Origin of the sequence: Bordetella bronchiseptica, assembly GCF_900636925.1 — a bacterium.
Taxonomy (GTDB): Bacteria; Pseudomonadota; Gammaproteobacteria; order Burkholderiales; family Burkholderiaceae_B; genus Bordetella; species Bordetella pertussis.
The window spans coordinates 5,024,019-5,138,143 of record NZ_LR134326.1 but is presented as its reverse complement, the minus strand read 5'-3'; the positions used below and the strand labels follow the sequence as shown (position 1 = coordinate 5,138,143).

The 114,125-nt window shown below is 65.0% G+C and carries 109 protein-coding genes and 1 pseudogene (1 of these 110 only partly in view); 87 read left to right on the top strand and 23 right to left on the bottom strand.

Annotated elements, in window-relative coordinates:
* The first annotated feature begins 286 nt into the window (after positions 1–286).
* From rplC to rpsQ, 10 genes are read left to right on the top strand one after another with little or no spacing between them, the layout of a single operon-like run.
* On the top strand, positions 287–976 hold the full coding sequence (gene rplC / locus EL288_RS24040; protein ID WP_010925687.1) for a 50S ribosomal protein L3: 690 nt from the start codon (positions 287–289) through the stop codon (positions 974–976).
* A gap of 4 nt (positions 977–980) precedes the next feature.
* Positions 981–1,598, top strand: a complete 618-nt coding sequence (rplD, locus tag EL288_RS24035) for a 50S ribosomal protein L4 (RefSeq protein WP_003806905.1) — start codon at positions 981–983, stop codon at positions 1,596–1,598.
* On the top strand, positions 1,595–1,891 hold the full coding sequence (gene rplW / locus EL288_RS24030) for a 50S ribosomal protein L23 (protein WP_003806906.1): 297 nt from the start codon (positions 1,595–1,597) through the stop codon (positions 1,889–1,891). The genes rplD and rplW overlap by 4 nt, the downstream gene beginning before the upstream one ends.
* Positions 1,892–2,719, top strand: coding sequence for a 50S ribosomal protein L2 (gene rplB, locus EL288_RS24025; RefSeq protein WP_003806907.1), 828 nt, complete (start codon positions 1,892–1,894; stop codon positions 2,717–2,719).
* A 12-nt stretch (positions 2,720–2,731) separates the two neighbouring features.
* The gene (gene rpsS, locus EL288_RS24020) at positions 2,732–3,007 is read left to right on the top strand and encodes a 30S ribosomal protein S19 (protein WP_003806908.1); all 276 of its coding nucleotides are present in this window, start codon (positions 2,732–2,734) and stop codon (positions 3,005–3,007) included.
* A gap of 3 nt (positions 3,008–3,010) precedes the next feature.
* Positions 3,011–3,340, top strand: coding sequence for a 50S ribosomal protein L22 (gene rplV / locus EL288_RS24015; protein WP_010925688.1), 330 nt, complete (start codon positions 3,011–3,013; stop codon positions 3,338–3,340).
* 9 nt (positions 3,341–3,349) lie between these two features.
* A complete protein-coding gene (gene rpsC / locus EL288_RS24010) occupies positions 3,350–4,141 on the top strand; it encodes a 30S ribosomal protein S3 (RefSeq protein WP_003806910.1) in 792 nt (263 codons plus the stop codon).
* 2 nt (positions 4,142–4,143) lie between these two features.
* Positions 4,144–4,560 carry a 50S ribosomal protein L16 gene (rplP, locus tag EL288_RS24005; protein WP_003806911.1) on the top strand — a complete coding sequence of 139 codons (417 nt, stop codon included), beginning with the start codon at positions 4,144–4,146 and terminating at the stop codon, positions 4,558–4,560.
* Between the two features lie 10 nt (positions 4,561–4,570).
* Positions 4,571–4,762 (top strand): 50S ribosomal protein L29, encoded by a 192-nt coding sequence (rpmC, locus tag EL288_RS24000; protein WP_003806912.1) that lies wholly within the window; start codon positions 4,571–4,573, stop codon positions 4,760–4,762.
* A 1-nt stretch (position 4,763) separates the two neighbouring features.
* Complete coding sequence (rpsQ, locus tag EL288_RS23995) at positions 4,764–5,045, top strand: 30S ribosomal protein S17 (protein ID WP_003806913.1); 282 nt, start codon at positions 4,764–4,766, stop codon at positions 5,043–5,045.
* Between the two features lie 166 nt (positions 5,046–5,211).
* On the opposite strand, the gene EL288_RS23990 is transcribed toward rpsQ, so the two are convergent.
* Positions 5,212–6,075 (bottom strand): alpha/beta fold hydrolase, encoded by an 864-nt coding sequence (locus tag EL288_RS23990; RefSeq protein ID WP_014906001.1) that lies wholly within the window; start codon positions 6,073–6,075, stop codon positions 5,212–5,214.
* 86 nt (positions 6,076–6,161) lie between these two features.
* Positions 6,162–7,589, bottom strand: a complete 1,428-nt coding sequence (locus EL288_RS23985) for an NAD-dependent succinate-semialdehyde dehydrogenase (RefSeq protein ID WP_003806915.1) — start codon at positions 7,587–7,589, stop codon at positions 6,162–6,164.
* 118 nt (positions 7,590–7,707) lie between these two features.
* Between EL288_RS23985 and EL288_RS24575 the strand changes: the two are divergent.
* From EL288_RS24575 to rplQ, 19 genes and pseudogenes are all read left to right on the top strand, one after another.
* Positions 7,708–7,979, top strand: a pseudogene (locus EL288_RS24575) (aspartyl/asparaginyl beta-hydroxylase domain-containing protein); the annotation flags it as partial.
* A 508-nt stretch (positions 7,980–8,487) separates the two neighbouring features.
* Entirely contained in the window at positions 8,488–8,856 is a 369-nt protein-coding gene (gene rplN / locus EL288_RS23975) for a 50S ribosomal protein L14 (RefSeq protein ID WP_003806916.1), read from the top strand.
* A 10-nt stretch (positions 8,857–8,866) separates the two neighbouring features.
* A complete protein-coding gene (rplX, locus tag EL288_RS23970; protein WP_003806917.1) occupies positions 8,867–9,187 on the top strand; it encodes a 50S ribosomal protein L24 in 321 nt (106 codons plus the stop codon).
* A 12-nt stretch (positions 9,188–9,199) separates the two neighbouring features.
* On the top strand, positions 9,200–9,739 hold the full coding sequence (gene rplE / locus EL288_RS23965) for a 50S ribosomal protein L5 (protein WP_003806918.1): 540 nt from the start codon (positions 9,200–9,202) through the stop codon (positions 9,737–9,739).
* Positions 9,740–9,751: 12 nt separating this feature from the next.
* Positions 9,752–10,057 carry a 30S ribosomal protein S14 gene (gene rpsN, locus EL288_RS23960; protein WP_003806919.1) on the top strand — a complete coding sequence of 102 codons (306 nt, stop codon included), beginning with the start codon at positions 9,752–9,754 and terminating at the stop codon, positions 10,055–10,057.
* 10 nt (positions 10,058–10,067) lie between these two features.
* A complete protein-coding gene (rpsH, locus tag EL288_RS23955; RefSeq protein ID WP_003806920.1) occupies positions 10,068–10,463 on the top strand; it encodes a 30S ribosomal protein S8 in 396 nt (131 codons plus the stop codon).
* Between the two features lie 10 nt (positions 10,464–10,473).
* Positions 10,474–11,007, top strand: a complete 534-nt coding sequence (rplF, locus tag EL288_RS23950) for a 50S ribosomal protein L6 (RefSeq protein ID WP_003806921.1) — start codon at positions 10,474–10,476, stop codon at positions 11,005–11,007.
* A gap of 21 nt (positions 11,008–11,028) precedes the next feature.
* Complete coding sequence (gene rplR / locus EL288_RS23945; RefSeq protein WP_003806922.1) at positions 11,029–11,391, top strand: 50S ribosomal protein L18; 363 nt, start codon at positions 11,029–11,031, stop codon at positions 11,389–11,391.
* A gap of 15 nt (positions 11,392–11,406) precedes the next feature.
* Entirely contained in the window at positions 11,407–11,931 is a 525-nt protein-coding gene (rpsE, locus tag EL288_RS23940; protein WP_003806923.1) for a 30S ribosomal protein S5, read from the top strand.
* A gap of 3 nt (positions 11,932–11,934) precedes the next feature.
* Positions 11,935–12,120, top strand: coding sequence for a 50S ribosomal protein L30 (gene rpmD / locus EL288_RS23935; protein WP_003806924.1), 186 nt, complete (start codon positions 11,935–11,937; stop codon positions 12,118–12,120).
* Between the two features lie 9 nt (positions 12,121–12,129).
* Complete coding sequence (gene rplO, locus EL288_RS23930) at positions 12,130–12,570, top strand: 50S ribosomal protein L15 (RefSeq protein ID WP_003806925.1); 441 nt, start codon at positions 12,130–12,132, stop codon at positions 12,568–12,570.
* Positions 12,571–12,584: 14 nt separating this feature from the next.
* Positions 12,585–13,910, top strand: coding sequence for a preprotein translocase subunit SecY (secY, locus tag EL288_RS23925; protein ID WP_003806926.1), 1,326 nt, complete (start codon positions 12,585–12,587; stop codon positions 13,908–13,910).
* Between the two features lie 9 nt (positions 13,911–13,919).
* Complete coding sequence (gene infA / locus EL288_RS23920) at positions 13,920–14,138, top strand: translation initiation factor IF-1 (protein ID WP_003806927.1); 219 nt, start codon at positions 13,920–13,922, stop codon at positions 14,136–14,138.
* Between the two features lie 34 nt (positions 14,139–14,172).
* Positions 14,173–14,286, top strand: a complete 114-nt coding sequence (gene rpmJ / locus EL288_RS23915) for a 50S ribosomal protein L36 (RefSeq protein ID WP_003806928.1) — start codon at positions 14,173–14,175, stop codon at positions 14,284–14,286.
* Positions 14,287–14,327: 41 nt separating this feature from the next.
* The gene (gene rpsM / locus EL288_RS23910) at positions 14,328–14,693 is read left to right on the top strand and encodes a 30S ribosomal protein S13 (RefSeq protein WP_003806929.1); all 366 of its coding nucleotides are present in this window, start codon (positions 14,328–14,330) and stop codon (positions 14,691–14,693) included.
* Between the two features lie 15 nt (positions 14,694–14,708).
* Entirely contained in the window at positions 14,709–15,110 is a 402-nt protein-coding gene (gene rpsK / locus EL288_RS23905) for a 30S ribosomal protein S11 (protein ID WP_003806930.1), read from the top strand.
* Between the two features lie 11 nt (positions 15,111–15,121).
* Positions 15,122–15,745 (top strand): 30S ribosomal protein S4, encoded by a 624-nt coding sequence (gene rpsD / locus EL288_RS23900; RefSeq protein ID WP_003806931.1) that lies wholly within the window; start codon positions 15,122–15,124, stop codon positions 15,743–15,745.
* Between the two features lie 214 nt (positions 15,746–15,959).
* On the top strand, positions 15,960–16,946 hold the full coding sequence (locus EL288_RS23895; protein WP_003806932.1) for a DNA-directed RNA polymerase subunit alpha: 987 nt from the start codon (positions 15,960–15,962) through the stop codon (positions 16,944–16,946).
* A gap of 158 nt (positions 16,947–17,104) precedes the next feature.
* On the top strand, positions 17,105–17,500 hold the full coding sequence (rplQ, locus tag EL288_RS23890; protein WP_003806934.1) for a 50S ribosomal protein L17: 396 nt from the start codon (positions 17,105–17,107) through the stop codon (positions 17,498–17,500).
* Positions 17,501–17,628: 128 nt separating this feature from the next.
* On the opposite strand, the gene EL288_RS23885 is transcribed toward rplQ, so the two are convergent.
* Positions 17,629–18,066: an HIT family protein gene (locus EL288_RS23885; RefSeq protein WP_003806935.1), complete on the bottom strand. Its 438-nt coding sequence runs from the start codon at positions 18,064–18,066 to the stop codon at positions 17,629–17,631.
* Positions 18,067–18,172: 106 nt separating this feature from the next.
* Here EL288_RS23885 and cutA point away from each other — a divergent pair, with 106 nt between their 5' ends.
* From cutA to EL288_RS23870, 3 genes are read left to right on the top strand one after another with little or no spacing between them, the layout of a single operon-like run.
* A complete protein-coding gene (gene cutA / locus EL288_RS23880; protein ID WP_003806936.1) occupies positions 18,173–18,514 on the top strand; it encodes a divalent-cation tolerance protein CutA in 342 nt (113 codons plus the stop codon).
* A 10-nt stretch (positions 18,515–18,524) separates the two neighbouring features.
* Complete coding sequence (gene dsbD, locus EL288_RS23875; RefSeq protein WP_003806937.1) at positions 18,525–20,462, top strand: protein-disulfide reductase DsbD; 1,938 nt, start codon at positions 18,525–18,527, stop codon at positions 20,460–20,462.
* A gap of 40 nt (positions 20,463–20,502) precedes the next feature.
* Positions 20,503–21,540, top strand: coding sequence for a DMT family transporter (locus tag EL288_RS23870; protein ID WP_080703255.1), 1,038 nt, complete (start codon positions 20,503–20,505; stop codon positions 21,538–21,540).
* Here EL288_RS23870 and hemB read toward each other — a convergent pair.
* On the bottom strand, positions 21,537–22,553 hold the full coding sequence (gene hemB / locus EL288_RS23865; protein ID WP_033454120.1) for a porphobilinogen synthase: 1,017 nt from the start codon (positions 22,551–22,553) through the stop codon (positions 21,537–21,539). The genes EL288_RS23870 and hemB overlap by 4 nt on opposite strands.
* A complete protein-coding gene (gene yihA / locus EL288_RS23860) occupies positions 22,550–23,173 on the bottom strand; it encodes a ribosome biogenesis GTP-binding protein YihA/YsxC (RefSeq protein ID WP_003806940.1) in 624 nt (207 codons plus the stop codon). The genes hemB and yihA overlap by 4 nt, the downstream gene beginning before the upstream one ends.
* Before the next feature lie 223 nt (positions 23,174–23,396).
* Between yihA and EL288_RS23855 the strand changes: the two genes are divergently transcribed.
* The 3 genes from EL288_RS23855 to ccsB all read left to right on the top strand — a co-directional run bounded on the left by EL288_RS23855 (position 23,397) and on the right by ccsB (position 27,658).
* Positions 23,397–24,098 (top strand): c-type cytochrome, encoded by a 702-nt coding sequence (locus EL288_RS23855; protein WP_003806941.1) that lies wholly within the window; start codon positions 23,397–23,399, stop codon positions 24,096–24,098.
* Positions 24,099–24,217: 119 nt separating this feature from the next.
* Positions 24,218–26,314: a cytochrome c biogenesis protein ResB gene (locus EL288_RS23850; protein ID WP_003806942.1), complete on the top strand. Its 2,097-nt coding sequence runs from the start codon at positions 24,218–24,220 to the stop codon at positions 26,312–26,314.
* A 9-nt stretch (positions 26,315–26,323) separates the two neighbouring features.
* Positions 26,324–27,658, top strand: coding sequence for a c-type cytochrome biogenesis protein CcsB (gene ccsB, locus EL288_RS23845; RefSeq protein ID WP_003806943.1), 1,335 nt, complete (start codon positions 26,324–26,326; stop codon positions 27,656–27,658).
* A 70-nt stretch (positions 27,659–27,728) separates the two neighbouring features.
* On the opposite strand, the gene lysA is transcribed toward ccsB, so the two are convergent.
* Positions 27,729–29,018, bottom strand: a complete 1,290-nt coding sequence (gene lysA, locus EL288_RS23840) for a diaminopimelate decarboxylase (RefSeq protein ID WP_003806944.1) — start codon at positions 29,016–29,018, stop codon at positions 27,729–27,731.
* The gene (lptM, locus tag EL288_RS24505; RefSeq protein WP_085963109.1) at positions 29,015–29,212 is read right to left on the bottom strand and encodes an LPS translocon maturation chaperone LptM; all 198 of its coding nucleotides are present in this window, start codon (positions 29,210–29,212) and stop codon (positions 29,015–29,017) included. Before lptM ends, lysA begins: the two co-directional genes overlap by 4 nt.
* 19 nt (positions 29,213–29,231) lie before the next feature.
* Between lptM and cyaY the strand changes: the two genes are divergently transcribed.
* Complete coding sequence (gene cyaY, locus EL288_RS23830) at positions 29,232–29,561, top strand: iron donor protein CyaY (RefSeq protein ID WP_003806945.1); 330 nt, start codon at positions 29,232–29,234, stop codon at positions 29,559–29,561.
* A gap of 56 nt (positions 29,562–29,617) precedes the next feature.
* Here the strand turns inward: cyaY and EL288_RS23825 are convergent, their stop codons facing one another.
* Entirely contained in the window at positions 29,618–32,062 is a 2,445-nt protein-coding gene (locus EL288_RS23825) for a penicillin-binding protein 1A (RefSeq protein WP_003806946.1), read from the bottom strand.
* Between the two features lie 113 nt (positions 32,063–32,175).
* Between EL288_RS23825 and EL288_RS23820 the strand changes: the two genes are divergently transcribed.
* Genes EL288_RS23820 through EL288_RS23810 form a run of 3 tightly spaced genes read left to right on the top strand, consistent with a single transcriptional unit; the run spans position 32,176 to position 35,038 of the window.
* The gene (locus EL288_RS23820) at positions 32,176–32,811 is read left to right on the top strand and encodes a shikimate kinase (protein WP_003806947.1); all 636 of its coding nucleotides are present in this window, start codon (positions 32,176–32,178) and stop codon (positions 32,809–32,811) included.
* Positions 32,811–33,887, top strand: coding sequence for a 3-dehydroquinate synthase (aroB, locus tag EL288_RS23815; RefSeq protein WP_003806948.1), 1,077 nt, complete (start codon positions 32,811–32,813; stop codon positions 33,885–33,887). The genes EL288_RS23820 and aroB overlap by 1 nt, the downstream gene beginning before the upstream one ends.
* The gene (locus tag EL288_RS23810; RefSeq protein WP_080703579.1) at positions 33,884–35,038 is read left to right on the top strand and encodes a deoxyguanosinetriphosphate triphosphohydrolase; all 1,155 of its coding nucleotides are present in this window, start codon (positions 33,884–33,886) and stop codon (positions 35,036–35,038) included. Before aroB ends, EL288_RS23810 begins: the two co-directional genes overlap by 4 nt.
* A 173-nt stretch (positions 35,039–35,211) precedes the next feature.
* Here EL288_RS23810 and EL288_RS23805 read toward each other — a convergent pair whose 3' ends face one another.
* Entirely contained in the window at positions 35,212–35,871 is a 660-nt protein-coding gene (locus EL288_RS23805; protein WP_010925693.1) for a glutathione S-transferase family protein, read from the bottom strand.
* Positions 35,872–35,928: 57 nt separating this feature from the next.
* Complete coding sequence (gene uvrA, locus EL288_RS23800; RefSeq protein WP_010925694.1) at positions 35,929–38,787, bottom strand: excinuclease ABC subunit UvrA; 2,859 nt, start codon at positions 38,785–38,787, stop codon at positions 35,929–35,931.
* Between the two features lie 155 nt (positions 38,788–38,942).
* On the opposite strand from uvrA, the gene EL288_RS23795 reads away from it, so the two are divergent.
* The 7 genes from EL288_RS23795 (at position 38,943) to EL288_RS23765 (ending at position 46,538) form a co-directional block, all read left to right on the top strand.
* Positions 38,943–40,127 carry an MFS transporter gene (locus EL288_RS23795; protein ID WP_003806952.1) on the top strand — a complete coding sequence of 395 codons (1,185 nt, stop codon included), beginning with the start codon at positions 38,943–38,945 and terminating at the stop codon, positions 40,125–40,127.
* A gap of 232 nt (positions 40,128–40,359) precedes the next feature.
* Positions 40,360–40,860, top strand: a complete 501-nt coding sequence (gene ssb, locus EL288_RS23790; RefSeq protein WP_003806953.1) for a single-stranded DNA-binding protein — start codon at positions 40,360–40,362, stop codon at positions 40,858–40,860.
* A gap of 172 nt (positions 40,861–41,032) precedes the next feature.
* Positions 41,033–43,207: a TonB-dependent siderophore receptor gene (locus EL288_RS23785; protein WP_080701733.1), complete on the top strand. Its 2,175-nt coding sequence runs from the start codon at positions 41,033–41,035 to the stop codon at positions 43,205–43,207.
* 136 nt (positions 43,208–43,343) lie between these two features.
* The gene (locus EL288_RS23780; RefSeq protein WP_003806955.1) at positions 43,344–43,847 is read left to right on the top strand and encodes a 2,4'-dihydroxyacetophenone dioxygenase family protein; all 504 of its coding nucleotides are present in this window, start codon (positions 43,344–43,346) and stop codon (positions 43,845–43,847) included.
* Between the two features lie 18 nt (positions 43,848–43,865).
* Positions 43,866–44,645, top strand: coding sequence for an HpcH/HpaI aldolase family protein (locus tag EL288_RS23775; protein ID WP_003806957.1), 780 nt, complete (start codon positions 43,866–43,868; stop codon positions 44,643–44,645).
* A 28-nt stretch (positions 44,646–44,673) separates the two neighbouring features.
* On the top strand, positions 44,674–45,690 hold the full coding sequence (locus EL288_RS23770) for a tripartite tricarboxylate transporter substrate-binding protein (RefSeq protein WP_033459722.1): 1,017 nt from the start codon (positions 44,674–44,676) through the stop codon (positions 45,688–45,690).
* A gap of 53 nt (positions 45,691–45,743) precedes the next feature.
* Complete coding sequence (locus tag EL288_RS23765; protein WP_003806961.1) at positions 45,744–46,538, top strand: GntR family transcriptional regulator; 795 nt, start codon at positions 45,744–45,746, stop codon at positions 46,536–46,538.
* Here EL288_RS23765 and EL288_RS23760 read toward each other — a convergent pair.
* Positions 46,535–47,476 (bottom strand): LysR family transcriptional regulator, encoded by a 942-nt coding sequence (locus tag EL288_RS23760; RefSeq protein ID WP_033459723.1) that lies wholly within the window; start codon positions 47,474–47,476, stop codon positions 46,535–46,537. The two genes, EL288_RS23765 and EL288_RS23760, sit on opposite strands and share 4 nt — an antisense overlap.
* A 279-nt stretch (positions 47,477–47,755) precedes the next feature.
* On the opposite strand from EL288_RS23760, the gene EL288_RS23755 reads away from it, so the two are divergent.
* The 9 genes from EL288_RS23755 to EL288_RS23715 all read left to right on the top strand — a co-directional run bounded on the left by EL288_RS23755 (position 47,756) and on the right by EL288_RS23715 (position 57,509).
* Entirely contained in the window at positions 47,756–49,246 is a 1,491-nt protein-coding gene (locus EL288_RS23755; RefSeq protein WP_033459725.1) for an amidohydrolase family protein, read from the top strand.
* Between the two features lie 38 nt (positions 49,247–49,284).
* Positions 49,285–50,271: a Bug family tripartite tricarboxylate transporter substrate binding protein gene (locus tag EL288_RS23750; RefSeq protein WP_003806967.1), complete on the top strand. Its 987-nt coding sequence runs from the start codon at positions 49,285–49,287 to the stop codon at positions 50,269–50,271.
* A gap of 152 nt (positions 50,272–50,423) precedes the next feature.
* Complete coding sequence (locus EL288_RS23745) at positions 50,424–51,569, top strand: glycosyltransferase family 4 protein (protein WP_010925698.1); 1,146 nt, start codon at positions 50,424–50,426, stop codon at positions 51,567–51,569.
* A gap of 6 nt (positions 51,570–51,575) precedes the next feature.
* Complete coding sequence (locus EL288_RS23740; RefSeq protein ID WP_033457643.1) at positions 51,576–52,394, top strand: PhoP regulatory network YrbL family protein; 819 nt, start codon at positions 51,576–51,578, stop codon at positions 52,392–52,394.
* Positions 52,395–52,553: 159 nt separating this feature from the next.
* The gene (locus tag EL288_RS23735) at positions 52,554–53,525 is read left to right on the top strand and encodes a LysR family transcriptional regulator (RefSeq protein ID WP_003806971.1); all 972 of its coding nucleotides are present in this window, start codon (positions 52,554–52,556) and stop codon (positions 53,523–53,525) included.
* Between the two features lie 25 nt (positions 53,526–53,550).
* A complete protein-coding gene (locus EL288_RS23730; protein ID WP_003806973.1) occupies positions 53,551–54,552 on the top strand; it encodes an ABC transporter substrate-binding protein in 1,002 nt (333 codons plus the stop codon).
* Between the two features lie 63 nt (positions 54,553–54,615).
* On the top strand, positions 54,616–55,386 hold the full coding sequence (locus EL288_RS23725; RefSeq protein ID WP_003806974.1) for an ABC transporter permease: 771 nt from the start codon (positions 54,616–54,618) through the stop codon (positions 55,384–55,386).
* Positions 55,374–56,165, top strand: coding sequence for an ABC transporter ATP-binding protein (locus tag EL288_RS23720; protein WP_003806976.1), 792 nt, complete (start codon positions 55,374–55,376; stop codon positions 56,163–56,165). Before EL288_RS23725 ends, EL288_RS23720 begins: the two co-directional genes overlap by 13 nt.
* A 27-nt stretch (positions 56,166–56,192) precedes the next feature.
* Positions 56,193–57,509, top strand: coding sequence for an NAD(P)/FAD-dependent oxidoreductase (locus EL288_RS23715; RefSeq protein WP_003806979.1), 1,317 nt, complete (start codon positions 56,193–56,195; stop codon positions 57,507–57,509).
* Between the two features lie 136 nt (positions 57,510–57,645).
* Here the strand turns inward: EL288_RS23715 and EL288_RS24565 are convergent, their stop codons facing one another.
* From EL288_RS24565 to EL288_RS23700, 3 genes are all read right to left on the bottom strand, one after another.
* On the bottom strand, positions 57,646–57,768 hold the full coding sequence (locus EL288_RS24565) for a hypothetical protein (RefSeq protein ID WP_255032786.1): 123 nt from the start codon (positions 57,766–57,768) through the stop codon (positions 57,646–57,648).
* A 74-nt stretch (positions 57,769–57,842) separates the two neighbouring features.
* Positions 57,843–58,487: a TetR/AcrR family transcriptional regulator gene (locus EL288_RS23705; protein ID WP_010925700.1), complete on the bottom strand. Its 645-nt coding sequence runs from the start codon at positions 58,485–58,487 to the stop codon at positions 57,843–57,845.
* A 35-nt stretch (positions 58,488–58,522) separates the two neighbouring features.
* The gene (locus EL288_RS23700; RefSeq protein ID WP_126622040.1) at positions 58,523–60,700 is read right to left on the bottom strand and encodes a malate synthase G; all 2,178 of its coding nucleotides are present in this window, start codon (positions 60,698–60,700) and stop codon (positions 58,523–58,525) included.
* 243 nt (positions 60,701–60,943) lie between these two features.
* On the opposite strand from EL288_RS23700, the gene glcC reads away from it, so the two are divergent.
* Positions 60,944–61,708, top strand: a complete 765-nt coding sequence (glcC, locus tag EL288_RS23695; protein ID WP_003806985.1) for a transcriptional regulator GlcC — start codon at positions 60,944–60,946, stop codon at positions 61,706–61,708.
* On the opposite strand, the gene EL288_RS23690 is transcribed toward glcC, so the two are convergent.
* The 4 genes from EL288_RS23690 to EL288_RS23675 form a co-directional block, all read right to left on the bottom strand.
* Complete coding sequence (locus EL288_RS23690) at positions 61,705–62,832, bottom strand: saccharopine dehydrogenase family protein (protein ID WP_010925703.1); 1,128 nt, start codon at positions 62,830–62,832, stop codon at positions 61,705–61,707. The two genes, glcC and EL288_RS23690, sit on opposite strands and share 4 nt — an antisense overlap.
* Before the next feature lie 225 nt (positions 62,833–63,057).
* A complete protein-coding gene (locus EL288_RS23685; protein WP_003806990.1) occupies positions 63,058–63,444 on the bottom strand; it encodes a DUF4148 domain-containing protein in 387 nt (128 codons plus the stop codon).
* Positions 63,445–63,709: 265 nt separating this feature from the next.
* The gene (gene ubiA, locus EL288_RS23680) at positions 63,710–64,636 is read right to left on the bottom strand and encodes a 4-hydroxybenzoate octaprenyltransferase (RefSeq protein ID WP_003806992.1); all 927 of its coding nucleotides are present in this window, start codon (positions 64,634–64,636) and stop codon (positions 63,710–63,712) included.
* 86 nt (positions 64,637–64,722) lie between these two features.
* Complete coding sequence (locus EL288_RS23675; protein ID WP_003806995.1) at positions 64,723–65,922, bottom strand: aminotransferase-like domain-containing protein; 1,200 nt, start codon at positions 65,920–65,922, stop codon at positions 64,723–64,725.
* Positions 65,923–66,060: 138 nt separating this feature from the next.
* Here EL288_RS23675 and EL288_RS23670 point away from each other — a divergent pair, with 138 nt between their 5' ends.
* The 7 genes from EL288_RS23670 to EL288_RS23640 all read left to right on the top strand — a co-directional run bounded on the left by EL288_RS23670 (position 66,061) and on the right by EL288_RS23640 (position 76,928).
* On the top strand, positions 66,061–66,555 hold the full coding sequence (locus tag EL288_RS23670; RefSeq protein ID WP_003806996.1) for a GAF domain-containing protein: 495 nt from the start codon (positions 66,061–66,063) through the stop codon (positions 66,553–66,555).
* A gap of 287 nt (positions 66,556–66,842) precedes the next feature.
* Positions 66,843–67,742, top strand: a complete 900-nt coding sequence (gene dapA, locus EL288_RS23665) for a 4-hydroxy-tetrahydrodipicolinate synthase (protein WP_003806998.1) — start codon at positions 66,843–66,845, stop codon at positions 67,740–67,742.
* Positions 67,743–68,090: 348 nt separating this feature from the next.
* A complete protein-coding gene (locus EL288_RS23660) occupies positions 68,091–72,296 on the top strand; it encodes an inverse autotransporter beta-barrel domain-containing protein (protein ID WP_033454734.1) in 4,206 nt (1,401 codons plus the stop codon).
* 166 nt (positions 72,297–72,462) lie between these two features.
* The gene (locus EL288_RS23655) at positions 72,463–73,239 is read left to right on the top strand and encodes a sterol desaturase family protein (protein WP_003807002.1); all 777 of its coding nucleotides are present in this window, start codon (positions 72,463–72,465) and stop codon (positions 73,237–73,239) included.
* A complete protein-coding gene (locus EL288_RS23650; protein WP_033447846.1) occupies positions 73,223–74,101 on the top strand; it encodes a fatty acid desaturase in 879 nt (292 codons plus the stop codon). Before EL288_RS23655 ends, EL288_RS23650 begins: the two co-directional genes overlap by 17 nt.
* A gap of 35 nt (positions 74,102–74,136) precedes the next feature.
* Positions 74,137–76,050, top strand: coding sequence for a beta-ketoacyl-ACP synthase III (locus EL288_RS23645; RefSeq protein ID WP_126622039.1), 1,914 nt, complete (start codon positions 74,137–74,139; stop codon positions 76,048–76,050).
* Positions 76,047–76,928 carry a DUF6999 family protein gene (locus EL288_RS23640; protein WP_003807011.1) on the top strand — a complete coding sequence of 294 codons (882 nt, stop codon included), beginning with the start codon at positions 76,047–76,049 and terminating at the stop codon, positions 76,926–76,928. The genes EL288_RS23645 and EL288_RS23640 overlap by 4 nt, the downstream gene beginning before the upstream one ends.
* 6 nt (positions 76,929–76,934) lie before the next feature.
* Here the strand turns inward: EL288_RS23640 and EL288_RS23635 are convergent, their stop codons facing one another.
* Both EL288_RS23635 and EL288_RS23630 read right to left on the bottom strand, forming a co-directional pair.
* Complete coding sequence (locus tag EL288_RS23635) at positions 76,935–78,272, bottom strand: APC family permease (RefSeq protein ID WP_033469454.1); 1,338 nt, start codon at positions 78,270–78,272, stop codon at positions 76,935–76,937.
* Positions 78,269–79,114: a methyltransferase domain-containing protein gene (locus tag EL288_RS23630; RefSeq protein ID WP_003807015.1), complete on the bottom strand. Its 846-nt coding sequence runs from the start codon at positions 79,112–79,114 to the stop codon at positions 78,269–78,271. Before EL288_RS23630 ends, EL288_RS23635 begins: the two co-directional genes overlap by 4 nt.
* Before the next feature lie 441 nt (positions 79,115–79,555).
* Here EL288_RS23630 and bcfA point away from each other — a divergent pair, with 441 nt between their 5' ends.
* The 8 genes from bcfA to clsB all read left to right on the top strand — a co-directional run bounded on the left by bcfA (position 79,556) and on the right by clsB (position 90,752).
* Positions 79,556–82,465 carry an inverse autotransporter colonization factor BcfA gene (bcfA, locus tag EL288_RS23625; RefSeq protein ID WP_126622038.1) on the top strand — a complete coding sequence of 970 codons (2,910 nt, stop codon included), beginning with the start codon at positions 79,556–79,558 and terminating at the stop codon, positions 82,463–82,465.
* A gap of 94 nt (positions 82,466–82,559) precedes the next feature.
* Positions 82,560–84,188 carry a GMC family oxidoreductase gene (locus tag EL288_RS23620; protein WP_010925709.1) on the top strand — a complete coding sequence of 543 codons (1,629 nt, stop codon included), beginning with the start codon at positions 82,560–82,562 and terminating at the stop codon, positions 84,186–84,188.
* 126 nt (positions 84,189–84,314) lie between these two features.
* A complete protein-coding gene (locus EL288_RS23615; protein ID WP_003807020.1) occupies positions 84,315–85,601 on the top strand; it encodes a putative Na+/H+ antiporter in 1,287 nt (428 codons plus the stop codon).
* 173 nt (positions 85,602–85,774) lie between these two features.
* Positions 85,775–86,074, top strand: coding sequence for an FmdB family zinc ribbon protein (locus EL288_RS23610; protein WP_003807023.1), 300 nt, complete (start codon positions 85,775–85,777; stop codon positions 86,072–86,074).
* Positions 86,075–86,740 carry a DUF502 domain-containing protein gene (locus tag EL288_RS23605; RefSeq protein WP_003807035.1) on the top strand — a complete coding sequence of 222 codons (666 nt, stop codon included), beginning with the start codon at positions 86,075–86,077 and terminating at the stop codon, positions 86,738–86,740. It abuts the gene before it with no gap.
* Positions 86,741–86,780: 40 nt separating this feature from the next.
* Positions 86,781–88,571, top strand: coding sequence for an aspartate--tRNA ligase (gene aspS / locus EL288_RS23600; RefSeq protein WP_003807038.1), 1,791 nt, complete (start codon positions 86,781–86,783; stop codon positions 88,569–88,571).
* A gap of 112 nt (positions 88,572–88,683) precedes the next feature.
* Complete coding sequence (locus tag EL288_RS23595) at positions 88,684–89,544, top strand: endonuclease/exonuclease/phosphatase family protein (RefSeq protein WP_003807040.1); 861 nt, start codon at positions 88,684–88,686, stop codon at positions 89,542–89,544.
* Positions 89,541–90,752: a cardiolipin synthase ClsB gene (clsB, locus tag EL288_RS23590; RefSeq protein ID WP_003807044.1), complete on the top strand. Its 1,212-nt coding sequence runs from the start codon at positions 89,541–89,543 to the stop codon at positions 90,750–90,752. The genes EL288_RS23595 and clsB overlap by 4 nt, the downstream gene beginning before the upstream one ends.
* Here the strand turns inward: clsB and EL288_RS23585 are convergent, their stop codons facing one another.
* The 3 genes from EL288_RS23585 to EL288_RS23575 are packed head-to-tail and all read right to left on the bottom strand — an operon-like array spanning position 90,753 to position 93,706.
* Complete coding sequence (locus EL288_RS23585; RefSeq protein ID WP_003807047.1) at positions 90,753–91,637, bottom strand: DMT family transporter; 885 nt, start codon at positions 91,635–91,637, stop codon at positions 90,753–90,755. It abuts the gene before it with no gap.
* Positions 91,638–91,652: 15 nt separating this feature from the next.
* Complete coding sequence (locus tag EL288_RS23580) at positions 91,653–93,086, bottom strand: MFS transporter (RefSeq protein WP_003807049.1); 1,434 nt, start codon at positions 93,084–93,086, stop codon at positions 91,653–91,655.
* Between the two features lie 50 nt (positions 93,087–93,136).
* Entirely contained in the window at positions 93,137–93,706 is a 570-nt protein-coding gene (locus tag EL288_RS23575) for an SRPBCC family protein (protein ID WP_003807050.1), read from the bottom strand.
* A 273-nt stretch (positions 93,707–93,979) separates the two neighbouring features.
* On the opposite strand from EL288_RS23575, the gene EL288_RS23570 reads away from it, so the two are divergent.
* From EL288_RS23570 to asnB (EL288_RS23495), 16 genes are all read left to right on the top strand, one after another.
* Positions 93,980–94,957 (top strand): NAD-dependent epimerase/dehydratase family protein, encoded by a 978-nt coding sequence (locus tag EL288_RS23570; protein WP_003807052.1) that lies wholly within the window; start codon positions 93,980–93,982, stop codon positions 94,955–94,957.
* Positions 94,958–94,998: 41 nt separating this feature from the next.
* The gene (locus EL288_RS23565; RefSeq protein ID WP_049803221.1) at positions 94,999–96,114 is read left to right on the top strand and encodes a DegT/DnrJ/EryC1/StrS family aminotransferase; all 1,116 of its coding nucleotides are present in this window, start codon (positions 94,999–95,001) and stop codon (positions 96,112–96,114) included.
* A gap of 138 nt (positions 96,115–96,252) precedes the next feature.
* Entirely contained in the window at positions 96,253–98,148 is a 1,896-nt protein-coding gene (asnB, locus tag EL288_RS23560; RefSeq protein ID WP_010925710.1) for an asparagine synthase (glutamine-hydrolyzing), read from the top strand.
* Positions 98,145–99,068: an NAD-dependent epimerase/dehydratase family protein gene (locus tag EL288_RS23555; RefSeq protein WP_010925711.1), complete on the top strand. Its 924-nt coding sequence runs from the start codon at positions 98,145–98,147 to the stop codon at positions 99,066–99,068. Before asnB (EL288_RS23560) ends, EL288_RS23555 begins: the two co-directional genes overlap by 4 nt.
* Positions 99,046–99,723 carry a metallophosphoesterase family protein gene (locus tag EL288_RS23550; protein ID WP_010925712.1) on the top strand — a complete coding sequence of 226 codons (678 nt, stop codon included), beginning with the start codon at positions 99,046–99,048 and terminating at the stop codon, positions 99,721–99,723. Before EL288_RS23555 ends, EL288_RS23550 begins: the two co-directional genes overlap by 23 nt.
* A 12-nt stretch (positions 99,724–99,735) precedes the next feature.
* On the top strand, positions 99,736–100,806 hold the full coding sequence (locus EL288_RS23545) for an ATP-grasp domain-containing protein (protein WP_010925713.1): 1,071 nt from the start codon (positions 99,736–99,738) through the stop codon (positions 100,804–100,806).
* A 22-nt stretch (positions 100,807–100,828) separates the two neighbouring features.
* Complete coding sequence (locus EL288_RS23540; RefSeq protein ID WP_232018716.1) at positions 100,829–101,977, top strand: class I SAM-dependent methyltransferase; 1,149 nt, start codon at positions 100,829–100,831, stop codon at positions 101,975–101,977.
* Between the two features lie 58 nt (positions 101,978–102,035).
* Positions 102,036–102,806, top strand: a complete 771-nt coding sequence (locus EL288_RS23535; RefSeq protein WP_010925715.1) for a polysaccharide deacetylase WbmS family protein — start codon at positions 102,036–102,038, stop codon at positions 102,804–102,806.
* Positions 102,803–103,732 carry a methionyl-tRNA formyltransferase gene (locus EL288_RS23530; RefSeq protein ID WP_010925716.1) on the top strand — a complete coding sequence of 310 codons (930 nt, stop codon included), beginning with the start codon at positions 102,803–102,805 and terminating at the stop codon, positions 103,730–103,732. Before EL288_RS23535 ends, EL288_RS23530 begins: the two co-directional genes overlap by 4 nt.
* Before the next feature lie 134 nt (positions 103,733–103,866).
* Positions 103,867–105,165, top strand: a complete 1,299-nt coding sequence (locus tag EL288_RS23525; RefSeq protein ID WP_230594792.1) for a glycosyltransferase — start codon at positions 103,867–103,869, stop codon at positions 105,163–105,165.
* On the top strand, positions 105,162–106,331 hold the full coding sequence (locus EL288_RS23520) for an ABC transporter ATP-binding protein (RefSeq protein ID WP_003807073.1): 1,170 nt from the start codon (positions 105,162–105,164) through the stop codon (positions 106,329–106,331). Before EL288_RS23525 ends, EL288_RS23520 begins: the two co-directional genes overlap by 4 nt.
* Complete coding sequence (locus EL288_RS23515; protein WP_015064740.1) at positions 106,324–107,532, top strand: ABC transporter ATP-binding protein; 1,209 nt, start codon at positions 106,324–106,326, stop codon at positions 107,530–107,532. Before EL288_RS23520 ends, EL288_RS23515 begins: the two co-directional genes overlap by 8 nt.
* 6 nt (positions 107,533–107,538) lie before the next feature.
* A complete protein-coding gene (locus tag EL288_RS23510; RefSeq protein ID WP_003807080.1) occupies positions 107,539–108,330 on the top strand; it encodes an ABC transporter permease in 792 nt (263 codons plus the stop codon).
* The gene (locus EL288_RS23505; RefSeq protein ID WP_003807082.1) at positions 108,327–110,927 is read left to right on the top strand and encodes a glycosyltransferase family protein; all 2,601 of its coding nucleotides are present in this window, start codon (positions 108,327–108,329) and stop codon (positions 110,925–110,927) included. The genes EL288_RS23510 and EL288_RS23505 overlap by 4 nt, the downstream gene beginning before the upstream one ends.
* A gap of 55 nt (positions 110,928–110,982) precedes the next feature.
* Complete coding sequence (locus tag EL288_RS23500) at positions 110,983–113,619, top strand: glycosyltransferase (RefSeq protein WP_003807084.1); 2,637 nt, start codon at positions 110,983–110,985, stop codon at positions 113,617–113,619.
* A 100-nt stretch (positions 113,620–113,719) separates the two neighbouring features.
* Positions 113,720–114,125, top strand: the start of a protein-coding gene (asnB, locus tag EL288_RS23495) for an asparagine synthase (glutamine-hydrolyzing) (protein WP_003807086.1). It continues 1,505 nt past the right edge of the window; 406 of the gene's 1,911 nt are visible here — the first part of the coding sequence; its start codon is at positions 113,720–113,722; its stop codon lies beyond the right edge, outside the window.

Genomic DNA, 114,125 nt, shown 5'->3' with positions numbered 1-114,125 from the left:
TTTTGCTTTGGCGCGACAGCTCCGTCGCGGCGTCGGCGCCACAGTTTGCCTGCGGCACGGGCCTGTTTGGCTAGGTGCTTGTGTTGCCAGGAAAAAGCATGCTAATATGCGAGACTTGCCATTTTGTGGCGAGAGAAACTATGGGCGCGCGCAATAGGCCGCCAGCTGGCTTGTCGGCCAGCCGGGGTTTGATGCGGCGTACCAGGTTACTTAGTCCTGTAGGGCGCTGGCCGTTACCCTGCGCCTGATTAGCCCCGACCAATCGCAGTCGGGAATGGAGAAAACAATGTCGAATTCGACGCCCACGCCCGCCGCCCATCGGCTGGGTCTGGTGGGTCGCAAGGTCGGCATGACCCGTATTTTCACGGAGGATGGCGAGTCCATCCCTGTGACGGTGCTGGACGTGTCGAACAACCGTGTGACCCAAGTCAAGTCCCTGGAATCCGACGGCTACGCCGCCATCCAAGTGACTTATGGCACCCGCCGCGCCACGCGCGTGGTCAAGCCGCAAGCCGGTCACTACGCCAAGGCTGGCGCGGAAGCCGGTAGCATCCTGAAGGAATTCCGCCTCGACCCCGCTCGCGCCGCCGAATTCGCGGCTGGTGCGGTCATCGCCGTGGAATCCGTGTTCGAAGCCGGCCAGCAGGTCGACGTGACGGGCACGAGCATCGGTAAGGGTTTCGCCGGTACGATCAAGCGCCACAACTTCGGTTCGCAGCGCGCCTCGCACGGTAACTCGCGCTCGCACCGCGTTCCTGGCTCGATCGGCCAGGCACAGGACCCGGGTCGCATTTTCCCCGGCAAGCGCATGTCCGGCCATATGGGTGATGTCACCCGCACCGTTCAAAACCTCGACGTGGTTCGCGTCGATGCCGAACGCGGCCTGCTGATGGTCAAGGGCGCTGTCCCGGGCCACGCCGGCGGTGATGTCATCGTGCGTCCGGCTGTCAAGGCGCCGGCCAAGAAGGGGGCGTAAGTAAATGGATCTCAAGCTCCTGAATGACCAAGGTCAGGCCGCTACGTTCAGCGCACCCGACACCATCTTCGGTCGCGACTTCAACGAAGCGCTGGTTCACCAGATCGTGGTGGCCTTCCAGGCCAATGCCCGCAGCGGCAACCGCGCTCAGAAGGACCGCGCCGAAGTCAAGCACTCCACCAAGAAGCCCTGGCGCCAGAAGGGTACCGGCCGCGCTCGCGCCGGTATGACCTCGTCGCCGCTGTGGCGTGGGGGTGGTCGCGCGTTCCCGAACTCGCCTGAAGAAAACTTCAGCCAGAAGGTCAACAAGAAGATGTACCGCGCCGGGATCCGCTCGATTCTGTCGCAGTTGGCCCGTGAAGACCGCGTCGCCGTCGTCGATACGTTCACGCTCGAATCGCCCAAGACCAAGCTGGCTGCCGCCAAGCTGAAGAGCCTGGGCCTGGATTCGGTCCTGATCATCACCGACAACGTCGATGAGAATGTTTATCTCGCCACCCGCAACCTGCCGCACGTTGCCGTGGTTGAGCCCCGCTATGCCGATCCGTTGTCGCTGATCCACTACAAGAAAGTGCTGATCACCAAGCCGGCCATCGCGCAACTCGAGGAGATGCTGGGATGAATGCCGAACGCTTGATGCAAGTCATTCTGGCGCCGATCGTGACCGAAAAGGCCACCTTCGTTGCCGAGAAAAATCAGCAAGTCGCTTTCCGTGTCGTGGCTGACGCTACCAAGCCGGAAATCAAGGCTGCCGTCGAACTGCTGTTCAAGGTGCAGGTCGAATCCGTGCAGGTCCTCAACCGTAAGGGCAAAGTCAAGCGCTTTGGCCGCTTCGTTGGTCGCCGCCGCAATGAGCGCAAGGCCTACGTCGCGCTCAAGGACGGCCAGGAAATCGACTTTGCGGAGGTGAAGTAAATGGCCCTCGTTAAAGTCAAACCGACCTCGGCTGGCCGCCGTGGCATGGTGAAGGTCGTCAGCCCGAAGCTGCACAAGGGTGCGCCTCACGCTGCGCTGCTCGAGAAGAAGACCCGTGGTTCGGGCCGTAACAACAACGGCCACATCACGGTTCGCCATCGTGGCGGCGGTCACAAGCAGCACTACCGCGTTGTCGACTTCCGTCGCAACAAGGATGGCATCCCGGCCAAGGTCGAGCGCCTGGAATACGACCCCAACCGCACCGCGCATATCGCACTGCTGTGCTATGCCGACGGCGAGCGTCGCTACATCATCGCGCCGCGCGGCCTGGAAGTGGGCGCCACGCTGATCTCGGGCATCGAAGCCCCGATCCGCGCCGGCAACACCCTGCCGATCCGCAACATTCCGGTGGGCACGACGATCCACTGCATCGAAATGATCCCTGGCAAGGGTGCCCAGATGGCCCGTTCGGCCGGCGCTTCCGCCGTCCTGATGGCCCGTGAAGGCACGTACGCCCAGGTGCGCCTGCGCTCCGGCGAAGTGCGCCGCGTGCACATCCAATGCCGCGCCACCATTGGCGAAGTCGGCAACGAAGAACATAGCCTGCGCCAGATTGGCAAGGCCGGCGCCATGCGCTGGCGTGGTGTTCGTCCGACGGTTCGTGGCGTTGCCATGAACCCGATCGATCACCCGCACGGTGGTGGTGAAGGCCGTACCGGCGAAGCTCGCGAACCGGTGAGCCCGTGGGGTACTCCGGCGAAGGGTTTCAAGACCCGCCGCAACAAGCGGACGAACAATATGATCGTCCAACGGCGCAAGCGCAAGTAAGAGGCGAACACTATGTCACGTTCGATCAAGAAAGGCCCGTTTGTCGACGCGCACCTGATCAAAAAGGTGGATGCGGCTGTCGCGGGCAAAGACAAGAAGCCGATCAAAACCTGGTCGCGTCGTTCCACGGTCCTGCCGGAATTCATCGGCCTGACGATTGCCGTCCACAACGGCCGCCAGCATGTTCCCGTTTACATCAACGAGAACATGGTCGGTCACAAGCTGGGCGAGTTCGCGCTGACCCGTACGTTCAAGGGTCACGCCGCGGACAAGAAGTCGAAGAGGTAAGCGATGGAAACTACTGCCATTATCCGTGGTGTTCACATCTCGGCTCAGAAGACCCGTCTGGTTGCGGACCTGATCCGCGGCAAGTCGGTGGCTCAAGCCCTGAACATCCTCACCTTCTCGCCCAAGAAGGCCGCCGTCATCCTGAAGAAGGCTGTCGAGTCGGCTATCGCCAACGCCGAGCACAACGACGGCGCCGATATCGACGAGTTGAAGGTCACCACCATTTTTGTGGACAAGGCTCAATCGATGAAGCGTTTCTCGGCTCGCGCCAAGGGCCGCGGTAACCGTATCGAGAAGCAGACCTGCCATATCACGGTCAAGGTCGGAGCTTAAGGAGTCACGATGGGTCAGAAAATTCACCCCACTGGGTTCCGTCTCGCGGTCACCCGTAATTGGACCTCGCGTTGGTTCGCCGACGACAAGGCTTTCGGCACCATGCTGGCCGAAGACATCCGCGTTCGCGAGTACCTGAAGAAGAAGCTGAAGAGCGCTTCCGTCGGTCGCGTCATCATCGAGCGTCCCGCCAAGAACGCCCGCATCACCGTTTACTCGGCCCGTCCGGGTGTGGTGATCGGCAAGCGCGGCGAGGACATCGAGAACCTGAAGGCCGATCTGCAGCGTCTGATGGGCGTGCCCGTGCACGTCAACATCGAGGAAATCCGCAAGCCGGAAACCGACGCCCAGCTGATCGCCGACTCGATCTCGCAGCAGCTCGAAAAGCGCATCATGTTCCGCCGCGCGATGAAGCGCGCCATGCAGAACGCCATGCGCCTGGGTGCTCAAGGCATCAAGATCATGAGCTCGGGCCGTCTGAACGGCATCGAAATCGCGCGCACCGAATGGTACCGCGAAGGCCGTGTACCGCTTCACACGCTGAAGGCGAACATCGACTACGGCACCTCGGAAGCCCACACCACCTATGGTGTGATTGGCATCAAGGTGTGGGTCTACAAGGGCGATATGCTGGCCAATGGCGAGCTGCCTCCCGAAGCCGCCACCCCGCGTGAAGAAGAGCGTCGTCCGCGCCGCGCCCCGCGTGGCGATCGTCCGGACGGTGCCCGTACCGGTCGTCCGGGCGGTCGTGGCCGTGGTCCCCGCAAGGCGGACGCGGCTCCGGCGCCTGAAGGAGAATAACCATGCTGCAACCCTCTCGCAGGAAGTACCGCAAAGAGCAGAAAGGCCGTAACACGGGCCTGGCTTCGCGCGGCACGCACGTTTCGTTCGGCGAGTTCGGCCTGAAGGCCACCGGCCGTGGCCGCCTGACCGCGCGTCAGATCGAAGCCGCTCGTCGCGCCATCAACCGTCACATCAAGCGTGGCGGCCGTATCTGGATCCGTATTTTCCCGGACAAGCCGATCTCGCAAAAGCCGGCCGAAGTCCGTATGGGTAACGGCAAGGGCAACCCCGAGTACTGGGTCGCCGAGATCCAGCCGGGCAAGGTGCTCTACGAAATGGAAGGGGTCAGTGAAGAACTGGCGCGCGAGGCGTTCCGCCTGGCCGCTGCCAAGCTGCCGATCTCGACCACGTTCGTCGCGCGTCATATCGGTGCTTAAGGAGTACTAAATGAAAGCCAGCGAACTCCGTTCCAAAGACGCCGCCGAGCTCGGCAAAGAGCTCGAGAGCCTGCTGAAGGCACAATTCGGTCTGCGTATGCAGAAGGCCACGCAGCAGCTTGCCAATACCAGCCAGCTGCGCAACGTGCGCCGCGACATCGCGCGCGTGCGTACCTTGCTGACCGAGAAGGCAGGGAAATAATATGAGCGAAACTCAAAACACTCAGGTTGCCAAGCGCCAGCGTACGCTGGTCGGCAAGGTTGTCAGCAACAAGATGGACAAGACGGTCGTCGTTCTGGTCGAACGCCGCGTCAAGCACCCCATCTTTGGCAAGATCATCATGCGTTCGGCCAAGTACAAGGCGCATGACGAGTCGAACCAATACAACGAAGGCGATACCGTCGAAATCGCGGAAGGCCGCCCCATCTCGCGCTCCAAAGCGTGGCGTGTGGTGCGTCTGGTCGAAGCGGCGCGCGTCATCTAAGTTGCACGCAGGATACCGGAGCGGCTCGCCGCTCCGGCATGAAACGGCAAGAGCCTGGCTCTTGCCGTTTTTTTGTTCATCGAGCATTGCCGCGGCAAATGGGGCGGCCGGGAGCCTGTCCCCGCCGGGGCAGGCTCCTCGCCACACGCCAGAACGCTGATGCGCGTCAGGCGAGCGCGGCGGGTGCCGCGAGAAAATCGGCGATCGCCTGTATCTGCGCCGTGACGTTGAGCGCCGGGGCGTGGCCGCAGTCAGGAAAATCGATACGCCGGGCGCGTGGCCCGCGCCGCGTCATGGCGTGCGCGACCTCCGGCAACAGCAGGTCGGAGTCGGCGCCGCGCAGCAGCAATACGGGTATGCGCAGCGAGTCGTATTCGGACCAGCGCTCGTAGTCGGTGGGGTGATGGCGAAACTGGCCGACGATGGCCGGATCGTAGTGCGTGGTGACCCGTCCGTCGGGCAAGCGGCGTATCGAGGTTTCCGCCATGCGGCGCCATTGCGCATCGCTTAACCACCCGTAGGGCCGATAGGCCGAACGCAGCCATGCTTCCAGTTCACCGACGGTGTCGAACGCGGGCGGTGCGCCCGCGTAGGCCAGGATGCGCTCGATGGCCGGCGCGGGAAGCGTGGGGCCGATATCGTTGAGCACCAGGTGCGTGATGCGTCCGCGCAGCGCGGTGGCGGCGCCGTGCATGCCGATGGCGCCTCCCATCGAAGTGCCGATCCAGCGCACCCCGGACAGGCCCAGCCGGTCGAGCAGCTCGCACGCCAGCGTGGCATAGAAATCCAGGCAGTACTCCTGCGCCGGCCGGGGGCTCCATTGCGACAGGCCCCGGCCTATCGTATCGGGGCAGATGATGCGATACCGGTCGGCCAGGGCCTGTGCCAGGTCGTCGAAGTCGCGGCCGGTGCGCGCCAGCCCGTGCCACATGACCAGCGGTGGCGCATCGCGGCGGCCCCATTCGACATAGTGCAGCTCGCGTCCGGCGCACCGCGCGTAGTGCGATGCAGGCAGATGTTGGCAGGACATGGTCTTTTCCCCGGTTGCGCCGGCTGGCCGGCCATGAAAAACCCCGCCGGATCGCGGCGGGGTTGGCCTGAGCCCGGAAGCCGGGATCAGATGTGCGTGATGTACTTCGTGACCAGGTAGCCGTCGAAGGTTTCCAGGCCGCCTTCGCTGCCGATGCCGCTGTCCTTGATGCCACCGAAGGGCGTCTCGGCCAGCGCGCTGCCGAAGTGATTGATGTTGACCATGCCGGCCTCCAGGGCATTGGAGACCTTGGTTGCCGTCTTCAGCGAGTTGGTGAACACATACGAAGACAGGCCGAACGGCAGGCTGTTGGCGCGTCGCAGCACTTCGTCGGTGTCGGTGAAGCGCACCACAGGCGCCAGCGGGCCGAAGGGTTCTTCGGTCATCAGCATGGCGTTGTCGGGCAGCTCGGTGACCACGGTCGGGCTGAAGAAGTAGCCCTTGCGGTCCGGCGCGTCGCCGCCAAGCACCACCTTGCCGCCGTGCTTGAGCGCATCGTCGACGAAGGTGCTCATGGCGGGAACGCGGCGTTCGTGCGCCAGCGGACCCATGTCGGTGCCTTTCTCCAGGCCGTCGCCGACCTTGATGTTCTTGAGCACCTCGGTAAAGCGGGCCAGGAACTGCTCGTAGGCGCCGTTCTGCACATAGAAGCGGGTGGGCGACACGCATACCTGGCCGGCGTTGCGGACCTTGAAGCGCGCCAGCATTTCGGCGGCCCGGTCGACGTCGGCATCGTCGAACACCAGCACCGGCGAATGGCCGCCGAGCTCCATGGTGACGCGCTTCATGTGCGCGCCGGCCAGGGCGGCCAGTTGCTTGCCGACAGGCACGGAACCCGTGAACGACACCTTGCGCACGATGGGCGAGCGGATCAGGTAGTCGGAGATCTTGGCCGGTTCGCCCCAGACGATGTTCAGGCAGCCCTTGGGCAGGCCGGCTTCGTGGAACATGCGGGCGATCGCCATTACGGCGCTGGGGGAATCTTCCGGCCCCTTGAGCACCACCGTGCAGCCGGCGCCCAGCGCGGCGGCGATCTTGCGGATGGCCTGGTTGTACGGGAAGTTCCAGGGCGTGAACGCGGCGCATACGCCGATGGGCTCGCGCACCACGAACTGGCGGACATCCGGATTGCGCGGCGGGATCACGCGGCCGTAGATGCGGCGGCATTCTTCGGCATGCCAGTCGGCGTGCTCGGAGCAGGAAGCCACTTCGCCCACTGCTTCGGCCAAGGGCTTGCCCTGGTCCAGCGTCATGTTGCGGCCGATTTCCTGGGCGCGGTCGCGCGAGAGCTGGCCGACCTTGCGCAGGATGGCCGCGCGTTCCATGGGCGAGGTGCGCTTCCAGGTTTCGAAGGCGCGTTGCGCGGCGGCCAGGGCGCGGTCCAGGTCGGCTTCGGAGGCGTGCGGCAACTGGCCAAGCACCTCGAGCGTGGCCGGATTGACGACGTCCTGCGTGCGCCTGCCGTCGCCCGTCAGGAACTCGCCATCGATATACAGTGCCAACTGTTCATACATGCTTGTCAGTCCTCGCGAATTTATGGGGTGGTGGTGTTTTTTGCCAGTCTAAACCAGCTTGCCTCGTCGCGGGGGGGCCACTAGGAGCCGGGACCAGGGAGCCAATGATGCCGGCGCGCGCGAGCGGTTGCCCGCATTTCACGAAATCTCGCCGGACGTGGGCATGATCACCAACGACCATCAGTGGAAGACCTTCGTGTTCGTGGGGTATGGGATGCGCTCGGCCTGCAACCTGGCACGCTGTCCCCGGACCGCGCAGGCCCTGCTGCGCATTTCCGGATTGCCCACGGCGTTCTCGTCTCCATTCTCGAACCCGGCACGCGCATCCCCTTGCAGCGTGGCCCGTACAATGGCGTGCTGCGCCTGCATCTGGCCCTGATCGTGCCGCAGATGCCTGGGAGCGCCGGTGCCATGGACCAAAACAGGGCCACATCAGTGCGCCGCCTGCCGCGGCCGCGGCCGTGGGCGTTGGATTGAGCCGACAGTGCGGGGCAAATGTGCAAGGGCCTTGCATAGATTCGTTTGGCGGGGTAGAATTACCAGCTTTCCCAAATTGTTGGTTCGATTGGGCCGGTTTTGGTTGGACTTTCCGGGGTTCTAGGCTTGGGTTAAACGAAACGACCTGGGTGGAATGAGCCTTCGGGCCTGGCATAGCCAGGCAGGGCCAAGCGACAGGCAGGCGGCAGAAGCGCGGAGCGGGCAGGGTATCGGGCAACCGGTGTTTGCAAGCTCCTGATTCGGCGGCCAGATCAGCTGGCAAGAGGGAAATTTCCGCAGGATTTCAACCCAGGGTCGTTCGTTGCCAGCAGGCTGCGCACGGACCTGACGGGACCAAAACTGGCAGGAAATGCGAACCTGGGAAGGGCGTGTTTTCAGTTAAGTTGGAACAGGAAAAATCATGATCCAAATGCAGACCACGCTGGACGTGGCCGACAACACTGGTGCGCGTGCTGTCATGTGCATCAAGGTGCTCGGTGGCTCCAAGCGCCGTTATGCCGGTATCGGCGACATCATCAAGGTGAGCGTCAAAGATGCGGCTCCGCGCGGACGCGTCAAGAAAGGCGAAATCTACAACGCTGTGGTGGTGCGTACCGCCAAGGGCGTGCGCCGCAAAGACGGTTCGCTGATCCGTTTCGGTGGCAATGCCGCCGTGTTGCTCAATGCCAAGCTGGAGCCGATCGGCACCCGCATCTTCGGACCCGTTACGCGTGAACTGCGTACCGAGCGGTTCATGAAGATCGTGTCGCTGGCCCCGGAAGTGCTGTAAGGAGCCCGCGATGAACAACATCCGTAAAGGCGACGAAGTCATCGTCCTGACCGGCCGCGACAAGAAGCGTCGCGGCACCGTGCTGGCCCGCGTTGACGCCGACCATGTGCTGGTCGAAGGCGTGAACGTCGTGAAGAAGCACGTCAAGGCCAACCCGATGGCCAACAATCCTGGCGGCATCGTCGAAAAGACCATGCCCATCCACGTTTCGAACGTGGCGCTGTTCAACCCGGCCACCGGCAAGGGCGACCGCGTCGGCGTGCAGGAAGTGGACGGTCGCAAGGTTCGCGTGTTCCGTTCCAATGGCGCCGTGGTCGGCGCCAAGGCGTAAGGGGCGACAGACATGTCTCGTTTGCAAGAGTTTTACAAGAGCAAGGTCGTTGCCGACCTGCAGGCCAAGTTCGGCTACAAGTGCGTGATGGAAGTGCCCCGCATCACCAAGATCACCCTGAACATGGGTGTCTCGGAAGCGGTCGCCGACAAGAAGGTCATCGAGCACGCTGTTTCCGACCTGACCAAGATCTCCGGCCAGAAGCCCGTGGTGACCAAGACCCGCAAGGCTATTGCCGGGTTCAAGATCCGCGAAAACTATCCGATCGGTTGCATGGTCACGCTGCGTGGTCAGCGCATGTACGAATTCCTGGATCGCCTGGTTGCGGTCGCGCTGCCGCGCGTGCGTGACTTCCGCGGCATCTCGGGTCGTGCGTTCGACGGCCGTGGCAACTACAACATCGGGGTGAAAGAGCAAATCATCTTCCCCGAAATCGAATACGACAAGATCGACGCGCTGCGTGGGCTGAACATCAGCATCACCACCACCGCCAAGACTGACGACGAAGCCAAGGCGCTGTTGACGGCCTTCAGCTTCCCGTTCCGTAACTAAGGGGCTGATGACGTGGCTAAACTCTCCCTCATCAATCGTGATATCAAGCGCGCCAAGCTGGCTGACAAGTATGCCGCCAAGCGCGCCGAATTGAAGGCGATCATCGACGACCAGTCGAAGACCGACGAAGAACGTTACCAAGCTCGGCTCAAGCTGCAACAGCTGCCGCGCAATGCCAACCCCACTCGCCAACGCAATCGTTGCGTGGTTACCGGTCGTCCGCGCGGCGTGTTCCGCAAGTTCGGCCTGACCCGCCACAAATTGCGTGAAATGGCGATGAAGGGCGAAGTTCCCGGCATGACCAAGGCCAGCTGGTAGGAGAACGAATATGAGCATGAGCGATCCCATCGCCGATATGCTGACTCGCATTCGCAATGCGCAGCAAGTTGACAAAACCACGGTGACCATGCCCGCCTCGAAGCTGAAAGTGGCCATTGCCACCGTGCTGAAAGACGAAGGCTACATCGATGGCTATTCGGTCAAGGGCACCCAGGCCAAGCCTGAGCTCGAGATCACCCTGAAGTACTACGCCGGCCGTCCGGTCATCGAGCGCATCGAACGCGTCTCGCGCCCCGGTCTGCGTATCTACAAGGGCCGCACCAGCATTCCTCAGGTCATGAACGGCCTGGGCGTGGCTATCGTTTCGACCTCGCGCGGCGTGATGACCGACCGCAAGGCTCGCGCCAATGGCGTGGGCGGCGAAGTCCTGTGCTACGTGGCCTAAGGAGAGTCGAATGTCACGTATCGCTAAATACCCGGTAGAACTGCCCAAGGGTGTTGAAGCCAGCATCCAGCCGGACCAGATTACCGTCAAGGGCCCGCTGGGCACCTTGGTGCAATCGCTGACTGGCGACGTCAACGTCGCCCAGGAAGACGGCAAGCTGACCTTTGTCGTTGCCAACGACAGCCGCCATGCCAACGCGATGTCGGGCACCTTGCGCGCCCTGGTCGCCAACATGGTGACCGGCGTGAGCAAGGGCTTCGAACGCAAGCTGAACCTGGTCGGCGTGGGTTACCGCGCCCAGATTCAAGGCGACGCGGTCAAGCTGCAGCTGGGTTTTTCGCACGATGTCGTGCACCAGCTGCCCGCCGGCGTCAAGGCCGAATGCCCCACCCAGACGGAAATCGTCATCAAGGGCCCGAACAAGCAAGTCGTCGGTCAGGTGGCCGCTGAAATTCGCAAGTACCGTGAACCTGAGCCCTACAAGGGCAAGGGTGTGCGCTACGCGGACGAACGCGTCGTCATCAAAGAAACCAAGAAGAAATAACGGCGCACGCAAGGACGAATCATGGACAAAAAAGTTTCCCGTTTGCGTCGTGCGGTTCCGACCCGCCGGAAGATTGCGCAGCTGCGAGTGCATCGCCTGTCGGTTTTCCGCTCGAACCTGCACATCTACGCCAACATCATTTCGCCGGAAGGCGATCGCGTGCTGGTCAGCGCCTCGACGCTGGAAGCCGAAGTTCGCGCGCAGCTGGGCGGCGCCGGCAAGGGTGGCAACGCCACCGCCGCCGCGCTGGTGGGCAAGCGTGTTGCCGAGAAGGCCAAGGCCGCCGGCATCGAGCTGGTTGCCTTCGATCGCTCGGGCTTTCGTTACCATGGCCGCGTGAAAGCGTTGGCCGAAGCCGCGCGCGAAGCCGGCCTGAAGTTCTAAGCGAGGATCTGTCAAATGGCTACTAAAGTACAAGGCAAGCACGCCGCGGAAAAAGAGAACGACGACGGTCTGCGCGAGAAGATGATCGCGGTCAACCGCGTGAGCAAAGTGGTCAAGGGTGGTCGCACCATGAGCTTTGCCGCGTTGTCCGTGGTGGGCGATGGCGATGGCCGTATCGGCATGGGCAAGGGCAAGGCGCGTGAAGTGCCGGTGTCGGTTCAGAAGGCAATGGAACAGGCCCGCCGCGGCATGTTCAAGGTCGCCCTGAAGAACGGCACGCTGCACCATACCGTGGTGGGCAAGCACGGCGCCTCGACGGTGCTGATTTCGCCGGCCGCTGAAGGTACCGGCGTGATTGCCGGCGGTCCGATGCGCGCTATTTTCGAAGTGATGGGTGTGCGTAACGTGGTTGCCAAGAGCCTGGGCTCGAGCAACCCCTACAACCTGGTTCGCGCCACGTTGAATGGTCTGCGCGCTTCCCTGACCCCGGCGGAAGTTGCTGCCAAGCGCGGCAAGTCCGTCGAAGAGATCCTGGGGTAAATCATGGCTCAGAAGCAGATCAAAGTTACGCTCGTGCGCTCCGTGATCGGCACCAAGCAATCCCACCGCGACACCATTCGCGGCCTGGGCCTGCGCCGTATCAACAGCAGCCGCGTGCTGGTCGACACGCCCGAGGTGCGCGGGATGATCCACAAGGTGGGTTACCTCGTCTCCGTCTCGGAAGCCTAAGGAATCACGATGTCGGATATTCAACTCAATACGCTGAAGCCCGCCGAGGGCAGCAAGCACGCCAAGCGCCGCGTCGGCCGTGGCATCGGCTCGGGCCTGGGCAAGACCGCCGGCCGTGGCCACAAGGGCCAGAAGTCGCGTTCGGGCGGCTTCCACAAGGTTGGCTTCGAAGGCGGCCAGATGCCGTTGCAGCGTCGCTTGCCCAAGCGCGGCTTCACGCCGCTGGGTCAGCACCTGTACGCTGAAGTGCGCCTGTCCGAGCTGCAATTGATGGAAGCCGAGGAAATCGACGTCCAGGCGCTCAAGGCAGCCGGTGTGGTTGGCCAAAGCGTGCGTTACGCCAAGGTCATCAAGTCGGGTGAACTCTCGCGCAAGGTGGTGCTTCGCGGCATTACCGCGACGGCCGGCGCTCGCGCCGCCATCGAAGCCGCGGGCGGCTCGCTTGCTTGAACGCGAGGTGACGAGTGGCTAAAGCGCAGGCTCTGGGCAAAACCGGTGCACGGTACGGCGATCTGAAACGCCGTCTCGTGTTCCTGGTGCTCGCCTTGGTGGTTTACCGCCTCGGTACCCACATCCCCGTGCCGGGCATCAACCCGGACGCGCTGGCGGACCTGTTCCGCCAGCACGAGGGTGGGATCCTGGGCCTGTTCAACATGTTCTCGGGTGGAGCGCTGTCGCGTTTTTCCATCTTCGCCCTGGGGATCATGCCGTACATTTCGGCATCCATCATCATGCAGTTGATGTCGGTGGTGGTGCCGTCGCTGGAAGCGCTCAAGAAAGAGGGCGAGGCCGGCCGTCGGAAGATTACCCAGTACACCCGCTACGGCACGGTCGTGCTGGCGCTGGTGCAGGCGGTGGGCATTTCGGTGGCGCTGGAGTCCCAGCCGGGGCTGGTCATCGATCCGGGCATGTTGTTCCGCTTCACGACAGTGGTCACGCTGGTTACCGGCACCATGTTCGTCATGTGGCTGGGCGAGCAGATCACCGAGCGCGGGCTGGGCAATGGCATCTCGATCCTGATCTTCGCCGGTATCGTCGCGGGCTTGCCCTCGGCGCTGGCGGGGCTGCTGGACCTGGTGCGGACGAACTCGATGTCGGTGCTGTCGGCGCTGTTCATCGTGGCCCTGGTCGTGCTGGTTACCGCCTTCGTGGTGTTCGTGGAACGCGGACAGCGCAAGATCACGGTGAACTATGCCAAGCGCCAGGTGGGCAACAAGGTGTATGGGGGCCAGAGCTCGCATCTGCCGCTCAAGCTGAACATGGCCGGGGTGATTCCGCCGATCTTCGCGTCGTCGATCATTCTGTTCCCGGCCACGATCACCAGCTGGTTCTCGAGCGGCGAACGCATGGCCTGGCTGCGTGACCTTGCTGCCGCGCTCGAGCCTCGTCAACCGCTGTACATCACGCTGTATTCGGTCGCGATCATTTTCTTCTGCTTTTTCTACACGGCCCTGGTGTTCAACAGCCGCGAAACTGCAGACAACCTGAAGAAGAGCGGCGCTTTCGTTCCGGGCATCCGTCCGGGCGAGCAGACCGCGCGTTACATTGACAAGATTCTGATGCGCTTGACGCTGGCTGGTGCGATTTACATCACGCTGGTGTGCTTGCTGCCGGAATTCCTGGTGATGCGTTGGAATGTGCCGTTCTACTTCGGTGGTACGTCCCTGTTGATTATTGTCGTGGTGACGATGGATTTCATGGCGCAAGTACAGGCCTACATGATGTCTCACCAATACGACTCGCTGCTCAAGAAGGCGAACTTCAAGGGCTCGGGTTTGCCGATGCGGTAAGCAAAGAGAATGTCTAAGGACGACGTCATCCAGATGCAAGGAGAGGTTCTTGAGAACCTCCCCAACGCGACCTTCCGCGTCAAGCTCGAAAACGGCCACGTGGTGTTGGGCCATATTTCCGGCAAGATGCGTATGCATTACATCCGGATTCTGCCCGGCGACAAGGTCACAGTGGAGCTCACGCCCTATGACCTCACGCGAGCCAGAATTGTTTTCCGCTCCAAGTGAAGCGGACCGGATTACGGAAAATTAGGAGTCAACCATGAAAGTAATGGCATCGGTTAAGCGGATCTGCCGCAACTGCAAAGTTATCAAACGTCACGGCGTGGTGCGTGTCATCTGCACCGACCCGCGTCACAAGCAGCGTCAAGGCTAACCCAGTTAGCGGTACGCAACGGATTTATTCAAGGAACAGTCATGGCCCGTATTGCTGGCATTAACATTCCGCCGCAACAGCACGCCGAGATCGGCCTGACCGCCATTTTTGGCATCGGTCGTACGCGCGCCCGCAAGATCTGCGAAGCTGCTGGTGTGCCCGTTACCAAAAAGGTCAAGGATCTGACCGACGCCGAGCTGGAGCGCATCCGTGAACACATTGGCGTGTTCGCGGTTGAAGGCGACCTGCGTCGTGAAGTTCAGCTCTCGATCAAGCGTTTGATCGACCTGGGAACCTACCGCGGCATGCGCCACAAGCGTGGCCTGCCCGTGCGCGGCCAGCGCACCCGCACCAACGCCCGCACCCGCAAGGGCCCGCGTCGTGCTGCTGCGTCCCTGAAGAAATAATCGAGGATCTAGATTATGGCGAAAGCTTCCACCAGCGGCGCTTCGCGCGTACGCAAAAAGGTCAAGAAGAACGTCTCGGACGGCATCGCGCACGTTCACGCTTCGTTCAACAACACCATCATCACCATCACCGACCGCCAGGGCAATGCCCTGTCGTGGGCGACGTCGGGTGGCGCAGGCTTCAAGGGCTCGCGCAAGTCGACGCCGTTCGCCGCGCAGGTCGCCGCTGAGACGGCTGGTCGCGTTGCCATGGAATATGGCATCAAGACCCTCGAAGTGCGTATCAAGGGCCCCGGCCCCGGCCGCGAATCGTCGGTGCGCGCGCTCAATGCGCTGGGCATCAAGATTTCGAGCATCGCCGACATCACGCCCGTTCCGCACAACGGCTGCCGTCCGCCGAAGCGTCGTCGTATCTAAAGGGAATCCACATGGCACGTTATATTGGACCCAAATGCAAGCTCTCGCGCCGCGAGGGTACCGACCTGTTCCTGAAGAGCGCGCGCCGCTCGCTGGATTCCAAGTGCAAGCTGGATTCCAAGCCCGGCCAGCATGGCCGCACCTCGGGTGCCCGTACTTCGGACTACGGTCTGCAGCTGCGCGAGAAGCAGAAGCTCAAGCGCATGTACGGCGTTCTGGAAAAGCAGTTCCGCAAGTACTTCGTTGAAGCCGAGCGCCGTCGTGGCAACACCGGCGAAACGCTGATCCAGCTGCTCGAATCGCGCCTGGACAACGTCGTCTACCGCATGGGCTTCGGCTCGACGCGCGCGGAAGCCCGTCAGCTGGTGAGCCACCGCGCCATCGAGCTGAACGGCCACACCGCCGACATCGCGTCGATGCTGGTCAAGGCCGGCGACGTGATCTCGATTCGCGAGAAGGCCAAGAAGCAAGGCCGCATCCGCGAATCGCTGGATCTGGCTGCCAGCATCGGCCTGCCCCAGTGGGTGGAAGTCGACGCCAGCAAGATGACCGGTACGTTCAAGTCGGCCCCCGATCGCGCTGACGTCGCCCGCGACGTCAACGAGTCGATGGTCGTCGAACTGTACTCGCGTTGATCGCCGCGCGCCGCCGCCCTCGGGATGGCGGTGCTGTGGTGGCTGTGCGAACCGTTTGCCTCACCCGCGCCAGCCCGCTTTCGCCATTTTGGCGGGGCGGGCTTTGCGGTAGAAACGGCGGCCGCTTTCGGGCCGCGGTTTATGCGTAGTTTCACTTAATTCCATCAGCCTTATCGGTGTAACGAGCCGAGGGTATTGAAAAGGAAAACAGTACATGTCCACTCAAGGTTTTCTGAAGCCGCGTTCCATCGAAGTCGAACCGGTCGGGGCGCATCACGCCAAGATCGTGATGGAGCCGTTCGAGCGCGGCTACGGCCATACGCTGGGCAACGCCCTGCGCCGCATCCTGCTGTCGTCGATGACCGGCTACGCGCCGACCGAAGTGCAGATGACCGGCGTGGTGCACGAATATTCGACCATTGCCGGTGTTCGCGAAGATGTCGTCGACATCCTGCTGAACCTCAAGGGCGTGGTGTTCAAGCTGCACAACCGCGACGAAGTGACCCTGGTGCTGCGCAAGAATGGCGCCGGCGCCGTGGTGGCCAGCGATATCGAGCTGCCGCACGACGTCGAGATCATCAATCCGGATCACCTGATCTGCAATCTGACCGATGCCGGCAAGATCGAAATGCAGGTCAAGGTCGAGAAGGGCCGCGGCTATGTGCCGGGCAACGTGCGCGCGCTGTCGGAAGATCGCACGCACACGATCGGCCGCATCGTGCTGGACGCTTCGTTCAGCCCCGTGCGCCGTGTCAGCTATGCCGTCGAAAGCGCTCGCGTCGAGCAGCGTACCGACCTGGACAAGCTGGTGCTGGACATCGAAACCAACGGCGTGATCTCGCCCGAGGAAGCGGTGCGCCAGGCTGCCCGCATCCTGATGGACCAGATCTCGGTGTTCGCGGCGCTGGAAGGCGCGGGCGATGCGTACGAGCCGCCGGTGCGCGGTACGCCGCAGATCGATCCGGTGCTGCTGCGCCCGGTCGACGATCTGGAACTGACGGTGCGTTCGGCCAACTGCCTGAAGGCCGAGAACATCTACTACATCGGCGACCTGATCCAGCGTACCGAGAACGAACTGCTCAAGACCCCGAACCTGGGCCGCAAGTCGCTCAACGAGATCAAGGAAGTGCTGGCCGCACGCGGCCTGACCCTTGGCATGAAGCTGGAAAACTGGCCCCCGCTGGGCCTCGAGCGCCCGTAAGCAGTCAAGCGCGGTGGGCGCGCCATGCGCCCGCCGCGATGTTTTCATGCATCGGAAGGTGCATACTTTTTCCACCGGACCGCGGCCTGTCACAGACCGATAGAAGAGCCGGATAACCCGATGGCGGAAACGCCGTCCTTAGATTCAAAGGAAATATCATGCGTCACGGTAATGGCTTGCGTAAGCTCAACCGCACCAGCAGTCACCGTCTTGCCATGTTCCGCAACATGGCCGTTTCGTTGATCACGCACGAAGCGATCAAGACCACGCTGCCGAAGGCGAAAGAACTGCGCCGCGTCATCGAACCCCTGATCACGCTGGGTAAGGAGCCCACCCTCGCGAACAAGCGTCTGGCGTTTGCCCGTCTGCGCGATCGCGACGCGGTGGTCAAGCTGTTCGCCGAAATCGGTCCGCGCTACGCGAACCGCAACGGCGGCTATACCCGCGTGCTGAAGATGGGCTTCCGTCAAGGCGACAACGCGCCCATGGCTTTCATGGAGCTGGTTGACCGTCCGGAAGTGGATGCATCCGAAGCGGACAGCGACGCCGAGTAAATCCGGCAGCGCGGAAAGCGGCAAGGGCGGGTCTTCGGACCCGCCCTTGCTTTTTGCGGCGCGCGCAGGTCTTGCGCCGGCCCGGCCGCGGCGGCCAACGGCGCCGATTGCGGCAGGGCGAGGGGCCTTCAGGCCTTGGTCAAGGCGGCGCGCAGATCCTGCGCCACCGACGCGAGCTGTTCGGGCGGCGACTGCGGCGGCATGACGAAGGTCAGGTCTTTCTGTTCGATGTACTGAGTGGACGTGACGTCCTGCGGATGGTGCATCGGAATCAGGTGGGCATGGGCATGCGCCACGTGGATGCCGGTGAAGGCGAAACCGACCCGTTCGACCGAATACAGGCGCTTCATGTGGCGGGCCAGGCGCTGGCCCAGATTCAGGATATGCCCGGCGAGATCGGCAGGCATGTCCTCGAAATACGGGTAGTGCTGGCGGGGAATGATCAGAACATGGCCCGGCCGCACGGGATGGATGTCCAGGAACGCGAGCAGGCGGCTGTCCTGGTGGATGACGTGGGCCGGGATCTCCTCGCGGGAAATGCGGCAGAACAGGCAATCGTGCGACATGTCTGGCAGTCTCCTTGTTGGTCGGGCGCGGCGCAGGAACATACCCGCCGATCGTTATCGATAAAATACCCACAGTATCCCTCAATGCCCGTTCCCAGGAGCCGCCATGTTGCGAGATGACGACGTCGTGCTGGTGATCAGCAATGCGCCAGACATGCTGCTGGCCAAGCGCATGGCCCATGTGCTGGTCGAGGACGGCCTGGCCGCCTGTGTGAACCTTGGCGCCCCGGTCCTGTCTGTGTACAGGTGGAAAGGCGAGGTAGAGGGCGCCGACGAGATTCCTCTGTGGATCAAGACCACATACGCCCGGCACCAGGCGGTGGTGCAGACGCTGGCACAACTGCACCCCTACGAAGTGCCGGAAATCATCGTTTTGCCGGTCATCGGCGGTATCGCGTCCTATCTGGACTGGGTACGCGAGCAAAGCAGCGGCGTCGACTCGCAATAGAGAGGAAGGAATGATGCAGTACGGACACGCGTCGGCCACCGGGCACGGCGCGAGCGCAACAGGCCGCGCCGCGGCCGCGGGACGCTGGCTGGCGTGGATGCTGGCCCTGGCGCTGGTGTTGTTCGCCCGCCCCGCAGCCGCCCTGACCGAAGACGACTTCCTGCCGCCCGAGCAGGCTTTCGTGTTCAGCGCCGCCATGGCCGACCCGGCTACGCTGGTCCTGAATTACCGGATCGCGCCCGAGTACTACATGTACCGCGAGCGTTTCGGCCTGTCGGCCAGCCCGGCGCAGGCGGTGACGCTGGGCGAGGCGGCCTATCCACAGGGCAAGGTGAAGTATGACCCTACCTTTGATAAGGATATGGAGGTCTTTTACGGTACCGTGGCGGTGCGCGTGCCGTTGTCGCAGGGCAACGGGCAGCCGTTCACCCTGACAGTCACCAGCCAGGGCTGCGCCGACGCCGGCCTGTGCTACCCGCCGATGGACAATACGGTGCAGCTGACGCCCGTGGCGGGTGGCTATGCGCTCGCGGCGGGTACGGCGTCCGCGCCGCAAGGCGGCGGCACGTTCGACAGCTTGCTGGAAGCCGGCGATACGCGGCTTGCGGACTTCATCGGCGGCGGCGGGTGGCTGAAGACGGCCGGCGTGTTCCTGCTGCTGGGCATGCTGCTGGCGTTTACGCCCTGCGTATTGCCGATGGTGCCGATCCTCTCGTCCATCGTGCTGGGCGGCGCGCAGGCGCAGCGCCCAAGCCGCTGGCGCGGCCTGGGGCTGGCCGCCGCCTATGTGTTCGGCATGTCGGTCGTCTATACCGCGCTGGGCGTGGCGGCCGGCCTGAGCGGCGCTGGCCTGGCGGCGTGGCTGCAGACGCCGTGGATCCTGTCGCTGTTCGCCATCCTGCTGGCCGTCCTGGCGCTGGCGATGTTCGGCGCCTTCACCTTCCAGATGCCGGCGGGCCTGCAGGCCCGCCTGAGCGAGCGTTCCAACCGGATCCCGGGTGGCCGTGTAACGGGCGCCCTGGTCATGGGGGCGCTGTCGGCATTGATCGTCGGCCCTTGCGTGGCCGCGCCGCTGGCGGGCGCGTTGCTGTACATCTCGCAGACCGGGGACGTGATCCTGGGCGGCGCGGCCCTGTTCGCGATGGCCTGGGGCATGGGCATTCCGCTGCTGCTGGTGGGCGCGTCGGCGGGCACGCTGTTGCCCCGTACCGGCCCCTGGATGGAAAGCGTCAAGCGGGTGTTCGGGATGCTTTTGCTGGGCACGGCTTGGTGGATGCTGATCCCGGTGGTGCCCACCTGGGTGCAGATGCTGGGCTGGTCGTTCCTGGCGGTGGTGGGCGCGGTGATGTTGCGCGCCTTCGATGCGCTGCCGGCGGGTTCGGGCGCGCCGCGCATGTTCGCCAAGGGGCTGGGCCTGCTGCTGGCGCTGGCCGGCGCGGCCTGGCTGATCGGCGCCCTGAGCGGCGGACGCGATGTGCTGGCGCCGCTGTCGCACCTGGCGGCGCGCGCGCCGGCGGGCGGGGCCGTTGCCGCCGCCGGGCCGGCGGCCGTGGACAAGACGCGTTTCGTGCGCGTGCGCAGCAACGCCGAACTCGATGCCTTGCTGGCCCGGAGCACGCAGCCCGTCATGCTGGATTTCTATGCCGACTGGTGCGTGTCGTGCCGCGAGATGGAGCACTTCACCTTCAGCGATCCCACGGTGGCCGCACGCATGTCGCAGATGCTGCTGGTGCAGGCTGACGTCACCAAGAACAATGCCGATGACCGCGCCTTGCTCAAGCGCTTCCGCCTGTTCGGCCCGCCAGGCATCATGTTCTTCGAACCCGGCGGCAAGCTGATCGAAGACATCCGGGTCGTGGGTTTCCAGGACGCGCGGCGCTTTGCCGGCGTGCTGGAGCAGGTGGCGGACAGGTCCGGCGCGCCGGGCCCGGCGCAAGCAGGCTCCTGACGTTGCTTCGTATCGCCTCGGGCGCGCCCGAGGCGATGGCGTGGGCGAGAGGCTGGTACGATGTTGCCCATACCAGCCGCGCCGGCGGGATCCGGTAGCCTCCCACCCTTCATCCCATTACGTGTCCACCGCCATCGCGTCCCCGGCCAATGTCGGCCGTGTGTATCTGCAGTTGCTGCTGGTCATGGCCGCCTGGGGCGTCAATCTCGTCGCCGTGAAATACCTGACGTTCCACATGGACGTGCAGGTAGTGGCCGCGGTGCGCATCGTGGTGGCCTTCGTGGCGGTGTCGGCGATCCTGCTGTGGCGCCTGCATGGCGTGCCGCGCCTTTCGTTGCGGCAGTTCGGCTGGCTGGCCTGCGCCGGGCTGCTGGTGGTGTACGCGCACCAGATCCTGCTGGTGAACGCCCTGCGCCTGACGCCGGCAGCCAATGCGACGTTGATCATGGCGACCAGCCCCTTGTTCTCGGTGGTGCTGGCGGCTTTTTTCTACCGCGAGCGCCTGACCGCCTCGCGCATCGGGGGCGCGGCGCTGGGGCTGGGCGGCGTGGCCCTGGTGGTGGCCGGCGGCGACGGCGTGCTGGCCAGCGTTGGCCGGGGCGACGTGCTGGCCCTGTGCGCGGTGATCGTGTTCGTCATCGGCGGCCTGATCATCCAGCGCGTATCCCGCGCCCTCGATCCCCTGACCATCCTCTGGTACATGTACCTGGTAGGCGCGGTCACGCTCAGCGCCCATGCGGCGTTGTCGCCCGCTACCTACCTGGCGTCGTCGTGGACGCTCGAGCCCTGGCCATGGCTGGTGGTGCTGTTTTCCAGCGTCATTGCGTCGGGGGTGTCCAATCTGCTGTGGAATGCCGGCATTGCCCGCCTGGGCATGAGCCGGGCCGCCATGTTCGTGAACTGGCTGCCCATCTTCGGGCTGCTGGCCGCCGCGGTGTTCCTGGGCGAACGCATTACGGCGCTGCACTTCGCCGGACTGGCCTGCGTGCTGTCGGGTACCTGGCTGGGCCTGCGCACCGCGCCCGCCCCGGCGGCGGGGCAGGCGGATGCGCGGCCGGCCCGGGCCAGGCGAGCCTAGCGCTGCTGCTGCAGCAGCGTGGCGGCCTCGAGGGCGAAGTAGGTCAGCACGCCGTCGGCGCCGGCACGCTTGAAGCCGAGCAAGGCCTCCATCATGACCTTGTCGTGGTCGAGCCAGCCATTGGCGGCGGCGGCCTTGATCATGGCGTATTCGCCGCTGACCTGGTAGGCGAAGGTCGGCACGCGGAACGCGTCCTTGACCCGGCGCACCACGTCCAGGTAGGGCATGCCGGGCTTGACCATCACCATGTCCGCGCCTTCCTGCAGGTCGGCGGCGACTTCGCGCAGCGCTTCGTCGATGTTGCCCGGGTCCATCTGGTAAGCCATTTTGTCGGACTTGCCCAGGTTGCTGGCCGAGCCGACCGCGTCGCGGAACGGGCCGTAGAAGGCGCTGGCGTACTTGGCCGAATAGGCCATGATGCGGGTGTGGATATGCTGCTGGTCTTCCAGCGCCTGGCGTATCGCGCCGATGCGGCCGTCCATCATGTCGCTGGGCGCGACGATGTCCACACCGGCGGCGGCCTGCACCAGGGCCTGCTTGATGAGGATTTCGACGGTGGGCTCGTTCAGCACGTAGCCGGCGGGGTCGATCACGCCATCCTGCCCGTGGCTGGTATACGGGTCGAGGGCGACGTCGGTGAGCACGCCGAGTTCGGGAAAGCGCTTTTTCAGCTCGCCCACCACGCGCGGGATCAGGCCTTCGGGATTGGCCGCCTCGATGCCGTCGGGCGTCTTGAGGGCCGGCTCGATGGCCGGAAACAGCGACAGCACCGGGATGCCCAGCTTGACGCACTGCTCGGCCACGGGCAGCAGCGTGTCGAGCGAGTAGCGCACCACGCCGGGCAGCGAGGGCACGGCCTGCTGTATGCCTTTGCCGTCGGTCACGAAGACCGGGTAAATCAGATCGTTGGCGGTGAGCGTGTTCTCGCGTACCAGGCGGCGCGTGAAATCGTCGCGGCGCAGGCGGCGGGGGCGGGATACCGGGAATGCGGCGGAAATGATCTGCGGTTTCATGGCACTACCTTGGGAGAGATCCAGTTCTCGATGTGGGCGCCGGCCTCTTCGAGGCCGATGCGTTCGGTCGATGAAAACGGCACCATATGCAGGGCGCCGATATCGGCCAGGTCCTTGCGCACGGCGAATACCGTGCGCATGCGTTGCCCGTATGGCAGCTTGTCTGCCTTGGTCAGCAAGGCCAGCACTGGCCTGCCGGTGGGCGCGATGAAATTGGTCAGGCGGCGATCGAGGTCGGTGACGCCGCGGCGAATGTCGATGAGCAGGACGATGCCGGCCAGCGATGCCCGGTCGCGCAAATAGCCGCCCAGGATGTCGGCCCATTTTTCCTTCTCGCGATGGGCGACCGAGGCATAGCCATAGCCGGGCAGGTCGACCAGGAAGCCCAGCTGTTCGCCGGGTGCGAGGGGATCGGGCAGGCCGAACATGTTGATCAGCCGCGTGCGGCCGGGCGTCTTGCTCGAAAACGCCAGGCGCCGCTGGTTGCACAGCACGTTGATGGCCGAGGATTTGCCGGCGTTGGAGCGGCCGACGAAGCAGACTTCGGGCGCGCCGGCAGGCGGCAACTGGTCCAGACGGGCTGCCGAAATGTAAAAAGAGGCGCGATGTAGGAGGGACACGGTGGAGTCCGATACGGTTGGTTTCGATCCCTATTGTATAATCCGGCGTTTGCAACATTAGTCTCCGCGCGCGGGGCTGGCTTTTTTGCGTTCGAGGACGCTGGCCGGCGTCGATGCCAGGGCTGGATGGGGCGGAGACGTTTTCGTCCACTCTCGCAGCCGCGCGGGCAGGCATGGGAGGGCGCTTTAGGCGCCTTGATCGAGTCCGATCGTCGAGGATTTCATGAAGCGTGTGCTGTCCCGGATGTTGGTAGCAAGCGGACTGGTGCTGGGTGCATCGGTTCACTCCATGAGTTTCGCCGCCGATGGCGCTGCGGGCCCGGCCAAGCCGGACGCCGCCAAGGGCGCCCAGCTGTACGATCAGGGCGATGCGTCGCGTGGCGTCATCGCCTGTGCGTCCTGTCACGGCGCGGCAGGCAGCAGCACCATACCGGCCAACCCGAACCTGGCGGCCCAGCCGCACGAATACCTGGTCAAGCAACTGACGGAATTCAAGGTCAAGGAAGGCGAGAAGCTGCCGCTGCGCATGGGGCCGGGAGGCAATCCCACGCCCATGACCGCCATGGCCCAGCCCCTGACGGCGCAGGACATGCAGAACGTCGCCCTGTATCTGTCGCAGCAGCCGCTCAAGGAGCCGGCTACCGCTGGCCACGAAAACCTGGTCGAATTGGGCCAGAAGATCTGGCGCGGCGGTCTGGCCGATCGCAACGTGCCGGCCTGTGCGGCCTGTCACGGCGCCACCGGCGCGGGCATTCCGGGCCAGTATCCCCGCCTGTCGGGACAGTTTTCGTCGTACATCGAAGAACAGCTCAAGCTGTTCCGCAGCGGCGAGCGTGGCAATAGTGTGCCCATGCACGACATCGCGGACCGTATGTCCGACGCCGATATCAAGGCTGTCGCCGATTACGCCGCGGGCTTGCGCTGACCGGGCCTGAGACGGGCGCGGCCAGGTGCCGCGCCAGAATTTAACCGGGCGCCGGAACAAGTTTGCCGAGCCCGTTGTCTATGAGGGGGGGAAGCCGATTGCGCGGCCCCCCTTTTTTCATGAACGCCACTTCCACAGCCCCCTCCTCCCGCCATACCTTGCGCAGCCTGGCCGGCGACGTCTTCGAACTGCTGGGCTCGATGCGTTTCGCCGTCAGCCTGCTGATGTTCATCTGCATCGCCAGCATCGTGGGGACGGTACTGGCCCAGAACCGTCCCAGCAATGTGTACGTGGACCAGTTCGGGCCGTTCTGGTTCGAGGTGTTCGACAAGTTCTCCATCTGGCACGTCTACAACAGCTGGTGGTTCCTGCTGATCATGACGTTCCTGGTGGTGTCCACCTCGGTGTGCCTGATCCGCAATACCCCCAAGATGCTGCGAGAGGCGCGCTCGTTCCGCGAGCACGTGCGCGCCAGCAGCCTGCGGGCCTTCCCGCACCGCGTCCAGACCGAGGTGGCGCAGCCGGTCAGCGAGACGGCACAGGGCGTGACCGGCCTGCTGGGCCAGTTCGGCTACGCCGTGCGCGAGCGCCGCGATGGCGACGGCATCATGCTGGCGGCCAAGAAAGGCAGCGCCAACCGCCTGGGCTACATCTTCGCGCACTCGGCGATGGTCATCATCTGCATCGGCGGCCTGCTCGACAGCGAGGCGCCGGTGCGGCTGCAGGTATTGTTCGACGGCAAGCAGCCGATCGCCATCAACGGCGAAATGGCGCGCGCGGACATTCCGGACAGCGCCCTGCTGTCGGTCAACAACCCCAGCTACCGGGCCAATCTCTGGGTTCCGGAGGGCAGCAACGCGAGCCTGGCCACCATCGCGGTCAACGACCGGTCGCTGGTGCAGCCGCTGCCGTTCTCGCTGCGGCTGAAGAAGTTCACGGTCGATTACTACTCCACCGGCATGCCCAGCCGCTTCCTCAGCCTGGTCGAGGTCACGGACCCCGAGACCGGCGAGATGTTCGACCAGACCATCGAGGTCAATGAGCCGCTGCGCTACAAGGGCGTGACCGTCTATCAGAGCAGTTTCGATGACGGCGGCAGTTCGGTCAGCCTGACCGGCTATCCGCTGGTGGGCGCGGGCGATACGCCGTTCAAGGTGGACGGCGTGGTGGGCCAGACGTCGGAGATCGGCGCACGTATCGGCGACCAGCCCAAAAGCATGAAAATCGAGTTCACCGCTCTGCGCGTGATCAACGTCGAGGATTTCTCGGGCGGGCAGCCGGGCGCGCAGAATCTCAGCCTGCGCGAGCACGTGGCGTCGGTGGCCGGCAGCGCCGCGGGCAAGAAGAACGAAAACCTGCGCAATGTGGGGCCGCGCATCGACTACAAGCTGATCGACGACGCGGGCCAGGCGCACGAGTTCCAGAATTACATGCTGCCGGTCGTGCTCGACGGCGTGCCGGTATTCCTGAGCGCGGTGCGCAACAACCCGGCCGACGATTTCCAGTACCTGCGCATTCCGGCCGATGACCAGGGTTCGCTGGCCGAATTCATGCGCCTGCGCGCGGCGCTGGCCGATCCGGCGGCGCGCCAGGAGGCGGCCCGTCGCTTCGCCGAGCGCAACGCGCCCAGCGGCACCGATCGCCAGCCCCTGGAGACCGCGGCGCAGCGGGCCCTGGCCACCTTCGCCGAAGGCGGCCTGCAGGCCATTGCGGACTTCCTGCAGGCCAATACGGCGCCCGACGACCTGGAGCGCGCCGCGGGCATCGTGGTGCGCCTGGTGGGCGCCAGCGTGGCGGAGCTGCGCGATATCGCCCGCGCCCGGGCCGGCCTGCCGGCACTGCCGCAAAGCGGCCCGCAGGCCGACGAGGCGGCGCAATGGTCGCGCGTGGCGGTGGCGGCGCTGTCGGACCTGGCGTTCTATCCGGCGCCGGTCATGTTCAGCCTGACCGACTTCCAGGAGCGCCAGGGCAGCGTTTTCCAGGTGGCCCGCACGCCCGGCAAGAATGCCGTGTATCTGGGCTGCGTACTGCTTATCCTGGGCATTTTCGCCATGTTCTATATTCGCGACAGGCGGGTATGGGTGTGGGTCAAGCCCGCCGCCGATGGCGCCGGCAGCAGCATCGAGGCAGCCATGACCTCGCAGAAGCGTACACTGGACTTCAATCAAGAGTTCGATCGCCTGCGCGAGGCATTATTGCGGCAGAGCAAGCCGTAAGGGGTTTTCATGTCTACCACCACCAGCAATTCCGCCGCGGCCTGGACGAGCGGTTTTTCCCCGACGGGCGACGGGCGCGCGCAGCGCGGCCGGCCCGACTGGACCGATATCGCGTTCTTCCTGCTGCTGGCGGCGGGGGCGGGCTTTGCCCTGACCCGCTTCAGCGGCGCCATGGATTACTACGAGAAGCTGATCCTCTGTGGCACCGTGCCGGCGCTGGCCTGGCTGGGGTGGCTGTGGCGGCCGCTGCGCCACCTGATGATCGCCTGTGCGCTGGCCGCCGGGCTGGCGCTCCTGCTGTACCAGAACGACCTGGCGCGCGCCGAGCAGGTGTTCTTCCTCAAATACCTGCTGTCGTCGCAATCGGCCATTCTGTGGATGAGCGCGCTGTTCGTGCTGGCGATGCTGTGCTACTGGATCGGGATCCTGAGCCCGACGGCAGCCTGGCTGGGCACGGCACTGACGTGGGGCGCGGTCTTCGCCGGCACGACCGGCCTGCTGGTGCGCTGGCGCGAAGGCCACCTGATGGGGCCCGACCTGGGCCATATCCCGGTCAGCAACCTGTATGAAGTGTTCGTGCTGTTCGCGCTGATCACGGCGCTTTTCTACCTTTACTACGAGCGCAAGTACGCCACGCGGGCGCTGGGCGGGTTCGTCCTGCTGGTCATCACGTCGGCCACGATCTTCCTGCTGTGGTACTCGTTCACGCGCGACGCCGGCCAGATCCAGCCCTTGGTGCCGGCGCTCAAGAGCTGGTGGATGAAGCTGCACGTGCCTGCCAACTTCATCGGCTACGGCACGTTCTCGCTGGCGGCTATGGTGGGCTTCGCCTACCTCGTCAAGCAGCATGGCCAGACCACGTCGTGGCTGAAGCTGGCGCCGCTGTTCGTGCTGGGCGTGGCCCTGTGCGTCGAGCCCATCGTCTTCCGCACCGAGGGCCTGTCCGCCACCTGGATGATCTATTGCGGCGCGGGCGTGGTGATCGTGGGCGGCATTCTGCTGGCCCGCGCGCGCATCGCGCAGGCATTGCCGTCGCTCGAAGTGCTCGACGACATCATGTATCGGGCCATCGCGATCGGGTTCGCGTTCTTCACCGTGGCAACCGTGCTGGGGGCGCTGTGGGCCGCCGACGCCTGGGGCGCCTACTGGCAGTGGGACCCCAAGGAAACCTGGGCGCTGATCGTGTGGCTGAACTACGCCGCCTGGCTCCATATGCGCCTGATCAAGGGCCTGCGCGGCACCATGGCGGCGTATTGGTCCCTGGTGGGCCTGCTGATCACCGGTTTCGCCTTCCTGGGCGTGAACATGTTCCTGTCGGGCCTGCACTCGTACGGCGAGCTCTGAGCCGCGCCGCCCTTCAAAGACAATGCCCCGCAGATGCGGGGCATTGTCTTTGGCAGGCCTTGCGGGTGCGTCAGGGCAGCGTGGACTCGCCCTGGTACAGCGACTCCAGCGTTTCGCGCTGGCGCACGATGTAGTGGCGGTTGCCGTCGACCATGACTTCGGCCGCGCGCACCCGGGTGTTGTAGTTGCTGGCCATGACCATGCTGTAGGCGCCGGCCGACTCCACCGCCAGCACGTCGCCGGCCTGGATCGCCAGGGCGCGGCCGCGCGCCAGCCAGTCGGCGCTTTCGCAGACCGGCCCGACGACGTCGTACTCGATCCGCTTGTCGGCCCGCGGCGTGACCGGCTGCACGCCGTGGTAGGCCTCGTACAGGGCCGGGCGCAGCAGGTCGTTCATGGCGGCGTCGACAATGGCGAAGTTGCGCGCCTCGGCGTGCTTGAGGTATTGCACCGTGGTCAGCAGCACGCCGGCATTGCCGACCAGCGAGCGGCCGGGTTCCAGCACGATATGCAGGTGCCCCAGGCCGCGCGCGTTGATGCGCTCGAACACCCGGTCGAGCAAGGCCTTGGGCGAGGGCGGGATTTCGTCCGTGTAGCGGATGCCCAGGCCGCCGCCGAGGTCCAGGTGCTTGATGGCGATGCCGTTCTCGGCCAGCTGCTCGATCAGGTCCAGCAGCTTTTCCAGTGCGTCGAAGTACGGGCTGATGTCGGTGAGCTGCGAGCCGATATGGCAATCGACGCCAACCACTTCGACGCCGGGCAGGCGAGCCGCCAGCCGGTATGCCGCCGGCGCGGACTCGATGGCGATGCCGAACTTGTTTTCCTTCAGGCCCGTCGAGATGTAGGGATGGGTCTGGGCGTCGACGTCGGGGTTGACGCGCAGCGATACGCGCGCGCGCCGGCCCATGGAGACGGCGACGTCGGACAGGCGCTCGAGTTCGGCCTCGGACTCGACGTTGAAGCACTTCACGTCGGCTTCGAGCGCGGCGCGCATTTCCCAGGCCTGCTTGCCCACGCCGGAGAACACGACCTTGGCGGGGTCGCCGCCCACGGCCAGCACGCGCGCCAGCTCGCCGCCGGACACGATGTCGAAGCCGGCGCCCAGGCGTGCGAATTCCTTCAGCACGGCCAGGTTGGAGTTGGCCTTCATGCCGAAGCACACCAGCACCGGGCGCTCGCCGATGGCGTCGCGATAGGTCTCCCAGGCCGAGCGCAGCGCGGCGCGGGAATAGACGTACAGCGGCGTGCCCAACTGGGCGGCCAGGCTGTCGAGCGGCACGTCTTCGGCGTGCAGCACGCCGTTCTGGTAGCGGAAATGGGGCGAGCCAGCCAGGTCGGGCTGGACGGAAACGGCGGTCATGGCAGGGACGGAGCAGGGGGGATGGAGGGGGGCGGCGTTTGCTGCCCCGTGGGCGCGGGCTGGCCGGGCTCGGGCGGCGGCAGATACAGGGGACCCTTGTAGCCGCAGGCGGCAAGCAGCCCGCCGAGGGCCAGCGTGGCTACAATGCGTAGAGCCAGACGGTTATGTGCCGAATGGAACACAGGGAACTCCATAATTGTTGCAGGTTGGATTATGACGGAAACCGAATTTCTTGCGTTGGTCGACCAGGTGCTCGACAGTATCGAAAGCCAGGCGGACGATTGGGCCGCAGGCCTGGATGTCGATATCGAAGCCACCCGCAGCGGCAATGTGCTGACGCTGGTGTTCGAAGACGGCACCCAGGTCGTCGTCAATGCGCAGGCCGCCATGCAGGAGCTGTGGGTCGCCGCGCGCAGCGGTGGTTTCCACTATCGCTACGATGGCCAGCACTGGAACGATACCCGTGGGGGTCCGCGCCTGCCCGATGCCTTGTCGCAGATCTGTTCCGAGGCCGCCGGCGTGCCGGTTTCGGTGCGCCTCTGACTGCATCAGTGTAAGCCGGGCCGGGACGCTTGCGTCCCGGCCCGGCCGCCAACGGGTCAGAACGGGATGTTCTGGCTCCAGGGCTGCGACCCTTGCGTGCCCACACCGGGCGCCACGCGGATCGAATTGTCGTTGCCGCCGGTCAGCCCGTTCAGGAAGTCGCCCAGCGCGTCGCCGGCCTGGGGCAAGCCCAGGCGCGCCACCGCCTGGCCGGGCGGGAACTCGCTGAAATAGAGCTCGCCGTTCTCCACCAGCAGGCCATCGGGACGCGGCCGCTGCTTCTCTTCGGGCACGCCCTTGAGCGCATCCTTCATGTAGTCGAGCCAGATCGGCATGGCCACGCCGCCGCCGGTCTCGCGCGAGCCCAGCGATTTGGGCTGGTCGAAGCCCAGCCATGCGGTGGCCACCAGGCTGGGCGTATAGCCCGAGAACCAGGCGTCGACCGATTCGTTGGTGGTGCCGGTCTTGCCGGCGACGTCGCTGCGCTTGAGCGTGGCGCGGGCGCGGGCGGCGGTGCCGCTGGTGGCCACGCCACGCAGCATATCGTCCATGACGAAGGCGGTGCGCGCGTCGATGGCGCGCGCGGCCGCATCGCCGGCGATGACCGGACGCGATTGCATCAGGACCTTGCCGGAGCTGTCGGTGACGCGATCGATCAGGTAGGGCGTGATGCGGTAGCCGCCGTTGGCGAACACCGCATAGGCGCCGGCCAGCTGCAAGGGCGTGACCGAGCCGGCGCCCAGCGCCAGCGGCAGCACGGCGGGCTGGCGCGCCTTGTCGAAACCGAAGCGGGTGAGGTAGTCCTGGGCGTACTGCGGCCCGATGGCCTGCAGGATGCGGATGGACACCATGTTCTTCGACTTGTACAGGCCCTGGCGCATGGTCAGCATGGGCTCGTACTGGTTGCCGTAGTTCTTCGGATGCCAGGCCTTGGAGCCGGTCTGCGCCGCGGACAGTTCGAACGGCTGGTCGGAGATCTGGGTGGCCGGCGTCAGGCCGCGCTCGAGCGAGGCGGCATAGATGAACGGCTTGATGTTCGAGCCGGGCTGGCGCCATGCCTGCGTCACGCGGTTGAAGTTGCCGCGGTAGAAGTCGAAGCCGCCGACCATGGCGCGGATGGCGCCGTCCTGCGGCGACAGCGCCACGAACGCGGCCTGCACCGCCGGCATGTTGATGACTTCCCAGTTGTCGTTGTATTTGTGGATGTAGACGACCGAGCCGCGCTTCAGGCGCATCTCGGGCTTGGCCTTGTCCGTCAGCGCCCGCGCCACCACGCCCAGCGCCTTCTTGTCGGTGATGGAGATGACTTCGCGCGAGCTGCGCACCAGCTTGATCTCGGTGGGGCTGGCCGACAGCACGACGGCGGTCAGCAGGTCGCCGCTGTCGGAGAACTTGTCGAACACGCCATCGAGGAATTCGTCCAGCGCCTGCGGGTCGTTCTCGACGCCGGCCGGCATGTCCAGCTGTTCCTCGGGGCCGGGGTAGGGCGCGCGCCGCGTGTATTCGAGCACGCCGTCGCGCACCGCGCGATAGGCCGATTCCTGGTCCTTCGACTGGACGGTGGTGTAGATGTTGATGCCGCGCGAATACAGGTTGTCCTGGTACACGTTGTAGAGCAGCTGGCGCGCCAGTTCGGCGACGTATTCGCCATGGATGGCGTAGCCGCCGGCCGGCGTGCCTTCGGCCGACTTGATCACGATGGGCTGCGCCATCGCTTCCTTGTATTCGGGCTCGGTCAGGTAGCCCAGCGAATACATGCGGCCCAGCACATAGCGCTGGCGCAGTTCGGCGCGCGGGCGGTTGGAAATCGGGTTGAAGCGCGACGGCGCCTTGGGAATGCCGGCCAGCATGGCGGCCTCGGACGGCGTGACCTGCGACAGCGGCTTGCCGAAATAGGTGCGCGAGGCGGCGGCGAAGCCGTAGGCGCGATGGCCCAGGTAGATCTGGTTCATGTACAGCTCGAGGATCTGGTCCTTGGTGAGCTGCGATTCGATCTTGAAGGTGAGCAGCAGTTCGTAGAACTTGCGCGAATAGGTCTTCTCGGACGACAGGTAGAAGTTGCGCGCCACCTGCATGGTGATGGTGCTCGCGCCTTGCGACTTCGACATGCTGATCAGGTTGGTCAGGCCGGCGCGGATGACGCCCATCCAGTCGATCCCGCCGTGCTGGTAGAAACGATCGTCCTCGGCGGCCAGCACCGCCGACTTCATGACATCGGGGATTTCGTTGAAGCGCAGCACGTTGCGGCGCTCTTCGCCGAATTCGCCGATCAGCACCCGGTCGGCCGTATAGACGCGCAGCGGCACGCGCGGCCGATAGTCGGTCATGGCGTGCAGATCGGGCAGGTTGGGCCAGGCCAGCGCCAGGGCCATGCCGGCCAGCAGTACGCCGCACAGGGCCAGGCCGCCAAAGAAGATGCCGGCCTTCAGGAAGAACCGCAAAATCGCTGAACCGCTCTTGGCGGGCTTGTCCTGCTTGGTTGAATTCTGGCGCTTGCTCATCGCGGCGATTGTACGGTTATCTCCCATTGTCCCAATTGGGGCCATGGCAGTTTCTGTAACAGAATCGTTCAGTGTGGTAAGCGGGCAACTGACAGCGATGGGATAATGCCGGCATGAATGCTTCCGCTAATTTATGCGCGGCGTCCGCCAACGACCCGCAACCGGGCGACCAGGAGGCCGCCCACCCTGTAGCCTGCGCCGGTGACGAGCCGGCGGCGTTCCTGCCGCACGACCTGCCGATCTTTCTGGTGGGGATGATGGGCGCCGGCAAGACCACCATAGGGCGAGGCCTGGCGCGTGCGCTGAGGCGCGAATTCATCGATCTCGACCATGAGTTGGAGGCGCGTTGCGGCGTGCGGGTTCCGGTCATCTTCGAAATCGAAGGCGAAGCCGGGTTTCGCCGGCGGGAAGCTGCCGCATTGCAAGAGTGTACCCAACGCCGGCAGATAATTCTTGCCACCGGCGGGGGCGCGGTGCTGGCCGCGGAGAACCGGCAGGCCCTGCGCGAGCGCGGCATCGTGATCTACCTGCGCGCCAGCGTGGAAGAGCTGTTCCGGCGCACCAGCCGCGATCGCAACCGCCCCTTGCTGGCCACCGCCGATCCGCGCGCTACCCTGCGCGAGCTGATGGTGGCGCGCGAACCGCTGTATAACGAGGTGGCCGATCTGGTCATCGATACCGGCAGCATGCCCATCGCCACGCTGGTGAAGTCCCTGCTGCCCAAGCTGCAAGCCTACGAGAAGAAATAATGGACGTTGTCGAGGTCGCCACGCCCGGTGGCAGTTATCCCATCCATATCGGCCCCGGACGCCTGGATGCGCTGGACGCGTCGATTCCGGCCGACGCGACGGCCATCGCCGTGGTCACCAACCCGACCGTGGCGGGCCTGTACGGCGCGCGCGTCGAGGCGGCCCTGGCGCGCACCGGCAAGCGGGTGCTGCGCATCGAGTTGCCCGATGGCGAGGCGCACAAGGATTGGCAGACCCTGAACCTGATTTTCGACGCCCTGCTGGAAAACCGCCTGGACCGGCGCGCCGTGCTGGTGGCGCTGGGCGGAGGGGTGATCGGCGACATGACGGGTTTCGCGGCCGCCGTATACATGCGCGGGATCCGCTTCGTGCAGGTGCCGACCACCTTGCTGGCGCAGGTGGATTCGTCGGTGGGCGGCAAGACCGCGGTCAACCACCCGCTGGGCAAGAACATGATCGGCGCCTTCTACCAGCCGGTGGCGGTGGAGATCGATACCGAGGTGCTGGGCACGCTGCCGGCGCGGGAAGTGTCCGCGGGACTGGCCGAGGTGATCAAGTACGGCCTGATCCTGGATGCCGGTTTCTGGCAGTGGTGCGAGGACAACGTCGGCGCCTTGCGCGCGCTGGAGCCCAGGGCGCTGGCCTATGCGATCCGGCGCTCGTGCGAGCTCAAGGCGCAGGTGGTGGGGCAGGATGAGCGCGAGTCCGGCCTGCGCGCCATTCTCAACCTGGGGCATACCTTCGGCCATGCGATCGAGTCCGGCCTGGGTTACGGCGAGTGGCTGCACGGCGAGGCCGTGGGCTGCGGCATGGTGCAGGCGGCCGAGCTGTCCACCCTGGCAGCGGGCTTTCCCGCCGCCGATGTGCAGCGGGTGCGCGATCTGGTGCGCGAGATCGGCTGCCCCACGGTGGCGCCGGACCTGGGCGCCGAGCGCTGGCTGGCGCTGATGCAGGTGGACAAGAAGACCGAAGGCGGCGAGATCCGTTTCGTGCTGATGCCGCGCATAGGCCAGGCCTTGAGCCGGGCGGCGCCGGAGGCGGACGTGCGGACCGCGCTGGAACGAACCACGCGATGAACAAGGACGGGACGGTAGTGCTTATGAACGAATTGGCTTCTTATGCATCCGACCCGTCAAAAACGCGCGGGCGCAGGCACAGCGAGCCGCCGCCAGAGAACCGCACCGAGTTCCAGCGCGACCGGGATCGCATCATCCATTCCAATGCGTTCCGGCGCCTGGAATACAAGACCCAGGTCTTCGTCAACCACGAAGGCGACCTGTTCCGCACCCGCCTGACCCACAGCCTGGAAGTGGCCCAGATCGCGCGCACGCTGGCGCGCAGCCTGCGGGTTTCGGAGGATCTCACCGAGGCCATCGCGCTGGCGCATGATCTGGGGCACACGCCGTTCGGCCATGCCGGGCAGGACGAGCTCAACGCCTGCATGCGCGAGCTGGCGCCGCAGGCGGGCGGCTTCGAGCACAATCTGCAGAGCCTGCGCGTGGTCGACGAACTGGAAGAGCGCTACGCCGAGTTCAACGGCCTGAACCTGTGCTTCGAGACCCGCGAAGGCATCCTGAAGCATTGCTCGGCCACGCATGCGCGCCAGCTGGGGGCGGTGGGCGAGCGCTTTCTCGACCGCACCCAGCCGTCGCTGGAGGCCCAGCTGGCCAATCTGGCCGACGAGGTGGCCTACAACAATCATGACGTCGACGACGGGCTGCGCTCCGGGCTGATCACCCTGGAGCAGCTGCAGGAGGTGGGCATTTTCGCGCGCCACTACGCCGAGGTGGCGCGCCGTTATCCCCGATTGGCGCCGCGCCGCGCCACCTCGGAGACGATCCGGCGCATGATCAATACGCTCATCGTCGACCTGACCGCCACCTCGCTGGCGCGCATCCGCGACCATGCGCCGGCCAGCGCCGACGACGTGCGCCGGGCGCCGCCGCTGGCGGGGTTCTCGGCGGCGGTGCGGCGCGAGGCCGACGAGCTGAAGAAATTCCTGTTCGACAACCTGTACCGCCACTACCGCGTGGTGCGCATGACCACCAAGGCCCAGCGCATCGTGCGTGAGCTGTTCCAGGCCTTCCTGGGCGATCCGCGCCTGTTGCCGCCGGACTACCGGCGCGAGCAGCCGCAGGACCAGGCGCGCGCCATCTCGGATTACATCGCCGGCATGACCGATCGCTACGCGATCCGCGAGCATCGGCGGCTGTTCGAAATGGGCTGAGGGGCTGCCTCGCCCATGCGGCCTACCCCAAATGGGGGGTGCGGGCCGAGGGCTCGCCGGGCTAGGATAGGGCCAGCACTTCGCCGTGCTTTTATTCGCCGGCTCCGCGGCAGTCCAGGGGCATCTGCTGACGGCAACGGGGCCGGCGGATTTTTTCGTCCGCGTAGCGCGGCTCAGCGGTGCGTGCGGTACGGTTCGTCGTCGGCGACGAAGGTGGCTTCGGCCAGCGCGTCGCGGGTCCAGGCCTGCATGGCCGGCAGGGCCTGCACGGCCTCCATGTAGTCGCGCACCGCGCCGGCGGCGGCCACGCCGTAGGTCTGGAAGCGCGAGACCACGGGGGCGTAGAACGCGTCGGCAATCGAGAAACGACCGAACAGGAACGGGCCCGACTGGCCGAATTCGGCGCGCGTGTCGTGCCAGATGGCCTGCACACGCGAAATATCGGCCTGCGCCGCGCTCAGGTCGATGCCCGGCAGCCGGGCCTCGATATTCATGGGCATGGTCTGGCGCAAGGCGCCAAACCCGCTGTGCATCTGCGCCGCGAGCGACCGCGCGCGGGCGCGCGCGCGCCGGTCGGCCGGCCACAGCTGCGCGTCGGGATGGCGTTCGGCCACGTACTCGCAGATGGCCAGTGAATCCCAGACCGCGAAATCGCCGTCGAGCAACACCGGCACCAGGCCGGCCGGCGTTATGGCTTGCAGCCGTTGCGTGAAGGCCTCGGTCAGCAGGCCCAGCTTCTGCTCTTCAAACGGAATGCCGGCCTGGCGCAGCGCCAGCCAGGCGCGCAGGGACCAGGACGAGTAGTTCTTGTTGGCGATCAGCAGGGTATACATGGCGGCCTGGCGGCAAGATAGGGGGGGGCGGGCGGTTCGCGTCCGTGCCGCCCTAGTCTAGCGCCGTTTGCCGTTGCGCAATACCCGCCCCAGGTAGTGGCCGGTGTGGCTGTCGGGGCTGGCCGCCACCTGCTCGGGCGTGCCCTGCGCGACCACGCGTCCGCCGCCGTCGCCGCCTTCCGGCCCCATATCCACCAGCCAGTCGGCGGTCTTGATGACGTCGAGGTTGTGCTCGATGATCAGTACCGTATTGCCGCTGTCGACCAGTTGGTTGAGGACCTTGAGCAAGAGCTCGATGTCATGGAAGTGCAGGCCGGTGGTCGGCTCGTCCAGGATGTACAGGGTGCGGCCCGTGCTGCGGCGCGACAGTTCCAGCGACAGCTTGACCCGTTGCGCCTCGCCGCCGGACAGCGTGGTAGCGCTTTGCCCCAGCCGGATGTACGACAGGCCCACATCGATCAGCGTGTGCAGCTTGCGCGCAATGGCGGGCACCGATTCGAAATATTCCAGCGCCTGTTCGACCGTCAGGTCCAGCACTTCGCTGATGTTGCGGCCGCGGTAGCGGATTTCCAGCGTCTCGCGGTTGTAGCGCTTGCCGTGGCAGACGTCGCACGGCACGTACATGTCCGGCAGGAAATGCATCTCGACCTTGACCACGCCATCGCCCTGGCAGGCTTCGCAGCGTCCGCCCTTGACGTTGAAGCTGAAACGGCCCGGGTCGTAGCCGCGCGCGCGCGCTTCGGGCACGCCGGCGAACAGTTCCCGGATGGGCGTGAACAGCCCGGTGTACGTGGCGGGGTTGCTGCGCGGCGTGCGTCCGATCGGGCTTTGGTCCACGCTGATGGTCTTGTCGAAGTGCTCCAGCCCGGCCAGGCCGGCATAGGGCGCCGGCTCGCCTTGCGCATGGTTGAGCTGGCGCGCCAGCGCCACCGCCAGCGTATCGTTGACCAGGGTGGATTTGCCCGAGCCCGAGACGCCGGTGACGCACACCAGGCGCGCCGCCGGGATGCGCAGATCGACCGATTTGAGGTTGTTGCCGGTGGCCCCGGACAGGTGCAGCCAGGGCTGGTCGTCGGCGACCGGCCGGCGCGCCGGGATCTCGATGGCGCGCGCGCCGCTCAGGTACTGGCCGGTGAGCGATTGCGGGTCGGTCTGCACCGCCTCCGGCGTGCCCTGCGCCACCACCTGGCCGCCGTGCTCGCCGGCGCCCGGGCCCATGTCGACCACCCAATCGGCGCAGCGGATCATGTCCTCGTCGTGCTCGACCACGATGACGCTGTTGCCCAGGTCGCGCAGGTGCTGCAGGGTGCCGATCAGCCGGTCGTTGTCGCGCTGGTGCAGGCCGATGGATGGCTCGTCCAGCACATACATGACGCCGGTCAGGCCCGAGCCGATCTGGCTGGCCAGCCGGATGCGCTGGGCTTCGCCGCCCGAGATCGTATCGGCGCTGCGATCCAGCGACAGGTAGTTCAGGCCGACATTGTTCAGGAAGCTGAGACGGGCCTCGATCTCGCGCACGATGCGCTGCGCGATCTCCTGCTTGGCGCCGGTCAGCTGGAGCTGGCGGAACCAGTCCAGGCACACCGACAGCGGCATGCTCTCGACCTCGAAGATCGCCTGGCCATGGCGTTCGCCCTCGCGCGGCTCGCTGCCGATCAGCACGTTGCGCGCCTCGGGACGCAGGCGCGAGCCGCCGCAGTCCGGGCAGGTCTTGATGTTGCGGTACTTGCCCAGCTCCTCGCGCACCGTGGCCGAGTCGGTTTCGCGCCAGCGGCGCTCCAGGTTCGGGATCACGCCTTCGAACGGGTGGCGCTTGACCGTGCTGCGGCCCTTTTCATTGACATAGAAGAAGGCGATCTCTTCCTCGCCCGAGCCGTGCAGTACCTTCTCGCGCACTTCGGCCGGCAGCTCCTCGAACGGGGTATCGATGTCGAATTCGTAATGGGTGGCCAGGCTGGTCAGCAGGGAGTGGGTGAAGGAGTTGCGGCGGTCCCAGCCGCGGATCGCGCCGGCGGCCAGGCTCAGCTCCGGGAAGGCCACCACGCGCTTGGGGTCGAAAAAGCCTACCTGGCCGATGCCGTCGCAACCGGGACAGGCGCCCATGGGATTGTTGAAGCTGAACAGCCGCGGCTCCAGCTCGGCCAGGCTGTGGCTGCAGATCGGGCAGGCGTAACGGCTGGAGAACACCTGTTCGCGGCCGCTGTCCATGTCCAGCGCGATGGCGCGGCCTTCGGCCAACTGCAGCGCGGTCTCGAAACTCTCGGCCAGGCGCTGCTGGCTTTCGGGGCGGATGCGCAGGCGGTCGATGACCACGTCCAGGTCGTGTTTCTCGGTTTTCTTCAGCGCGGGCAGCTGCTCGATTTCCTGCAGCTGGCCATCGACCCGCAGCCGCACGAAGCCCTGCGCCTGCAGGCTGGCCAGTTCGTCCTCGAAGCTGCCCTTGCGGGCCCGCGCAATGGGCGCCAGCACGGCCAGGCGCGCCTCGGCCGGCCAGGCCAGCACGGCGTCGACCATCTGGCCGACGCTTTGCGCCTGCAGCGGCAGCCCGTGGTCGGGGCAGTAGGGCGTGCCCACCCGTGCGTACAGCAGGCGCAGGTAGTCGTGGATCTCGGTGATGGTGCCCACGGTCGAGCGCGGATTGTGGCCCGCCGACTTCTGCTCGATGGAGATCGCCGGCGACAGGCCTTCGATCAGGTCGACATCGGGCTTGTCCATCAGCTGGAGGAACTGGCGCGCGTATGCCGACAGGCTTTCCACGTAGCGACGCTGGCCTTCCGCATACAGCGTGTCGAACGCCAGCGACGACTTGCCCGAACCGGACAGGCCCGTCACCACGACCAACTGGTGGCGCGGCAGGTCCAGCGAGACGTTCTTGAGATTGTGGGTGCGCGCACCCCGAATGCGAATCGCGTCCATTGGGCGTTTAAGCAGTTTCAAAGGCCAACTTGGTACTATAGCGCGCCGAATCGTCCCCCGTTCGCTGGTCCATAGTCTGTCCGGCATGCGCGAGGGGCGGCCGGCGCGCCCGGCCCCAGGCCGTTTCCGTCACCCTTCTCATTTCCTATGCCTGCATGCCGGCCGACCAGAAACTGCAACTGACCCGCTCCGAGCGCCGCGCCAGCGTGGCCTTGGCCGGCCTGTTCGCATGCCGGATGCTGGGCCTGTTTCTGCTGCTGCCGGTCTTCGCGGTGGCTGCGCGCGACCTGCCCGGCGGCAACGACCCTGCGCGCGTCGGCCTGGCGCTGGGCATGTACGGCCTGACCCAGGCCTTCATGCAGATCCCTTTCGGCCTGGCTTCCGATCGCTGGGGGCGCCGTCCGGTGGTGGTCGCCGGCCTGGTGCTGTTCATCATCGGCAGCGTGGTCTGCGCGCTGGCCGACGATGTCTACTGGATCACGCTGGGCCGCGCCATCCAGGGCGCGGGCGCCATTTCGGCGGCCGTCACGGCCTGGCTGGCCGACGCCACCCGCGACGAGGTGCGCACCCGGGCCATGGCCATGGTGGGCGGCTCGATCGGCCTGTCGTTCGCCGTGTCGCTGGTTGCCGCGCCGGTGCTGGTGGGGTGGTGGGGGCTGTCGGGACTGTTCTGGACCATTGCCTGCCTGGGCCTGGCCAGCCTGGCGGTGGCCCGCTGGATGGTGCCGGTAGTGCCGCGCACCGAGGCGCGCACCATGCAGGGCGCCAGTGCCCGCGCCGTCCTGCTGCACGCCGACCTGCTGCGGCTCAATTTCGGCGTGTTCGTGCTGCACCTGATCCAGGTCGCCCTGTTCGTGGTTACGCCGTCGCTGCTGGCGCGCCTGGGCGGGCTGGACGCGCGCGACCTGTGGCGCGTCTACCTGCCGGTCATCCTGGTTTCCTTCGTGCTGATGGTGCCCGCCGTGTTCGTGGCCGAGAAGCGGCGCGCCCACCGGGCGGCGCTGCGCGCCGCCGTGGCGGGCCTGATCGTGGTCTGCGCCTTGCTGCCGCTGGCCGCTCACGGTTTCTACGCCCTGGCCCTGGCGCTGACCGGTTTCTTCGTGGCCTTCAACATCCTCGAAGCCCTGCAGCCTTCGCTGGTGTCGCGCGTTGCGCCGGCGCAGTACAAGGGCCTGGCCCTGGGCTTCTACAACACCGCGCAGGCCGCCGGCCTGTTCGCCGGCGGCGCGCTGGGCGGCTGGCTGGCGGCCAGCGGCGGGGCCGACGCCGTGTACATCGCCGCCGCCGCGCTGGCGGCCCTGTGGCTGGCCGTGACCTGGGCGCTGCGGCCGCTGCGCTGATCCGTTCGGCCCCGGAAAATGTTACAGCGTGGTGGATAATTCTGCGCCGCCGGCGGTTGGCGCGGCCATGCGTTATCGTCGATAATGTCGGTCATCACAGGGCTTCACCCAGTATGCGCCGGTCACCGACCGGCGTGTTTCATGAAGCCGGTCTTAAACACAGTTTCGTATGCGCAGCCGGCGCCGCGACGTTCCACGCGGCGGCGCGGGCGGGCAACAGAGGGGCATCGGCATGGCATCCGTCAACAAAGTCATTCTCGTCGGCAATCTGGGTCGCGACCCGGAAGTGCGTTACAGCCCGGATGGGGCGGCCATCTGCAACGTGTCGATCGCCACGACCTCGCAATGGAAGGACAAGGCCAGCGGCGAGCGCCGCGAGGAAACCGAATGGCACCGCGTGGTCATGTACAACCGCCTGGCCGAAATCGCGGGCGAATACCTGAAGAAGGGGCGTTCGGTCTACATCGAGGGCCGCCTGAAGACCCGCAAATGGCAAGACAAGGACACCGGCGCCGACCGCTACAGCACCGAAATCGTGGCCGACCAGATGCAGATGCTGGGCGGGCGCGATAGCGGCGGCGACAGCGGCGGCGGTTACGGCGGTGGCTACGACGACGCACCGCGCCAGCAGCGCGCCCCGGCCCAGCGCCCGGCGGCCGCCCCGCAGCGCCCCGCGCCGCAGGCCGCGCCGGCCGCCAACCTGGCCGACATGGACGACGATATTCCGTTCTGAGGCGCTTGCAGCCAATCGCTGGATGCGAAAACCCTGCCCAGGCAGGGTTTTTTTTCGCCTGGAGCAGGGCGCGACGGGGCATCCGGAGATCTGTGTAATCAATAATAATATTGCGAACAAGTCGCATTCATAATAAAACACGAGTTTTTCTTGGCCATACTGGAGAAATTTCGTGCCTCGTCCTACTTCCCGCCGTACGCGCCCTGCGCGCCGGCAGGCGCAGCCCGCCTTCGTGCCCGCGCTCTTCATGCTTGCCCTGGGCGCCGTTGCCGCCGGCGCGCGCGCCCAGCCCGCTGCGGCGGGTGTCCCGGATACGCAAGGCGTGGCGCAAATGCCGGCCGTCACGGTCAACGCCGCGCCGGTGGACGACACGCTGGAGCATCTGGAGGCGCCGGTCGATACCGGCGCGCTGGGACGGCGCACCCAGCTGGAGACGCCTTTTTCCACCACGGTGGTGACTGCCCGCGACATGGAGGAGCGCCAGGTCAACAAGCTGGGAGACGTGTTCGCGCTGGATGCCTCGGTGACGGACAACAGCGCGTCCTATGGCGCGTGGGCCAGCTACCTGACGGTGCGCGGCCTGCCGCTGGATTGGCAGAATTCGTACCGCATCGATGGCCGGCCGTTCCTGAGCTACGTCACGACGCTGCCGTTCGAGCACTTCGAGCAGATCGACCTGCTCAAGGGGGCGTCGGGCTTCATGTACGGTTTCGGCTCGCCGGGCGGCCTGGTCAACTATGTCACCAAGAAGCCGACCGACGAAGCGGTGCGCAGCGTCGAGCTGGGCTACGTGTCCAAGGGGCTGCTGCGCGAGCACGTGGACCTGGGCGGCAGGGTGGGCGAGAGCGGCGCGTTTGGCTATCGGCTGAATGCCACGCACGAGGAGGGCAATACCTACAACGGTGGATCGCTGTACCGCGATTCGGTGTCGCTGGCGCTGGATGCGCGCCTGAGCGACCGGTTGACCTGGGACTTCCAGTCCATCTACCAGGACCGCAAGGCCATCGGGCAGGAGCCCACGATCTATGCGGGCACCATGGCCGGCAGCGAGTTGCCATCGCCGGTGCGCAACGACAATGACAGGCTGGTCGGGCAGGGACCGTATGCGGACAATGCGTTCCGCTATTACTCGACCGGCTTGAAGTACCAATTGGCGGACGAATGGACGCTGAGCACCAATTACAGCTACAGCTCCACGCGTACCCGCCGCAACGAGTCGGTGCTGTTCCTGCGCGACCAGGCGGGCGACTATGACGATTACCGCTCGGACTATGGCGAGGCCTATGGCTACAACCAGTGGCAGGCCATGCTGGAGGGCAAGTTCGCTACCGGTCCCTTGAAGCACCACGTGGTGGCCGGCGCGTCGTGGCAGAAGCAGAAGAACGACTACAGCGCCAACGGGGTCTATCAATTGCAGGGCACGGGCAACCTGCGCGCGCGCAATACCAACACGTACTACAGCGAAGGCCAGCTGCACCTGTACCGCGCGGCCGAGATCACGCAGAAGGCGCTGTTCGCCAGCGACACGGTCGACCTGACCGGCGGCTGGTCGGTGCTGGGCGGGCTGCGCTATACGAATTATGCGCAGCAAGGATTCGATGCCACGGGCGCGCGAACATCGCGCTACGACAAGAACGGCGTGCTGACGCCGACCTTTGCCCTGATGTACAAGCTGACGCCGCGCACCATGGCCTATGCCAGCTACATCGAATCCTTGGAGCCGGGCTCGTCGGTGGGCGCCACGTACGCCAACTTCGGCGCATTGCTCGATCCGTTGAAGAGCAAGCAGTACGAGCTGGGCATCAAGACCGAACAGGACGGCTGGGCCGCCACGGCGGCGCTGTTTCGCATCGAGAAGAAGGCGGAATACGCGAATGCCGCCAACGAGCTGGTGCAGGACGGCAAGACGCTCTATCAGGGGTTGGAGCTGGGCGCCTCCACGCGTATCGCCCGCGACTGGAACGTGGGAGGCAGCCTGATGTTGCTGGATTCGGAATACAAGAAAGGCTCGGATTTCACCGGCAACCGCGTGGCGGGAGCGCCGAAGTTCGTGGCGGCCGCGCAACTGGCGTACTCGGTGCCGCAGGTGCCGGGGCTGAAGCTGCGCGCCGATGTGAAGTACACCGGCAACACGATGCTGGGCGCCAGCAACCGGGTGCAGGTGGACGACTACGCCATCGTCAATATCGGCGCCACCTACGACACGCAGATCCACGGCTACGAGGCGACCTTCACCGCCGGCATCAACAACGTGGCCAACAAGCGCTACTGGCTGTACCAGTCGTCCGACTACGTGAAGGCGGGCGACCCGCGGACCTATGGCCTGACTGCCAGTCTGAAATTCTAGGAGCGGCGGGCGGGCCGCCTGGCGGTCCGCCCGGGTTTACCCGGCATTGACCGGCGCGGATGACGCGGATTAGTCTATATCCAGATATCCGGATATCTGGATATAACAAGAGACGAACCACTTGGAGGAGAACACGATGGGGCATGGCATAGCGGGAGGCACGGGGCTGGCGGCCCGCAACGAGGCGCCGGAGCTGATCCGGGCGCTGGACCGCGACGATGAGCGCTGCTGGGTGCCGCTGGCGCCCGGCGCCTGGTTCTACCCGATGGCATTCGATGTGCGCAACGGCGCGTGGCACAGCGTCTTTCGCGTGGCGCCGGGCGCGCAGCTGCCGACGCACTACCATCTGGGGCGGGTGGTCGGCTGTACGCTGCGGGGGCGCTGGCATTATCGCGAGCGTGACTGGGAGCACCGGCCCGGCTCGTACCTGCTGGAAGTGCCGGGCGACAGCCACACCTTCGAGGTGATCGGCGAGGAAACCGTGGAGCTGTTCACCGTCAACGAAGGGGGCTTCCTGTTGCTGGACGAACGCGGCGACGTCACTGGCATTACCGATGTCTTGCTGCGCCTGGAGCAGGCTCGCGCGCATTACGAGCGTGTCGGGCTGGGCCGGGCCGCGATCGATTCGCTTATCCGCTGACCGCGACAGGAGCCAGCCATGACGACCTTGAAAGCGCGCCTGCGCCAGGGACAGGCAATCACCATGATCGGCAACAGCCTGCCGGATACCTATGCGGCCGAGATGGTGGCCAGCGCGGGATTCGACGCGGTGATGATAGATCTGCAGCATTCCGCCATCGGGCTGCACGAAGTCAACGACCTGGCGCGCGCGGTGCGCGCCCAGGGATGCGCGCCGGTGGTGCGCGTGGCGGCCAATGATCCGGCGGCGATCACCAAGGTGCTCGATGGCGGCGTGGATGCCGTGGTGGCGCCCATGATCAACAGCGCCGAGGCTTGCCGGCAGTTCATTTCCGCCTGCTACTACGCGCCGCTGGGAGACCGCAGTTTCGGTCCGTACCTGGGCCAGGTCATACAGCGCCAGAGCATCCAGGACTATTACGCGCAGACCCGCGACCGCCTGCTGCCCATCGCGATGATAGAGAACGAGGAGGGCGTGCGCCAGGCCGAGCAGATCATGCGTACGGAGGGGCTGGGCGCGATCTACGTGGGCGCGAGCGACCTTTCCATCGCCATGGGGATGGATTGCGTGCCCGACTACCGCAACGCGCGCCTGCTCGATTGCATCAAGGGGCTGATCGACCTGGGCGAGCGCTGCGGCATTCCGGTTGGCGCCTTTGCACCGACACTGGAAGACTCGTTGATGCTGCAGTCGCTGGGCGCGCGGATCCTGTGGGTAGGCTCCGACCAGGGCTTCATCAAGGCCGGCTGCGCGGCCCGCGCGCAGCAGTACCACGCCGAATCGTCGCCGCGGCGATAGCAGCGCCGCGACCGCGCAGGAGACCGCTATGAAGACGCTTGCATTGATGGTTCGCTGGCCCCGCATCGCCGGCGCCGTCGTCCGCCAGGCCTGTGCCGCCGCGTTGGGGCTGGCCCTGGGGGCGGCGCCGGCGCTGGCCGACTACCCCAGCCGCCCGGTGACCCTGGTCGTGCCTTCGCCGCCGGGCGGGTCGACCGACGCGATTGCGCGCGTGCTGGCCGATGCCCTGGGCAAGCGCCTGGGGCAGTCCATCGTGATCGAGAACAAGGGCGGCGGGGGCGGCATCGTGGGCTCGTCGTATGTGCTGGACAAGCCGGCCGACGGTCATACGCTGCTGCTGGCGATTTCCAGCAAGACGGTGGCGCGCGCCCTGCAGCCGGCGCTGGCCTATGATCCCATCAGGGATTTCACGGCGGTGGCGCTGGTGTCGCGCGTACCGACGGTGATGGTGACCTCGGTGGCGGCCGGGCTGCCCGACTTCGCGCGGCTCAAGGCTTACATCGCGGCCAATCCGGGCAAGACGGCATGGGCCGTGCCGGGCATCGGCACCGCGCCGCACCTGACCGAGCACGTGCTGATGCAGGCGCTGGGCGGCAAGGTGAACGAAATCCAGTATCGCGGCAGCGCGCCCATGCACGTCGATCTGCTGGCGGGCCGCGTCGACGTGGTGGTGGACAGCTACACCGCGCTGCGGCAGCACATCGACGATCGCAAGGTGGTGCCGGTCGCGGTCATCGGCCGGGGCCGCATCGAGGTGATGTCGGCGGTGCCGACGCTGGGCGAACTGGGCTATCGGACCTTCGAAGAGGTATTGTTCGACGGTTGGAATGCCATCGATGTGCGCGCCAGCACCCCGCCGGAGGTGGTTGCGCGCTTGAGCCAGGCGCTGCAGGACGTGCTGGCCGATCGCGCTTTTCGCGAGCGCGTCGTGCAGCTGGGGTTGGTGCCGTTCGCGCCGATGCCGGCGAGCCAGGCCCAGGATTTCGTGCAGGATGTCTCGCGCGTGCTCAGTCCGGTGGCCGCGTCCCTGGCGGCTGCGCAATAATCAGGCTTTCGACTTCACCGGCCCCGGCCCTGAGCCACTCCAGATAACCGCCTATGTCTGCTTCCGTTGATGTGTTGTCCCTGCCCGAGGTGGAGGCAGCCGCTTCAGCCGATACGCCCAACCTGCTGTACTGGACCATCTACCAGGGCCTGGTCCGGTCGATCGAGGCGGATACGGCCGCGGTCGGCAAAGACCTCCCGATAGAACGGCTGATATCGGCGCACTATTCGGCCAGCCGCTTTACCGTGCGGCAGGCGCTGGACCTGCTGGAAAAGCGCGGCTATATCCGCAAGCAGCGCGCCAAGCCGGCGCGCGTCATCAGCCGCAGTCCGGTGGTGCCGGTCGAGCGCCATCTGCGCCGCCTGTCCGATATCCTCAGCCCGGCGGTCATCCACCAGACACGCGTCACCGGCTTCGGGCCGGCGCGGCACGACGAAGCCGCCGCCACGCTGGGCCAGGCGCCGGGAGCGCAGCTGTATCGCCTGCAATTGGTGCACGCGGACCAGGCGCAGAACATCGGTTTCAGCGATATCTACTTTCCCGCGCATATCGGGCAGCGCCTGAGCCTGCAGGATTTCGACGCCGCGGCGCGCAATGGGCCGTTGTTCGTCTATCCCATCGTCGAGCAGAAAATCGGCTTCAAGGTCGACCATGCGCGCATCAATATCGGCGCCGAGTCGCATGCCCGCGCCCAGCGCACGGCGGTTGCCGAGGCGCTGGGCACCGCGCCGCTGGTGCGGGTGCAGTATGTTTTCTCGCATGCCGGCGAGCCCGTGCAGTTCACCACCAACTGGCTGGATTCGCGTTTTTTCAGCGTCAGCTACGAGCTGGCGGAAGGCGAGTTCTAGCCCGGCGCGCCGTCTTGGGGCGCGGGACAGGCGTTGACGCGGGCCAGGTCGTAGACAGTGTCGCGCAGCCATTGGTGCGAGGGGCTGCGGCGGGTGCGGTCGTGCCAGAGCTGGGATACCGGGAAATCAGGCAGGGGCAGCGGGTGGGCCAGGACCTGCAAGGGATGCCGCGCGGCGAATTCGCGCGCCACCCGGCAGGCCATGGTCGCCACCAGGTCGGTGGCGGTGAGCGTGGCGGGGATGGCCAGCATATGGGGCACCTGCACCGCCACGTCGCGCGTCACGCCCAGGCGTTGCAGGGTGTCCTGCAATACGCGCTCGCGCGCGCCGTTCTGGCGCGGCATGGCCAGGTGGCGGCTGGAGACGAATTGCTCGATCGGCACCGGGTCGGCCAGCGCGGGATGGCCGGCGCGGCACAGGCACACGTAGTGATCGCGGAACAGCTCCTGGCGGTAGATGGGGAAGTTGACGCTGGCGACGCTGGAGATGACGAGGTCGACCTTGCCGGCCAGCAGCATTTCCTCCGGCATCATGGATTCCATGTCATGCAGCGTCAGCGAGACGTGCGGCGCGGTCTCCTGCAGGCGGCGCATCAACCCCGGCAACAGGACGAACGACACGTAGTCGGTGGCGCCGATATTGAAATGCGCGTGCGCGCTGCGCGCGTCGAATTCGGTCACGGGGCCGGCCAGGCTGTTGAGCGCTGCGATGGCCTGGCGCACCTGGTCGGCGATCTCCAGCGCCCTGTGCGTGGGCACCATGCCGCGGCTGGCGCGCAGGAACAGCGGGTCGCCGAACGCCTGCCTGAGCTGGGCCAGGCCCTTGCTGACGGCCGACTGGCTCATCGCCAGGCGTTCCGCCGCGCGCGTGACGTGGCCCTCGGCGAGGATCGCGTCGAAGATCATCAGCAGATTCAGGTCCAGATGCTTGGCGATCATGGCTGGCTCGTCGGCGTAGGGCCCCGCGCGGGGGGCCGAATAATGCACTATTCGAAACCGGAATAAGCCCGGGCCGGGCCGCTCGCCGCGCCTGCGCGGCGCGCCGCAAACCCTGGTTTGGCGCCATTATCCGTGGAAATGGCCGGGTGATGCACGCACTTGTCGCGGCGCCCCGATCCGGTGCAGGCCACGCGCCGTGCGTTGACAGGGTTTCCGATACTAATCAGCATACTGATCAATTGCCCGACGGGCGGCAATGGTCAACAAGGGGAGTATCGGATGCTGACACAGATAAAGGGCGAATGGGTGCTCGGGTTCGCCGACGGCAACCACCGCATGCTGCGCGACGCCAGCGTCGTCTACGAAGGCGAGCGCATCGTGCACGTGGGTACGGAGTTCGACGGCGTGGCCGACCGCGTGATCGATGCGCGCGGCTGCCTGGTGGCGCCCGGGTTCATCGACACCCATGTGCATTCCGGCCATCGCGCCTTGCACAAGCTGCTGGCCGATGGCGGACGCCCGGACCTGTTCGGCCAGCCGTACATGGACGTCACGATCGCGCGCGACGGGACGCGGATCAAGGGTTATCCCAACTACCTGAGCCGCGAGGAGGCCGCGGTCGATCCCGGCATTGCCCTGCATGCCGCGTTCACCGTGGCCGAACTGCTGCGCAATGGCGTGACGACGTTCGTCGAACTGGGCGGCCACGTGATGGTGCAGGAAGCGTTGTGGCGCGAATGCGAGCGGCTGGGCGTGCGCGGCTACCTGGGGCCCGGCTACGACAGCGGGCGATGGGCCGCCGACGACCACGGCCGCCTGCGGCGCGTTCCGTATCCGGACGGCGGCGATCATCTGTTCGAGGAGGCGGTTGCGTTCATCAAGCGCGTCCAGGCGGCCGGCAACGACCTGGTCAACGGCATCCTGGTGCCGCGCGAGGTCGAGAACTGCAGCGTCGACATCCTGCGCCGTACCGTGCAGGCCGCGCAGGAACTGGGCGTGCCGATGGCCACGCATGCGGGCTACAACGTCATCGAGTTCTACGAAACGGTGCGCGAGCATCGCATGACGCCGATCGAATTGCTGCACAGCGTCGGCATGCTGGGGCCGCGGCTGAACATCGGCCACGCCAATCTGATTTCCGATAGCCCGCGCCTGAACTATTCGGGCGGACGCGACCTGGCCCTGATGGGCGAGCATCGCGTCTCCATCTCGCATTGCCCGATCAACATCGTGCGCCGCGCGCGCGTGCTCGACTCGTGGAAGAAGTATCGCGAGGCGGGCGTCAACCTGACCATAGGCAGCGACACCTATCCGCGCGACATGGTCATGAACATGCGGACCGCGTCCTATCACGGCAAGGTCATGAGCCATGACCTGACCGCGGCGAGCGCGGCCGAAGTGTTCGAGGCCGCGACCCTGGGGGGCGCGCGCTCGCTGGGACGCACGGATATCGGCCGGCTGGAGCCGGGCGCGCGCGCCGATGTGATCGCCATCAACGTGGGCCGCCAGGACGTGCTGCGCTATGGGCCGATCTGGGACCCCATCCGCAGCCTGGTCGAGTGCGGCGTGGGCGATGACGTGGAGCTGGTGGTGACCAACGGGCAGGTACGCATGGAGCAGGGGCGTATTGCCGGCGTGGACCTGGGCGCGCTGCGCGCCGAGGCGCAGCAGTTTGCCGACAACGTCTGGCGCGACCTGCAGGATTGGGATCCGTTGCGGCGCACGGCGCAGGCCATGTGCCCGCCGTCGTTCTGCCCGGACTGCATGTAGCGGCCCGCCGGGCCGGTCAAGACAACAAGGGGAATGAAATGAAGAAGCTGATGCAGTGGGGCGCCGCGCTGGCGCTGGCGGTAACGTGTGGCGCAGCCCAGGCGGGCGACGCGGTCGCGGCCTATCCGCAGCGGCCGGTGCGGCTGATCGTGCCCTATGGGGCGGGCGGCGCCGCCGATGTGCTGGCCCGCATCATGGCCGAGAAACTGTCGGCCATCTGGAAGCAGCCCGTCATCGTCGAGAACAAGCCCGGCGGCGTGGGCACGATAGGCATCATGGCCACCGTGCAGGCCGAGCCCGATGGCTACACGCTGGTGTCGGTGCCGGTGTCCGACCTGGCGGTCAATCCGCACTTGTACAGGAAGCGGCCGTTCGATGTGCGCAAGGACCTGGCGCCGGTCAGCCAGGTCGGGGCGGTGCCCAATGTCCTGCTGGTCTCCAATGCGTTGGAAGTCGGCGACGTGCAGGCCCTGGTGGCGCGCGCCGCCGCCAAGCCCGGATACCTGACCTATTCGTCGCCGGGGGTCGGAAGCCAGGCCCATATCGCGGCCGAAATGTTTGCCATGCGAGCGGGCCTGTCCTTGCAGCACATTCCTTACAACAGCGTGCCGGCGGCGCTGACCGACGTGGCGGGCGGGCAGATCGACATGATGTTCGCGCAGTTGCCGGCCGTGCTGCCTTTCGTCAAGAGCGGCCGGGTGAAGGTGCTGGCGGTCGCCGCCGACGCACGCACGCCATTGTTGCCGGACCTGCCGACCCTGGGCGAAGTGGGCGGCCCGTCGATCGGCGACGCCATCTCGTGGTCGGCGGTGATGGCGCCGGCGGGCACGCCCCTGGCGTTGCGCGAGAAGATCGCCGCCGGTATCGCCAGCGCAATACAGTCGCCGCAGGTCAGGGAGAAGCTGGCTGCCCAGGGACTTATCGGGCTGGGCGGCACGCCGCAGCAGCTGGAGCAGGCGTGGCGCCAGGACTACGAGCGCTATGGCGCGGCGGTGAAGGCCATGCATATCCAGCTGCTCGATTGAGCCGCATGCAGCGGGCCGCCGGCGATAATAAAAAACCTCTCTGAATGTGTCGTTATGTGATTTGCGCGATGCGTGGGTAGCACGTTAAGGTTGCCGGGATCTTTCCTACTGGCAGTGTGTCTACGTACTACATTCACACTGCTACTCTCAGAATGTCCCAACCGCACCCACTGCGCATCGCGCACGCTGAGGCCGCGATAGGCTTTGGCGGGCAAGAGCAGCGCATCCTCAAAGAAGCCCTGGCCATGCGCGAGCGCGGCCATCATGTCGAACTCATTTGCCGGCCCCAGGCCAGGTTGATCGAGCGCGCACGCGACGCAGACATCCGCGTGCACACCGTGCCCATGGGCGGCTTGCGCAATTTCGTGCGCGGCGTGCCGCGCGTGCGGCGCATCCTGCGCGAGGGCGGCTTCGACGTGCTCAATACGCACAGCCGCATCGATACCCTGCTGGCGGGCGCCGGCGCGCGCCTGGCGGGCACGCCGCTGGTGGTGCGCACGCGCCATCTGAGCAATCGCGTCAACTCGATGCTGTCGTACACGTGGATACCGCACCGCGTCAGCACGGTCAGCGATCATGTGCGCCGCTACCTGATCGAGCGTGGCGTGTCGCCCGCGCATATCGAAACCATCTACTCGCCCATCAACCTGCCCCCGCCGGGCCTGCGCTCGACGCTGCGCGACGAGCTGGGCTTGCCGGCCGACGCCGTGGTGGTGGCGTGCGTGGCGATCATGCGGGCCACCAAGGGGCATCGCGAACTGATCGAGGCGCTGCGTCCGTTGATGGCCAGCCGTCCGCAGGTGCATCTGGTGCTGGTGGGCAATGGTTCGCCGCTGTTCGAGCAATTGCAGGCGCTGATCGCCGAGCTCGGATTGGGCGAGCGCATTCACATGCTGGGCTTTCGCGATGACGTGCCCAACGTGCTGGCAGGCAGCGACATATTCGCGCTGCCCACGCGCAAGGAGGCGTCGGGCACGGTCTTTGTCGAGGCCGCGGCGTGCGGCTTGCCGGTGGTCGGCGTGGATGTCGGCGGCGTCAGCGAGATGTTGCGCAACGGCGAGACGGGGCTGCTGGTTCCTCCCGACGACGCGGCTGCCCTGCAGGGGGCGCTGCGCAGCCTGATCGACGATGCATCCTTGCGCGCGCGCATGGGCGGCGCCGGCGAGCGCATGGTGCGCGACGAAGGCAAGTTCTCGCTGGCCCGCCTGGCCGAACGTACCGAGCTGGTTTATCGTAAGTGGCTCGCCGAGCGGCGCGATGCGCCCACCGCTGCATCCCGATCGGCGCGGCAATCCTGATCGCACATGTCCATACCAACTTCCCGCCTGGCCGCCGTGCAGGCGCTGCCGCAGGATATCGCGCCGCAGACGCTGCGCGACCGCATGCCTGCCGTCCTGCCGGTGATGGATGTCGTGCCGGCGGCCACGGACTGGCCGCCGTTCGCCGTAGTCGACTTGCTGGGCGCGACGCTGCTTGCCACCGGCAGCGAACGCGACGTCTACCAGCATCCGGGCAACGCCGCGCTGCTGATCAAGATCGTCAATCGCGCGCGCATCAATGAGCCGGGGCGGCGCCGTCCCTGGCACAAGAAATTCCACCGCGAGGATGCGCACCGCGTGTTCATCACCGAACTGGTCGAGTACATCTCGACGACGGTGCAGTTGCGCCAGGCCGACGGCAATACGCTGCTGGCGCGGATTGCCGGCCTGGCGCTGACCTCTGCGGGACTGGGCCTGGTGGTGGAGAAGATCGTCGATGCCGAGGGCAAGGCCGCGCCCACCTTGGCGCAGGTCGTGTCGACCCAGGGGTTCGGGCCGCAGCTGCGCGAGCAGTTGCGGGCGTTTTTCCTGGCGTTGATCGAGGCGCATGTGATCTTCAACGACGTCAGCGCCCGCAATATCGTGGTCGGCCGCAACGCGACCGGACAGGATGGCCTGTTCCTGGTCGACGGCTTCGGGCCCAAGCAGCTGCTGCCGCTGTACGCATGGAGCAAGACGTTGAATCGCCGGCGCCTGCTGCGCAAGTACGAGGACATGGTGCGCAAGCTGGCGCGGCTGGGCGACCGGTTGGCGCGCCAGGCCGGGCAGCCCTTGCCCGGCGACGGCGCCAGGCCGCCGCGCTAGGGACAATCCCATGCAAGTGGCCCCGCAGCGGGGCGCGTCTGGCCGCAAGGCCGGCCGCTTGCCGCCTGCACGCTAATACTTACTATAAGAATTGCTTAACAAGTTCTTAGTTTTCGCCTAAAAATCTCCGTTTTCTTAGTATTGCTTACAGGAGACAGTATGGGCGCGCTCAAGAACGATTCCAGCCTCGATGTACGCATGCTGCGCATTTTTGCCGCGGTGGCAGCGGCCGACAGCCTGTCGGCCGCGGCGCAGGCGTTGAACATCACGCAATCTGCCGTATCGCAGACGGTTACCCAGATCGAAAGCATCCTGGGCATGCGGGTGCTCGACCGTACCCGCCGCCCCTATCGGCTCACGCCTGCCGGCGTCGCGCTGCAGCGCCAGTCGCGCCAGATCGTCGACGATATCGACCGCCTGATCGCGCAGGTGCGCGAAGCCGACTTGATGAACCGCCCGGCGATCCGCATCGGGATGATCGATTCGTTCGCCGCGACCACCGGCCCGGCCATCGTCAAGCGGCTGACGCAAAGCGCCAGCCAGGTGCTGGTCTGGTCGGGGCTGGCCTACGGCCACGCCCAGGCGTTGCTGAACCGGCAGGTCGACATCATCGTTACGACGGATGCGCTCGAGGATGTCGATGGCCTGGTGCGCCGGCCTATCCTCAACGAGCCGTTCGTGGTGGTGGCGCCGGCGGTGCGCGCCGACGAGTTCGCGCCGCTGGACCTGCGCCAGATGGCGCAGGCCGCGCCGTTCATCCGCTTCAGCGGCCGGTCGCATTTCGGCGCCATGATCGAACGCCATCTGCGGCGTTGCGGCGTGACCGCGCCGCCGTTCCTGGAAATCGACACCAGCGACGTGGTGATGGCCATGATTGCCGCCAACCTGGGCTGGGCGCTGATGACGCCGCTGTGCCTGCTGCAGGGGCGTTCCTGGCTGGACCAGGTCGTCGTGCTGCCGCTGCCCGGGCCCAGCCTGGCCCGCACGCTGCACCAGGTGTCGCGCCTCGAGGAGTACCAGGAGATGGCCGACATGTTCTGGCAGCTCAGCCGCCAGGCGCTGGAGACCGAAATTTTCCCGCAAGTGACGACGCAGCTGCCCTGGCTGGGGCGGCAGATGCGGCTTTGTTGAAACACCTACTACAAGGAGATTGAGCATGCAGGAGACTCGCCGACAATTCATCAAGGGCATGGCGATCGGCGCCGCCGCCCTGGCGCTGCCGGTAGCCGGCCGCAGTTGGGCCGCGCAGGCCGAAGCCGTGCGCTATGGCGGCTCGGCCTGGCTGGGCCACTACCCGGCCTGGCTGGCGATCCAGGCCGGCTATTTCAAGGCCGAGAACCTGGAAGTGGGCTGGGAGTCGTTCGGCACCACCTCGGCGCGCGTCAGCGCCCTGCTGTCGGGCAACATCGACATGGCGGTGACCGCCGCGCCGGCCGCGCTGGCCGTAATGTCGCGCGGCTCGCGCCACTTCGCCATCATCGGCGTGCCCGAGAACTTCGGCCGCGTCGAGGGCCTGATCGTGCGCAGCCAGGTCGCGCGCCTGGAGGACCTCAAGGGCAAGAAGGTCGGCGTGACGTTCGCTTCCAGCGCCCACCTGCTGGTCCTCAACCTGCTGGACCAGGCAGGCCTGAAGGCAGGCAAGGACGTGACGGTGCTCAACGTGCCGGCGCCGGAACTGCCGGCGGCATTCCAGTCCGGCCAGATCGACGCGGCCGCGGCCTGGACTCCCCAGTTCAACGCCATCCGCGCCATGCCGGACGCCAAGGTGCTGGTCGATGACACCAGCTTCTCGCTCTACAAGGAGTATGGCGTAACCCCGGGCCCCGACGTGCTGGTGGCGCGGCGCGCCTTCCTGGACAAGAACCCCGAGGCCGTCAAGCGCTTCCTGAAAGCGTACTTCCGCGCCAATGAGCAGCTCAAGACGCAGCCCGACGCCACGGTGGCGGCGCTGACCGAGCTGACCAAGCTGTCGGCGGCCGATCAGCTGGAGATGGTCAAGGGCGCCGACTGGTACACGGCCGCCGAGCAGGGCGCGCTGCTGGCGCCGGGCAGCAAGTACATCGACGGCCTGCAGAAGCTGGCCGAAATGATGGTGCGCTACGACCAGATCGACAAGGCGCCGCCGGTGCGCGAGTGGGTCGACGCGGCGTACCTGTAAGCCGACACGATTGTCCTGCCGGCGGGCGAGGCTGCCCGCCGGTTCTTTGCCTGGATTTGAACGATGAATGCACAAAATCGCCAGCGCCGTCCGGATCTGCTGCTGATCAGCAGCGTGTCCGTGATCGTGCTGTTGTTGTTCTGGGAAGCCGTGTGCCGCCTGCAATGGGTGGATGCGCTGTTCCTGCCGCCGCCCTCGGACGTGTTCGCGCGCATGGGCAATATGTGGGAGCAGGGCTCGCTGCTGGACCACATCGTGGCGTCCGCGCGGCGCGTCATGGTGGGCTTTGCCGCCGCTACCGCGCTGGCCATACCGCTGGGGATTTTCCTGGGCACGTCGCAACGCGCGCGGGCGGCTTTCGATCCCATCCTGTCGTTTCTGCGTCCCTTGCCCTCGATGAGCTGGATTCCCCTCTCGCTGCTGTGGTTCGGCATCACCGAAACGCAGAAGTACAGCATCGTGTTCATGGGCACGTTCGCGCCGGCGCTGCTGTATGTGATCGAAGCCACGCGCAATATCGATCCGCTGCTGATCCGCGCCGCGCGCAACCTCGGCGCCAGCGGCCCGCAGGTCATGCGCTCGGTCATCCTGCCGGCCAGCCTGCCGCAGATCTTCAGCGGCTTCAAGGTGATCCTCGGCCTGTCGTGGACCTGCGTGATCTCCGCCGAGCTGGTGGCCGCCAAGGAAGGCCTGGGCTTTCTCATCATGAACGGCAAGGAGTTCTTCCAGACCGATACGGTGGTGCTGGGCATGGCGCTGATCAGCGTGACCGTGCTGGTTACCGACGTAGTGTTCCGAATCATTGAAAACAGGGTGCTGGCATGGTCGCGGTAAACGATCCCATGATTTCCATCGAAGGTATTTCCAAGTCGTTCGGGTCGTTCCAGGCGCTGCAGGGCGTGGACCTGAAGATTCCGCGCGGCGAATTCCTGGTCGTGCTGGGCGCTTCAGGTTGCGGGAAATCGACGTTGCTCAACCTGATCACGGGATTCGAGCGTCCCACCGCCGGACGTATCGTGGTCAATGGCCGCGAAGTGGTCGACGTCGATCCGCACTGCGGCATGGTGTTCCAGCAGTACGCGCTGTTTCCCTGGCTGACCGTGGCCGAGAACGTCGCGTTCGGCCTGAAGATGAAGGGCGTGGCGGCGGCCACCCGGCGCGAAACCGCGCAGCAGTTCATCGAGATGGTCGGCCTGAAGGGATTCGAGAACGCCTATCCCAAGGCGTTGTCGGGCGGCATGCGCCAGCGCGTGTCGATCGCGCGCGTGCTGGCCAACGATCCGGACGTGATCCTGCTCGATGAACCGTTCGCCGCGCTCGACGCCATGACGCGCCAGGTGCTGCAGGAAGAGCTGACGCGCATCTACGAGCAAAGCGGCAAGACCATCGTCTTCATCACCCACTCGATCGACGAGGCGCTGCTGCTGTCGAGCCGCATGGTCATCATGAGTGCGCGCCCGGGCCGCGTGGCCTGCGACATGCCCAACGACCTGCCGTATCCGCGCAATGCCGATGTACAGCTTTCGCCGCGCTACATCGAACTGAAGTCGCAGATCTGGGACATCGTGCAGAACGAAGTGATGCGCAGCCTGCAGGCGCGCGCCGACCAGTAATTCCTCAACCGCAACATCGAACTCATCATGTCTTCCCCATCAGGGTCATCGCGGACTTTCCCTCAGTATCAAAGTGGTTCCGGCTGGAACGCCATGCTGCCCAAGCGCACCCCGCGCACCGCGGCGCCGGCGCGACGGCATTTCAAGAGCCTGGTCATCGGCGCCGGCTACACCGGGCTGGCGGCGGCGCGCCGCCTGGCCGAGCTGCAGCCGCAGGACCAGGTGCTGGTGGTGGACGCCACCGTCGCCGGGGAGGGCTCGGCGGGCCGCAACTCGGGCTTCCTGATCAACCTGCCGCACAACACCCGCATGAGCGGGCATCACAGTCCGCTGGAAGTGGCGCGCAAGCAGATCGCCATGCTCCAGTCGGGACTGGACTGGCTGGCGCAGCTTTCCGGGCAGGGCGGCTTCGACTGTGGCTGGGATCTGGCCGGCAAGTATCACGCCGCGGCCACCGCCGACGGCGAGCAGAGCCTGCGCGGCGCGCTGCAACAGTACGGCCAATGGGGCGTGGCGTTCTCCGAGCTGGACCGCGATGCCCTGCAGGCGCAGTTGGGCACGCGCTATTACCGGTTCGGGTATCACTCCATGAACAACGTCTTCGTGCAGCCGGCCGCGCTGATACGGGGGCTGGCCGACAGCCTGCCGGAGAACGTCTGGCTGATGGAGGACAACCCCGTGCTGTCCATCGACGGCAGCGGGCCGTACAAGGTGCGTACGCGCGGCGGCGAGTTCACCGCCGACAACGTGATCCTGGCCAACAATGCCTTTGCCCGCAGGCTGGGCTTCCTGCGCAGCCGGCTGGTCACCATCTTCACGTACGCGGGCGTCACGCCGGTGCTCAGCCCCGCGCAGCAGGCGCTGCTGGGCGAGCGCGACCAGTGGGGCGTGATTCCGGCCAATCGCCTGGGCACGACCTTGCGGCGCATCAGCGGCGGCCGCTTCATGGTGCGCAGCGCCTATTCGTACGAGGCCGAGCAACCGCTGGAGCGCATGGAACAGCTGTTGCGCGATTCGTTCGTACGCCGCTACCCGGACCTGGCCGCGCACGATTTCGAATACGTCTGGAGCGGTTCGACCGGCCTGACGGGCAACGGCGCATCGTTCGTGGGCGCCATCCAGCCCGGCCTGTATGCGTCGGTCGGCTGCAATGGCGCCGGTGTCATCAAGGGCACGATCTACGGCAAGCTGCTGGGAGAACAGGTGGCGGGGCATCGCAGCGCCATGCTGGACGACCTGGCCAGTTTCGAGAAACCGAACTGGCTGCCTCCCGAGCCGCTGCGCCGCATCGGCGCGCTGAGCACGATCGCCTACCAGGCCCGCAAGGCAGGGCTGGAAAAGTAACCTGCCGGGGGGACAGATACCGTCCTGGCAGGCTAGCGTTCATGGCGTAGCGCAGTGTGCCTGTCCCAGCGGGGACAGGCACACCCTGTCGCGGATGTCAGTTCCCGTTCGGGGGCAGGCACACCTCGTCGCGGCGTCAGAACAGCGTCATGTCCTCGTTGCGGTCGGGCAGCTGGCGCAGCAGGCGGCGCCAGCCCTGGCAGGCTCGCACCAGCCCCGCCAGCAACATGACGCCGGCGCCGATTGCGATCATTTTCATGATTCCCTCTTTTCGCACGATCGTGCGAATTTGATCGAAAAAAACCGGCGCCCGGCGCCGGGCCATGACTGCGTTCAGGTGTTGCGGTAAGTGGCGATCAGGCGCGCGTAGGCTTGCCGTACGCGCTCATGCGCTCGCGGGTCGCGCAGGAAGCGCGCGTCATGCATCAGGCCGACCATCAGGCTGTAGATCTCGAACACCAGTTGTTCCGGATCGGTGTCCGGGCGCAAATGGCCTTCGTCGATCGCTTGCCGCACGGTACGCCCCAGCGCGGCGCGCCAGCCGCGCACATTGGCTTGCACGCGCCCGCGCATCGGGTTGTCGACATCGTCGTACTCGAAGGCGCCGGCCACGTAGATGCAGCCGGTCAGCGCTTCGACATTGGCGGCGCGTTCGATCCAGTGGCCGACCATGGCATCCAGGCGCGGCAGGCCGCGCGGCGCGGCCATGGCGGGCGCGAACACCGCGCCCAGGAAGCGCCGGTCGTACTCCTGCAGGACGGCGTGCAGCAGCGCCTCGCGCGAGCCGACCCGCGAGAACACGCCGCTCTTGCTGATACCCAGCCGCTTGGCGACTTCGCCAAGCGTCAGGCTTTCCATGCCCTGCGCCGCGGCCATGTCCAGCGCCGCGTCCACGATGGCCGCAAAGGTGAGTTCGCTCTTGGGGATGCTCATGCCAGCCAATTTAGCACGATCGTGCGAAAAATGGCGGCCCGGCAAGCAGGCGCCCGCCGGCAGGCGGGCGCCTGGCGGCGTCAGCGCTGGGCCGCCTTGAAGGCTTGCCGGTACTCGTGCAGCAGGGGCTCGGTGTAGCCGTTGGGCTGGGTCAGGCCCTCGAAGACCAACGCGCACGCCGCGCGGTAGGCGAACGAGGTGTCGAAGTGGCCGGCCATGGGCAGGTAGTTGGGATCGCCGGCGTTTTGCTGGTCGACGACCTTGGCCATGCGTTCGAACGTGGCGTTGACCTGTGCGCGGTCGACGATGCCGTGGCGCAGCCAGTTGGCGATGTGCTGGCTGGAGATGCGCAGGGTGGCGCGGTCTTCCATCAGGCCGACGTTGTTGATGTCGGGCACCTTCGAGCATCCCACGCCCTGGTCGATCCAGCGCACCACGTAGCCCAGGATGCCCTGGGCGTTGTTGTCGAGCTCGCGCTGGATGTCATCGGCCGACCAGGCGGCCGGATCGCCTACCGGGACGGTCAGCAGGCCGGCCAGCAGCTCGTCGCGCACGCTGTCGTAGCGGGTCTGCTCCAGCGCCTGCTGCACGGCCGCGACGTCGACCTGGTGATAGTGCATGGCGTGCAGGGTCGCGGCCGTGGGCGAGGGCACCCAGGCCGTGTTGGCGCCCGCCTTGGGGTGGCCGATCTTCTGTTCGAGCATGGCCGCCATCATGTCGGGCATGGCCCACATGCCCTTGCCGATCTGGGCGCGCCCGCGCAGGCCGCAGTCCAGCCCGACCAGCACGTTGTTGCGCTCGTAGGCGGTGATCCAGGCGCTGGATTTCATATCGCCCTTGCGCAGCATCGGGCCGGCTTCCATGCCGGTATGCATTTCGTCGCCGGTGCGGTCCAGGAACCCGGTGTTGATGAAAGCCACGCGCGCCGCCGCGGCCGCGATGCAGGCCTTCAGGTTGACGCTGGTGCGCCGCTCTTCGTCCATGATGCCCATCTTGATGGTGTGGCGCGGCAGCTTGAGCAGGTCCTCGACGCGGTCGAACAACTCGTTGGCGAAGGCGGCCTCGGCCGGTCCGTGCATCTTGGGCTTGACGATGTAGATCGAGCCGGTGCGCGAGTTGAGCCGGTTGGCGCGGTCGGGCAGGGCGGCCAGGCTGGTGATCACCGCATCGAGGATGCCTTCCGGCACTTCATTGCCCTGCTCGTCGAGGATGGCCGGGTTGGTCATCAGGTGGCCGACGTTGCGCACGAACATCAACGAGCGGCCGTGCAGCGTCAGGGTGCCGCCGTCGGGCTTGTGGTACTGGCGGTCGGCGTTCAGGCGGCGGGTGAAGGTCTTGCCGCCCTTGGTGACCGATTCGCTCAGGTCGCCCTTCATGAGCCCGAGCCAGTTGCGGTAGATCAGTACCTTGTCGTCGGCATCGACGGCCGCCACGGAGTCTTCGCAATCCATGATGGTGGTCAGGGCGGCCTCGAGCAGCACGTCCTTGACGCCGGCGGCATCGGTGGCGCCGATCTGGTGCTGGCGGTCGATCTGGATTTCGAAGTGCAGGCCGTTGTTGGCCAGCAGCACGGCGGCCGGTTGCGAGGCGTCGCCCTGATAGCCGGCCAGTTGCGCGGGGTTGCGCAGGCCCGTGCGCTGGCCGGCGCCCAGCGTGACCGCCAGCTTGCTACCCTCGATGGCGTAGGCGGTGGCGTCGGCGTGCGAACCCTGGGCCAGCGGCGCCGCCTCGTCCAGGAAGGCGCGCGCGCGGGCGATCACGGCTTCGCCGCGCGCCGGGTTGTAGCCCTTGCCGTCATCGCCGGCCACCGGCGGGATCGCGTCGGTGCCATAGAGCGCGTCGTACAGGCTGCCCCAGCGGGCGTTGGCCGCGTTCAGCGCATAGCGCGCGTTGGAGACGGGAACCACCAGCTGCGGGCCGGCCTGGCTGGCGATCTCGCTGTCCACGTCGCGGGTACTGGCGGTCACCTGTGCTGGCTGGGGCTGCAGGTAGCCGATGCGTTCGAGCAGCGTCTGATACCCGGCGCTGTCGCGCACGGGGCCGGGATGGGCGCGGTGCCAGGCGTCGATTTCGCCCTGCAGGCGGTCGCGCTCGGCCAGCAGTTCGCGGTTGCGCGGCGCGAGGTCGCGCACCAGGGCGGCGAAGCCGGCCCAGAACTCGTCGGGCGCCAGGCCGCTGCCGGACAACGCCTCGTCTTCGATGAAACGGTGCAGGGAGGCCGCCACTTGCAGGCCATGATGCGGGATGCGTTCAGTCATGCGGGTCTCGCGTCGTGAAAAAGGGCCGGAGCCAGGGGCCCGGCCGGGATTGGGAAATCGGAACCGTCATCATCGGCCGGGCGAGCCGGTCTTGTCCATAGCAATAAGTACTGGTCATACCAGTTTGTGCGAATGCACATGGCGACGAGATAAATATTTATATCTGGTTTTCAATCACATAGAATGCCGGTTCGAGTAGAGTCAGTAGCAGCGGATATCGTGGTCATACCAGTGGGGCAAGTCATGGAACCAGGCGTCGACGGGGCGCGCAAACAGATCGCCGAAGTCGTGGCCGAGCGTATCGAGCGGCTGATCCTCGATGGCGTGCTCAAGGCCGGTCAGGCCCTGCCGTCCGAGCGCCGGCTGACCGAAAAGCTGGGTGTATCGCGCACGGCGCTGCGCGAAGGGCTCAGGGTGCTGCGGGCGCGCCAGATCATCCATACCGCCCAGGGCAAGGGTTCGTACGTGGCGCAGATCTCGCAGGTGGATGCGGGCCCGCTGGTGCACCTGTTCAATTCGCAGCCGCGCACGTTGTACGACCTGCTGGAGGTGCGCGCGCTGCTCGAAAGCGAATCAGCCCGGCTGGCGGCGATCCGCGGCACGGACGCCGACTTCATCATGATCCGCCGCCGCTATGACGAAATGCTTGCCGCGCACGGCCGCGAGACCGACAGCGCCACCCATGCGCACCTGGACCACGCTTTCCACCTGGCCATCTGCCAGGCCTCGCACAATGCGGTGCTGGTGCATACGCTGCAATCCCTGACGGATCTGCTGCTGGGTTCGGTGTTCGCCTGCGTCAACAATCTCTACCACCGCGAGCCGCACAAGCGCCACATCGACCAGCAGCACGAGCGCCTGTTCCTTGCCGTGCTGGCGCGCGAGCCCGAGCAGGCGCACCAGGCCGCCCGCGCCCATGTGGACAGCGTGCGCCAGAGCCTGGCCGAGATCGAACAGGAAGAGCAGCGCCTGGTGCGCGCGACGTTGCGCCTGGAGGGTTGGGTCTAGGACCCGGGCAACAACGCCTGCGGCGCCTCCCGCGCCGGCAGCGGCTGGCCGGCGTAGATGCGGCCGTAACGGTTCTCCAGCAGGGCTGCCAGGGGTACTTGTTCCTGGCCGATGAAGCCACGTTGCGGCAAGTGGCCGTGGACCGCCAGGTCAAGCATGGTGCAGACGCCGGCCGCGGTGGAGAGCTGGATCGCGCTGAGCGTCTGGCCGTCCACCGTGGCGCCGTAGATGCGCGCCGAGAACGATTCCTGCACCAGCCGCTGCTGGCGATAGCCGCTGGCCGAGGCCAGGATCACGATCACGTCCTGGTCGGTCGAGGGGATGGCGCTTTCCAGGATTTCCTGCAGCAGGTCGCGCCGTTCGCGCAGCCGCAGGTCATTGAGCAGCAGCTTCATGATGGCGCAGTGTCCGGGATAGCGGATCGACTTGTAGTCGACGTTGCGCGCCTTGCCCAGCAGCGTCTGCGGCAACGTGCCCAGCCCGCCGGAGGTGTTGAACGCCTCGTACTCGATGCCGTCGAGCGTGAAGGTTTCGTAGCCCTCCATGGGCGGCACGGCAACCAGCGCGCCGTCGACGATCGCCTCGCAGGCATTGCAGTATTCGTTGATCAGGCCCTCGGTGCTCCAGGTCAGGTTGTAGCGCAGCGCATTGGAAGGAAAGCGCGGCAGCGCGCCCACGCGCATGCGCAGATCGAGCAAGCGGTCGAAGCGCCGGGACAGGTCGCTGCCCACCACGCCGATGAAGCCCGGCGCCAGCCCGCATTGCGGCATCAGCATCGTGCCGGCCGAGGCGGCCAGTTCGCGGATCGCGTGGGTGCTGGCGACGTCTTCGGTCAGGTCGAAATAATGCGCCCCGGCGCGTACGCATGCGGCCGCGGCGGCGCGGGCGCGATGAAACGGCAAGGCGTTGAGCACCGCGTAGCGGCCCGAGACGGCCTGTTGCAGCGCATCGTCATCGCGTACCTGCGCCGTCCGGCACCCCAGCCTGGCGACCGCCTGCAGGCGCGCCGGGTCCTGGTCCGCAACCAGGATGTCGTAGTCGCCACCGCGTTGCAGCAGCAAGGCGATGGCGGCGCCGATCTTGCCGGCGCCGAGGATGGCGATGGGGTAGGGCGGTCGTACCATGGCGGGCTCCCGGGCGAGGGTTGCGGGCATGCAACCATGCTAACGAGCGCTGCTGTCGATATGTAGCGGTGAAAACGTCGTTTTGATGGAAATAATCAATCAAATCGTCGAAATTTTCCACCGTTCCGACGCCTGCATGGCAGAGGCAAAAAAAACGGCGCCCGTCCCTCTGTACAGGGCGGGCGCCGGCACTTACGGCTGCGGCGAGGGGGGGCGCCGGGGGGATCAGCCGTGTTGCGGCGGGTAGTCCAGGTTGCCGAAGGTCACCACGCCATCGTTCTTGGCCTGGGCCAGGTCGGCCTGCACCTGGGCGCGCGTCATGCTGCTGTTGACGTTCGAAGCCTGGGGCGGGTAGTCGAGGTTGCCGAAGGTGACTTCGCCGGCGGCCTTGGCCTGCGCCAGGTCGTCGCGGACTTCGGCGGCCGACAGCGCGCTGCCCTGCGTGATGGCGGCGGGGTAGTCCTGCTCGCCAAACGTGTATTGGCCGTTGGCCTTGGCCTGGACCAGCTCGGCCTGCACCTGGGCGCGGGTGGGTTCGGCGCCGAGGTCGGCGGCCTGCGCGCCGGCGGCCATGGTCATCGAAAGCATTACTGCGGTAGCAAGGGTCTTCATGGTATTCCTCCATCCGTCTGATCTGCGGGAGTGACCTGAGGCGGCCTATCCGTCGTCAGTCGTTTGTTGCATCCCGATGACTGCATTCTGCGCTTCAAGACACTCCGGATAAACCCTGATTCCTGGAAAACATTATTCCACTGGAGCCGCTAATTCTCAGGATTTGCCCGCAAGATCCCACCAGTGGGGAATGGGGTACGCGTCTTGCGGGCGCGAGCGCGCCGCCCGGGGAGGGCCGGGCGGGCCAGGTAGCGCGAGGGAAGGGTCAGTACGGCAGGGTGCCGGCCAGCGCCGCCGCGATCAGCAGCACGCCGGTCCAGAGGTTGGCGCGGAACAGCTTGAAGTTGCGCTCGGGACGCTGCAGGTCGAACTCGCGCAGCTGCCAGGCCAGGTGAATGGCCACGGCGCCGATACCGGCGAAATAACCCCAGCCCAGGCCCATGGCGTAGCCGCCCCAGGTCCATAGCGCCAGCGTGGCGGCATAGAAGCCGCCGATCCACAGCTTGCCCTGCTCGCCGAAGCGCATGGCGGTGGAATGCAGGCCCAGGCTGCGGTCATCGCGCACGTCCACATAGGCGTAGATGCTGTCGTAGCCGACCTGCCACAGCACGGCCCCCAGCCACATGGCGATGGCCGCCAGCGGCAGGTGGTCCTGCGTGTCGGACCAGGCCATCAGCATGCCCCAGTTGAAGCAGATGCCCAGCACGACCTGCGGCCAGTAGGTGACGCGCTTGCAGAACGGATAGATGAACACGAAGGGCAGCACGGCCACGGCCAGCCAGCGGCTCATGTCGTTGATGAAGAACAGCAGCGAGGCGCAGACCAGCAACTGGCCGATCAGGAACGCCACCGCCTGGCGCATGCTGAGCTGGCCGCTGGTCAGCGGCCGGAAGCGCGTGCGCTCGACGTGCTTGTCGATGTCGCGGTCCCACATGTCGTTGACGGTGCAGCCGATGCCGCGCATGAGCAGGGCGCCCAGCGAGAAGATCAGGAGCCGGCGCAGGTCGGGCAGGCCGCCGGCGGCCTGCACCAGCGCGGCGATGCACGGCAGCAGCGTCAGCCATGTGCCGATGGGGCGGTCCAGCCGGCACAGGCGCGCATAGGGGCGCCATGGCCTGGGCAGCCAGCGCTCCACCCAATCGGTAAACACGATGTCGTTGAGGTCGACGGATTGTTGCTGCGATGCGCTCACGGGCTGACGAAACGGACGGATGGTGAAACTGCAAGCATAAACAAAACGGCCGGCTTGCGCCGGCCGTCCCGGGACGGTGACTCAGGTCAGATCGCTGCCTTGAGCAGTTTGCCCAGGATGGCGATGCCTTCGCGGATCTTGGCTTCCGGCACCGTGGCAAAGCTCAGGCGCAGCGTATTCTGCCGCGGCGTGCCCGCGTAGAAGGGGCCGCCCGGCACGAAGGCCACGTTCTGCTCGACCGCCTGCGCCAGCAGCTTGGTGCTGTCGATGTGCTCGGGCAGCGTGACCCAGATGAACATGCCGCCCTCGGGCTTGGTCCAGCTGACCGATGCAGGGAATTCGCGCTCGATGGCTTCGAGCATGCAGCGGCCCTGCACGCGGTAGATCTCGCGCACGCGCGGCAGGTGCTCGGCCAGGAAGCCGGTCTTGACGACTTCGTAGACCGCCATCTGCGTGAGCGTGGGCGTGTGCAGGTCGGTGGCCTGCTTGGCCTGCACCAGCTTGTTGATGATGTTGCGCGGCGCGGCGATGTAGCCCAGGCGCAGGCCGGGCGCCAGCACCTTGGAGAACGTGCCCAGCCGGATGACGGTGGCGCCGCATTCGCCGGCCAGGGCCAGCAGGCCGGGTTGCGGTTCCCCGGCGTAGCGTAGTTCGCCGTAGGGATCGTCCTCGATGATGGGTACGCCGAACTGTGCGGCCTGTCGCACCAGGGCCTTGCGGCGCTCCAGGTTGAGCGTGCGGCCGGTGGGATTCTGGAAGTTCGGCAGCGCGTACAGGAAGCGCGCGCCCTCGGCCAGTTCGGCCGTGATCGCCTCGGGGACCAGGCCGCCGTCGTCGGTGGGGATCGGCACGTACTTCGGCTGGTACAGGCTGAACGACTGCAGCGCGCCCAGGTAGCTGGGATCCTCGACCAGGATGGGGCTGTCCTTGTCGATCAGCACCTTGCCCAGCAGGTCGAGCGCCTGCTGCGAGCCCGACACGATGAGGATCTGGTCGGCCGTGACGTTGGCGCCCGCGGCATTCAGGTCGTCGGCCACCCATTGGCGCAGGGGCGCATAACCTTCGGTGGGGCCGTATTGCAGGGCGGCGCGGCCATTGGTGGCCAAGACCTTGTCGAATGCAGCCTGTACCACTTCTACCGGAAAGCCGCCGGGCGCCGGCAGGCCGCCGGCGAACGAAATGACTTCGGGTCGTTCCGTGACCTTGAGGATTTCACGGATCGCGGAGCTGGTGAGCTGCTTGGCGCGTTCCGAAAAGGAACACTCGGGTTCGAAAGGCTTGTCCATGGAATGGTCTTGAAATAGGGTAAGAAACATGCTGCAAAAGCTGATTGTCCCACAACGCCGCGCTGTCGCCCCGGCCCCTATTGCGGCCTTCTAAAATCAGTTGGTTCGATTCCCGCCAGTACAGTTACAAATAAACACATGTTTGACGCCACCCCTATCTCCACCGTATCCAAGCCCGTCTTCTATGCCGAACTGGCCGCGCAGGCGCGCGCCTTGCTGGCCGGCGAGCACGACCGCATCGCCAACGCCGCCAACTTCAGCGCCCTGGTGTACCAGGCGCTGCCGGACATCAATTGGGCGGGCTTTTATTTCCATGATGGCCAGGAGCTGGTGCTGGGACCGTTCCAGGGCAAGCCGGCCTGCGTGCGCATCGCCCTGTCGCGCGGCGTGTGCGGCGCCGCCGCCAGCCAGCGGCGCACCCAGGTCGTGCCGGACGTCCATGCTTTCCCCGGCCACATCGCCTGCGATGCCGCATCGCGCGCGGAGATCGTGGTGCCGCTGGTGCACCAGGGGAGCCTGCTGGGCGTCTGGGACGTCGACAGCCCGCTGCCCGGCCGTTTCGACGACGAGGACCGCGCCGGCATGGAAGCCTTGTGCGAGGTTTTCCTGCACAGCCTGGGGTCCGCCGATTGACAAGCCTGGCCGGCGCTGGGTAGATTGCGCCTACTGTTGATTCACATATTTCCCATGTTCCAGCCCCGCGTCCGCGTTGCCATTGCCTGTACCTTCGGTGCGGCATCGGCGTGCGTGGTGCTGAAAGCCAAAAAACAGCCGCTCATCTGACCGGAGCTTGCTGTTCCGTCAGATGGGCGACGGAACAGCGGCAAGCCCGGCGGCGCGCGGCCATGCGCGCATCCCCTCCCTGATCCACGCACACCTGAACGGTCGACAACGGTCAACCTTGCACCTCAGGAGTGCCCATGCAATATCCCGCTCAATCTCCGTTCCAGGGTATCTGGATTCCGCTCGTGACGCCGTTCGCCGACGGCGCCGTCGACCTGCCTGCCTTGCGCAAGCTGGTGCGCGACTACAAAGCCGCCGGCGTCGATGGCCTGGTTGCCTGTGGCAGTACCGGGGAGGCAGCCGCGCTGGACGAGGCCGAACAGCTCGCGGTGCTCGACGCCGTGCTGGAGGAGGCTGGCGCGCTGCCCGTGGCCATGGGCCTGGCCGGCAATCACCAGGGTCATGTCCTGCGGCGCCTGGCGCGGCTGGGCGAGCGGCCGCTGGCCGGCGTACTGGCGCCCGCGCCGTATTACGTACGGCCCAGCCAGGCTGGCGCGCAAGCCTATTTCCGCGCACTGGCCGACGCCTCGGCCGCGCCGCTCATCCTGTACGACATTCCGTATCGCACGGGCGCACAGCTGGACACCGCCACCTTGCTGGCGTTGGCCGAGCATCCGAACATCGCCGCCGTCAAGGATTGCGGCGGCTCGGTGGACAAGACGCTGGCCTTGATCGCCCACGGCGGCATGGCGGTCCTGGCGGGCGAAGACCTGCAGGGGCTGGGCACGCTGTGCCTGGGCGGCACCGGCATGATCGCTGCCGCCGCCCATGTACGGCCGGACTTGTTCGTGGCGATGCACCGCGCGGTGCGCGCGCAGCAACTGGGCCAGGCGCAGCGCCTGTTCCTGGCGCTGGCGCCCGTGATCCGGCTGTTGTTCGCCGAACCCAATCCGGCGCCGCTGAAGGCGCTGCTGGCCAGCCAGGGGCGCTTGCGCAACGAGATGCGCGCGCCCATGCTGCCGGCTGCTGAGGCGTTGGCCGCGCGGCTGCGGGCCGAACTCGACGCGCTCGACCGGACTTTCGCGCCTGGCGCGTAGCGGGCGCATACCTCGCTTGAAGGCGGCGGCCGCATGGCCGCCGTCGCAGGGGTTTCATACCCCATCGCGCCGCATCCGTGCGCGACAGGTCGCGCGAAAAGAGAAATTTCCCACGCGACAATACGCGCGCCCTGCTACTTACGTTTCGCTGCGCGTAGGAAGATTCTTGCACCGAGATTCGGTTCGGTTAGGCGCGGTGTCGTTTTCCGCACGCCGCAAGCACGCCGATCAGCGTGCAGCCCCCGACCGTTGAATTCCTTCTGATATTGCCACGCACCCGGTAGCGCTTGCGCACCGGCAGGGACGTTTTGCGCCTGCGCCTGGCATGCCTCGACGCGAGAACGGCGTATGGACATGAACTTGATCCTAAAACTGACGCGGGCGCATCTTCCGGCAAGGGGGCGCCGCCACCGGTACAGGCGCCATCGCGCCGCAGCGGCGGGCATGAGCGCCGTGCTGGCTATGCAGGCGGCCGCACCGGTGGCATATGGACAAGGCGCGCCGACGTTCTCCGCCACCCAGGCCGCCGATGCGGCTTCCAACGCTGTTGCGCAGCCCGGGGCGGTCGAAACGCGGGTGGCCCAGACGATTCAGGCGCTGGCGCAAGCGCGCGAGGCCGGGGGCGCGCGCCAGGATGCGCGCGCAAGCCTGGACGGCCAGTTCCTGCGCAGCCAGGCGCAGGCGCAGGCCAATGTGCTGGTCCAGCAAGGAGTGCAGTGGGCCAATGAAACCGGATTGCCATGGCTGCGGCGCTTGGAGGGCAACGTAAGCTACGATTTTTCTGGGCGCGATGTCGCCGTGGACGTGCGCACCATCGATGCCTTGCATCTCGACCAGGACCGCGCGCTGCTGCTGCAATTGGGAGGGCATAACCAGAATCATCGTCCAACCGTCAACGCGGGCGTGGTCGCGCGCAGCGCCGCTGGGTCGTCGTTGATCCTCGGCGGCAACGCCTTTCTCGATTACGAAGTGGGCAAGCGGCATCTGCGCGGCTCGCTGGGCGCCGAAGCCGTCGCGCCGCAGTTCACCCTTTATGGCAACGTCTATGCGCCGCTGTCTGGCTGGAAGGCCGCCAAGCGCGCCGAACGGCGCGAAGAACGTCCCGCTGCGGGCTGGGATGTCGGCTTGACGGCGCGTCCCGAAGCGGTGCAGGGGCTAGCTCTCAACGCCCAGTATTTCCGCTGGCGGGGAGCGCAGGTGGATTACTTCGACGACGGCCGCTATCGCCGCAATCCCAGCGGCTTCAAGTACGGTATCGAGTATCGGCCGGTGCCCTTGATCGGTGTAGGTGTCGAGCAGGCGCGCCTGCAATCGGGCGAGCGACAGACTAGCGTTCAGCTGGGCGTGCGGCTGAATCTGGGCGAGCCCTTGTCGCGGCAATTGCGCCGCGGCGCGCAGGACACGGCCCCGCCATTCGACAGCGGCGCACGCCTGCAGGATTTCGTCCGGCGCGAGAACCGCATCGTGCTCGATACGCGGCGCAAGAAAATCGTCCTGGCGCTGCGCATTGCCGAGGTTCGCACCGACCCGGCCACCGGGCGCATTACCGTGTACGGCGTCACCGAGCCCTTGGCCGACGTGCAGCTATGGCTGCCCGACGGGACGGCGACGAGCGTGCGCGCCAATGCGGCGGGCGGCTTCGAGGCAAGTTCGGCCGGCGATATGACGAGCGGACTGATACGGGCGCGCTCCACCGACCGTTACGGCGATACCAGCCAGGAGGTTACCTACGCCTATACCGATACGGTCGACAAGACCGCCCCGGTCCTGAGCATTGCAGGGGTGGCCACGGATGAGGCTACCGGACGCGTCACGGTCACGGGCCGCAGCGAACCGGACGCGCAGGTCACGATCCGGTTTCCCGGCGGCGGCCGCAAAACGGTGCGCGCCGACGCCAACGGCGCTTACCGCGTGCGCTCGGATGGCGACTTGCCGGCCGGCGTGATCGTGGTGCAGGCCGCCGACGCGGCCGGCAACAGTACCCAGGCGCAGCAGGCCTATCAGGACACGGTCGACAGGACGGCGCCGGAGCCGGTCCAGATCGCGCTCGATACCGATGCCGCGACGGGACGCTTGACCGTCAGCGGCCAGGCCGAGCCGGGCGGCAGCGTGACGGTCACCTGGCCCGACGGCACGACGCAGACCGTCCGGGTCGATGCGGATGGCGGCTTTCGCGTCACGTCCGCCGGCGACGCGGCGCAGGGCGATGTCGTGGTGGTGGTGGCCGATCAGGCCGGCAATCGCGCCGCGCCGGTCCGTGCGCACTATGCCGATCCCGTCGACCGAACCGCGCCGATGACGCCGACGGTGCGTCACGCCACCGATGCGCAGACCGGGCGGGTCACCGTGATGGGCCGGACCGAAGCCGGCGCGCTGGTAACGGTGCAATTCCCCGATGGCAGCAGCAAGACGGTGCGGGCGCAGAATGATGGCGGCTATGCCGCCACGTCCGATACCGACATGGTGTCCGGGCCGATCATGGTGAGTGCGGGCGATGCGGACGGCAACCGGACGCCTGTGCAGCAGGTGATGTACACCGATACGCTGGACAAGACGGCGCCGGCGTCGCCATCGCTGACGGTGCGCGAGGACGCGGCCAGCGGCCGCGCGACCGTCACCGGGCAGGCCGAGCCGGGCGCTGCGGTGCGGGTGGTCTTTCCGAATGGCGAAGCGCAGACGGTGACGGCGGGCTCGGACGGCGCCTATAGCGTGACGTCCGCCGCCGATATGGTGGCGGGCGAGATCACGGCGGTTGCGGCCGATGCGTCGGGCAACCAGAGCGCGCCGGCGCGGACGGTGTTTGCCGATGCCGTGGACAAGACCGCGCCGGCCGCGCCCACGCTTGCGTTGAACGAGGCGGCCGCCAGCGGGCGCTTGACGGTCAGCGGCCGCACCGAGCCTGGCGCGTCGGTGCGGGTGACGTTTCCCGATGGCGAGACGGTCACCGTTACCGCCAAGGCCGACGGCACCTACACGGCGACCTCGCGCGCCGACATGATCGGCGGCAACGTGACCGTTGTCGCGACCGACACGGCGGGCAACGCGGCGGCGCCGGTGCGCGCCGCCTACGCGGACACGGTCGATCGGACGCCGCCGGTTCTCGATACGCCGGTCTTGAGCGTGGCCTCGGACTCCGGGCGGGTGACCGTCACCGGCGTCACCGAGCCGGGCGCGCGCGTGCAGGTGGCCATTCCCGGCGAGGCGCCGCAGACCGTGACCGCCGATTCGGCGGGCCGGTACCGCGCGGTGTCGCCGGGCGATGTGCTGCAAAGCGGCACGGTGCGGGTGATCGCGACCGATGCGCATGGCAACGCGAGTGCGCCCCGGGACGTGCCCTACCAGGACGCGGTCGACCGGACCGCTCCGCCGCTGACGATCGACGCGGCGGTGGAGCAGGCCCGGACGGGCGTTGTGAACGTGTCGGGCAAGACCGAGCCCAATCTGATGGTCAGCGCGACCTTTCCGGATGGCCAGACGGCGCAGGCGCGCGCCGATGGGCAGGGCCGCTATCAGCTGGCTTCTCCGGCCGATGTGGCGCGATCCGGAAGGATTGCCGTGTCGGTCAGCGATGCCGCGGGCAATCGCGCCGCCGCCAGCGCCGAGTTCACCGACCAGGTCGACAAGACGGCGCCGGCCGTGACGATCCGCGCGGTGACCGAGCAGGCCGGGACCGGCGTGGCGACGGTGTCGGGCACGACCGAGCCTGGCGCCACGGTCAGCGTTACCTTCCCCGACGGGCAGGTGGCGCGGGCCACCGCGGACCGTTCGGGGGCGTATACGGTGCATTCGGCGCGCGATGTGACGGCACGCGGCAACATTTCCGTCGTCGCGACCGACGCCGCGGGCAACGCCAGCCCGTCCGTGAGCCGGCAGTTCAGCAATACGGTTGCCGACATGGTGCCGCCGTCGTTGACGATTGCCATGGTGACTACCGACCCCAGCGATGGCCGCATTACGGTGTCGGGGGTCACCGAGGCCGGCGCGCGGGTCCATGTCGTGTTCCCGGGCGGCGCTTCGGATACGGTCACCGCGGATTCCAAGGGCGGCTATCGCGCGACGTCGGCGGGCGACGTGGGCAGCGGCGCCGTGACTGCACAGGCCACCGACGCGAGCGCAAACCGGTCGCCGCTGAAGACCTACGCCTACACCGACGCCTGGCAGCCGCGCAAATTGTCGGCGAAGGACTTCGGCCAGTCGCGGTACTTCGTGCCGTTGAGCACGCGAGGCGGTACGGACAATGAGCCGCTGCTGCGCATCACGAACCAGCAGATCCCCACGGCCGAGCTGCGCGTTGCGCTCAAGCCCTACAAGACCGAGGACCGTGCCGGCCGGCTGGTCCGCGAGGCCATCGAACTGAAGTGGGGCGACGCGCCCGGGGTGGGCGGCGATGCGCGGGCCTTGCATTTCTACGTGCCGGCCTCGGCCAAGGCCAAGCTGCGTAAAGAACTTACCGACGTGGAGCGTTCGAACGACTACAAGTTCTGGATCGAATTCACGGATACGCGGTTTGGCGGCGTGGCGCGTCTTTACATCAAAGTGATCTCCACCTTGTGACGGCGCGCCTCTGGATGACGCAGGCCCGGGCTGATGCATCGGCCCGGGCCTGCCTGTCTGCGCAGGAATAGATTCAGAATGCTTTGAATCGTTTTGCAATATTTTTTCCGCTTCCCCGCCCGGCAATTGCTTATGATCCGGCATTCCCACAATAACAAGCATCGCCATGGGGCAAGCATTCGCGGCCTTATCCGTCTGGCAGGTCATGGGGTATGGCCTGGTTTTCTTCGGTGGCATCTACCTGTTGTTCGGCGCGGCCACATGGCTGCTGACCCGACGCGTGCTGCCCGCCCTGGGCGTGGGCCGGCCGCTCGATCCGCGGCCGCTGGGTCCCGGGCAGTGGCGGCGCGAATTCCTCCAGTCCGGCCTGTCCGTCCTGATTTTCGGCCTCGGCATGGTGTTTCCGTGGGGCCTGGTGCAACTGGGCTGGGCGCGGCTCGACGACGACGCCGGCCCATGGCGCATCGTCGCCGAAATCCTCGTGCTGGTGATCTGGAACGACGTGCATTTCTGGATCAACCACCGCCTGCTGCATACCCGGTTGCTGAGGCGCTTTCACCTGCCGCACCACCGCTCGGTGGTGACCACGCCGTTCTCGACCTACAGCTTCCATCCGATCGAAGCGCTGATGCTGGGCAACGTCATCCTGCTGCCCATGGTGGTACATGATTTCAGCTTCTGGTCGCTGCTGTCGGTGCCGCTGTTCAGCCTGTTCTTCAATTGCGTGGGCCACGCCAACTACGATTTCTTCCCGGGTGTTTCGTACGCGCACTGGTTCGCGGCCAGCCGCAGGCATCACCTGCACCATGCCTGCTACCAGGGCAACTTCGGCTTCCAGTTCACCTTCATGGACAGACTGTTCGGCACGCGCCTGGGCGCCGACGCCGCGCAGGGCCAACTGGCCGCTTATCGCAAGCGGGGCGCGGTTGGTTCGGCCCGCTGAATGGCTGCGCCACCGGCGCGACTGGCAGAGCATTCTGTATCTGGCCGCGCTGCCGGCGCTGGCCGCCTGGCAATGGGTGCACGGCTGGCATTGGGCGCTGTACGCGCCGATGCTGTTCCTGACCCTGGGGGTGGGCGTCATCCACCACAACCATGCGCACCGGCGCATGTGGCGCCCGCGCTGGCTCAACCGCCTGACGGACTTCTGGCTGACCCTGCTGCAGGGCCATCCGACCTTCGTCTTTCATGCCGCGCACAATGCCAACCACCACCGTTACAAGCACGGTCCGCGGGATGTCGCGCGCACCTATCGTTTCGGCGGCGACACCAATCATCTGGCCGGCTACCTGCTGCACCCCTTGCAGGCCGTCGTCGTGCTGTATCCGCTGTTTCTTGCCTCGCTGCGCCGGCTGCGATCCCGCCGGCCGGGCGTGTGGCGCTATTGCCTGCGCCAATATGCGGCATGGCTGGGGCTGTGGGGCGGACTGCTGGCGCTCGACCCGGGCAAGGCCTTCTGGCTGGTGATCGTGCCGCAGCTGCATGGCCTGCATTGGCTGCTGGCCACCAACTACCTGCAGCACGCCCACGCCGACGGGGGGCCGGGGCGTCACGCGGCGCTGAGCTACGCACGCAATTTCGAGGGCTGGGTCAACCCGTTGCTGTTCAACATTGGCCTGCACACGGCCCACCATGAAAACCCGCGCGCGCATTGGTCCGAGTTGCGCGCGCTGCACTGGCAGCATTACCGTGACCGCGTGCCATCCCGCCTGAACGAGCGCGGGCTGGCGCGGTACATGGCGCGCGTGTTCGTGCTCGGACTGTTCTCGCGGCGCTGCCGCACGCATACGCTGATGCGGCCCTAGCCGCCCATTTCCTTTGCCACACACCAGAATCCGTCATGCCCGTTGCCTTTGATCGCGTCTATCTGCACAGCGCCGGTTATTTCCTGCCCGGCGAGCCGGTCGATAACGATGCGATGGACCAGTACATCGCGCCGCTGAACCGTATTTCCGGCCGCATCAAGAACCGCATCCTGGCCGAGAACGGCATCAGGCAGCGCTACTACGCGATCGACCCGGAGGGCCGCACGCGCTGGAGCAATGCGCAGCTGGCCGCGCAGGCCATCCAGGCCTGCCTGGCGCGCGGCGACGCCGACCTGTCGCAGGTCTCGCTGCTGGCCAGCGGCTCGTCGGGCGGCGATACGCTCATGCCCGGATTCGCCAACATGATCCAGGGCGAACTGTCCGCCGCGCCGCTCGAGACCCTGTCCGTGCACGGCATCTGCGCGGCCGGCGTGGGCGCCATCCAGGCGGCTGCGCAGGGTATCGAGCTGGGCGCGCACCGGCGCGCGCTGGCGGTGGCCAGCGAGCTGCCTTCGCGCCTGTTCAAGCGTTCGCGCTTCGCGGCGCCGGGCTACGACGCCGACTTCGACGCGCATTTCCTGCGCTGGATGCTGTCCGATGGCGCGGGCGCCATGCTGCTGGGCGATGCGTCCCAGCCGTTGGCCGGCGCCGCCAACGGCGTGCGGCTGCGCCTCAAATGGATACACCAGCGCTCGTTCTCGGGCGACTATCCGGTGTGCATGCAACTGGGACAGTCCGCCGGCGAGCAGGCGCATCTGGACTATGGCTCGTGGTCCGAGGCCGAGGCGGCCGGCGCGCTGCTGCTGCGCCAGGATATCCGCCTGCTGCCGCACCTGTTCGATATCGGCATCCACGAATACGCCAAGCTGGTGCATGACGGCTGGGTCGATCCGCGCCAGGTCAGCCATTTCCTGTGCCATTACTCGTCCGAGAAGTTCATCCCGGTGGTCGAGGACCTGATGGACAAGGCCGGCCTGGCCATCGCGCGCGAGCGCTGGTTCAGCAACCTGGCGTGGCGCGGCAACACCGGCGCGGCTTCCATTCTCATCATGCTGGCGGAGTTCCTGCAGACGCGTACCGTGCAGCCTGGCGAACAGATCTTCTGCTATATCCCCGAATCGGGCCGCTTCATGGCCGCCTACATGCTGCTGCAGGCCGAAGGGCCCGACGAGACCGCGCAGCCGGCGCGCGCGCGCGCCGTGCCGGCCGCCGCGCCGGCCGGCGAGGCCGATTTCATCGCGCCGCCGCACGACCCGGCCCATGCGCCGCAGGGGCTGGAGCCGCTGCTGGGCGAGCTGGCCGCCATCTGGCACGACTATCGTTCGCGCGTGTGGCGCACGCCGGTGATCCGGCACCTGCGCCAGGGGCGCTTCGCGGCGTCCGATTACCTGAACTGGATGGAAAACTGGGTGCCGCAGGTGCGCGAGGGCAGCAAGTGGATGCGCGAAGCGGCCGCCTCGCTCTCGGAGACCTACCAGCCGCTGGCCGCGCTGATCGGCACGCACGCCGGCGAAGAACAGGACGATTTCAAGATCCTGTTCCAGGACTACCGCAACGCCGGCGGCGCCGTCGAGGACATCGACGCCCTGCGCCGCAATCCCGGCGGCGAGGCGCTCAATGCCTATCTGCATGCGCTGGCCGCCACGCGCGACCCCATCGGCCTGCTGGGCGCCATCTACGTCATAGAAGGCACCGGGCAGCGCATCGTGCCGGCGCTGCTGCCGTTGCTGAAGGCTGCCCTGGCATTGCCGCCCGATGCGTTTCGCTTTCTCGAGTACCACGGCCACAACGACGAGAATCACCTGGCGCGCTGGCTGCTGGCCGTGGAGCTGGCGCTCGATTGCGACGACAGCGGCCGCGCCCGCCAGCAGATCGTCGACACCGCGCGCCGCACCGCCGCGCTATACCTGATGCAATTCCAGCATGTCATGGAGGAGCGCACCGCATGAGCCGCCCCGAACCCGATTTCCTGAGCCAGCCGCACGATCCGGCCGACCCCGACCCCTGGCGCGCGCTGTACCTGGATCGCAGCACGCCGCTGCCCGATCCGGTCAAGCAGGCCTGGCTGGCCGACTCCAGCAGCGCTTCGCGCCAGTACCTGCTGCCCTTCCTGCGGCCGCTGGCGCGCGCCTTCATCATCCTGATCCAGGTGGTCAAGACCTTCCTGCCGCGCCGCTGGTCGCATTCGCGCCTGTTGCATCGCATCCTGGCGTGGGGGCTGGAGCACTTCGTCTCGCCGCAGGCCAACTGGCTCATCCTGCGGCATTTCCACCTGGGGGCGCAAATCCTGGCGTTCATCGCGCGCAATGCGCCGGTGCAGGTCGAGACCACGCCGCTGGAGCCAGCCCGCATCGCCGACCTGCGCGACGAACTGTTCGTCAAGCATGACCTCAATCTGTTCAATTTCGTGATCCGCCTGAACCAGGCGCTGCGCGATGCCGGCCAGACCATGCACGCGCCCGAGCAGGTCGATTATTCGATGATCCGCGACCCAGGCCTGCGGCTGGAGGACATGCCGCAACGGCGACGCAATTTCCTGGACCTGCAAAGCGCCATCGAGCTGTTCACGCCGTTGTATCAGCTCATGCTGACCGACAACGATTTCTGGCGCGCCGCGAATTCGCTGCAGCTCGACGAGACGATCGGCATCTATGCCGCGCAGCTGCTGGGCGCGCCGCAGCACCTGATACTGGTCAACAACAAGCACCCGCTGGTGCCGATGTCGACGTTGCGCGCGGGCTACCGGCTGGTGCTGCATGGCCTGTCCACCGAGATGCTGCACAGCCTGCTGATGCAGATGAAGCAGCAGCAGGCCGAGCAGGCATAGCGTTCGTCACGCGGACCGCGGCGCCGCGCGCAGCAGCCGCAGCGCGGGCAAGCCCGCCGCCAGCACGGCCAGGCCCAGCAGGGCGCCGACGCCCGCATAACGGGCGCTGGACCAGACCAGTCCGGCACAGGTCAGGCCCAGCAGCAGCGGCGGCAGCGGGTAGAGCGGCACGCGAAATGGCCGCGGCCGGTGCGGGTCGAGGCGGCGCAGCCGCCAGACCGAGGCGGCCACCAGCAGCATGAACAGCCAGAACACCGGCGCCGTGTAGGCCACCAGCGTCTGCACGCCATCGTGCGCGTAGGCGCCATAGCCCAGCAGCACCAGCGTGATGGCGCCTTGCGCCAGCAGCGCCGAGGTCGGGGTCTGGCCGCGCATGCTCCAGCCGGCCAGCGGCCGCAGGCGCGGTACGTCCTGCCCCAGCGCGCTATAGACGCGCGCGCCCGTCAGGATGGTGCCGTTGATGGTCGACAGCGCCGTGACGCAGACCAGCAGGCTCAGCACGATCGCCGCATACGGACCCGCGGCCAGCGTCATCAGCGTGGCGGCCACCGCCCGCGTCTCGCGCAGGCCTTGCAGGCCGAAGATCTGCAGCAGCGCCAGATTGGTCAGCAGATAGGCGCCGGCGACCACGGCGGTGCCGATCAGCAGCACCTTGGCCATGTTGCGCCGGGCCTCGCGCAGTTCGCCGCTGAGGTAGGCGGCTTCGTTCCAGCCGCCATAGGTCAGCAGCACGAACACCAGCCCCATGCCCAGCAGGCCCAGCGTGCTGCCGGCCAGCGGCTCGACCGGCGCCGGCGGGGCGGGGGGCGCGGACAGGCCGGTGGCCACCACTGCCGCCAGCGCTGCCAGCGTCAGGACGGTGAAGACGAGCTGTATGCGCTTGCTGGGCTGGGTGCCCACGATATTGAGCAGCGTCAGGGCAATGACGGCGATGGCGGCGTGCAGGGCCACGCCGTGCGTGCCCAGCGGCGCCAGCTCCTGGGCGTATTCGCCATAGATGAACGCCACCACGGCGATCGCGCCGGTCTGGATGACCGTGCAGCGCGCCCACGCGAACAGCAAGGCTACGCGCGGCCCCCACGCGTGGCGCAGGTAGAGGTATTCGCCGCCGGCGCCGGGATAGGCCGAGCCCAGCTCGGCATAGCACAGGGCTCCCATCAGCATGACCGTCGCGCCGCCCAGCCAGAGCGCCAGGTAGACGCTCTCGGACTGCGCATGCTGGGCAACCAGCGGCGGGAAGCCGAAGATACCGATGCCGATGACCACGCCCACCAGCACGGCTACCGCGTCCAGCACCGACAGGCCGCGGGCCTGGGCCATGCCGCTCTCGGCGGCGCGCGTCATGGCGCGCGACGCGTGGCGCGCCAGCCGGATTCGTTGCCCGGGGCTTGCACGGCTGTCATACGGTCTCCCTGTATGCGGCCCACGTAGGTGCGCGGCCCGGACCCGGCGTCCACCGTGAAGCGCAGGTCGGTGCCGCGCAGGGCGGCCTCGGCCACGCCCAGCCGCTCGCCCTGGCGCTGCGCGCTGGCGGTCACTTTCTGGAAATCCTGCCGCACGCTGAGGGTAAAGGGGCCGGCCGGGTCTTCGACCTGCCAGTCTCCCGCCGCGTGCGCGGGTACGACCCACAGATACAGGGAGCGGCCATCGACCAGCTCGTAGCGATCGCTGTCCCATTCGCCCATTGTGAAGGCGTGCGAAACCACACGGGTTCCCGGCGCCAGCGAATTGAGTATGCGCGGGCGCAGTTTCAGGTTCACGTCCGGCAGCAGGTACATCGTTAGCACCGTGGCCTTGGAGATGTCGGTGTCGAACAAGTCCTGCTGCACGAACGTCACGCGGTCGGCCAGCCCGGCCTTCCTGGCGTTGGCGCGCGCTTCGGCGATGCGCTCGGGGTCGATGTCCACGCCCATGGCGCTGCGCGCGCCCCGGTCGCGCACCGCGGCGATGGCGATGCGCCCATCACCCGATCCGAGGTCGATGACCGTGTCCTGCGCTGTCACATCGGCCATCTCCAGCATCCGCGCCACCGCGTCGTCGGGGGTGGGCACATAGGGCACATCCAGCTTTACCGGTGGCGGTTGCTGGGTCCAGGCCGGCTGGGCCAACGCCAGCGCGGGCGTGGCAAGCAAGGCAAGCAGCATGCGCCTTTTTGGTGCATGCGTGGGGGCGACGAGGGTGCGCATGGGATTCTCCCGGGTAGGGGCGCCCGCCGAATCCTCCGTGCAGCGGACCCGCTGGCGCGTTGCTGACAGAAACCTGAATTTAATGGAGTTCCTGTCATCACGAAAGGTTCCATTTTTTTTGTGCACTGGCGCTTTTGGTCTGGCTGCCTATCAAGGAAATATCCTACATATCTGTAGGATTGGGCTGGCATCAGGACCGCACGGATCCAAATAATCTTCCTACATCGATTCTCCGATATGTCTGCATAGCTCACGGGTTGGCAGGTGTTGTCGGTCCAACCAAGGGCCGTATCCGCCGGAAGTCGAAATTTCCTCTCTGCCATTTCCTCCGATCGCCACGCCGGCGACCGGCGAGTCTTCTTGCGCCCTGAATGGCGCATTCCAAGGGCCACGGCCCGCGGGCATGGCGGATCGATCGTGAACTTGGGAAAGGAGTAATCCGTGAAGCAAGCCATCCACGCCGTTGCGTCCCGCCATGATGCGCTCGCACGAGTCGGGCGTGTCCATCGGCGCCGCGGCGCCGCCGCGCTGGCTGGCGTCTTGACGCTGCAAACCGTGGCGCCGGCATTTGCCCAGGGGGCGCCGTCTTTCTCCGCCCGGCCCGCGCAGGCCGATCGCCAGGATGCCGCCGACGGCGCGATGCTGCGGGTCGCGCAGACGGCGCGCCAATTGGCGCAACGGCAGGCTGCCGGTTCGCGCGCCTCGGCGCGCGTGGACGGCGACTTGCTGAAAGGACAGGCCGAGGCGCAGGCCAATGAGTTGCTGCAGGAAGGGGTGCGCCTGGCCAACCAGACTGAATTGCCGTTCCTGCGCCGGTTGCAAGGCGGGGTGAATTATGACTTTTCGAACAAGGACCTGTCGTTGGATCTTCGTACCATCGACGAAGTGCATCGCGGCGAGCGCGACCGCGTCTTGCTGCAACTGAGCGGCCACAATCGCAATCATCGTCCCACCGTCAACGGTGGCGTGGTGTTGCGCCATGCCTTGAACCAGCACATGGCCGTGGGCGCCAACGCATTTCTTGATTACGAGTTCGGCAAGAACCATCTGCGCGGCTCGCTGGGCGGAGAGGTCATTGCGCCGCAGTTCACGCTGTATGGCAACGTCTACGCGCCCATGTCGGGATGGAAAGCGGCCAAGCGGGCCGAGCGCCGCGAAGAGCGGCCCGCCTCCGGCTGGGACGTTGGCGTGCGCCTGCAACCCGAGGCGCTGCCTGGCCTGGCAATCAAGGGCCAGTATTTCCGCTGGAACGGCGCGGCCGTGGATTACTTCGACAACGGCCGTCCGCAGCGCAATGCGCGCGGCTATAAGTACGGCGTTGAGTACCGGCCCGTGCCGTTGGTGGCGGTGGGCCTGGAACAGACCAAGGTGCTCGGCGGCGCGCGCCAGACCACTGTGCAGCTTGGCGTCAATCTCAGCCTGGGCGAGCCCTTGTCCAGGCAGTTGCGGCACCAGTCCGGGCCGGCGTTCGACTTGCAGGCCCGCATGGGCGAATTCGTCGAGCGTGAAAACCGCATCGTGCTTCAGACGCGCCGCAAGCACGTTGTGTTGCCGCTGACGATCGCGCGCGTCGATACCGATCCGGCAACCGGGCGGATCACGGTAACCGGCGTCACCGAGCCGGGGGCGCAGGTCAGCCTGGGGCTGCCCAATGGCGAAGTCGTGGTCGCGCAGGCCGATGGCAGCGGAACCTACCGAGCGACGTCGGCGCGCGACATGGTGGGCGGCCCGGTGCGGGCTCGCGCAACGAACCGTCATGGCGACCGTAGCCGGGAAGTCACGCACCATTACGTGGATGTCGCGGTCAAGGGCGAGGTACCGCTGACGCTCGGCGCTGTGCGCACGCATCCTGGCACCGGCGTCGTGACCGTGACCGGCAAGACCGGGCCTGGCGCCAAGGTGCGCATCGATTTTCCCGACGGTACGTTCGGTGATGTGGTCGCCGGCAATGGGGGCGATTTCACGGTCGCCTCGAAAGGCGATGTGACGGCCAGCGGCCCGATCGTGGCGATTGCCCGCGATGACGACGGGCGGGAAAGCCCCCGCCGTACTGTCCAGTACGACGACAGGGTCAATGGCGGTGGCTCGGGCGCGCCGACGGTGGTGCTGCATACCGACGGCACCAACGGTCGCGTGACGGTCAGCGGCAAAGGACGGCCCGGCGATACGATCAGGGTGGACTTCCCCGACGGCACCACCAAGGAGGTGGTGGCGGGCCCGGACGGTACCTACCGCGTCACGTCCGACCGCGACATGACGGCGGGCGACATAACGGTGTCCGGTACCGATGCCAAGGGCAACGTGGGTGGTCCTGTCAAGCGTCCCTACCACGACATCTTCGTGCCCGTGCCGCCCACCGTGGAGGTGGCGACCGACTCGTCCAGCGGCCGCGTCACGGTCAGCGGCAAGGCCACGCCGCGCGCCAAGGTCAAGGTCGATTTCCCGGGCGGGACGTCCAAGACCGTCACCGCCGACGCCGACGGCCGCTATCGCGCGACCTCGGATGGCGACGTGCCTGGGGGCGACATCGTCGTCACGCAGACCGGGATGCCGGGCGCTGCGGGCAAGCCGGTGCGTCGACCGTATGTCGATACGGTGGCGCCGACGCCGATGAAAGTGACCATCGACAGCATGCGCACGGACGGCAACAGCGGCGTCGTGACGGTGACGGGCTACACGGTCGGCGGCTCCACGGTGACGGTGACCTTCCCCGACGGCACGACCGCCGGTACCACCGCCAATGACCGAGGCAAATACACGGTAACGTCGACCGCCGACATTCCTGCCGGTCCGATCCGCGTCAGCGCGCGCGGACCGCGCAACCAGCAGGGCAGCGCGACGGACCATTACCTCGATGCGTGGACCAAGCAGACGCTGCTGGGCGGCAAGATTCGCCTTCTCCGGCCGGTCGCGAGGCTGTTGCTGAGCCCGGGCAGCATGACATATACCGAAATCGCCAAGTCGTTCGATGGCAGTTCGCTCGACGGCATCGTGGCACGGTTCGAGCCGGCAAACGGAGCACCGCCGCAGACGGCGGCGCTGCTGGCGGCGATCAAGCTGCACGATCCAAATTATCGGCTGGAGTCCAACAAGATGTTCATCTATCTCGACACCATGAACAGCGACCCGTACAACCGTGTTCCCAACGGCGATTATCCCGTCACGCTGGTTCTCGAGGACAAGGCCACCGGGGCGCGGGAGGCGACCACCATGGTCCTGAAGGTGACCGGCAGTACCTATGGCAAAGCCCCGGTCGTCCCCGGCGCGAATGGTGTGCTTGGCACGGGGCCCGGCCCGTCGTTGGGCGGCAGTCTGCTGATCGGTGGCGAGGGCGGCCTGCTGGGAAGCTGACACCGGCCGCGCGGCGCGCTTGGCAAGGGCGCCGCGCGGGACCACAATACGGCGCAGCGCCGCACACCGAATGCGGCCTCAAGGAGACAAATCCATGTGCGCCACCGCCGTCGATACCGGCATGGAGTTCGACTACATCATCGTGGGCGCCGGCTCGGCCGGCTGCGTGCTGGCCAATCGCCTGTCGGCCGATCCATCCGTGCGCGTGCTGTTGCTGGAAGCCGGCGGCGCCGATTCCTGGCACTGGATCCACATCCCGGTCGGCTACCTGTATTGCATCGGCAACCCGCGCACCGACTGGTGCTATCGCACCCAGGCCGATCCGGGCCTGAACGGGCGCAGCCTGGGCTACCCGCGCGGCCGCGTGCTGGGCGGCAGCTCCTCCATCAACGGCATGATCTACATGCGCGGCCAGCGCGCCGACTACGACGGCTGGGCGGCGCAGGGCAACCCGGGCTGGGGGTGGGACGACGTGCTGCCGCTGTTCAAGGCCAGCGAGGACCACCATGGCGGCGCCAGCGCGTTTCATGGCGCGGGGGGCGAATGGCGGGTCGAGCGGCAGCGCCTGTCGTGGAAGTTGCTCGACGCGTTCCGTGCGGCGGCCGCGCAGGCCGGCATCGCCTCGATCGACGACTTCAACCAGGGCGACAACGAGGGTTGCGACTATTTCGAGGTCAACCAGCGCAGCGGCGTGCGCTGGAACACCGCCAAGGGTTTTCTGCGGCCGGCCATGGACCGCGGCAACCTGAAGGTCCTGACCGGCGCGCGGGTGGCGCGCGTGGTGTTCCAGAACCGCCGCGCGGTAGGGGTGCGCTTCCTGGCCGAGGGCGGCGGCGAACAGTATGCCCAGGCGCGCGGCGAGGTGGTACTGGCCGCCGGCGCCATCGGGTCGGCGCAGTTGCTGCAGGTATCCGGCGTGGGGCCGGCGGCGCTGCTGCAGGCGCGCGGGGTGCCCGTGCTGCATGACCTGCCCGGCGTGGGCGCAAACCTGCAGGACCACCTGCAGCTGCGCCTGATCTACCGGGTGCAGGGCGCTCGCACCTTGAACGGGGTGGCGGGAACCCTGTGGGGCAAGGCATGGATGGGCCTGCAATACGCCGTGCAGCGGCGCGGCCCGCTCAGCATGGCGCCGTCGCAGCTGGGTGCGTTCGCCCGCTCGGGCCCCGAGCAGTCGCGCGCCAATCTCGAGTACCACGTCCAGCCACTGTCGCTGGAGAAGTTCGGCGACCCGTTGCATGATTTTCCCGCCTTCACCGCGTCGGTGTGCAATCTGCGTCCGACCAGCCGGGGCCACGTGCGTATCGTCTCGCCCGATCCGGGCGAGCATCCCGAGATCCTCTGCAACTATCTTTCCACCGAGGCCGACCGCAAAGTCGCCGCCGACAGCATCCGCCTGACCCGGCGCATCGTGGCTCAGCCCGCGCTGGCGCGCTACCAGCCGCAAGAGTACAAGCCCGGCGCGCAATGGCAGAGCGAGGAAGACCTGCAGCGGCTGGCCGGCGAGATCGGCACGACCATTTTCCATCCAGTGGGAACCTGCAGAATGGGCGACGACGCGCAGGCGGTGGTGGATGCCGCGTTGCGCGTGCATGGCCTGCAGGGCCTGCGGGTGATCGACGCATCCATCATGCCGACCATCACCTCGGGCAATACCAACTCGCCGACCATCATGATCGCGGAAAAAGGCGCCCAGCTGCTGCGCGAAGCCCGCCGGCAAACATGAAGGCCGCCGCATCGGGTGTATTCACGGGTTCGCCGCGGCGCGTGGCTGCGTTATATTCCGACACTTGTTTAACACGTGCAGCATGCCGAGGCCTGGCGCCCCGCGCAGCGCCTTCGACAGAGCCCCATGCCCCACGCTATTGAAATCGTGGCCACGCTGTTGTTCAGCGTGGCGGTACTACACACGTTTTCCGTTCCCTTCTTTGCCCGCCTGGCTCACCGCAACGGGCCGCATGCCGGCGTATGGCACCTGCTTTCCGAGGTCGAGGCCGTCTTTGGCGTATGGGCGTTCGTACTGATCGCCTGTATGGCGCTGATGGCCGGCACCGATCGCGCAGTCCAGTACATGGATACGCGCAACTTCACCGAGCCGCTGTTCGTCTTCGCGATCATGGTGGTGGCGTCCAGCCGGCCCATCCTGGAGCTGGTGGGCAGCCTGGTGCGGCTGCTGGCTGCCATGGTGCCGGTACGGCGCGAGCTGGCCACCTTCTTCATCGTCATGTCGATCGTGCCGCTGGGCGGCTCGTTCATCACCGAGCCGGCGGCCATGACGCTGGCCGCCATCCTGCTGCGCGACGGCTACTTCCGCTGCAGCGGCCGCGCCGGCTTCAAGTACATGACGCTGGGCGTGCTGTTCGTCAACGTGTCCATCGGCGGCGTGCTGACCTCCTACGCGGCGCCTCCGGTGCTGATGGTGGCCGCGACCTTCGGCTGGGATACCGCCTACATGGCGACCCATTTCGGCTGGCGCGCCGCCGTCGCGGTCTGCCTGAACGCCGCCGTGCTGACCATGCTGTGCCGCCAGGCCCTGCTGGAGGGCGCGGTGGGCACCGGCGCCGGCGTCAATGCGTCCGACGACGCGGCCGAGAAGCGGCCGCCCGTGCCGGCGCCGGTGACGCTGATGCATCTGGCCTTCCTGGTGGGGATCGTCCTCACCGCGCATCATCCCGCTGTGTTCCTGGGCATGCTGATGATGTTCATCGGTTTCGCGCACGCCTACCAGCGGCATCAGAGCCGGCTGATGATCAGGGAAGGCCTGATGGTCGGTTTCTTCCTGGCCGGCCTGGTCGTGCTGGGCGGCTTGCAAAAATGGTGGCTGCAGGATCTGCTGGGCGGGCTGGAACCCACGGTGCTGTTCTGGGGCGCGACCGCGCTGACGGCCATCACCGACAATGCCGCGCTGACTTACCTGGGCTCGTTGGTCGAAGGAACCAGCGAGGCCTGGCGCTACATGCTCGTGGCCGGCGCGGTCACCGGCGGCGGCCTGACGGTGATCGCCAACGCGCCCAATCCGGCCGGTTTCGCCATCCTCGGGAAGTACTTCCCGGACGGCAGCATATCGTCCGGGCGTCTGTTCATCGCGGCGCTGGTACCGACGCTGGTGGCCGCTGCCATGTTCATGTTGCCGGTATGAGACAGGGCAGGGCCGCGCCGCCGCCAGGCGGCCCGGCGGCCTTTCCTTGAAAAACCGCTAAAATTCAAGACTTTCCCGTATTTCGCCGGCCCAGCCGCCGTGCCGCCCGGACCTTCCCGGCCAGGCACAGAGGTGGAATTCCACGCGCCGGTTCGCCTGGGAGTTTTCGTTAAATGCCCATTTATGCATATAAATGCAGCGCGTGCGGCCATGCCGAGGACGTGCTGCAAAAGATCTCCGATGCGCCGCTGGCGGACTGTCCCGCCTGCGGCCAGAGCACGTATTCCAAGCAGGTGACGGCCGCCGGCTTCCAGCTCAAGGGCTCGGGCTGGTACGTCACCGATTTTCGCAACAACAACGGAGCGGGCAAACCGGCCGCTGGCCAATCCGCCGCGCCGGCAGCCAGCGGCGGCGATGCCGGCAGCGCGCCCGCCACGCCCGCACCCGCGGCGCCGGCAGCCACCTCCACCTGATTGCGGCACAGCGTCATGCGCGTGTTCAAGAAGTACTTCATCACCGGCTTGCTGATCTGGGTGCCCCTGGCCATCACGGTATGGGTGCTGGGCCTGCTCGTCGCGACGCTGGAGGGGTTCGTTCCCGGCTTCTTGTCATCGCAGTCGTTGTTTGGCGTGGATATCCCCGGGTTCCGCTTCGTCCTCGTCATCACCGTGGTGCTGCTGACGGGCGTGTTTGCCGCCAACCTGCTCGGGCGCAGCCTGCTGGAGCACTGGGAGCGCATCCTGGGGCGCATTCCGCTGGTGCGCTCGATCTACAACTCGGTCAAGCAGGTCAGCGATACCGTGCTGGCGCCCAATGGCCGGGCGTTTCGCCAGGCCGTGCTGATCCAGTACCCGCGCGCCGGCTCGTGGACCATCGCCTTCCTGACCGGCACGCCCAGCGGCGAGGTGGCCTCGTACCTTCCCGGCGAACACCTCAGCGTCTACGTGCCCACCACGCCCAACCCGACGTCCGGCTTTTTCCTGATGATGCCGCGCGACCAGGTCATCGATCTGCAGATGAGCGTCGACGCGGCGCTGAAGTACATCGTTTCCATGGGGGTCGTGGCGCCGGCGGATCGCCGGCCCGTATCCCCGCCCACGACGCCTGGTGCGCCCCTGGCGCCGGGCGCCGAACCGTAACCTTTTACGCTTACACAGCCTATACACGGAGTTATCCCGCATGCGTACCTGCTACACCGGCCAGGTTTGCCGTGACCATCTCGGCCAGACTGTCACCCTGTACGGCTGGGTGAACCGCCGCCGCGACCACGGCGGGGTCATCTTCATCGACCTGCGCGATCGCACGGGCCTGGCGCAAATCGTGTTCGACCCCGACAACGCCGAGGCCTTCGGCACGGCCGAGCGCCTGCGCAACGAGTTCTGCATCAGCATCACCGGCCTGGTGCGCCTGCGCCCCGAAGGCACGGCCAACGCCGAACTGGCCTCGGGCGAGGTCGAAGTGCTGTGCCAGCAGGTCGAGATCCTCAACGCGTCGGTGACGCCGCCGTTCCAGCTGGATGACGACAATCTGTCGGAAACCACCCGGCTGACCCATCGCGTGCTGGACCTGCGCCGCCCGCAGATGCAGCACAACCTGATGCTGCGCTACCGCGTCTCGATCGAAGTGCGCAAATACCTCGACCAGCTCGGCTTCATCGACATCGAAACGCCGATGCTGACCAAGAGCACGCCCGAAGGCGCGCGCGACTACCTGGTGCCGTCGCGGGTCAACGCCGGCTATTTCTTTGCCCTGCCGCAATCGCCGCAGCTGTTCAAGCAGATGCTGATGGTCTCGGGTTTCGACCGTTACTACCAGATCACCAAGTGCTTCCGCGACGAAGACCTGCGCGCCGACCGCCAGCCCGAATTCACCCAGATCGATTGCGAGACTTCGTTCCTGAACGAAGTCGAGATCCGTGAAATCTTCGAAGGCATGATCCGCCATGTATTCAAGGTGGTGCAGGACGTAGACCTGCCCACGCCGTTCCCCATCATGAGCTGGACGGAGGCCATGCAGCGCTATGGCTCGGACAAGCCCGACCTGCGCGTCAACCTGGAATTCACCGACATGACCGACGTCATGCGCGACGTGGATTTCAAGGTGTTCGCCTCGGCCGCCACCACCGCGGGCAGCCGCGTCGTGGCGCTGCGCGTGCAGGGCGGCGGCGAGATGTCGCGCAGCGAGATCGACGCCTACACGCAATTCGTCGGCATCTACGGCGCCAAGGGCCTGGCCTACATCAAGGTCAACGACGTGGCCAAGGGCCGCGAGGGCCTGCAGTCGCCCATCGTCAAGAACCTGCACGATGCCGCGCTGGCCGAACTGGTCAAGCGCACCGGCGCGCAGAACGGCGACATCATCTTCTTCGGCGCGGATCGCGCCAAGGTGGTCAACGACGCCATCGGCGCGCTGCGCGTGAAGATCGGCCACAGCGAATTCGGCAAGAAGGCCGGCCTGTTCAGCGGCGGCTGGAAGCCGCTGTGGGTCGTCGACTTCCCCATGTTCGAGTACGACGAGGAGGAAAACCGCTATACCGCCGCGCACCACCCGTTCACCAGCCCGAAGGACGGCCACGAGGACTTCCTCGAAAGCGATCCGGGCAAGGCCGTCGCCAAGGCCTACGACATGGTGCTCAACGGCTGGGAAATCGGCGGCGGCTCGGTGCGTATCCACCGCGAGGAAGTGCAGAGCAAGGTATTCCGCGCTCTCAAGATCGACGCCGAGGAGGCGCGCGAGAAGTTCGGTTTCCTGCTGGACGCGCTGCAGTATGGCGCGCCGCCGCATGGCGGCATCGCGTTCGGCCTGGACCGCATCATCACCATGATGGCCGGCGCCGAATCCATCCGCGACGTGATCGCCTTCCCCAAGACCCAGCGTGCGCAGTGCCTGTTGACCGGCGCGCCGTCGGAAGTCGACGAGAAGCAATTGCGCGAGCTGCATATCCGCTTGCGCAACGTCGAAGTGAAATGAAGTAAGCTGGCGAAGCGCCGACGCCATGGGCGGCGGCGCCGCCAGCGGCCGGAATCGGGCAGGCCGGGCAACGGCGTGGCTTTGCCCGTTTCGATAACGCGCCATACCTCCTATGTCGCTTATTCGCGTAGTCAGCTACAACATCCACAAAGGCCGCTCGGCCCTGGGCCGGCGCGAGTCCCTCAACGATCTGCGCCTGGGCCTGTATGGCCTGCGTCCGGACCTGGTCTTCCTGCAGGAGGTCCAGGGACGCAACGAGGTATCCTCGGTCCTGCACGCCCAGCACGAATCGCTGGCCGCCGCACTGCGCCTGCAGGCGGCCTATGGCCGCAATGCCATCCGTACCGGCACCGATCACGGCAATGCCTTGCTGTCGCGCTTTGACATCCTCGATCACGAGAACCAGGACATCTCCGACCATCGTCTGGAGCAACGCGGCCTGCTGCACGCGCGCATCGACGTCGGCGGCACCGAGGTGCACTGCTTCGTCGTGCACCTGGGCTTGTTCGCCGGCAGTCGTGGCCGCCAGATCCAGGCCCTGACCGACCGCATCCGGCAATCGGTCCCGGACGGCGCGCCGCTGCTGATCGCGGGCGACTTCAACGATTGGGGCGACCGCCTGGCGCCGATGTTCGTGCAGCAGCTGGGCCTGTACGAAGTGTTTTCGCACGCGCCGCGCTCGCATGGCGGCGACCTGCCGCGCCTGCGCGACTCGGTCAGGCGCTTGGGCAACGTACTGCGCGGCGTGCCCAACAGCGTGGCGGTGCTCGAACGCAACAACCAGCTGGGCATGGGCGGCGCCTATTGTCCCCTGCCGCCGCCGCGGACTTTCCCGGCGGTGTTCCCGTGGTTCCGCCTGGATCGCATCTACCAACGCGGCTTCGCGGTGCGCAGCGCCCGCGTCCTGCGCGGGCGCGAGTGGGCGCGCCTGTCGGATCATTCGCCGCTGCTGGCCGAGCTCGAATTGCCGTGAAGGGCCAGATCGTCAGGTTGCACTGGACCGATGGCAATGCCATCCGCCTGCTGCAAAACGGCGGCGATTTCTTTCCCGCGCTATGCGAGGCCATCGACGCGGCGCGCCTGTCGGTGCATCTGGAGACCTACATCTTCCTGCTCGACCGCACCGGGCGGCAGGTGCTCGAATGCCTGGAGAGCGCTGCCCGCCGCGGCGTCAAGGTGCGCGTGGTGCTCGACGGTTTCGGCAGCGCCGGCACGGCCGAGGCGATACGCCTGCGCATCACCCAGGCCGGCGGCCAGTGCCGCATCTTCCGGCCCGAGCCCCGCTGGCTGGGCCACCTGGCGTTCTCGCGCAGCCGCTTGCGCCGCCTGCACCGCAAGGTGGCCGTGGTCGACGCCGAACTGGCGTTCGTCGGCGGCATCAATATCGTCGACGACTACGACGACCTCGACCCCGGCGACGACATCCCCGCGCCGCGCTTCGACTTCGCCGTAGCGGTGCAGGGCCCCCTGGTGCCGCACATACTCTATGCCCAGGACCTGTTGTGGGTACGGTTGAACTGGGCCCGCCTGCGCCGCCACCCAGGGGACTGGCACCGCATGCGCCTGTTCAAGCCGGTGCACGCCGACGCCTCGCCGGCCGGCAAGCTGCGCGCGGCATTGCTGCTGCGCGACAACCTGCGCTTTCGGCAGACCTTCGAGCAAGCCTACCTTTATGGCATCCAGCATGCGCGCCGCGACATCCTGATCGCCAACGCCTATTTCTTCCCCGGGCATCAATTCCGCAAGAGCCTCATGCAGGCCGCCGCGCGTGGCGTGCGCGTGCGGCTGCTGCTGCAGGGCAAGCCCGAATACCGCATGCAGTACTTCGCCACGCGCGCGCTGTACGACCGGCTGCTGCGCGGCGGCATCGAGATCTACGAATACATGCCGGGCTACCTGCACGCCAAGGTCGCCGTCATCGACAACATGGCTACCGTCGGCTCGTCCAATCTCGACCCCTTCAGCCTGCTGCTGGCCCGCGAAGCGAACGTGGTCGTCGACGACCAGCCCTTCGCCTGGGACCTGCAGGAACGCCTGGAGCGCGCCATCGCCCTGGGCGGCCAGTTCATCCGGCCCCTGGACTACCAGCGGCGCGGCTGGCTGCGGCGATGTATCGACGTCGCGGCCTACACCATGCTGCGCATCGGCGTGGCGTTGACCGGGCGCGCGGGGCGGTACTGACTAATTGGCCGCCGCGGCGCGCCGGGCGCCCACCAGGCCCAGCGCCAGCGCGGTGCCGGCCAGGATCACGCCGGCGCCGGCCAGGATGCGCGGCGTCACCGCTTCGTCCAGGAACCACACGCCCCACAGCACGCCGAACACCGGCACCAGGAATGTCACGCTGACCGCGGCCGTCGGGCCGACACGGGCGATCAGGCGGAAGAACACGATATAGGCCGCGCCGGTGCAGACGATCGCCAGCAGCACCGTGGCGCGCCACGCCTCGAACGACACCGCCTGTTCGGGCCAGTGGATGATCGCCAGGGGCGCCAGTACCAGCGAGGCGGCCACCATGCTGCCCGTTGCATTGGTCAGCGCGTCCACGTGGCCGAGATAGCGCTTGGTCCAGTTGGCCGCCATGCCGTAGAACACCGGCGCACTGATGGCGGCCAGCACGGCCGGCCCCGTGCCACCGTCATGGAAATCCAGCTTGTCCCATACCAGTACGACAATGCCTGACATGCTGATCAGCAGGCCCAGGGCGCGCATGCGCGGCAGGCGGTCCCCCAGCCACAGCCAGCCGATCACCGCGCCCCACACCGGCGTGACCGCATTGGCCACCGACAGAAAGCCCGCGCCCAGCGACTGGGCCGCATAGGCATACAGCAGGAAGGGCAGCGCCGAATTCAACGTGCCCACCACCAATATCGCCTTCCAGTGCCGCGCGATCAACGCCGGCTTGCCGCGCCAGAGGACCAGCGGCAGCAGGAACAGCGCGGCCAGCCCCACGCGCAGCTCCATCAGGGCGGCGGGTCCGAACTCCGGCACCGCCACGCGCATGAACAGGAACGATCCGCCCCATACGGCGGCCAGCGCCAGCAAGTCCACCAGATCACGACGCGGCATGAGCTCAGTTCCAGGTCAGGCGGCGGGCGTGGCCGCGACGTTCTTCATTTTCACGCGGTGCGCCACCACGGCGCTAAACAGCGACAGCAGCACACAGAGAATCAGGCCGGCACGCACCCCATCGAGCACCGAGCTGTGCGAAATCGCGATACCCACCAAAGCCGTGCCGGCCGCGCTGCCCATGGCGCGGGTGGTCTGCACCAGCGCCGAGGCCACCCCCACGTCACGCCGTTCGCTGAGCATCTGCATGAACAGCGTCAGGTTCGGCAGCAGGAATCCCAGCGCCGTGCCATTGACGAAGAATGCCGCCACGATCCACCAGGCCGACGTCCCGGCGCTCACGGCCAGCATCATGGCGGAACCGGCCGCCAGCAGGCAGCTGCCGAACACCATCAGGCGCTGCGGCTCGGTCTGCCTGGGAAACAGGCGGCCATTGATGATGCTGCCGAACGAAATCGCCGCCACCAGCGGCGTCAGCAGCAGTCCCGCCTCGCTCGGCGAGTAATCCAGCTCGTGCTGCAGCAGCAGCGGACTGTAGAAAATCAGGATGAACATCGTCGCGCCCACCGCCACCGCGGCCAGGTTCAGCAGCCGGGGTTCGAGGCCGGCCAGCACGCGCAGGGGGAAAATAGGGGAACGTACGCGGCGCTCGATAGGCACCAGCAGCGCCACCGCGGCGATTCCGGCTACCGCCAGCGCCAGCGCCACGCGCGGATGGGCGCCATCGCCAGGCGCGAAAGCCAGTTCGATGGCCGCCAGCGGCGCGCCCACCACCACGATCAGCAACAGGCCGCCCACCCAGTCGATGCGGCGGCTGGCCGTCTGCGCCGGCCGGATGCGGGGGAAATAGCGCGCCAGCAGAAACAACGCCGCCACCGCGGCCAGCGGCGAAATGAAAAACGCCGCGCGCCAGCCCAGCGCCTGGGTGGCCGCGCCGCCCAGCACGGGGCCTATCCCGCTGGCCATCGCGAACGTCGCCGACACCAGCGCCATCCAGCGCACCCGCTGGCCGGCGTCGGGAAACAGGTCCGCCGGGGCGGCGAATGCCGTCGCGATCATCATGCCCCCGCCTATGCCCTGCAGGGTCCGGAACGCGATCAGCTGCGGCATGCTCTGCGCCAGGCCGCAGGCGATCGAGCCCAGCGCCACCAGCGACACCGACACCAGCATCAGGGGTTTGCGGCCGTACATATCGCCCAGCCGGCCGAAAATCAGGATCGAGGCGGCGGTCGCCAGCAGATAGGCCGTGCCGACCCACGCGTACAACGCCATCCCGTTGAGCGCGGCCGCCACGCGTGGCAGCGTGGTCGTGACAATGGTCGAGTCGAACGCCACCAGCACCACGGTGGCGGACACGCCCGCCATCGCTCGTAACAAATCGCGCCGAGAATGGGGGGATTCTTGAGTTGTCGTCGTAATTTCTGGGTCTTGGGTAGGCGGCGCGCTCATGCTCTCAAGCATAGCACCGCCAACCTAGGGAAAACACCGATTCTTGCTGCCTATTTGAAGAAGGTGTGGTATCCCAGAATCACCAGCACCACGCACAGCGCAACCGCCCAGGACCAGCGCGAATTGGTCAGGCCGCGCGGTTCGGGCTCCGGCGGCGGCGGTGGCGGCGCCAGGCGGGGCTGGCCGGCCATATGGTCGATGAACGCGGCGAAGAACTTCTCCACGATCTTGTTGCCGGCCTTCATGATGGTCGATTCGCCCAGCTCGGCCAGCTTGCCGCCGGCCATGGCCGCCACCGTATAGCTCAGGCGCGTCCCGTCGTCCTTGGGGCTCAGGTTGACCTGGGCGGTACCGATAGCCAGGCCGCTGGCCAGCCCCTTGCCTTCGAAGGCAACGGTACAGGAATGGGGAGGATCCAGATCGGAAAGCAGGATCTCGCCCTGGTAATCAGTCTCCAGGCCGGCCACCTTGGCGCGCACCACCAGTTCGTACTCGGTGGGCGTGCGCCGCTCCACCTTGATGCAGCCTGGCAGGCATTTTTGCAATACGTCCGGGTCCTGCAACGCATCCCAGGTCTGGTGCGGGGTGGAAGGAATCCATTGGGCATCGGCAATGCGCATGGCAGTCTCCTTATCCGGCTTTGTAAGGATATTGTCTGCTCGTTGCAGAGTGTTGTCACGCGTTCCGGACAGGGCGGCCAGCGCCGGAAACGCCATTAAGTATGTATTGAGTATTGTTATCAGGTAATAAAACGTTGCTGTGTACAATCCGCCGGCCTTGAACGTCCGGCGACCGCTTACGGATGGAGAAACTTAAGTGCGTGGCGCCAAAGGGCAAATCAGGGGTGTGGGTAAAATCTACGATTCTTCTTTGGCAATCAAAGGCATATCTATATGAAGCTCGAGGGCGCAAAAATCCTGGTCATTGGCGGGGCCGGGTTTATCGGCAGCTTCGTCGTGGCAGAACTGCTCAAGCATCCGGTGGCGGAAGTCGTTATTTATGACAACTTTGCGCGCGGCAAGCAGAGCAATATCGACGAATATCTCAGCGACCCTCGCTGCCGCATTTACCCCAATGGCGGCGACATCCGCGATATCGATTTGCTCAACGACGCGATGCAAGGCATGGACGGCGTCGTCCACCTGGCCGCGATGTGGTTGCTGCACTGCAAGGATTTCCCGCGCACGGCATTCCACGTCAACATCGAGGGCACCTTCAATGTGCTCGAAGCGTGTGTGCGCAACAACGTGAAGCGACTGGTGTACTCGTCCTCCGCCTCCGTCTACGGCGACGCGGTGGAGGTGCCGATGACCGAGGAGCATCCGTTCAACAACCGCAATTTCTATGGCGCCAGCAAGATCGCCGGCGAGGCCATGTGCCACGCCTTTCACGACCGCTATGGCCTGAGCTATGTGGGGTTGCGCTACATGAACGTGTATGGTCCGCACCAGGATCAGACAGCGGCATACACCGGCGTGATTCCCATCATGCTCAACAAGATCGACGCCAACGAGGCGCCGGTCATCAATGGCGACGGCACCCAGGCCTATGATTTCGTCTACGTCGAAGACGTTGCTCGCTGCAACGTGCTGGCACTGACGTCCGAGGCGACCGACCAGTTCTATAACGTCGGCACCGGCGTACAGACGTCGATCAAGGAACTGTGCGACACAATTCTCGACATGAAGGATTCCGGCTTGCAGGTCCAGTATCGTCCCTATAGCGAAGACGATGCGCGCCGCATGGTACAGAACCGCATCGGTTGCCCCGTCAAGGCCAGCCGCGACCTGGGCTTCACGTACCAGTATGCCTTGACCGAAGGGCTGCAGAAACTGATCGACTGGCGTGCCAAGAATGGAGCGCAGTCGTGAGCGGCGCCGCGGCGAAACGCAGCATTGCAATCTCTTTGCCCATGACGGGCGAAGAGGAGTGGCAGGCGGTACGCGAACCCCTGATGAGCGGGTGGCTGACGCAGGGCCCCAAGGTGGCGGCTTTCGAGCAGGCATTCGCGCAACGGCACGAGGTCGCCCATGCGCTGGCCGTGACCTCTTGCACGACGGGCCTGCATCTGGCGTTGGCCGGATTGGGCATCGGGCCAGGCGACGAGGTCATCGTGCCCTCGTTCACCTGGGTCGCCACGGCCAACGCCATACTGTATTGCGGCGGCACGCCGGTGTTGGTAGACGTCGACCGGGAAACCTTCAACATCGACATCGCCCAGGTGGCGAGCAAGGTCACTCCACGCACGCGTGCGGTGATTGCGGTGCACCTGTTCGGCCTGTGCGCCGACATCGACGCCTTGCGGGCGGCGTTGCCGGCGTCGGTGGCCATCGTCGAAGATGCCGCCTGTGCCGCTGGCGCCAGCTGGAATGGCCGGCCGGCCGGCAGCCTGGGAGAGGTGGGGGTCTTCTCGTTCCACCCGCGCAAATCGGTCACGACCGGCGAGGGGGGCATGGTCACCACGAATGACCCCGAGCTGGCCGAGCGCATGAACCAGATGCGCAATCATGGCGCCAGCATTTCCGAAGAGCAGCGGCACCACGGCCCGCGCCCGTGGATCCTGGCGGATTTCGATCTGCTGGGCTACAACTACCGGATGACCGATCTCCAGGGGGCTGTGGGCCAGGTCCAACTCGCCAAGCTGGACGGTTTCATCGACGAGCGTGCCCGCTGGGCGCAGTTCTATCGAGAACAGCTGGGTGATCTGAAGTGGCTGCGCCTGCCGGCGGAGCCGGCCGGCGCGCGACATGGTTGGCAGTCGTTCGTGACGTGGGTGGATCCGGCGCATGCGCCCATGCCGCGCAACGACATGATGCAACGACTGCAGGAGCAGGGCATCGCCACGCGGCCGGGCACCCACGCGGTGCACATGCTGGGCTACTACCGGGAACAATACGGCTATCGCCCCGAGGATTTTCCCGCCGCGCGGGATTGCAACGATTGCACAATGGCAATCCCCCTGCACAACCGCATGACGGAGGATGACTATCGTTATGTGGTGGCGGCGATTCGGGCATTCGGCGGCTGATTCCCTGGTGGGTACGGCATTTTCACCGGCTGCCGCTGAAGACGCGGTCCATACCGTCAGGGCGCCGGGGCCGTCTTCGGACACGATGAAGCATTTGAACGCTCTGACGATTGGATAACTATGTGTGGCGTTGCCGGTTTGATCCATCTAGACGGTGCCGCGGTCGACCCCGCGGTACTGCAGGGCATGACCGATGCCATCGCGCATCGCGGGCCGGATGGAGAAGGCCATTGGATTGACGGCAATGTCGGCCTCGGCCACCGGAGACTGGCGATCATTGACCTTTCGCCGGCCGGCCATCAGCCCATGATTTCGGCCGATTCGCGCTATGTACTGAGCTACAACGGCGAGATCTACAACTTTCGCGAGTTGCGGGCCGAGCTGCAAGGCGAGGGCTGCCAGTTCCGTTCCCAGACTGATAGCGAAGTGTTGCTGCATGCACTGATTGTGTGGGGAGTGGAGCGCACGCTGTCCCGGTTGAACGGTATGTTTGCCTTTGCGTGGTGGGATACACGCGAACGGAAGTTGCTCTTGGCGCGTGACCGGTATGGGGTGAAGCCGCTCTATTTCAGTATGCAAGGCACCACTCTGGCTTTCGGCTCCGAGCAGAAGGCCATCCTGGCCAGCGCAGCGTTTCGGCGTAATCTGAACAAGGCTGCACTGCTTGAGTACTTCACCTTTCAAAATATCTTCACGGATCAAACGCTGCTGGAGGATGTGCACCTTCTGCCGGCCGGACATTACGCCTACCTCGATTGCGCCAAGGAAAGGCCGCAGTTGCGCCTTACGCAATACTGGGATTTCAATTTCCATGAGCCGGCGGTACCAGGCACGGATACGGAATATCGCGAAGAGTTGAGTCGATTGTTTCGCCAGGCGGTGCAGCGCCAACTCGTTTCCGATGTCGAGTTAGGAAGCTATCTAAGCGGAGGCATGGACTCCGGATCGATTACGGCTGTCGCCGCGGCGTCGCACCCATATATCAAGACCTTCACCTGTGGGTTTGACCTGAACTCGGCGTCAGGGATCGAGCTGGCCTTCGACGAACGCAGCAAGGCCGAGTACATGTCGTATTTCTTCAAGACTGAGCACTATGAAATGGTGCTCAAGTCAGGCGATATGGAGCGCGTCTTGCCCGCGTTGGCCTGGCACCTTGAGGAGCCGCGAGTCGGGCAAAGCTACCCGAATTACTATGCGGCAAAGCTGGCATCAAAATTCGTGCGGGTCGTCCTATCGGGCGCTGGCGGCGACGAGCTTTTTGGCGGCTATCCGTGGCGATATTATCGTGCGGTGGTCAACAATGACTTTGAGCACTATGTCGACAAATATTATTTGTTCTGGCAGCGTCTTATTCCGAACTCGACACTGAAACAGGTTTTCAGGCCAGTCTGGAGCGATGTTTCGCATGTATGGACACGGAATATCTTTCGCGATGTCTTCAATAGCCATGCCGACCAGCTCTATTCGCCGGAAGATTACATCAACCATTCGTTGTATTTCGAAGCCAAAACCTTCATGCATGGCTTGTTGGTAGTCGAAGACAAGCTCAGCATGGCCCATGGGTTGGAGTCCAGGGTTCCGTTTCTCGATAACGATCTGGTCGATTTTGCCACGCGATGTCCGGTTCGGCTCAAGTTGAACAATCTTGCTGATGTAATAAAACTCAATGAAAATGAGCCGGGGCACAAGACGAATAAATATTTTGAAAAAACCCGAGACGGCAAGCAGATCTTGCGCGATGTGATGCGCGACTACATCCCTTCGGATATCGCACAGGCGGAGAAGCAAGGCTTTTCTGCGCCGGACGCAAGCTGGTTCAAGGGTGAAAGCATGGATTTCGTGAAACGCACCTTGTTCAGCAAGCATGCGCGGATATACGAGATTATGGATGCGGACACGGTTCGATCATTGGTTGCCGAACATCTTTCCGGCGAACGCAATCGCCGCTTGCTGATCTGGTCGTTATTGAACGTCGAGTCCTGGTTGGCGCAATATCTGGATCATGGCGGGGTCGCCGGCAAGGGGCTCGCATGAGCGGTCGTATTGTCGTGACGGGCTGCCATGGCCTCGTAGGGGCCGAAGTATTGGCCAGCTTGCGCCATCTGGGTCGGGAAGCGGTTGGCGTAGGTCGCCAGATGAGTGCGCAGAGGCCTGCCCAGGTGATCGATCTTGCAGGTTCCGAGGCGGCGGCGGCGTTGCGGTGTCTGAGAGAAAGCGGAAGGCCTATTGATGCCGTTGTCCATTGCGCGGCTTCATTTCCGGCGGCTTTCGATTCCGCCGAAGCGGTTGCTATTGCACAAACCAATCGCCGCATAGACAGTACGGTAATCGATTTTTGCCATGAAATTGGCGCCCGCCTGGTGTACTGCTCGTCCAGTTCGGTATACGGCCGTCTCGACTCCACGGCGGTTGCGGAGTCGCGCGCGCTCGAGAGGGCGACTGGCTATGTTGCAGAAAAGATCTGGGCCGAGGGGGAAATCGCGAAAAGGCTGCCATCGTATGCGACCCTGCGCTTGTGCGCACCATACGGCCCCGGACAGAAAACCCGGACGGTGCTGCGAATTTTCATCGAAAGGGCGTTGCAAGGCGCTCCGATTCTTTACTTCGGTACAGGTTCGCGTGAGCAGGACTTTGTGCATGTGAAGGACATTGCCGCTGCCGTTGTCGCCGCGCTGGACCGGCCGACGGTGAATGGCGTGTTCAATATCTCGGGGGGGCGCCCCATTACCATGCGGGAGCTGGGCATGCTGGTCAGCCGAGTTATCGCCGATGGGCGGGTTGTCGTACGAGCTGCTGACCGTCTCGATCCACAGGACGGGTGGCGCGCTCGCTTTGACCTGTCGAATGCCCGCAGCAGGCTTGAGTGGAGGCCTGAGATGTCGTTGGAAGCCGGTATCGCGCAGTGGGCGCAGGTTCTGAAGGAGCAAGGCGATGCGCTTGGCGCTGCTCTCTGATGTGCATGGCAACCTTCCCGTCCTGGAACTCTGCCTGGCCGAGATTGCACGGCGTGGCTGCCACGACACGGTTTGCCTGGGGGACGTTTTCGGATATTTCCCGGACGGCGTACTGTGTTTGGAGCGGCTGAAGCAAGCGGGCATTGCTTGTCTCATGGGAAATCACGAGGCCATGCTGCTGGGAACCTTGCCGTTGACGCCGGCGCAGGATCAGGTTTACCAATTGCAGGAACAGGCTGGCCGGTTGCCCGCCGACGTCAAGCAGGAAGTCGGTGGCTGGCTGCCGTATGCTGTCTATCGCGCTGGAAGTCTGAATTTGCTGCTCGTGCATGGCTCTCCCTGGCAACCGCTCAATGAGTACATCTATCCGGATGCGGATCTGGGGCGTTTTTCCCATTTGCCTTACGACGCGGTCTTCATGGGGCATACGCATCGCCCGTTTGCTCGTGACGTGAACGGACGGCTTGTATGTAATGTGGGCTCGTGCGGCTTGCCGCGTGATATTGGCAAGGCCTCGTTCGCTATTTTCGACAGCGAAAGGAATGATGTCGAGATCGTACGGCTTGATATCGATGTGCCGATGCTGCGCAGTCGTTATCCCTTGGTTCACGAATCGGTCTATTCAGTGCTGGCGCGCGGCGCGCAGGCACATTGAGAGCTCAATAGTATGCAAAGAATATCGGTGCTGGTGACGGGAGTAGGCGGTGGAGGCCATGGCGAGCAGATTCTGAAGGCACTGCGCCTCGCTCGGACCCCCTATCACATCATCGGCGGGGACATGAATCCCTTCAGCAAGGGATTGGCGGAAGTGGACAAACCCTATATTTTGCCGTCTGCCAATGACCCGCGCTACATCGACGCGCTGCTTGAGCTTTGCGCGCGCCATGATGTAAAAGCCGTATTTCACGGCAGCGAGCCCGAGCTCAAGGCAATGAGTATCGCGCGAGCCCGCTTTGAGCAGGCGGGCGTATTTCTGCCCATTAATCCAGCGGCCGTAATAGACCTGTGCATGGACAAGGCCCGTACGTCCGAATGGCTGCGGCGGCACGGTTTCGACGTGCCGAGGACCGTCGCCGTCAATAGCTTGGCGGACCTTGGCAAAGTCGACTTTTTCCCTGCGGTGCTCAAACCGTCTGTGGGAGGGGGCGGATCGGCGAACCTGTTCCTGGCGCAAGACCGCGAAGAGCTTGATTTCCTGGGGGCCTCACTCCTAGCCAATATCGGAGCGTACATCGTCCAGGAGTACGTGGGCGATACAGATTCCGAGTTCACCGTTGGGGTCCTGCTGGACATGAACGGCCAACTGCTGAACTCGATTGCCGTGCGTCGCATGATTCTTTCCGGGCTGAGCAACCGCATCCGCGTGAAGAACCGTAGTCCGCTCAGTCACCTTGGCAGCACATTGGCGATAAGCAGCGGTGTCTCGCAGGGCGACGTAGGGCCGTATCCGGAAGTGACGAAGACATGCGAGCGCATTGCCACCGAACTGGGCTGCCGCGGAGCGGTGAACATTCAATGTCGCCTGGTCGAGGGCCGGGTTTACGTGTTCGAGATCAATCCGAGGTTTTCCGGAACCACGTCGTTGCGCGCCATGGTCGGCTACAACGAACCCGACGTTTTGATCCGCAAGCACGTGCTTGGCGAGGAAATTGCGCCGCGTTTCTCGTACAAGTCCGGACGAGTGGTGCGAGGGCTGGCGGAGGTGCTGCTTTCGGATGAACCGATTGAACGGGTCTAGGTCAATAATGGAACTCCAACTTATGCAATGGCAAGTCGGTGATTTGCCGTTCTTTTACCGGTGTCAACCACAACCCAGCAACGCGCCGTATGGGTTGCCGGACAGCCTGCCGTTTTGCCTCGAATTTGACAGCGCGCTAGGGCTGATCCGACAGAGTCCGAACACCCAGGTAGAGGCTGCGTTGGAACGGTGTTACCAGCATGGGTCGACGATTTCAGGAATGATGGACAGTGGCGGGATCGGCCAGCAGTACGCCCGTGATTTTTTGGATTTCATTGCGCACCATGAGACCGATTTAACTGGGAAACGAGTGCTGGAGATCGGCTGCGGCACGGGATATCTGCTTTCCCTCCTCAAGCAGAAGGGGGCTGACGTGCTGGGCATTGAGCCTGGCGCGCAGGGGCAGGGCGGTCAGCAGCGGCACGGTGTGCCGATTATCGATGGCTTTTTCCCGCATCCGAAGGCGGAAGGAAAGTTCGATCTGATCGTAGCGTACGCAGTGCTCGAACATATCGGCGAGCCACAAGGCTTCCTGGAAAAAATTGCTGACAGCCTTACTCCGGACGGTGTCGCTTACATTGCGGTTCCTGACTGTGCCCCGTATATCGAAAATGGCGACATTTCCTGTTTGCTGCATGAGCATTGGAGTTACTTCGATGCGAGCAGTCTGCAACGCCTGTTGGAGGTGTCTGGATTCGCTGCGGCTGTGCAGCCGGCAGGATTCGGAGGCAGTATCTACGCTCGAGCGGTGCGTGTGTCCCACAAGACGAAGCCGGTGAACGACGAGATCGATCTTGCCGGAAACGGCTTTGAACGATTTCGCAGTCTTGCCTTGGGGGCGGGGCAGCGTCTCGAGCGATTCTTGGCAGGCCCAGGTCAGGCTGGCATTTACGTGCCTGGGCGGATGATAAATCTCCTGGCTAGTCTCGATAGCGTCGATCTGGCCCAAGTACGCCTCTTTGACGACAATGAGGCTCTGACTGGGTTGTATTTTCCTGGAATGCCGAACCCGATTGAGGATTTTTCGGGGCTGGTAGAACGGCCACCGGCTAGGTTGTTGATCGCGACCAAGAGCTTCCATTTCCAGATTGCGGATCGTATCGAGCATGCATCCGTCGAGGTGCCCCTGCTGGCCTGGTCGGACCTTTTTCTCGTAGCTGCTCCTAAATGAGTGGCGTGCATATCCGGGACCTGGGAAAAACAGTCCGGAATGCCTAGAGGCGATGATCATGGCTGGCGCTGCCCACAGACTCATGGAAGCACGGATGCGACGATACGATAACAAATTTGCGAGGATATCGGATATCGATATCAATCAGCCGGAATCCTGGAGAGGGAGGATATTTCTCACCTTTGATATCGATTGGGCAGCCGATTTCGTGTTGCAAGATACGATTGATCTAATCGAGGGGGCAGGCGTGTGCGCGACTTGGTTTGCCACACATTCGACGCCGTTATTGGAGAATATACGCAGGAATCCGCTATTCGAATTGGGTGTACATCCCAATTTCAACCCGTTGCTAGCCGGCGCGCATGCCGAAGGCGTGCAAGAAATTCTGGACAGGACTTTGGAGTTGGCCCCTGGTTGTGTCTCGGTTCGATCGCATTCGTTGGTGCAGGCAACGAGTATTCTGAACATGTTCGGGGAACGGCGGTTGCGGTATGACTGCAATATACTGGTGCCATGGGATGCCGGCATTGTGTTGCAACCTTGGCGGCACTGGACTGGCGATATGGTGCGAGTTCCCTATTTGTGGGAAGACGACGTTGCGTGTCTGTATGACTGGGAGTTCGATTCCACGTTTGATTATTGGTACCAACCGGACGGTATCAATGTCCTGGATTTTCACCCGATTCATGTGTATATGAATACTGAGTCCCTGCGCCGTTATGAGGATTCGCGCGAAGTGCATCGGAATCCGGTTGACTTGATTAGGTGGCGCAATACGAGCGCCGGAAGCCGTACTTTCCTGCAGTCCTTGCTGGCAAGGAATATATGAAATTCGCAGCCATAGGTCGCCACGAGGCTTTGCTGCACACCATCGACATGCTGGTCGAGGCAGGCCATCAGCTGAGCTATATCCTGACTGCCAAGGAGGCACCCGAATACTCGGCGGGGGTGGTGGACTTCGAACGGAAGGGGCGCCAGTTTGGCGTGCCGGTATATGTGACCCCCCGGTTGACCCCGGAATGGGTCGATAAGATGAGACAACATGCCGTAGATATCGCGGTCAGTCTGAATTTCCCGACGGTCATCGAGCGGGATGCGATTGGAGTGTTTCCGTTCGGTATTCTCAACGCGCATGGTGGCGATCTGCCGCGTTACCGTGGCAATGCTTGCCAGGCATGGGCCCTGATCAATGCTGAGCCTGAAATAGGCCTGTGCGTGCATAAGATGGTGGGGGGGGAGTTGGACAGCGGCGACGTCATTGCAAAAGATATGCTGCCGGTCGATCACCACACTCGCATCAGAACCGTTGCGCAATGGATCGAGGAGCAGACTCCAAAGTTGTTTTGTGCCGCCTTGGAACAGCTGGCGAGAGACCCGCAATATGTACTGTATCGCCAAACTGACGATCCCCGTCCACCATTGCGCTGTTTTCCCCGCCGCCCGGAGGATGGACGGATTGATTGGTCACGCACCGCGAAAGATGTGGTGCGTCATATCAACGCGAGCGGTCCTCCTTATGCCGGGGCTTTTTTTGAATATGAGGCGCAGCGCTATCTAGTCTACGAAGCGGATTGGGTTGCCGGCGGTGAATATCTGGCCATTCCAGGGCAGGTCGTGGCGCGCAATCAAGATGGGAGTATCGAAATTGCTTGTGGCGGAGATGGGTATTGCCGCTTATCCAGCATTAGCCGGGTCGATGATGAGTGGGTTCTCCCCGGTTTTCTGATTAAAAGTGTTCGGGAACGAGTTTTTTGATCTTGAGTTGCCGCAGGTGCGGTTGACTATTGGATCGGCCGTGAAATGAATTCCGAATAATTGCGAATAGACTTCCCGCCGGATGGCGGGCCATTAGGCGTGCCAGCATGGCGCGGAGTCGCGAGGAGCGTTGTGTGCTTGAATTGATCAAAAAACTCATTGAGAAGGAATTTTTCGTAAAGAATCGTGTTTTCATTGTGAAGTATGTCGTCGGTCCGATTTTCCGTCTCCGACGCATGCTGTTTCCACGGAAAGCAGTTCTTTATGCAGGGCAATCCTACTATCATGCGTGGAACACTTCGCGCGCACTCCGAAAGCTGGGTTGGACCGCTGATGTGCTCAATTGGGACATGTACGAAGGGACGCAAATTTACTATCACGGGGAAGATTTCAAATTTACGCAAGATGGTGAAAAAGGCTATCAAGAGCAAATCGATTTTTATCTTTCCGCGTTGTGGAAATACGATATATTTCATTTTTCCAACATCGGCGGAATGGTATTTGGATTTCCTTTTCAGCTGTCGATATCGCAGAAATATCATCGGAACTTCGAAATAGAAGTCTTGCGATATTTAGGTAAGAAAATTGTGTACTCGCACAGTGGCTGCCTAGATGGTGTGTCCCAGACCTCATTCAGCCGCTGGCCGCCGATGTCCGTCTGTTCGATGTGCGTCTGGCGTGATCGTCCCGACGTTTGCAGTGATGAAAAGAATCTCGCCTGGGGTAAATACCGAAATGAAATGGCGGATTATCAATTGCTCTTCGGCGGGAATCATGTCGATTATAATGACGATCCTAGGGTCCATGAGGAGCCAGAGTTTTTCTGTACCGATCCGGAGTTTCTGCATCCCGGCCTCGAAATTCCCGAGAAATTTCGGCTGGATTTCCCGCCCAATTCAGTACGGCTATATCATTCCGTTGGCAATTTTGTGGAACGGACCGATGAGCAGGGCGTGAATATAAAATCTACTCATGTCTATTTGCCGTTGATTCGCAGGCTGAAGGCTGAGGGTTATCCGGTAGAGTTGATTTCAGTGACGGGCGTTCCGAATCGAGATGTCAGGTTTTATCAAGCTCAGGCCGATATCATTCTCGAAATGCTGTCCTTCGGTTTTTTTGGCGCCAATGGGCGAGAAGCCTTGATGCTGGGTAAGCCATTGGTCTGTTTCATTCGCCCTGTATGGCTGGAAAGCATGCGCGCCGAGATTCCGGAGTATGTAGACGAATTGCCGGTCGTCAACGCGACGCCTGAGACGGTCTACGATGTAGTCAAGGACCTCATCGAGAATCCGGAAAAGCGTGCCGAGATCGGGCGACGTAGCCGTGCCTTTGCGTTGAAGTGGCATTCCACCGATGCGGCGGGGCGACGCATGGACAGGGTCTACCGCCGGTTGTTGCGCGACCAGGGTTACGATTCGTCGAGGGCACCATGAGCATCGCTATCCGTCGCGATGAGGAAATAGCGCTCAGTTGCCACGGTGTGAGCAAGTCCTTTGTTATCAGCGGTGAACAGAACATCTGGCGCATGTTCTGTGCTCTGCCTGTACGGGGCGAGGTGTTTGCTGCGCTCAGGGACGTGTCGCTGGAGGTTCCCCGCGGGAAGATCGTGGGCATTCTTGGTCGCAACGGCGCTGGGAAGAGCACGCTGCTGCGGGTACTGGGCGGTGTATATCAACCCACCAGCGGCACTGTCGACGTGCGTGGCCAGGTATGCGGCCTGTTCGAGATGGGCGGATTCGGCAACCGAGAGTTGTCGGGCCGCGAGTATGCCACGCGCTATCTGACGGTAATGGGAGCGCCGCGCAAGGATCGCGGCGACTTGCTGGCCGACATCGCGGAGTTTTCAGAGCTGGGCGCCGATTTCGACCGCAAGATCCTGACTTATTCGGCGGGTATGGCTGCGCGTTTGTATTTTTCAACGGCAACCGCCATGCGACACGAAATCTATCTGATCGACGAGTTGCTGTCGGTCGGAGACGAGCATTTCCAGGCCAAGTGCTGGATCCGCATGCGCAATCTGCTGCTCAATGGTGCATCGGGAATATTAGTTACCCATGACTGGGTATCGACCCTTAAGCTGTGTCAGCAGTCCCACATTCTTGAGCGCGGCTCCATCGTGGCGTCAGGCCGAACCGACGCCGCCGTCGTCAAGTATCTGGACTTGCCCGTGCCGGATGGTGCCTTGGCGCGATTCTGCGACAGCGACAGGGCGACTTGGCATGCAGTGGCGGGCGAAGACGCCGTGTTCGAGTTTGATATCGAGTCGGAAGAGGATATTCCGCTGGTTTTTACCTATTCAGTGGAACTGATGCGTATCGGTATCGGCTGGGACATTATGCTGCTGGGGCAACGGCCGATCGGAAGCGGCAATGGCCGTCGGCGGGTGCAACTGAAGGTTCCGGCGTTGCCCCTCGCGCCGGGCGAGTACTCGCTGACCGTGGGTCTGATAAAAGAAAAAACTCGAGCAGAGGATGAAGCTGTAATTTGCGACGCACGGGGCTGGACTACTGGGAATGGATACGTGCTCGAAGTTTCCGGCACGCTGGAACAAGGAACAACGATCTTGCCAATGGAAATAAGCGGGTGGATCGATGACTGACTCCGACCTTTGGATCCAGGTATCGGATGTACGCAAGCATTACGCCATCGGGAAATCTGGCCTCTCCGATGCCCTGGTATCCGCCCAATCCTCGGCGAATACGGGGCCTGGCGAGAAGATTGCTGTCGATGGCATCAGCCTGACGATCCGCAACGGAGAACGGCTTGGTATCGTAGGCCGCAATGGCGCAGGGAAGTCCACGCTGTTGCATATGGTCGCCGGATTGTCGGCCCCGACGGCGGGCAAGATAGACGTGCATGGCAGGGTAACCGCCATCATGACCTTGGGGTTGGGGCTGCGCGAGCATGCCAGCGGGCGCGAGAATATCTACATCGACGGCGAGGTGCAGGGTAAGAGTCGTGTGGAAATCGACGCGGTAATCGATGAAATCATCGAATTCGCGGAGTTGGGTGAGTTCATCGACATGCCGGTGCGGACGTATTCCACCGGGATGAAATCGCGCCTGGCATTTGCGATGATTTCGTGCCTGGAGCCGGAGATCCTGATTATCGATGAGGCACTGTCTGCGGGCGATGCCAAGTTTTCCGCCAAGGCGACCCGCAAGATCCAGGAGATTTGCGCCAAGGGGCGGATCGTCATCCTGGTGTCTCACTCGATGGCTTCCATTCAGTCGATGTGCAATCGCTGCCTCTGGATTGATCAGGGGAAAATCGTCATGGATGGCCTGCCCGACCAGGTATGCAAGGCCTATATCGACGCGGTGCGAAGCGAGGACGAAGCCAAGCTGCTGGAGCGGTTCCGGGACGAGGCCAGCACCCGGTTCTCGCTGGACGGCTGGGACGTCGATGCACTGTACGTGCTGCAAGGCGATACGGCGACCCAAAGGGTGCTTCTCGAGGCCGGGGAGGATGCGTTGATACGTACTAAAATCCAGGTCCCCACTGGCTGTGAAGAGGCCCAGCTCGTCATGTCGGTGACGCGCCTGGACGGACTGGTCGTCACGCAACGGCGCATTGCGCTGGATAAGTACACGGAGGCAGGCGTGGCGCGCGTTCAGTTCGCCATGCGGCCACTCGTACTGGGGCAGGGGGTATATCGGCTGGAGATCGCCGCCGAGCTTGACCAGGCGCTTGTGGCGTCTCGCAGCATGATTTTCGAGGTTTTTGTACGGCAACCGCCTACCGGTGGTGTGCCCATGTTGCTATATCCGTCGGAAGCGACTGCATCACTTTTATCCTAGCTGGTCATGAGAATATTTGGTCTGGAACGGCGCGATATCGGCCTGATATACAACTTCTTTGTGCTTAACGTGCGCGACAAGTACCTCGGTTCGAGGTTGGGCAGCGTATGGGCGATCGCCAATCCGCTGTGCATGCTTGGCATCTTCACCTTTGTATTTGGTTTCGTCTACAAGGCGAAACTGCCGGGCGCGGATACAACACTGGCGTATGTGACTTGGCTGATCAGCGGTTACGGTCCCTGGATCGCCTTGTCCGAGGCACTGATGGCAGGAACCATGTCCGTCGTTTCAGCATCCGGCTTGGTCAAGAATCTCGCTTTCAAGACGGAAATTCTGCCGTTGGCGGCCGTGGCGACGGGTGTCGTGCCATTGACGGTCAGCCTCGTGTTTCTGACGATTTTGCTGGTCGCGGATGGCTCGATGCCGAGTTGGCATGTTGCCTGGATTCCACTGGTTATCCTGTTGCAGTTTTTCTTCATCGCGGCCATTGCACTGTGGTTGTCGGCGATCACCGTTTTCGTGCGGGATATCAGTTTCGTGTTGCCCAGCGTGCTGACGGTCCTGATGTTTGCGACACCAGTCTTCTACGCACTGGACATGATGCCGCAAGTGGTGCGCCGGGTATCCGAGTTCAATCCGCTCTATATCATCGTTGAAGGTTATCGGCAGCCGTTGATTCATCATGCCAGCCCGTCTGCGTGGGGATTGGCCTATGTGTTCGGGATTTCGTTGGTTATTTTCTATAGCGGCATGAAGGCATTCCGTCGCGTAAAGGGCAATTTCGAGGGGGCGTTGTGACGGTAGCCAGATATACGGAGGCCAGCGCATCTGGTCTGGCCCGGCATTTCGATGCGGTCATCATCCTTACGGATCAGCCCTGGCGGGAGGACCCGCTGGATCCGCGGTACGTCAGAGCGCGGCATTTCGCCGGGCAGTTGCCGGTGGTGGTCGTGGAACCAGGCTCGGTTACGCCAACCGGGCCGCTACGAATGTCTGGCGGCATAGAGGTCGTTGCCATGACTGCTCAGCCGACGCACGAAGCGGTCGATCGGTTGACTGAAGCGTTGCATGAGCACTCTATCCGGCGCCCCTTGTTCTGGCTGGAAGATTGTCGCGCTTATCTGGAGCTGTTGGATTGCTGGCCCAACGCGATGACGGTCTACCGCGCGAGCGGAGGAGGCGTTGCGGTAGGTGCTGGCGCGACGGTCGCGCTTCGTGAGGCGGCGACCTTGTTCCGCCAGGCCATGCCCCGTTATGTGCATCTGCTTGTCGCGACCGATGAGCACGTAGCGGCCACCTATCGCCGGTATGGGGAGTATGCGGGTCGTATCGAGGTATTGGCGGATGCCTACGGGTCGAATTTCGGTCAATATCTGAGCGTACCGCAAGAGGCAGTACCGTCGAGATCGGTTCTTTATCATGGCCCGATCGACGACGCGCTCGACTATGAACTCTTGCATCAATTGGTGCATCTGCTACCCGACTGGAAATTCGTTTTTTGCGGCGCCGCCGATGATCAACTGCCGGCCTGGCGGGGATTGGCTGCGCATGGCAATGTGTCACATACGCCAACGCCGAGCGCTGCGGATTTTGGTGCCCAGTGTGCGGATGCCATGGCTGGCATCCTGCCTTTCAACATGGACGCTCGTTGGACGTCGCGTCGGAGGGCTGCACAGGCCCTATATGAAGCGGCCGGGCTGCCAGTCCTGGATAGGGCCGAGGGTGAGTGCCAGTTGCAGGCGCAGGCGTGGGTGGCGGCGCTGCATAGTTCGTTGGCGGAAGGGCGGGCGGAGGCCGGTGCCGATCACAAGCCCGGCTCCTCGTTGCTGGATGCGGCAAGCCATGGCGCGGCGCTTGGCGCAATGGTGGAGGACGCCTACCTGGCATTGTTGCGGCGGCCTCTCGATCACCGCCTGAACGTTCTGGTGTTGTACGACGATCGTTGGACGCATATTGGAACCGTCGAAGAGCACCTTGGTGCTTTTCAGAAGTATTCCCGCCACAACATATTTTATCTCCCGGTGACTCGACAGTCGCCCGAGCAGGATCGGCGCCTGGCGGCGGAGATCGACCTGTCGGTTTTCGACGTGGTCATCATGCATTATGCCGTTCGCTTGTCGTTGAAGGACTATTTGCCCGAGCCCATGGCGCTGCGAATCCGGCGCTTCACCGGGCTGAAGGTCCTCTTCATCCAGGATGAATACGATACGACCAATACGGCGAAGGCCTGGATCAAGCGCCTGGCTTTCGACATTGTCTATACCTGCGTGCCGCCGGCAGGCCGCGAATATGTCTACCCCGCCAGCGACTTCCACTGGACCGAGTTCCTGTCTACCCTGACCGGCTACGTGCCCGAGGATCCATCGCTGGGTCAGTACCTGCTTCCTCTGCGTGAGCGCGAGATCCTGGTGGCATATCGCGGCCGAATGTTGCCATATTTCTATGGCAGCCTGGGATGGCAAAAGTATCGGATAGGTGTGGACGTGAAGGCACTGGCGCAAGAGCGCGGGTTGCCGGTCGATATCGAGGTCGACGATACAAAGCGGATCTACGGTACGGACTGGTATCGCTTCCTGGGTTCGGCGCGCGCAACGCTGGGTACGGAAAGCGGATCCAACGTCTTTGATTTTGATGGCAATGTGCGCAGCGAGATAGAGCGGCGTCTCGCGCAGAATCCCGAGCTGCCATTCGCGGAACTCTATAACGAGTTGCTCGAGCCGCTGGAACGGAATATCCGCATGAACCAGATTTCGCCCAAGATATTCGAGGCGATTCGTTTGCGAACGGCATTGGTGCTGTTCGAAGGGGAATACTCTGGCGCGCTGACGCCCGGCGTGCACTATATTGCGCTGAGCCAGGACTACGCCAATATCGATGAAGTCTTTGCGCGTCTGCAGGACCTGGATTTCCTGGAAAGGATGACGGAGCGGGCCTATGAGGACATCGTTGCCAGCGGGAGATACTCGTACCGCAGCTTCGTGGAAGGGGTGGACGCGGATATCGAGCAACGGTGGCTGTGCGGGCCGCGCGCGCGCATTTATGCGGCGCCGGTACTGGCTACAGATCGGCACGGCGCTGCCCATGTGATCATGCCGTCCGGCACGTCCGGCTGGTGCCTGTCCACTTCCATTCTGTCAGGTAGCCTGCAGCGCGAGCAACTGGCTGGACATATGTCCACCGCCATGGGGAATTGGGCGCAAATCATGCTTGCCGAACGCAAGGCGGCCCGGCGCGCATATTTACGCGCACAGCCGCGGCGATATGCCGGGGCGGCTTACCGTCGCAGCATTGCATTGGCAAGGAGGGTATGGCATCGCATCCCGATGCCGGCGGCCTTCCGTCGCCAGGTCGTACGTGGCGTACGTGCCGCTAAAACCCGCTTGATGGGGCGCTGAGCATGTGCGAAGGCCAGGGTGAACTCGATGGCGCGCCACGCGGGAGGATGGCGCGATGAGACGCGTGGAACGTTTGCTGCTCGTCTGCTACTACGATCCAAATGGGATCGAAACCGTTCTCGACAACATCGGGTACGTCAAGGCGTATTCGGCCTTCCACGTCGATATCCTGAATCTCTTTGGCGCCGCCTCCGCCCTGACGCGCGGTGAAGGATATCGTCTGGCGGCCTATGATGGCGTCATTATTCACAACACGATTTCCTACAATCCTGCCAACCTCGAGTCGATAGATCGCCAATTTGTTCCGGCATTGAGTCAGTATGAGGGGGTGAAGATAATCTTCAAGCAGGATGAGCAATATCGCACCCTTGCGGTGGCCGAGTTCATCGGCAGCCGCGCTTTCGATCTGGTATTCACCTGTGTGGACGCGCAGGAACGTGCCAAGGTATATCCTCCTGACGTGGTTGGCGACCGGGTCGTTTTTCGGCAGATGTATACCGGATACGTGACGCCGAAGCTGCGTGCCCGGACGACGACTGGAGTTGAACGCGACATCGATATTTCTTATCGTGGCTCGTTGCAGCCGCTGTATTTTGGCCGGCTGGCATACGACAAGCGCCGGATCGGCGACGAGGTCTTGCATGCCGCGCAAGGCACCGGCCTGAAAACGGATATTTCGAGTCGCTGGGAAGACCGGCTCATGGGCGAAGACTGGTTTCGCTTCCTCGCTAGATCGAAGAGCACGCTGGGTGTTGAATCAGGAGCCAGCATCTTCGACTTCGATGGTGCGGTCGAGAAATTGTGCGGCGAGTTGGAGCAGCGTCGCAGCGATTTCACGGACGAACACAAGTACAGTGAATGGGTTCTGCAGCAGCTGGAGCCCTACGAAGGAAACGTCTACTACAACCAGATATCGCCGCGCCACTTCGAGGCGGGCGCTGCCCGTACATTGCAGGTCATGTACGAAGGCCGCTATTCCGACATTTTCCAGCCCTGGAAGCATTTCGTGCCGCTGCGCAAGGATCTCGGTAATTTCCAGCAGGTGTGCGAGTATGTGCTCGATCCACGGCTGCGGGGTGAAATCGTCGATCGTGTCTATGACGAAATCATCGCCAATCCGATCTATTCGATGAAGCATTTCATCGGGGAGTTGGATCAGGCTGTGGCCGAGGCGTTGGAGCGCAAGCCGAACCGCGCGGCGCCTACTCGGCGCGTGCCGGCTGACGGGCGCGACAACGTGTTGTTGCTGTGCGCGCATCCGCCCGCCGCCGACCCACGGATAGGCTGGGTTGCCGATTTCGCGCCTGCCGGCATTCGTGTGCATGTGATGGGGGTGGCGGACGATATCGCCGCTCCCCTTGTCCGCCAACGCGCGCAGGGCGGGTTGGAAATCACGCAGCCCAGGGGCACTGGCGCCGACTGGGAGCGGTTGGCATTGATGCAGGATGAGCAGGGGGCCGGATTGGATGTCCTTTGCCGCTTGCGGATGCTGGAGCAGATGTCGCAAGCCCAGTTGAACGTGCTGGTGGACGGCGGTGTGACCGCTGAGCGGGCCTATGAGTTCAACTGGATGTGCAGTTATTTGCGCCGTACGAGCCAGGCGCTTATTGCTGCCGCAATGAATGCGTCCGGATACTCGGCAATAGTCGCTGCGGATTTCGACTCCTTGATCGCCGCTGTCGTGCTCAAGCGGCTGTATGGGATCCCGGTCCTGTACGACGCGCACGAGTTCTGGCCTACTTCACTGGGACCTGCCACGGCGCCTTGGGAGGTTGCATTGTGGCAGCGCCTCGAGCGTCGCCTGCTGTCGGAAGTGGACAAGTCGATTTCGGTGTCGCCTCAACTGGCCGCGCACATGTCGAATTTTTATGGCCATTCCTTCGAGGCGGTGCCCAACTGCGAGCCACTCCAGGCCGCCACGGAGCCGGCGCCGCAGCATGCACCAAGGGACGAGTGCGTGTTTCTGTTTCAGGGGAACTTCATGCCCGGCAGGGGACTGGCGTTGCTCATCGAGGCGTGGGGCCGTACCCATCCGAGTGCGATCCTGCAATTGCGCGGACCGGACCGGCCCTATAAGCGCGAACTGGAGCGGTTGGCCGAGCGGACTGGCTTGCTGGGTACCCGGATATTCTTTCCCGAGGCTGTTGCCGAAAACGCATTGGTCGCGGCAGCGGCGCAGGCGGATGTCGGGCTGGTGCCGTACGAGCCGACTACGTTGAACAGCAAATATTGCAGTCCAAACAAGCTGTCGCAGTATATGGCAGCGGGCTTGCCCATATTGGCCAATAGGTTGGAATTCGTGGCGCAGGAGATTTCCCTGGCGGGATGTGGAAGCGTTGTGGATTTTGCGCACGGTGACGAACTGGTGCGCGTCGTCGACCATTACGCTGTCGACGCCCAATTGAGACAGCGCGAGGGCGAGTGTGGCCGGCGATACTTCCGGCAGCATTTCCACTGGGAGGCGGTAAGCGCGCCGCTGTACACTGCGTTGGCATCTCTGTCGGCCCTGCCAGGAAAGCATGAGTCGTTCAGTATCAATGTGGCCGGTATTGGGGACGGGGTTGGCGCTGGTGTCGATCCTCGCCCGGTCTGGAAGCGCACCCTGTCCCGCTTGTGGGGAATGCTACCGACGCCGGCCAAGTCGGCGTTGAAGCCAATGCTGTTGAAATTGATCGCCAGGTTTCGCGGCTAGCCGCTGCCTTACAGGATCGGACGACTTGCTACACTCGTGCCTGCCGTGGCCTGAAAGGGCTGGCAAGCTATTTTCAGACAATCAGCCTTATTGACAATATATGTGCGGAATATTCGGCGCTCTTTGGCACCAGGGGAAGTCGGTCAGTGCGATCGAACAACAGCTTCAAGTAGGTATAGCACGCCAGCAGCATCGAGGCCCCGACGGGCATGGCACATGGATAGACCCGCAGGGGCGATTGGGCTTGGCACATGTGCGTCTGTCCATTATCGACCTGGTGTCGGGCGCGCAACCCATGCGCGGCAATTCGGGTAACGTCATAACGTATAACGGCGAAATCTATAACTATATAGAATTGCGTCGAGAGCTCGGTGAGGACAGTTTCGAGACGACCTCGGATACTGAAGTCATTCTGCGTGCGTACGAGAAGTGGGGCGAACGCTGCGTGGATCGTCTGGAGGGTATGTTCGCCTTCGCGATCTGGGATGCGAAGCGCGGTGAGATGT

Coding starts and splice junctions, on each gene's coding strand:
- EL288_RS23990 (WP_014906001.1), bottom strand. CDS start 6,075: ATGTCCTGCCAACATCTGCCTGCATCGCACTACGCGCGGTGCGCCGGA.
- EL288_RS23750 (WP_003806967.1), top strand. CDS start 49,285: ATGAAGAAGCTGATGCAGTGGGGCGCCGCGCTGGCGCTGGCGGTAACG.
- rplQ (WP_003806934.1), top strand. CDS start 17,105: ATGCGTCACGGTAATGGCTTGCGTAAGCTCAACCGCACCAGCAGTCAC.
- EL288_RS23850 (WP_003806942.1), top strand. CDS start 24,218: ATGAACGCCACTTCCACAGCCCCCTCCTCCCGCCATACCTTGCGCAGC.
- rplD (WP_003806905.1), top strand. CDS start 981: ATGGATCTCAAGCTCCTGAATGACCAAGGTCAGGCCGCTACGTTCAGC.
- EL288_RS23985 (WP_003806915.1), bottom strand. CDS start 7,589: ATGTATGAACAGTTGGCACTGTATATCGATGGCGAGTTCCTGACGGGC.
- EL288_RS23700 (WP_126622040.1), bottom strand. CDS start 60,700: ATGACTGAACGCATCCCGCATCATGGCCTGCAAGTGGCGGCCTCCCTG.
- rpsC (WP_003806910.1), top strand. CDS start 3,350: ATGGGTCAGAAAATTCACCCCACTGGGTTCCGTCTCGCGGTCACCCGT.
- EL288_RS23500 (WP_003807084.1), top strand. CDS start 110,983: ATGAGACGCGTGGAACGTTTGCTGCTCGTCTGCTACTACGATCCAAAT.
- rpsQ (WP_003806913.1), top strand. CDS start 4,764: ATGAGCGAAACTCAAAACACTCAGGTTGCCAAGCGCCAGCGTACGCTG.
- dapA (WP_003806998.1), top strand. CDS start 66,843: ATGCAATATCCCGCTCAATCTCCGTTCCAGGGTATCTGGATTCCGCTC.
- EL288_RS23795 (WP_003806952.1), top strand. CDS start 38,943: ATGCCGGCCGACCAGAAACTGCAACTGACCCGCTCCGAGCGCCGCGCC.
- cutA (WP_003806936.1), top strand. CDS start 18,173: ATGTTGCGAGATGACGACGTCGTGCTGGTGATCAGCAATGCGCCAGAC.
- lysA (WP_003806944.1), bottom strand. CDS start 29,018: ATGACCGCCGTTTCCGTCCAGCCCGACCTGGCTGGCTCGCCCCATTTC.
- EL288_RS23610 (WP_003807023.1), top strand. CDS start 85,775: ATGCCCATTTATGCATATAAATGCAGCGCGTGCGGCCATGCCGAGGAC.
- rpsH (WP_003806920.1), top strand. CDS start 10,068: ATGAGCATGAGCGATCCCATCGCCGATATGCTGACTCGCATTCGCAAT.
- EL288_RS23825 (WP_003806946.1), bottom strand. CDS start 32,062: ATGAGCAAGCGCCAGAATTCAACCAAGCAGGACAAGCCCGCCAAGAGC.
- EL288_RS23645 (WP_126622039.1), top strand. CDS start 74,137: ATGCCCGTTGCCTTTGATCGCGTCTATCTGCACAGCGCCGGTTATTTC.
- rplP (WP_003806911.1), top strand. CDS start 4,144: ATGCTGCAACCCTCTCGCAGGAAGTACCGCAAAGAGCAGAAAGGCCGT.
- rpmD (WP_003806924.1), top strand. CDS start 11,935: ATGGCTCAGAAGCAGATCAAAGTTACGCTCGTGCGCTCCGTGATCGGC.
- rplE (WP_003806918.1), top strand. CDS start 9,200: ATGTCTCGTTTGCAAGAGTTTTACAAGAGCAAGGTCGTTGCCGACCTG.
- infA (WP_003806927.1), top strand. CDS start 13,920: ATGTCTAAGGACGACGTCATCCAGATGCAAGGAGAGGTTCTTGAGAAC.
- rpsK (WP_003806930.1), top strand. CDS start 14,709: ATGGCGAAAGCTTCCACCAGCGGCGCTTCGCGCGTACGCAAAAAGGTC.
- EL288_RS23585 (WP_003807047.1), bottom strand. CDS start 91,637: ATGCCGCGTCGTGATCTGGTGGACTTGCTGGCGCTGGCCGCCGTATGG.
- EL288_RS23565 (WP_049803221.1), top strand. CDS start 94,999: ATGACGGGCGAAGAGGAGTGGCAGGCGGTACGCGAACCCCTGATGAGC.
- ccsB (WP_003806943.1), top strand. CDS start 26,324: ATGTCTACCACCACCAGCAATTCCGCCGCGGCCTGGACGAGCGGTTTT.
- EL288_RS23535 (WP_010925715.1), top strand. CDS start 102,036: ATGGCTGGCGCTGCCCACAGACTCATGGAAGCACGGATGCGACGATAC.
- rplC (WP_010925687.1), top strand. CDS start 287: ATGTCGAATTCGACGCCCACGCCCGCCGCCCATCGGCTGGGTCTGGTG.
- EL288_RS23580 (WP_003807049.1), bottom strand. CDS start 93,086: ATGAGCGCGCCGCCTACCCAAGACCCAGAAATTACGACGACAACTCAA.
- EL288_RS23510 (WP_003807080.1), top strand. CDS start 107,539: ATGAGAATATTTGGTCTGGAACGGCGCGATATCGGCCTGATATACAAC.
- rplF (WP_003806921.1), top strand. CDS start 10,474: ATGTCACGTATCGCTAAATACCCGGTAGAACTGCCCAAGGGTGTTGAA.
- EL288_RS23530 (WP_010925716.1), top strand. CDS start 102,803: ATGAAATTCGCAGCCATAGGTCGCCACGAGGCTTTGCTGCACACCATC.
- EL288_RS23805 (WP_010925693.1), bottom strand. CDS start 35,871: ATGTATACCCTGCTGATCGCCAACAAGAACTACTCGTCCTGGTCCCTG.
- EL288_RS23735 (WP_003806971.1), top strand. CDS start 52,554: ATGGGCGCGCTCAAGAACGATTCCAGCCTCGATGTACGCATGCTGCGC.
- rplN (WP_003806916.1), top strand. CDS start 8,488: ATGATCCAAATGCAGACCACGCTGGACGTGGCCGACAACACTGGTGCG.
- rpsS (WP_003806908.1), top strand. CDS start 2,732: ATGTCACGTTCGATCAAGAAAGGCCCGTTTGTCGACGCGCACCTGATC.
- rplB (WP_003806907.1), top strand. CDS start 1,892: ATGGCCCTCGTTAAAGTCAAACCGACCTCGGCTGGCCGCCGTGGCATG.
- EL288_RS23555 (WP_010925711.1), top strand. CDS start 98,145: ATGAGCGGTCGTATTGTCGTGACGGGCTGCCATGGCCTCGTAGGGGCC.
- EL288_RS23730 (WP_003806973.1), top strand. CDS start 53,551: ATGCAGGAGACTCGCCGACAATTCATCAAGGGCATGGCGATCGGCGCC.
- EL288_RS23670 (WP_003806996.1), top strand. CDS start 66,061: ATGTTTGACGCCACCCCTATCTCCACCGTATCCAAGCCCGTCTTCTAT.
- EL288_RS23620 (WP_010925709.1), top strand. CDS start 82,560: ATGTGCGCCACCGCCGTCGATACCGGCATGGAGTTCGACTACATCATC.
- EL288_RS23755 (WP_033459725.1), top strand. CDS start 47,756: ATGCTGACACAGATAAAGGGCGAATGGGTGCTCGGGTTCGCCGACGGC.
- EL288_RS23540 (WP_232018716.1), top strand. CDS start 100,829: ATGCAATGGCAAGTCGGTGATTTGCCGTTCTTTTACCGGTGTCAACCA.
- EL288_RS23635 (WP_033469454.1), bottom strand. CDS start 78,272: ATGACGCGCGCCGCCGAGAGCGGCATGGCCCAGGCCCGCGGCCTGTCG.
- hemB (WP_033454120.1), bottom strand. CDS start 22,553: ATGAAACCGCAGATCATTTCCGCCGCATTCCCGGTATCCCGCCCCCGC.
- EL288_RS23575 (WP_003807050.1), bottom strand. CDS start 93,706: ATGCGCATTGCCGATGCCCAATGGATTCCTTCCACCCCGCACCAGACC.
- rplV (WP_010925688.1), top strand. CDS start 3,011: ATGGAAACTACTGCCATTATCCGTGGTGTTCACATCTCGGCTCAGAAG.
- aroB (WP_003806948.1), top strand. CDS start 32,811: ATGGACGTTGTCGAGGTCGCCACGCCCGGTGGCAGTTATCCCATCCAT.
- EL288_RS23760 (WP_033459723.1), bottom strand. CDS start 47,476: ATGATCGCCAAGCATCTGGACCTGAATCTGCTGATGATCTTCGACGCG.
- EL288_RS23720 (WP_003806976.1), top strand. CDS start 55,374: ATGGTCGCGGTAAACGATCCCATGATTTCCATCGAAGGTATTTCCAAG.
- aspS (WP_003807038.1), top strand. CDS start 86,781: ATGCGTACCTGCTACACCGGCCAGGTTTGCCGTGACCATCTCGGCCAG.
- EL288_RS23765 (WP_003806961.1), top strand. CDS start 45,744: ATGTCTGCTTCCGTTGATGTGTTGTCCCTGCCCGAGGTGGAGGCAGCC.
- rplO (WP_003806925.1), top strand. CDS start 12,130: ATGTCGGATATTCAACTCAATACGCTGAAGCCCGCCGAGGGCAGCAAG.
- EL288_RS24565 (WP_255032786.1), bottom strand. CDS start 57,768: ATGAAAATGATCGCAATCGGCGCCGGCGTCATGTTGCTGGCGGGGCTG.
- EL288_RS23810 (WP_080703579.1), top strand. CDS start 33,884: ATGAACAAGGACGGGACGGTAGTGCTTATGAACGAATTGGCTTCTTAT.
- EL288_RS23520 (WP_003807073.1), top strand. CDS start 105,162: ATGAGCATCGCTATCCGTCGCGATGAGGAAATAGCGCTCAGTTGCCAC.
- EL288_RS23655 (WP_003807002.1), top strand. CDS start 72,463: ATGGGGCAAGCATTCGCGGCCTTATCCGTCTGGCAGGTCATGGGGTAT.
- rplX (WP_003806917.1), top strand. CDS start 8,867: ATGAACAACATCCGTAAAGGCGACGAAGTCATCGTCCTGACCGGCCGC.
- rplR (WP_003806922.1), top strand. CDS start 11,029: ATGGACAAAAAAGTTTCCCGTTTGCGTCGTGCGGTTCCGACCCGCCGG.
- EL288_RS23515 (WP_015064740.1), top strand. CDS start 106,324: ATGACTGACTCCGACCTTTGGATCCAGGTATCGGATGTACGCAAGCAT.
- rpsD (WP_003806931.1), top strand. CDS start 15,122: ATGGCACGTTATATTGGACCCAAATGCAAGCTCTCGCGCCGCGAGGGT.
- EL288_RS23640 (WP_003807011.1), top strand. CDS start 76,047: ATGAGCCGCCCCGAACCCGATTTCCTGAGCCAGCCGCACGATCCGGCC.
- EL288_RS23715 (WP_003806979.1), top strand. CDS start 56,193: ATGTCTTCCCCATCAGGGTCATCGCGGACTTTCCCTCAGTATCAAAGT.
- EL288_RS23770 (WP_033459722.1), top strand. CDS start 44,674: ATGAAGACGCTTGCATTGATGGTTCGCTGGCCCCGCATCGCCGGCGCC.
- rplW (WP_003806906.1), top strand. CDS start 1,595: ATGAATGCCGAACGCTTGATGCAAGTCATTCTGGCGCCGATCGTGACC.
- EL288_RS23675 (WP_003806995.1), bottom strand. CDS start 65,922: ATGGACAAGCCTTTCGAACCCGAGTGTTCCTTTTCGGAACGCGCCAAG.
- rpmC (WP_003806912.1), top strand. CDS start 4,571: ATGAAAGCCAGCGAACTCCGTTCCAAAGACGCCGCCGAGCTCGGCAAA.
- cyaY (WP_003806945.1), top strand. CDS start 29,232: ATGACGGAAACCGAATTTCTTGCGTTGGTCGACCAGGTGCTCGACAGT.
- rpsM (WP_003806929.1), top strand. CDS start 14,328: ATGGCCCGTATTGCTGGCATTAACATTCCGCCGCAACAGCACGCCGAG.
- EL288_RS23885 (WP_003806935.1), bottom strand. CDS start 18,066: ATGTCGCACGATTGCCTGTTCTGCCGCATTTCCCGCGAGGAGATCCCG.
- EL288_RS23745 (WP_010925698.1), top strand. CDS start 50,424: ATGTCCCAACCGCACCCACTGCGCATCGCGCACGCTGAGGCCGCGATA.
- EL288_RS23775 (WP_003806957.1), top strand. CDS start 43,866: ATGACGACCTTGAAAGCGCGCCTGCGCCAGGGACAGGCAATCACCATG.
- EL288_RS23725 (WP_003806974.1), top strand. CDS start 54,616: ATGAATGCACAAAATCGCCAGCGCCGTCCGGATCTGCTGCTGATCAGC.
- EL288_RS23780 (WP_003806955.1), top strand. CDS start 43,344: ATGGGGCATGGCATAGCGGGAGGCACGGGGCTGGCGGCCCGCAACGAG.
- EL288_RS23685 (WP_003806990.1), bottom strand. CDS start 63,444: ATGAAGACCCTTGCTACCGCAGTAATGCTTTCGATGACCATGGCCGCC.
- EL288_RS23595 (WP_003807040.1), top strand. CDS start 88,684: ATGTCGCTTATTCGCGTAGTCAGCTACAACATCCACAAAGGCCGCTCG.
- EL288_RS23545 (WP_010925713.1), top strand. CDS start 99,736: ATGCAAAGAATATCGGTGCTGGTGACGGGAGTAGGCGGTGGAGGCCAT.
- rpmJ (WP_003806928.1), top strand. CDS start 14,173: ATGAAAGTAATGGCATCGGTTAAGCGGATCTGCCGCAACTGCAAAGTT.
- uvrA (WP_010925694.1), bottom strand. CDS start 38,787: ATGGACGCGATTCGCATTCGGGGTGCGCGCACCCACAATCTCAAGAAC.
- EL288_RS23660 (WP_033454734.1), top strand. CDS start 68,091: ATGGACATGAACTTGATCCTAAAACTGACGCGGGCGCATCTTCCGGCA.
- dsbD (WP_003806937.1), top strand. CDS start 18,525: ATGATGCAGTACGGACACGCGTCGGCCACCGGGCACGGCGCGAGCGCA.
- EL288_RS23855 (WP_003806941.1), top strand. CDS start 23,397: ATGAAGCGTGTGCTGTCCCGGATGTTGGTAGCAAGCGGACTGGTGCTG.
- lptM (WP_085963109.1), bottom strand. CDS start 29,212: ATGGAGTTCCCTGTGTTCCATTCGGCACATAACCGTCTGGCTCTACGC.
- rpsE (WP_003806923.1), top strand. CDS start 11,407: ATGGCTACTAAAGTACAAGGCAAGCACGCCGCGGAAAAAGAGAACGAC.
- EL288_RS23630 (WP_003807015.1), bottom strand. CDS start 79,114: ATGCGCACCCTCGTCGCCCCCACGCATGCACCAAAAAGGCGCATGCTG.
- EL288_RS23550 (WP_010925712.1), top strand. CDS start 99,046: ATGCGCTTGGCGCTGCTCTCTGATGTGCATGGCAACCTTCCCGTCCTG.
- EL288_RS23895 (WP_003806932.1), top strand. CDS start 15,960: ATGTCCACTCAAGGTTTTCTGAAGCCGCGTTCCATCGAAGTCGAACCG.
- EL288_RS23740 (WP_033457643.1), top strand. CDS start 51,576: ATGTCCATACCAACTTCCCGCCTGGCCGCCGTGCAGGCGCTGCCGCAG.
- ssb (WP_003806953.1), top strand. CDS start 40,360: ATGGCATCCGTCAACAAAGTCATTCTCGTCGGCAATCTGGGTCGCGAC.
- EL288_RS23690 (WP_010925703.1), bottom strand. CDS start 62,832: ATGGTACGACCGCCCTACCCCATCGCCATCCTCGGCGCCGGCAAGATC.
- EL288_RS23820 (WP_003806947.1), top strand. CDS start 32,176: ATGAATGCTTCCGCTAATTTATGCGCGGCGTCCGCCAACGACCCGCAA.
- EL288_RS23615 (WP_003807020.1), top strand. CDS start 84,315: ATGCCCCACGCTATTGAAATCGTGGCCACGCTGTTGTTCAGCGTGGCG.
- EL288_RS23570 (WP_003807052.1), top strand. CDS start 93,980: ATGAAGCTCGAGGGCGCAAAAATCCTGGTCATTGGCGGGGCCGGGTTT.
- glcC (WP_003806985.1), top strand. CDS start 60,944: ATGGAACCAGGCGTCGACGGGGCGCGCAAACAGATCGCCGAAGTCGTG.